Annotated in this window: 50 protein-coding genes and 3 pseudogenes (2 of these 53 only partly in view); 22 read left to right on the top strand and 31 right to left on the bottom strand. The window is 72.8% G+C overall.

The genetic code is table 11. From position 1 onward, the window contains the following. The 4 genes in view from ACZ303_RS08815 to ACZ303_RS08830 are tightly spaced (at most 36 nt apart) and all read left to right on the top strand, a layout consistent with a single transcriptional unit that may run on beyond the window. Positions 1 to 864, top strand: the 3' portion of a protein-coding gene (locus ACZ303_RS08815) for an RNase A-like domain-containing protein (RefSeq protein WP_467336550.1). The gene continues 939 nt to the left of window position 1, outside the view; 864 of the gene's 1,803 nt are visible here — the last part of the coding sequence; the start codon falls outside the window, past its left edge; the stop codon is at positions 862 to 864. Between the two features lie 6 nt (positions 865 to 870). Next, a complete protein-coding gene (locus tag ACZ303_RS08820) occupies positions 871 to 1,590 on the top strand; it encodes a hypothetical protein (protein WP_467336552.1) in 720 nt (239 codons plus the stop codon). Positions 1,591 to 1,626: 36 nt separating this feature from the next. Continuing rightward, positions 1,627 to 1,926 (top strand): RNase A-like domain-containing protein, encoded by a 300-nt coding sequence (locus ACZ303_RS08825; protein ID WP_467336554.1) that lies wholly within the window; start codon positions 1,627 to 1,629, stop codon positions 1,924 to 1,926. 14 nt (positions 1,927 to 1,940) lie between these two features. Next, complete coding sequence (locus ACZ303_RS08830; RefSeq protein WP_467336556.1) at positions 1,941 to 2,609, top strand: contact-dependent growth inhibition system immunity protein; 669 nt, start codon at positions 1,941 to 1,943, stop codon at positions 2,607 to 2,609. On the opposite strand, the gene ACZ303_RS08835 is transcribed toward ACZ303_RS08830, so the two are convergent. From ACZ303_RS08835 to tsaB, 5 genes and pseudogenes are all read right to left on the bottom strand, one after another. Continuing rightward, entirely contained in the window at positions 2,584 to 3,216 is a 633-nt protein-coding gene (locus ACZ303_RS08835) for a hypothetical protein (protein WP_467336558.1), read from the bottom strand. The two genes, ACZ303_RS08830 and ACZ303_RS08835, sit on opposite strands and share 26 nt — an antisense overlap. Next, complete coding sequence (gene tsaD / locus ACZ303_RS08840; protein WP_467336560.1) at positions 3,213 to 4,349, bottom strand: tRNA (adenosine(37)-N6)-threonylcarbamoyltransferase complex transferase subunit TsaD; 1,137 nt, start codon at positions 4,347 to 4,349, stop codon at positions 3,213 to 3,215. The genes ACZ303_RS08835 and tsaD overlap by 4 nt, the downstream gene beginning before the upstream one ends. Continuing rightward, positions 4,342 to 4,665, bottom strand: a pseudogene (gene rimI, locus ACZ303_RS08845) (ribosomal protein S18-alanine N-acetyltransferase); the annotation flags it as partial. The gene tsaD and the pseudogene rimI, both read right to left, overlap by 8 nt. Before the next feature lie 516 nt (positions 4,666 to 5,181). After that, positions 5,182 to 5,331 (bottom strand): annotated as a pseudogene (locus ACZ303_RS08850) (ribosomal-protein-alanine N-acetyltransferase RimI); the annotation flags it as partial. A 23-nt stretch (positions 5,332 to 5,354) separates the two neighbouring features. Beyond that, positions 5,355 to 6,023: a tRNA (adenosine(37)-N6)-threonylcarbamoyltransferase complex dimerization subunit type 1 TsaB gene (gene tsaB, locus ACZ303_RS08855; RefSeq protein ID WP_467336562.1), complete on the bottom strand. Its 669-nt coding sequence runs from the start codon at positions 6,021 to 6,023 to the stop codon at positions 5,355 to 5,357. Between the two features lie 129 nt (positions 6,024 to 6,152). Between tsaB and ACZ303_RS08860 the strand changes: the two genes are divergently transcribed. Then, positions 6,153 to 6,737: a L,D-transpeptidase family protein gene (locus ACZ303_RS08860; RefSeq protein WP_467336564.1), complete on the top strand. Its 585-nt coding sequence runs from the start codon at positions 6,153 to 6,155 to the stop codon at positions 6,735 to 6,737. Between the two features lie 102 nt (positions 6,738 to 6,839). Here the strand turns inward: ACZ303_RS08860 and ACZ303_RS08865 are convergent, their stop codons facing one another. The 4 genes from ACZ303_RS08865 to alr all read right to left on the bottom strand — a co-directional run bounded on the left by ACZ303_RS08865 (position 6,840) and on the right by alr (position 10,287). Next, complete coding sequence (locus tag ACZ303_RS08865) at positions 6,840 to 7,052, bottom strand: hypothetical protein (protein WP_467336566.1); 213 nt, start codon at positions 7,050 to 7,052, stop codon at positions 6,840 to 6,842. Positions 7,053 to 7,226: 174 nt separating this feature from the next. Then, positions 7,227 to 7,787: a tRNA (adenosine(37)-N6)-threonylcarbamoyltransferase complex ATPase subunit type 1 TsaE gene (gene tsaE / locus ACZ303_RS08870; protein WP_467336567.1), complete on the bottom strand. Its 561-nt coding sequence runs from the start codon at positions 7,785 to 7,787 to the stop codon at positions 7,227 to 7,229. A 37-nt stretch (positions 7,788 to 7,824) separates the two neighbouring features. Next, a complete protein-coding gene (locus ACZ303_RS08875) occupies positions 7,825 to 9,060 on the bottom strand; it encodes an alpha/beta fold hydrolase (protein WP_467336568.1) in 1,236 nt (411 codons plus the stop codon). Positions 9,061 to 9,078: 18 nt separating this feature from the next. Then, positions 9,079 to 10,287 (bottom strand): alanine racemase, encoded by a 1,209-nt coding sequence (gene alr / locus ACZ303_RS08880; protein WP_467336570.1) that lies wholly within the window; start codon positions 10,285 to 10,287, stop codon positions 9,079 to 9,081. Between the two features lie 114 nt (positions 10,288 to 10,401). Here alr and ACZ303_RS08885 point away from each other — a divergent pair, with 114 nt between their 5' ends. Together ACZ303_RS08885 and ACZ303_RS08890 are read left to right on the top strand one after the other, a co-directional pair. Further along, positions 10,402 to 11,844: an NAD(P)H-hydrate dehydratase gene (locus ACZ303_RS08885; RefSeq protein WP_467336572.1), complete on the top strand. Its 1,443-nt coding sequence runs from the start codon at positions 10,402 to 10,404 to the stop codon at positions 11,842 to 11,844. A gap of 6 nt (positions 11,845 to 11,850) precedes the next feature. Then, a pseudogene (locus ACZ303_RS08890) lies at positions 11,851 to 12,078 on the top strand (PIN domain-containing protein); the annotation flags it as partial. Positions 12,079 to 12,148: 70 nt separating this feature from the next. On the opposite strand, the gene ACZ303_RS08895 reads toward ACZ303_RS08890, so the two are convergent. From ACZ303_RS08895 to ACZ303_RS08910, 4 genes are all read right to left on the bottom strand, one after another. Beyond that, positions 12,149 to 15,259 (bottom strand): NACHT domain-containing protein, encoded by a 3,111-nt coding sequence (locus ACZ303_RS08895; RefSeq protein ID WP_467336574.1) that lies wholly within the window; start codon positions 15,257 to 15,259, stop codon positions 12,149 to 12,151. Between the two features lie 141 nt (positions 15,260 to 15,400). Further along, complete coding sequence (locus tag ACZ303_RS08900; protein WP_467336576.1) at positions 15,401 to 16,357, bottom strand: helix-turn-helix domain-containing protein; 957 nt, start codon at positions 16,355 to 16,357, stop codon at positions 15,401 to 15,403. A 67-nt stretch (positions 16,358 to 16,424) separates the two neighbouring features. Continuing rightward, positions 16,425 to 16,679: a winged helix-turn-helix domain-containing protein gene (locus ACZ303_RS08905; RefSeq protein ID WP_467336578.1), complete on the bottom strand. Its 255-nt coding sequence runs from the start codon at positions 16,677 to 16,679 to the stop codon at positions 16,425 to 16,427. Between the two features lie 46 nt (positions 16,680 to 16,725). After that, positions 16,726 to 16,980: a GntR family transcriptional regulator gene (locus tag ACZ303_RS08910; RefSeq protein WP_467336707.1), complete on the bottom strand. Its 255-nt coding sequence runs from the start codon at positions 16,978 to 16,980 to the stop codon at positions 16,726 to 16,728. A 411-nt stretch (positions 16,981 to 17,391) separates the two neighbouring features. On the opposite strand from ACZ303_RS08910, the gene ACZ303_RS08915 reads away from it, so the two are divergent. Continuing rightward, positions 17,392 to 17,595: a hypothetical protein gene (locus ACZ303_RS08915; protein WP_467336709.1), complete on the top strand. Its 204-nt coding sequence runs from the start codon at positions 17,392 to 17,394 to the stop codon at positions 17,593 to 17,595. Positions 17,596 to 17,680: 85 nt separating this feature from the next. Here the strand turns inward: ACZ303_RS08915 and ACZ303_RS08920 are convergent, their stop codons facing one another. Further along, entirely contained in the window at positions 17,681 to 18,136 is a 456-nt protein-coding gene (locus ACZ303_RS08920) for a hypothetical protein (RefSeq protein ID WP_467336580.1), read from the bottom strand. A 188-nt stretch (positions 18,137 to 18,324) separates the two neighbouring features. Then, complete coding sequence (locus ACZ303_RS08925; RefSeq protein WP_467336582.1) at positions 18,325 to 18,654, bottom strand: UBP-type zinc finger domain-containing protein; 330 nt, start codon at positions 18,652 to 18,654, stop codon at positions 18,325 to 18,327. An 89-nt stretch (positions 18,655 to 18,743) separates the two neighbouring features. Between ACZ303_RS08925 and ACZ303_RS08930 the strand changes: the two genes are divergently transcribed. From ACZ303_RS08930 to ACZ303_RS08940, 3 genes are all read left to right on the top strand, one after another. Beyond that, positions 18,744 to 20,429 (top strand): bifunctional 3'-5' exonuclease/DNA polymerase, encoded by a 1,686-nt coding sequence (locus tag ACZ303_RS08930; RefSeq protein WP_467336584.1) that lies wholly within the window; start codon positions 18,744 to 18,746, stop codon positions 20,427 to 20,429. A gap of 183 nt (positions 20,430 to 20,612) precedes the next feature. Next, positions 20,613 to 21,638, top strand: a complete 1,026-nt coding sequence (locus ACZ303_RS08935) for a rod shape-determining protein (protein WP_467336711.1) — start codon at positions 20,613 to 20,615, stop codon at positions 21,636 to 21,638. A 175-nt stretch (positions 21,639 to 21,813) separates the two neighbouring features. After that, a complete protein-coding gene (locus ACZ303_RS08940) occupies positions 21,814 to 22,269 on the top strand; it encodes a tellurite resistance TerB family protein (protein WP_467336586.1) in 456 nt (151 codons plus the stop codon). Positions 22,270 to 22,330: 61 nt separating this feature from the next. On the opposite strand, the gene ACZ303_RS08945 is transcribed toward ACZ303_RS08940, so the two are convergent. Together ACZ303_RS08945 and ACZ303_RS08950 are read right to left on the bottom strand one after the other, a co-directional pair. Further along, the gene (locus ACZ303_RS08945) at positions 22,331 to 23,431 is read right to left on the bottom strand and encodes a type III polyketide synthase (protein WP_467336588.1); all 1,101 of its coding nucleotides are present in this window, start codon (positions 23,429 to 23,431) and stop codon (positions 22,331 to 22,333) included. Between the two features lie 11 nt (positions 23,432 to 23,442). Further along, entirely contained in the window at positions 23,443 to 23,871 is a 429-nt protein-coding gene (locus tag ACZ303_RS08950; RefSeq protein WP_467336590.1) for a hypothetical protein, read from the bottom strand. 312 nt (positions 23,872 to 24,183) lie between these two features. Between ACZ303_RS08950 and ACZ303_RS08955 the strand changes: the two genes are divergently transcribed. Genes ACZ303_RS08955 through ACZ303_RS08970 form a run of 4 tightly spaced genes read left to right on the top strand, consistent with a single transcriptional unit; the run spans position 24,184 to position 27,147 of the window. After that, positions 24,184 to 24,366 carry a hypothetical protein gene (locus ACZ303_RS08955; RefSeq protein WP_467336592.1) on the top strand — a complete coding sequence of 61 codons (183 nt, stop codon included), beginning with the start codon at positions 24,184 to 24,186 and terminating at the stop codon, positions 24,364 to 24,366. After that, positions 24,366 to 25,148 carry a hypothetical protein gene (locus ACZ303_RS08960; RefSeq protein WP_467336594.1) on the top strand — a complete coding sequence of 261 codons (783 nt, stop codon included), beginning with the start codon at positions 24,366 to 24,368 and terminating at the stop codon, positions 25,146 to 25,148. Before ACZ303_RS08955 ends, ACZ303_RS08960 begins: the two co-directional genes overlap by 1 nt. Next, positions 25,145 to 26,062, top strand: a complete 918-nt coding sequence (locus tag ACZ303_RS08965; protein ID WP_467336596.1) for a DUF6895 family protein — start codon at positions 25,145 to 25,147, stop codon at positions 26,060 to 26,062. Before ACZ303_RS08960 ends, ACZ303_RS08965 begins: the two co-directional genes overlap by 4 nt. Next, the gene (locus ACZ303_RS08970; protein WP_467336598.1) at positions 26,059 to 27,147 is read left to right on the top strand and encodes a serine hydrolase domain-containing protein; all 1,089 of its coding nucleotides are present in this window, start codon (positions 26,059 to 26,061) and stop codon (positions 27,145 to 27,147) included. The genes ACZ303_RS08965 and ACZ303_RS08970 overlap by 4 nt, the downstream gene beginning before the upstream one ends. Here the strand turns inward: ACZ303_RS08970 and ACZ303_RS08975 are convergent. Further along, entirely contained in the window at positions 27,049 to 27,951 is a 903-nt protein-coding gene (locus ACZ303_RS08975) for a LysR family transcriptional regulator (protein WP_467336600.1), read from the bottom strand. The two genes, ACZ303_RS08970 and ACZ303_RS08975, sit on opposite strands and share 99 nt — an antisense overlap. A 202-nt stretch (positions 27,952 to 28,153) precedes the next feature. Further along, positions 28,154 to 28,924 (bottom strand): thioesterase II family protein, encoded by a 771-nt coding sequence (locus tag ACZ303_RS08980; protein WP_467336602.1) that lies wholly within the window; start codon positions 28,922 to 28,924, stop codon positions 28,154 to 28,156. A 254-nt stretch (positions 28,925 to 29,178) separates the two neighbouring features. Between ACZ303_RS08980 and ACZ303_RS08985 the strand changes: the two genes are divergently transcribed. Then, entirely contained in the window at positions 29,179 to 29,592 is a 414-nt protein-coding gene (locus tag ACZ303_RS08985; RefSeq protein ID WP_467336604.1) for a VOC family protein, read from the top strand. 199 nt (positions 29,593 to 29,791) lie between these two features. On the opposite strand, the gene ACZ303_RS08990 is transcribed toward ACZ303_RS08985, so the two are convergent. Next, a complete protein-coding gene (locus ACZ303_RS08990; RefSeq protein ID WP_467336606.1) occupies positions 29,792 to 32,500 on the bottom strand; it encodes an FAD/NAD(P)-binding protein in 2,709 nt (902 codons plus the stop codon). Positions 32,501 to 32,659: 159 nt separating this feature from the next. Here ACZ303_RS08990 and ACZ303_RS08995 point away from each other — a divergent pair, with 159 nt between their 5' ends. The 3 genes from ACZ303_RS08995 to ACZ303_RS09005 all read left to right on the top strand — a co-directional run bounded on the left by ACZ303_RS08995 (position 32,660) and on the right by ACZ303_RS09005 (position 34,775). Then, entirely contained in the window at positions 32,660 to 33,127 is a 468-nt protein-coding gene (locus ACZ303_RS08995) for an RrF2 family transcriptional regulator (protein ID WP_467336608.1), read from the top strand. A gap of 116 nt (positions 33,128 to 33,243) precedes the next feature. Next, on the top strand, positions 33,244 to 34,119 hold the full coding sequence (locus tag ACZ303_RS09000) for a metallophosphoesterase family protein (RefSeq protein ID WP_467336610.1): 876 nt from the start codon (positions 33,244 to 33,246) through the stop codon (positions 34,117 to 34,119). Then, positions 34,116 to 34,775, top strand: coding sequence for a 4'-phosphopantetheinyl transferase family protein (locus tag ACZ303_RS09005; RefSeq protein WP_467336612.1), 660 nt, complete (start codon positions 34,116 to 34,118; stop codon positions 34,773 to 34,775). The genes ACZ303_RS09000 and ACZ303_RS09005 overlap by 4 nt, the downstream gene beginning before the upstream one ends. Positions 34,776 to 34,917: 142 nt before the next feature. On the opposite strand, the gene cysN is transcribed toward ACZ303_RS09005, so the two are convergent. Genes cysN through ACZ303_RS09020 form a run of 3 tightly spaced genes read right to left on the bottom strand, consistent with a single transcriptional unit; the run spans position 34,918 to position 38,554 of the window. Beyond that, positions 34,918 to 36,816: a sulfate adenylyltransferase subunit CysN gene (gene cysN, locus ACZ303_RS09010; RefSeq protein ID WP_467336614.1), complete on the bottom strand. Its 1,899-nt coding sequence runs from the start codon at positions 36,814 to 36,816 to the stop codon at positions 34,918 to 34,920. Then, positions 36,816 to 37,760, bottom strand: coding sequence for a sulfate adenylyltransferase subunit CysD (gene cysD, locus ACZ303_RS09015; RefSeq protein WP_467336616.1), 945 nt, complete (start codon positions 37,758 to 37,760; stop codon positions 36,816 to 36,818). Before cysD ends, cysN begins: the two co-directional genes overlap by 1 nt. Continuing rightward, the gene (locus ACZ303_RS09020) at positions 37,757 to 38,554 is read right to left on the bottom strand and encodes a 3'(2'),5'-bisphosphate nucleotidase CysQ (protein WP_467336618.1); all 798 of its coding nucleotides are present in this window, start codon (positions 38,552 to 38,554) and stop codon (positions 37,757 to 37,759) included. Before ACZ303_RS09020 ends, cysD begins: the two co-directional genes overlap by 4 nt. Positions 38,555 to 38,903: 349 nt before the next feature. Here ACZ303_RS09020 and ACZ303_RS09025 point away from each other — a divergent pair, with 349 nt between their 5' ends. Together ACZ303_RS09025 and ACZ303_RS09030 are read left to right on the top strand one after the other, a co-directional pair. Continuing rightward, the gene (locus ACZ303_RS09025) at positions 38,904 to 39,692 is read left to right on the top strand and encodes a thioesterase II family protein (protein WP_467336620.1); all 789 of its coding nucleotides are present in this window, start codon (positions 38,904 to 38,906) and stop codon (positions 39,690 to 39,692) included. Between the two features lie 7 nt (positions 39,693 to 39,699). Next, complete coding sequence (locus ACZ303_RS09030; RefSeq protein WP_467336622.1) at positions 39,700 to 40,746, top strand: sulfotransferase family protein; 1,047 nt, start codon at positions 39,700 to 39,702, stop codon at positions 40,744 to 40,746. A 66-nt stretch (positions 40,747 to 40,812) separates the two neighbouring features. Here the strand turns inward: ACZ303_RS09030 and ACZ303_RS09035 are convergent, their stop codons facing one another. From ACZ303_RS09035 to ACZ303_RS09055, 5 genes are all read right to left on the bottom strand, one after another. Beyond that, complete coding sequence (locus ACZ303_RS09035; protein WP_467336713.1) at positions 40,813 to 51,630, bottom strand: SDR family NAD(P)-dependent oxidoreductase; 10,818 nt, start codon at positions 51,628 to 51,630, stop codon at positions 40,813 to 40,815. 248 nt (positions 51,631 to 51,878) lie between these two features. After that, positions 51,879 to 53,114, bottom strand: coding sequence for a type III PLP-dependent enzyme domain-containing protein (locus tag ACZ303_RS09040; protein ID WP_467336624.1), 1,236 nt, complete (start codon positions 53,112 to 53,114; stop codon positions 51,879 to 51,881). Then, positions 53,111 to 56,218 carry an AMP-binding protein gene (locus tag ACZ303_RS09045; protein WP_467336626.1) on the bottom strand — a complete coding sequence of 1,036 codons (3,108 nt, stop codon included), beginning with the start codon at positions 56,216 to 56,218 and terminating at the stop codon, positions 53,111 to 53,113. Before ACZ303_RS09045 ends, ACZ303_RS09040 begins: the two co-directional genes overlap by 4 nt. Before the next feature lie 63 nt (positions 56,219 to 56,281). Then, the gene (locus ACZ303_RS09050; RefSeq protein WP_467336628.1) at positions 56,282 to 56,563 is read right to left on the bottom strand and encodes a phosphopantetheine-binding protein; all 282 of its coding nucleotides are present in this window, start codon (positions 56,561 to 56,563) and stop codon (positions 56,282 to 56,284) included. A 48-nt stretch (positions 56,564 to 56,611) separates the two neighbouring features. Further along, on the bottom strand, positions 56,612 to 57,499 hold the full coding sequence (locus ACZ303_RS09055) for an ACP S-malonyltransferase (RefSeq protein ID WP_467336630.1): 888 nt from the start codon (positions 57,497 to 57,499) through the stop codon (positions 56,612 to 56,614). 240 nt (positions 57,500 to 57,739) lie between these two features. On the opposite strand from ACZ303_RS09055, the gene ACZ303_RS09060 reads away from it, so the two are divergent. Beyond that, entirely contained in the window at positions 57,740 to 58,639 is a 900-nt protein-coding gene (locus ACZ303_RS09060) for a proline iminopeptidase-family hydrolase (RefSeq protein WP_467336632.1), read from the top strand. Between the two features lie 132 nt (positions 58,640 to 58,771). Here ACZ303_RS09060 and ACZ303_RS09065 read toward each other — a convergent pair whose 3' ends face one another. The 3 genes from ACZ303_RS09065 to ACZ303_RS09075 all read right to left on the bottom strand — a co-directional run. Continuing rightward, entirely contained in the window at positions 58,772 to 73,180 is a 14,409-nt protein-coding gene (locus ACZ303_RS09065) for an SDR family NAD(P)-dependent oxidoreductase (protein WP_467336634.1), read from the bottom strand. Positions 73,181 to 73,310: 130 nt separating this feature from the next. Then, complete coding sequence (locus ACZ303_RS09070; RefSeq protein ID WP_467336635.1) at positions 73,311 to 99,095, bottom strand: SDR family NAD(P)-dependent oxidoreductase; 25,785 nt, start codon at positions 99,093 to 99,095, stop codon at positions 73,311 to 73,313. Positions 99,096 to 99,133: 38 nt separating this feature from the next. After that, positions 99,134 to 115,343: the 3' portion of an SDR family NAD(P)-dependent oxidoreductase gene (locus ACZ303_RS09075; RefSeq protein ID WP_467336637.1), read on the bottom strand. 3,425 nt of this gene lie beyond the right edge of the window; only the last 16,210 of its 19,635 coding nucleotides appear in the window; the start codon falls outside the window, past its right edge — the gene reads right to left on this strand; the stop codon is at positions 99,134 to 99,136.

Below are 115,343 nucleotides of genomic sequence, written 5' to 3' on the forward strand. Positions count from 1 at the left end.
TCGGAAGCGGCGGCCATCAAGGCGGGGAAGGCCATGGTCAAGGACATGATCAAGGACTTCCTCACGCCGTCGTGGGACGACCTGCTCAAGCTCACCCCGCCGACCATGGCCGTCGACCTCTCGATGAAAGCGCTCCTGTCCTTCCGCAAGCACATGGACTACGACGGCGTGAACGCGGCCGTCGATACGTACAACGCGACCGTCCACGGCATCGCCAAGACCCTCGACGGCCTGATGCCCGCGCTGGACGAGGCCCACCTCAGCGCCCCCTCCTTCCGGGCCGAGGAGGCCCGGGCCGAGGGTTTCGGAGCGCGCTCGCTCACGGAGTTCAAGAACACGCACACATGGACCAAGCCAGGAGACACGGACGGCAACGTCTTTCGCGTCGACCTCGCGGACACCGAGTGGATGGAGAACTCCCATACGCTGAGCAAGCACGTGGGACTCGACGACGCCCAGCTGGCGCAGCGGTTGCGGGACGACCTCAAGAAGCCGCCGCGGCCGGGTACGGAGTGGCCCAACGGCCAGCCGAAGATCGGAAACGCCTCCACCTTCCACGACTTCGAATCCGCGCAGCGGCTGACCCAGTACACCATCGATAAAAACAGCCGCGAGATCAGGGACTGGCTCGACCTGGATGACGGCACACGCCCGAAGAAGCTGGAAATAAGGGTCGCCGAGACACCCTACGGAACGAGCGGCCGGAGCATTGACAAGCATGAGATGAAAAATTCACCCTTCCCGTCCGCCAAAGCCGAAGAGGTCACCGGGGTCAGAGCCGAACTCCTTTACAACAAGGACACTGATCCCCCTTTCACCGTCATGACATCCATGCCCGTCAAGGGCGAAGAGAGCGGAGGATGAGTTTCCTTGTCCCGGAGAGAGCACATCGAATACTTCAGGCTTGAGGGCGCGAGGATCCTGCTGTCCAAGTATGAGCTTGCCGGACTGCCGGACGACGAGACCGAATGGCAACGGGCTCTGGTTCCGAAACTTCGCGCCCTGTACGTTGCCGGGGAAGGGGTCGGGAGGACGCTCTATGAAGTCGGTCATCAGCTGCGGATCGCCGCCGACCTCTTTGCCGCGCATCTGAGCGGAAAAGAGGAGTTGTCGCGCGCCCTGAGACGGATCCCCGCGGCCGTCACCCGGGAGCGGACGCCCGCTGTGCTGCGAGACATCGCCACATACGTGGAGGGCTGGAACAGGACGAAAATGTTCAGCTCACGTCCGGGTCTGTCGGAACTGAGCTATCGCTTCCCTCGCCTCAAGCAGGTGCTGACCATCTACTTCGGCCAGGACGGCCTCGCCTACGAAGGCGAGATGGAGGGCACATCCGAGGACGAAGGCGTCCGCATGTGGATCAACGATGTGCATCCGAACTGCGTCTGGAGACTCCCCGGGGCGGTCGCCGAGTGCTACGAAGCCCTCACCCTCTTCACTGACGAGGATTCCCTGGACAGGTTCCTGCCCCGTCTCAACATGGGAAGCGGCTATATGCCCTGGCTGGAGTTCCTGCCCATGTTCGCCCAGGAATGCATCAACCACATGCGTGAGCACCACCCGTCCAGCGAGTCCCTCACTCTGCCCTGACCACGCCCCCGACCAGCAACAGACAAAGGAGTGGCCGTGCGGACCAGATCTGCCACCTACCCCGACCGCGAGACCGCCCAATGGTGCACTCAGCAGGTCGTGACCCGCAATGAGCAGGTCATTCACCGTTGGCTGGCGCAGGGCACCCGTGCGCGGCTGGCCATCGAGGCGAGCTGGCCCTCGCGGGCGGAGCCGGTCGGGCGGGTGCTGTTGCAGGCGATGCTGCTGGCCGGCCGGGAGCCCGTGGACGTGCGGGCCGCGCGCGTGGTCCTCAAGCGCGACGCCGCCCGCCCCCACGGTTTCTCCGTGCACTCCAGCTTCCCGATCCACCTCTGAAGGCGACCTCCCGCATGCCCCTCAAGCCGCTCGATCACGACCGCAAGTACGGCGAGCTGGACCAGGTGATCCGCGCCTATCTCGGACAGGCCGCCGACGACTCGGCCGAGCACCGCAGCACCGCTCTGGACGCCTATCTGCGCCACACGTGGCACAACCGTCCCTGGGCCATCGCCGTTGCCGAGCAGCAGGTGCGCGAGTACGCCGAGAACCCGCCGGGACGCCTGCGACTGCGCCTGGGCGAGTTCTATCCCGTACCCGACGTCGGCCTCGACGACGCCGACATCCAGGACTGGCTGCTCCGGCTCGCCGACCACCTCAAGGAGAGCGTGGAGCACGGCGACGTACCGCCGCCCTCCGTGCCGCTCACCCACTGGGAATGGCACGCGCGGTTCCCGGAGACGGGCCAGTTCCTGGGCGGGTGGTTCTCGCAGGACATGCCCGACGAGTTCGCGGACCACGACGCGGCTCTCGCCGATTACGTCGGGAGCACCGATGCCACGCTCGTCGCGCGCCTCGTCGGTGAGCTGGGGGAACTGCTGGCGCTGCCGCTGGACGAGGGGGACTACGCCCTCGCCGTGGCCGAGTTGGGCATGGAGGTCGATCCGCCCGCGCCCTACGCACCGAGCGGGTGGCTCGCGCTGGTGGCCGACCGCCTCAGCGGCGGCGGGCTTCCGGGGTGAGGGTGAGGCTGCGGTACCAGGCTCGGTGGGCCAGGGGCTTGGCCAGGCCGGGGGCCGCCATGGTGGTCAGGCCGGCCGTGTAGCCGATGCCGTAGGCGAGCGTCGAGCCGTTGAGCTCCGCCAGCGGGCTGGTCAGGACCTCGTCGACGTACGTGCCGGCGACGGTCAGGGCGGCGATCGACGGCAGCACCGACATCAGCAGCCAGAACCAGGTCAGCCCGGCCGCACGGAAGGCCACGTCGCCGGACGGGTCGCGGTCGAGGGCCGCCCACTGGCGCAGCCGGAGCCGTATCAGCCGGTCCTTCTTCAGGCCGCTGCGGATGCCGAACGCCGAGGGCACGGCCGAGCACAGCGCGAGGACGAGGAAGGCCGGGGCGTACGCGTACCGCCCCAGGCCGCCGTCCGCGACCGCCTCCAGCCCGAGGATCGCGAACACCCAGCCCAGCATGCACAGGATCGACAGCAGCCACAGGAGCAGCAGGCGTTGTGGGGCCAGTGCCGCGTGGACGAGCTGGTGGATCGCCCTGGCCCGGTCCGCGAGCATCGTGGGGCGGTCGGGCCAGGTGCGTATGTGGGTGGGAGGCGGCGACGGAGGGAGGAGCTTCACGACTCGTAGAGGTTCTTCCGGCTGAGTTCGTGGACGTGGTCGTGCGAATGCGAGTGCCCGTGGCTGTGGGAGTGCGTCTCCTCGCCCTCCTCGGCCGGTACGTGCGGCTCCGTCACCGGCAGCGAGGAGTCCGCCGACAGGTCCCACGACGACGCCGCGCGGCCCCGCGCGACCATCTCCGAGCCCAGCGCCGCGACCATCGCGCCGTTGTCCGTGCACAGCTTCGGGCGCGGCACGCGCAGCGTAATGCCCGCGTCCTCGCAGCGGCGCTCGGCCATGGCGCGCAGGCGCGTGTTGGCGGCGACGCCTCCGCCGATCATGAGGTGGTCGACGCCGTTGTCCTTGCAGGCCCGGACGGCCTTACGGGTGAGGACGTCCACGACGGCCTCCTGGAAGGACGCGGCCACGTCCGCGACCGGCACGTCCTCGCCCGCCGCGCGCTTGGCCTCTATCCAGCGGGCGACGGCGGTCTTGAGACCGGAGAAGGAGAAGTCGTAGATCGGGTCGCGGGAGCCGGTCAGGCCGCGCGGGAAGCGGATCGCCTCGGGGTTGCCCTCGCGGGCGTAGCGGTCGATGACCGGGCCGCCGGGGAAGCCGAGGTTCAGGACGCGGGCGACCTTGTCGAACGCCTCGCCCGCCGCGTCGTCGATCGTCGAGCCCAGGGGGCGGACGTCCGAGGTGATGTCGGGCGCCAGGAGCAGTGAGGAGTGGCCGCCGCTGACCAGCAGCGCCATCGTCGGCTCGGGCAGCGCGCCGTGTTCGAGCTGGTCGACGCAGATGTGCGAGGCGAGGTGGTTGACGCCGTAGAGGGGCTTGCCGAGGGCGTACGCGTACGCCTTGGCCGCCGAGACGCCGACGAGGAGCGCGCCCGCCAGGCCGGGGCCCGCGGTGACGGCGATGCCGTCGAGGTCCTTCGCGCTGACGCCCGCCTCCTTCAGGGCGCGCTGGATCGTCGGGACCATCGCCTCCAGGTGGGCGCGGCTGGCGACCTCGGGTACGACGCCGCCGTAGCGGGCGTGTTCGTCGACGCTGGAGGCGACGGCGTCGGCGAGGAGGGTGTGGCCGCGGACGATGCCGACGCCGGTCTCGTCGCAGGAGGTCTCGATGCCGAGGACGAGGGGTTCGTCAGCCATGGGTGGTCGTTCCTTGCACTGCGGAATGGGGATCGGAGAGGCGCATGACGAGGGCGTCGATGTTGCCCGGCTGGTAGTAGCCCCGGCGGACGCCGACGGCCTCGAAGCCGAAGCGTTCGTAGAGCCGCTGGGCTCGGGTGTTGTCGACGCGTACTTCGAGGAGCACCTCGCGGCACTCGAAGGCGGTCGCGGTGTGGAGGAGCTCGGTGAGCAGGCGGGCGCCGAGGCCGGTGCTCCAGTGGTCGTAGGCGACGGCGATGGTCTGGACGTCACCGGTGCCGTCGATGGCGGCGAGACCGGCGTAGCCGACGATGCGGTTGCCTCCGGCGGGGGCGCTCTCGCCTCCGGCGGGGGTAGGGGCGCCCTCTTCGGCGGGGTGACCGCGGGTTTCGCCTTCGGCGGGGTGGGCCCCCGGCCCGGGGGCGGCCGAGGCGTCGGCGGGGGCGTCGCCGGGGGTTGCCGGGCCGCCGTCTGCGGTGCCGCGGACGGTGCCGGTGCCAGTGTCGGAAGCCGGGCTCGCGCCCGTACCAACGCCCGAGGCTGGGCCCGTACCGGTGCCCGAAGCCGGGCCCGTACCGGCGCCCGAGGCCTGACTCACACCCGTACCAGCGCCGGAGCCGGCGCCCTCCCCGCTCCCGGCGGCCGCACCAGGCGGAACCGCTCCCCGGGAGGCCGCACCCGGCGAACCCGCGCCCGACGACAGCGCCCCCCGCGTCCCCACCTCCGAAGCCGGAGAGCTCGTCGCGGTCAGGTGGCGGCCCGCCACTCCGGCGTCGCCCGCGCCCGGGGCGCCGTTCGGATCGGCCTTCCCGGCGGGGCCGTCATCCGTGGAGCCGATCCGTTCCGCCACCACATAGCGGCGGTTGGCGTTGGCGCCGCGCGCGTGGGCCAGTTCGGACCAGAAGAGGCCCTTCGACCAGGCGTCGTCGGGGAAGAGGGCGCGCTCCAGCTCCAGCACCGGCCCGATGTCCCACCAGCGCATCTCACGGATACGCACCGTCGCGGTCACTTCGGCGTGACCACCTTGTAGTTGGCGGGCACCTGCGCGTCCGGCCGCCGCAGGTACAGCGGCCGGTCAGGCAGGAACTCCCCGCCCGTGCGGAGCTTCTCCGCGGCGAGGGAGGCCAGCGCGCCCGCGGACTGGTGCTCGGGCATGTCGGCCCGTACGTCGGTGAAGGCGTCGCGGTACAGGACGGCGCCCGCGCCGATCACGGTGAGGCCGGCGAGCGGCTCGGTGAGGTCGCCCGGGCGGTCCACGGCGGGATCGGTGAGGCGGGTACGCGGATCGGCGTACCTCGCCCAGTAGACCTCCTTGCGGCGCGCGTCCGTCGCGACGACGAATTCGCCCTCCAGGCCCGCCTGCCCGGCGGCGTACGCGATGCCGTCGAGCGAGCACAGGCCGTGGACGGGCACGGACAGCGCCGCGCCGAAGGTCGCCGCGGTCACGATGCCGACCCGCAGGCCGGTGTACGGGCCGGGGCCGACGCCGACGACGACGCCGGTCACGGCGTCCAGCGTGCGGCCCGCGTCGCCCAGCACCCGGTGGACGGCGGGCAGCAGCAGCTCACCGTGGCGGCGCGCGTCGACCTGGGTGGACTCGGCGACGACTTTGTCGCCGTCGTGGAGGGCGACGGTGACGGCGGGGGTTGCGGTATCAAGAGCGAGCAGCAGCACACTCACAGACTACGGCGCGCCACGGGGCGGGCGGTGCGCGCCTTGGCCTGTGCCGAGGGCGCGGCGGGGGCGTACGCGGGTGCTACGGTCAGCCGCATAGCCGTACGTAGGACGAAAGGGTGCTCAGCCGTGGCACGCAGCAGCTCGGGAATCATCGTGGCGGCGCTCACCGCGGCGGCGCTGGGCGGCGTCGGATTCCTCGCCTTCCAGGCCGAGGCCGCGCCCGACCGCCCGCACGCGTCCGCTTCCTCGTCGACCGGCAAGGAGAAGGACAAGGGGCAGGGCGAGGACCCGGCGGGCAAGGGCAAGGCCGATCAGGGGAAGGGCGACGCGACGGCCGTCCCCGCGAACTCCGGTACCGGCGCCCGCGTCGTCTACGCCCTCGCGCAGAAGCGGGTGTGGCTCGTCGGCGCCGACGGGAAGGCCACCCGGACCTACGAGGTCGCGCCCAGCACGATGAACCCGCCGGTGGGCCCGTACAAGGTCACCTCCCGCACCCCCACCGGCACCGGGTCGGACGGCATCCCGATCGAGCACATCGTCCGCTTCCACCAGGAAGGGACCGTGGTCTACGGGTTCAGCGCGGCGGTCGACGGCTCCTCGCCGGACCCCGCCTCGACGAAGAAGACGGGCGGCATCCGGGAGCGTCCGGCGGACGGCCTGGCGCTGTGGAACTTCGCGGTGAACGGCACGAAGGTGGTCGTGGTTCCTTAAGGGGCCCACCGTCTTCCTCAAGGGGCCCACGCTCCTGGTCTCACCGCGCCCGTTCACTCCTACGGGCTAATGCGGGGCGTTACGCGACGTCGTGCGCGGTTTCTACGCGGCGTCGCGCGCGGTTTCCCCGTTGGTCCCGGCCTGCTCGGTCTCGGCGCCCCGTGCCGCGGGTGCCTTCGGCGGGGTCGAGACCGCGTCGGCGGCGGCGCAGGACGCGAGGAGATCGCGCATCGACGGCCGCTCGTTCCCGGAGCGGTGCGCCGCGGCGGCGGACTCGGCGGCAGCAGGCTCGGCAGCAGGCTTCTCGGCCGACATCAACGCCTCCTGGGCAGCTGGCAGCGGGGCAAGGTTAGGTAGACCTAACCGTGTCTCTGCCTCCATGTGACCACGCCCGATACCGCCCGCGCAACATCTTGCCGACGGCTTGTCGGAACGTGGCGACCGCGCGCGCCCCGCTCAGCGATCTCTCAGCGATCTCTCAGTGGTCCCTCAGTCGCTCAGCGGTGACAGGTCCACGCCCGCCCAGCGCTCGCCGACACCGGCGACGGTCACGGTCCGTACGTCGTCGGCCTCGTCCAGCGCGAGCGCGTCCGCACCCACCGCCCGTTCGATGACGACGTGCAGCCGGTCCTCGGACAGCTCCTCGACCTTGCCGTCGCCCCACTCCACGACGATCACCGACTCGGGCAGCGAGACGTCCAGATCCAGGTCCTCCATCTCGTCCAGGCCGCCGGAGAGCCGGTAGGCGTCGACGTGGACCAGGGGCGGGCCGGAGGCGAGCGACGGGTGGACGCGGGCGATCACGAACGTCGGGGACGTGACGGCACCGCGCACCCCGAGCCCCTCGCCGAGGCCCCGGGTCAGGGTCGTCTTGCCCGCGCCCAGCTCGCCCGTGAGGAGCACCAGATCGCCCGGGCGCAGCATCCCGGCCAGCTTGCGGCCCAGGTCCCGCATGGCCTCGGCGGAACCGACGGTGATCCGCTCGGAGACGGCGGAGGCGGCGGCGGTGATGACGGCGACGGTGTCGTACGGGGTGTTCGGGACGTTCATACCCGCCGATGGTACGGGGCCGGACACGGGTGCGGGTTCAGCACCGTCGGCGTGCTCCGGCGGCGTGGCGCGGGCCCGGCCGCGCCTCGGCGGACGCGGCGGCCGCCAGCAGCTCGACGAGCCCGTCGTTGGTCGTCTCCGGGTGCTCCATCATCACCAGGTGGCCCGCCTCGGGCAGCTCCACGAGCCGGGCGCCGGGCAGGGCGTCGGCGATCGCCCGGCTGTGCTCGCTCGGCGTCAGCAGGTCGCGGCCGCCGGAGAGGACGACCACGGGCAGGTCGGCGAAGGCGCGCAGGGCCGCCACCTTCTCGTGGCCGGCGAAGGCGGGGTAGAACGCGGCGACGACGTCGACGGGCGTCGCCTCCAGCAGCCGCTCGGCGAACCGCGCCACCGCCGGATCCACGTCCTTCGACCCGAAGGAATAGCGCTTGATGATCCCCGCGAAGAGATCGGCGGTGGCCCGCCGCCCCTTCTCGATCAGCTCGGGCTGGGCGGCCATCAGCTTGAAGGCGCCCGGCAGGACGCGGCGCACCACGTTCATCCCGGCGACCGGAAGCCCGTAGGTGTTCTGGTCCAGGCCGCCCGCCGACGTGCCGATGAAGGCGGCGCCGACGACGCGCTCGGCGATCAGCTCCGGATACTGGGCGGCCAGCGCCATCATCGTCATCCCGCCCATCGAGTGCCCCACCAGCACCAGCGGCCCCTCGGGAGCGGCGGCGTCGATGACGGCCTTGAGGTCACGGCCGAGCAGTTCCATGTCGATGGGGGCGCTGTGGGCGCGGGCGGAGCGGCCGTGGCTGCGCTGGTCCCAGAAGACGGCGCGGACCGTGCCGCGCAGGGCGGCGCGCTGGAAGTGCCAGGAGTCCTGGGACAGGCAGTAGCCGTGGCTGAATACGACCGTCAGGGGTGCGGACGGACGGCGTCCGAAAAGGCGCTTGAACGTTTCGGGGGCGCCCCCGGCGCCCACCTCCGGCTCATCGACCTCGTCGACCTCGTAGTAGAGCTCGGTGCCGTCCTCGGCGACCGCGCGGCCCGGTGTACCGCGCAGCGTCCCGTAGGGGCCGGCCGAGTCCAGGGCGAGGCGGGCCTTGCGGCGCACGCCGCGGCCCACGGTCAGCCGCTCCACGGCCACCCCGACCGCGGCTCCCGCGGCCACGACGCCGATGGCGGTGCCCGCGACGCCCGCGCCCCGCAGCCAGCCGGCCGAGGCGGCCCCGGCCGCCTCGGCGGCCCGCGCCGCGGCTTCCGCGCCCGTACTCGCGCTGTCGCTCATGTCCGTGCCCCCCGTGTCCTAGCTCTCCTGCTCGTCCACGTGCGTGTTCACGTCCGCGTTCCCGCCGGCGTCCGCGTTCACGCTCTCGTCGCTCTCCCCCACATAGACGCGCGGGACGCGCTGGGAGATGCGTGTGACGACCTCATAGGCGATGGTTCCCGTGGCCCGCGCCCAGTCCTCGGCGGTCGGCTCGCCCCGGTCGCCCGGCCCGAACAGCACCGCCTCCTCGCCGACGTGCGCGGTGTCCCCGCCCAGGTCGACGACGAACTGGTCCATGGCCACCCGGCCCGCGACCGTCCGCCACTTCCCGCCGATCAGCACCGGCCCCGTGCCGGACGCCGCACGCGGGATGCCGTCCGCGTAACCGACGGGAACGAGGGCGAGGGTAGTGGGCCCGGGGGTGAGGTAGTGATGCCCGTACGAGACACCGTGGCCGCCCGGCACCCGCTTGACGGAGGCGAGGGACGCGGAGAGCGTCATGACCGGCTTGAGGCCGAGGTCCTCGGGGGTGCCGAGCTCGGGGCTCGGCGAGACGCCGTAGATCGCGACCCCGGTCCGTACGAGGTCGAAGTGGGTCTCGGGGAGCGTGAGGGTGGCCGGGGAGTTGGCTATGTGCCGCACCTCCGGGTCGATGCCCTGCCGCTCCGCGTAGGCCAGCGCGTCCTCGAAGACCCGCAGCTGCGCCTGGATGGAGGGGTGGCCGGGCTCGTCCGCGCACGCGAAGTGCGACCAGAGGCCGGTGACGCGGATGAGGCCCTCGTCCTCGGCGGCGCGGGCGGCGGCGATCAGTTCCGGCCAGTCGTCGGGCTGGCAGCCGTTGCGGCCGAGACCGGTGTCGATCTTCAGCTGGACGCGGGCGGTGCGGCCGGCCGCGCGGGCCGCCTCGCGGACCTCCTCGACGGCCCACACACCACTCGCCGTCACGTCGATACCGGCCTCGACGGCCTCCCGCCACGGCCCGCCCGGCGTCCACAGCCAGCACAGCATCCGGCCCGTGTCGCCCGCCGCGCGCAGCGCGAGCGCCTCCTGCGGGGTGGCCGTACCGATCCACGCCGCGCCGGCCTGCCGGGCCGCGCGGGCACAGGGCACCGCGCCGTGGCCGTAGGCGTCCGCCTTGACCACGGCCATCAGCTGAGCCTTGGGCGCGCGGGCGCGCAGCACACGGACGTTGGCTCGCAGAGCGGCCAGGTCGACCAGGGCACGGGCGCGCATCGGTGTCTCGTTCATCCCCGCCAGTGTCTCAGGACGATCGGTATGGGGGTGAGGGGTGGGCGGGCAGGGGTGTCGGCCCGTCGGGCATTTCAGCGGCGCGCGGGCCGTACGACCGTGACACTGGTGGGCATGAGGACTGCCTACAGCGTCGAGACCGTACGGGCCGCCGAGCGCGCCCTGATGGCACAGCTCCCCCAGGGCGCCCTGATGCAGCGGGCGGCCGCCGGGCTCGCGGCGGCCTGCGCGGACCTGCTCGGCCGCGTCTACGGCTCACGGGTGGCGCTGCTCGTCGGCAGCGGCGACAACGGCGGCGACGCGCTGTACGCCGGCGCGCGGCTGGCCCGGCGGGGCGCCGGGGTGACGGCGGTGCTGCTGGCCCCCGAGCGGGCCCACGCGGGCGGGCTGGCCGCGCTGCGGCGAGCGGGCGGGCGGGTGGCCTCGGCGGAGGCGGAGGACCGGGCCGTACGCCGGGCCGACCTCGTCGTCGACGGCATCGTCGGCATCGGCGGCAAGGGCGGGCTGCGGGCGGAGGCGGACGCGCTGGTGAAGGCCGCGAGGACGGAGCGGGCCCTGATCGTCTCCGTGGACCTGCCGAGCGGCGTCGACGCGGACAGCGGCGAGGTGCGCGGGTCGGCAGTGCGGGCGGACGCGACGGTGACCTTCGGCGCGTACAAGCCCGGCCTCCTCGTCGACCCGGCCCGCGAGCACGCGGGCGCGCTGCGCCTGATCGACATCGGGCTCGGCCCCTTCCTGCCCCGCAAGCCCGACGCGGAGGCGCTCCAGCACGCGGACGTCGCGGCGCTGCTGCCGCGTCCGCAGGCGGAGAGCGACAAGTACCGGCGGGGCGTGGTGGGCGTCGTGGCGGGCTCGGCCCGCTATCCCGGTGCGGCGCTCCTGGCGGTGGCGGGCGCGCTGCACGGCGGCGCGGGCGCGGTCCGCTACGTCGGCCCCGCGGCGGACGCGGTCGTCGCCCGCTTCCCCGAGACGCTCGTCTCCGAGGGCCCGCCGTCGAAGGCCGGGCGCGTCCAGGCGTGGGTCGTGGGCCCCGGCGTCGGCGACGACGCGGCGGCCCGCCGGGCCCTGGACGACGTGCTGGCCTCGGACGTACCGGTCCTCGTCGACGCGGACGGCCTGCGCCTGGTGACCCCGGAGGCGGTGGGCGCCCGCGGCGCGGAGACGGTCCTGACCCCGCACGCCGGCGAGGCGGCGGCGCTGCTCGGCGTGGCCCGCCCCCACGTGGAGGCGACCCGCCTGACCTCCGCCCGCGCCCTGGCCCAGCGCTACGGCGTGACGGCCCTGCTGAAGGGCTCCACGACCGTGATCGCCCACGGCCACCACGCGGTACTGGTCAACCCGACGGGCACGCCCTGGCTGGCGACGGCGGGAAGCGGCGACGTGCTGTCGGGGCTCACGGGGGCGCTGCTGGCGTCGGGGCTGACGGGGCGCGACGCGGCGTCCGTGGGGGCGTATCTGCACGGTCTGGCGGCACGGTCGCTGGGTGCTGCGCCGCTGACGGCGAGCGGGGTGGCGGAGGCGATTCGGGGGGTTTGGGGGGAGGTGGTGGAGGGGTGACGTACGGCCCGCCCCGGCACCGCCGAGCATCTGGCCTCGCTTCCCGGCATCACCGTCCTTGACCTGGATCTGCCGGCCGCCTTGGCCGTCGCGCGTGAGACCAGCTGGGCGGTCGCGCACACCCGGTACGCGGCGGAGCCGATGCCTGAACGACCGAACGGCGCGTTCATCGCCACGACCGTGCCAAGCCGATGGAAGGGGCAGCCGGTGAGGGTGCTCGACGTCAACCCATGACGCCGCAGTGACGCGCAGTGGTTGCACCTCATGCGCATCAGCGGCCGCGGAAGGCCACGTTCGCTCCTGATCAGGGAGGGGTCGCCGTTTTTGGAGCCTGGACCGTCAGCCGGGTGCCCTCGGGGAGCAGCTCCCGGTGGAGGACCGGGCCGGAATGGACGATGTCGATCGTGATCGGCCCAAGGGCTCGGAGGGGCTCCAGGTCGAGTGGCTCGGCCGTCTCGGGCGGGCTGATCACGATCAGCTCCCTGAGACCGGGGTAGGTCTTCGGCACGTACTGGAGACCCTCCAGATGTGAGGCCCAGGTCAGGTACAGCCGCTCCACCTGAGGTGTCGGCCGTACGGAATTCAACGCCCTCAGGTCCTGCATGCGGGCGCCCAGTGTTCTGAGCCGGGGGACGGTCTCCAGGGCGAGTTCCCGCAGATCGACACGGCAATTGAACAGAATCGACTCCAGACAGGGATGGTGGCTCATCCTCGGAAGCGGGACGCCGCTCATCTCACCGCCCGTGTTCAGATACGTGATCCCCAACGGCAGCGGCGCCTCCCACGCCCCCTCGACGGAGTGCAGGATCAGCCCCTTGAGCGCCGGAGTGTCCAGGTCGGCCAAGTCGTCGGCGCGGAAGAGTCCCCGGACCTGCACACGGGGCCGGCCGCCCAGCTCCTTCAGCGCCGTCACGTGCTCGCGTGACTTCACCACGAAGTCCAGCGCCCCCTCCCCCATGTCCTCGTGGGCCAGCCTCCCGATCACCTTCTCCGCGTACTGCCGTGTGTCGAAGCGGTCCCACGCCCAGGCCAGTTGGGCCCGTACCCGCCTCGACGCGTGGTCGACGTACCGGGACAGCAGCGGGATCGCCTTCTCGTCCGCCACCGTCGTCGCCGCGACCACCACCGCGTGGGCCACCTCCTCCGGCAGCCCCTCCGGTCCCGGCAGCAGGTCCAGGACGACATGGCCCGCCGCCGCCAGCTCCTTCGCCGACTCCAGGTCGCGCGGCGGTACGAGCTCGGCCGCCGCCTTCTCGACCCTCGTCCGGACCTCCCAGTCGACCTCCGTCGCGTGTTCGAGGCAGGCCGCCGCCAGCAGGTGGAGGCGGGCCCGGTGGGGCTCCTCGCGGTCGCCGCGCTCCAGCAGCAGGCGCAGCAGTTCCGCGCGGGCGCGCGGTGGCGCGTGGCCGACCGCCATGCGCAGGACGTCGTCCCACTGGTCGTCGTGGGCGTGGCTGACCAGGACGTCGAAGTCCCAGTCCTCCACGGCGGCCCGGGCGCCCAGGTAGTCCTGGAAGGTGCGGTGGATGAAGTCGAGGGTCTCGCTGGTCGGGCGGCGGAGCAGGCCGCTGCGCAGCAGCAGATAGCGCAGGATCGACTCGGCGTCGCCCCGCGCCGCCACCGTCGGCATCGCGGGGAGCGCCCGTTCGAGGATCTCCACGGCCTTGTGCCACTCGATCACGGAGCGGCCGTTGCGGATCAGCCAGTAGGCGATCTTCTGTAAGAGGGCGATCTGCTGGGTCTGTTCGAGTTCCGGGCCGTCCTGTCCGACGACGATCTCCCGCTCGCGGTCGCGTCGTACGAGCAGCAGCTCCAGCGCCGCGCGGTACAGCTCCATGCGGCCGTGCGGCAGATACCCGCGCCGGGAGCGGTTGAGGGCGCAGATCAGCGCGCACATCAGGGGGTTGGTGGCCAGCATGCCGAGGTCGCGTTTGGCGACGACGGCCGTGGTGAGGGAGTCGCGGAAGGCGCGCAGTCGCTCGTCCTTCGCCGCCCCGGCCGCCTCGTGCCAGCGGTCGATGAAGGCCGTGACGTCGCCCCGGCTCATGGGCAGCAGTTCCAGCTCGGTGAAGTCCGAGTCCGCCAGCCAGCCCTCCCGTACGGCGGAGGGGCGGGTGGTGATCACGTACCGGGCGTCGGGATACGCGGCGAGGAGGTCCTTGACCCAGGTCAGGGTGCGGCGCCGGTCGGCCTCGGGCACCTCGTCCACGCCGTCGATCAGCAGGAGTGCCGTGCCCTCGGTGAGCCTGCGGGTCACCCAGCCGCGCGCGGCGGGCAGCCCGGCGAGCGGGCCCGCCGCCGAGGCGAGGAACTCCTCGGGCTGCGGCAGCTCACCGCGCCGGATGAGGGTCCGCAGCGGCAGCATCAGCGGCATGCAGCCGCTCAGGTGGCCGAGGCCGGGAGCGAGCGTGCCGCGCGCGGTGATCGTGGCGAGCCACTGGAGCAGCGTCGTCTTGCCCGAACCCGCCGCGCCGCGCAGCAGGACCCGCCGCTGTCCGGCGAGCGCCTCCTCCGCGCGCTTCGGCGAGGGTACGGAGCCGGCGGCGCCCTCGCCGGCGGCGAGCCCGAAGGTGTCGGCGGACATCTGCCGGGCGGCCTCCGCGTTGGTCAGTTCCAGGCTGAGATAGGCGGCGTCGAGCGGCCACGTCTCGCCCTCGCCGTCGGAGAGGGTCAGCCCGATGATCGTCAGTTCGCCGGACTTCTCGACGATGTAGTCGCGCAATCTCCGCTCGAACGCCTCGATCTCCAGCTGCCGGGGCGAGGCGAGCGACCGCGACTCCGGCTTGTGCCCGGCCAGCAGGCAGTCACTGAGGAAGGTGAAGTCCGACCAGAGCGTCGCCGACGGCGTCACCGTCAGGCGTCCGTGCCGCCATCCGTTCGGGTCGGCGCAGACCACGCCCGCGAGCAGGCCGTCCACGAAGACGGCCGCGCCGGACATCCCCGCCCACGGCGACCCGCCGTCGGCGGGCGGCTCGGGCGCGCCGCCGTCGCTGTCGAGCACGTGGCGGCCGCTGAGCAGATTGCTGCCCGGCTTGAGGGAGCCGGTGACCTGCTCGGTGTCGAGCTCACCGGCCGCGTCGCGCTGGACGTGCGGGAAGCCGATGGCTTGCGCTCCCGGCCAGACCCTCAGGTCGTACGCGCGTCCCCAGACCAGCGGCTCGAACGCCTCGGCCTCCTCCTCGGCCACGAGATCCCGCTCGGCGACCAGCAGCGCGGCGTCGCACCGGCGGTTGTCGTCCCGCGCCCACACCACCCGGCAGCGCACCTGCCCGACGCCGCCGGGCACGATCACGCGGGGCGTGTCGCAGTCACCGACGACGTGGGCGGCGGTCAGTACGAGATTCGGTGTGAGGAGATATCCGCTTCCTTGATTGCGCCCGAATACGGCCGCAATGCGTTCCTTCGCCGGGTGCACGACCCGCCCCCTTCGCCTTTCGCCTTGCCGAGCGCGGAATTGACGATACGACAGCGGGCGCGCGCCGGTCCCTGGATCGGCGGGGCGGATCGTTTCGGCGGGCACGGCGGCGGGGACGCGTGCGCCCCCGCCGCCGCTCGATCAGCGCGCGGCGCGCAGCCCGGCGATCACCCACTCCAGTGCCGGGCCCATGCCGGGGGCCGGCGGCCAGCCGTTGACGACGGCCACGAGGTGCCAGTACCGCCCGTACCGCGAGTCGTGGGCGATCTCCAGCCGTTCCCGCAGCCACTGCCGGAACTCCGGGCCGTCCTCGCGGCCGGCGATCTCCGCGTGGCGGGCGACCAGTTCGTCGATCACCGGCCGGGCGGCGGCGGAGCCCGGCTCGATGCCGGCCTCCCTGGCCGCGTCGGTCCGCTCCCGCATCAGCTCGATCAACCGCCGGGCGTCCCGCGGGTCGGGCCGCCCGAGGTCCTCGTTCGCCTGGATCTGGTCCATGGCGGCCCGGCGCATGCCGGCGCGGAACTCCTCGTCCTGGACGAGTTCCGCCAGCTCCACCCAGGCGGCGATCTGCTCGGGCGCGGGGTCGTCCGGGAGCACCGGGACGGACCCGCGCATCATGGTCATGAACTCGCCGCCGATGTCGAGCCCCTGGAACGCGTTGTCGATGAAGTCATGGATCAGGCGGTGGCGTTCCCGCTCGGAGAGATTCGCGAGCTTGTGCATGAGTTCCATCTCCTGTGGTGAGGACCCGCGTCCGGCTACCGCTCGCAGTACGGCCCGGCGCAGCCGCAAGGTGCGGATCTGCACCTCCAGGGCCTCGGCGTGCGCGGCCGCGACCTCGGCGACGGTGATCTCGCGCTCCAGCACGCGCCGGATGTCGACGAGCCCGACCCCGAGGTCGCGCAGCGTACGGACGAGGCCGAGGCGCGCGAGTGCGTCCTGGCCGTACAGCCGGTAGCCCGCGGGTGTGCGGTCGGTCGGCGGCACGACCCCGGCATCGGACCAGAACCGGATCGTCTTGACCGGAAGCCCGGTCAGCCGGGCGAGCTCCCCGATGGGGAGGAGGTCCCCGATGGGGAGGAGGGTGCCGTCGTCCATGTCCGCCACGGTGAGGTCTCCCGTCACTGGAGAGTCAAGCGGTGGTCGGCGGCTCCGCCGCCGGGCACTACCCCGTCACGTAGGTGCCCTTCGCGGGCAGGGTGACGAGCATTCCGCGCTCTCGTAGCTCGCGTGTGGCGCGGCGCACGGTGCCGATGGCTACGCCGTATTCCGTGGCCAGGTCCCGTTCACCCGGCAGGCGGGCGCCGCGCGGCAGGATTCCCGCCTCGATCAGAGCGGCGACGTGATCAGCCACCTGCATGTAGGCGTAGGCCACTCTGGTCGGGTCGACTACGGGGCGGGGTTGGTGCGGGGTCGCCATGGGCGCCAACCGTAGGACAACTCCCGCCGACACAGGCAGGGTTCGATCAGGATTCGTCGGAGGACGCTTCCCCTGCCGACTTAGCGGCCACGAACGAGCCCATGCCGCGAGTCGTGATGATCAGGCCCTCGGCGCGGAGTGCTGCCGAGACCTTTCGGATCGTTCCTCGCGCTACCTCGAACTCCTGCTCCAAGCGCGTCTCCGAGAGCATGTGGTTCACCGGGTATTCGCCACTGGCGATGCGCTGCCGGATCACATCGGCGATCTGTTCCCACTTGGGGCGGGTCGGGTCGAACTCCATCACACTCATGACTGTACGCATGAGCGGACATGGGAACATAGATACGGCCACCCCTGCCTACCCCTGGTTCACCATGGACAAGTGGCTACAAGTGCGTCTAGCGTGTAGCGCGACAAGACCCCCGCGACCGTCCGACCGGTCCGGGGGCGTGGCCACCAGCTTCCAGGAGCTCATGACATGAAGGACTGTATCTCCCGCTTCTTCGCGCGGGCGAGGGCGCTTTTCGTCCACCGTCCGCCCGCTCCACCCGCCCCCGCGCCCCTCATCCCCGCCCCCATCCGTCCCGCCACCCCTCAAACCCCCACCTGCTCCGTCTACGTATGGGCCACCGCCCACGGGATCGACCTCAAGCCGCACTCCCCTCTCCTCGCCTGCACCTGCTCCGCCGAGGCGCGCCAAGCCACCCCCGCCATCGGCAGCTTCGTCGTCGATGTGCGTACGAACAGAGTCGGTGAGGTCATGGGGCACGAAGGGCCGCACCTCCAGCTGCGGCCGCCCACCGGGGGTCGGGAGTGGGATGCCGCACCGGACGGCGTCCGGGCCGCCACCAGCGCCGAGTTGCTCAGCGCCAAGGTCAAAGCGGTCAACTCCAGCAGCAGCGCCCGGTTCGCGTAACACCGGCCCCGCTCAGCCTGCTGGCAGCGAGTCGAGGAACAGGGCTCCGGCGGGAACTTATGGCCCAAGGTCCCCGGGGCCTCGGCTACTGCTTGGGCAGTAGGTCGGTGCGGTGCTGTTCGAGGTCGGTGACACCGTCGGGGCTCACCTTGATCGTGTACTGGGTGTGCACCCCGTCGGGGCCCGTCTCCGGGGTCAGAACGGCGCTGTGCGCGATGAAGCCGTAGCTGTTGCTTGTGTAGATGCCCTTGATCCAGCCGTCTACTGTTCCAACGGCGTCGAAGGGTTCGCCGTGCGTTCGGAAGGTCCAGTGGGTCCGGTACCAGGCGTCCAACTGCTCCGGGGCGGCCAGGAAGTGCTCGCCGCTCGGGTCCCGAGGATCGGCGACGAGCTCCTCAGGCCGGTCATCCCCGGTGGTAAGGGCGATGAGGCCCGACGCGTCGGCCTTGGCAGCGGCCGGATACGTCCGGCCGTGGTGGACCGCGTAGACCTTGGGGCGAAAGTGAACATCCCGTCCCTCCGCTCGCCCGGCCGGTGCCATCCCGGGCCGGCTGGTTCTCGACACCACTCGCCCGGAACATCGGCATCGCCGAATACCACGTAGGGGCGGCCGAAACCGGGCACGACGGGCCACGCATCTACGTCGCCCGGATCGTGATCTCTGATGACTGGCCCGACTTCTGAGCCTGCTGCGACGGCACGGCGTCCGGCCAATCGGGCCGGGACCCGCTACCTCCCCGCCGGCAACAGCAGCAGCTGGTCCGCGTAGCACCAGGCCCAGTCCTCGCCCGGTTCGAAGGATCGGGCGAGGTCGTGGCCGGGTTGCGTGTGGGCGTGGGCGCTGGCGTGGCGGTTCGGGGAGCTGTCGCAGCAGGCGATGTGGCCGCACGTCAGGCACTCGCGGAGGTGGACCCAGGTCGAGCCGATGCGCAGGCAGTCCTCGCAGCCCTCCGTCGTGCTCGGGGTCACCTCGCGGGCCTCGTCCATGTGGGCGCAGGCCCGCTCCGTGGGTCTGCCCTCGACGTCCGCCGCGACCTTCCAGGACAGGGGATCGCTCATACCGTCAGCGTAGGCCGGACCCCGCCGCTCCGCGCGCCGAAGTCCGAGGTCAGGGGCGTTGTCAGACCCCCCTGGCAGACTTCTGTGCCATGAGGTGGGCGGTGGCGGAGACGGGCGACGGGGGTGTTCGTCTCCGCCCCGTCGACCCCTCGGGTGCCCCGGCCGGGCCGGTGGAATCCGCGGGCAGCCTGGCCGAGGCCGTGCGGTCCCGGCCGGAGGCCGAGCGGTGGGTGTGGCGGTCCACCGCGGAGGCGTATCCGGCGCTGCTCGCGGCAGGCGTGCGCGTCGAGCGCTGCCATGACGTCGAGGCGGCCGAGGCGCTGCTCATCGGCCACGCCGAGGGGCAGTCGGGGCAGCCCCGGTCCCTGGCGGCAGCGTGGGCGCGGCTGCACGGCCTGCCCGTACCCGCCGATCCGCCCACGCGGGCGGCCGGCGGTCAGCCGTCGCTGTTCGAGCCGGGTCCGGCGCCGCTGCCGCCGGGCACCGACCCGCTGGACGCGGTGATCGCGGTCCACGCCGACCAGCTGGCCCGTGCGGACGCGACCGCGCACCCGGGCCGGCTGCGGCTGCTGCTCGCCCTGGAGTCGGCGGGGACGCTCGTCGCCGCCGAGCTCAACCGCACGGGTGTGCCCTGGCGGGCCGACGTCCACCGTGCGCTGCTGACCGAGCTGCTCGGCGAGCGCTATCCCGGCGGCCTGGAGCCCCGGCGCCTGGTCGAGCTGGCCGACGAGGTGTCCCGGGCCTTCGGCGACGGCGTGCGCGTACGGCCCGATCTGGCCGCCGACATCATCAGGGCCTTCGCCCGGCAGGGCATCGCCCTGTCCTCCACCCGCGCCTGGGAGCTGCGGGGGATCGATCACCCCGGCGTCGAGCCTCTCCTCCTATATAAGAAGCTCTACCGACTGCACACCGCGCACGGCTGGTCCTGGCTCCAGACCTGGGTGCGGGACGGCCGCTTCCGGCCCGAGTACATCCCGGCGGGCTCCGTCTCCGGGCGCTGGACCACCAACGGCGGAGGCGCCCTCCAGATCCCCCGGATCATCCGCCGGGCCGTGATCGCCGACCCCGGCTGGCGGCTCGTCGTCGCCGACGCCGACCAGATGGAACCGCGCATCCTCGCCGCCGTCTCCCGCGACCGGGGGCTGATGGAGGTCGCGGCCGGCGAGCGCGATCTGTACGCCGCCCTGTCCGACCGGGCCTTCTCCGGCGACCGCGAGCGCGCCAAGCTCGCGCTGCTCGGCGCGGTCTACGGCCAGACCTCCGGCGACGGGCTCAAGCACCTCGCCGACCTGCGCCGCCGCTTCCCCGCCGCCGTCGCCCACGTCGACGACGCGGCCCGCGCCGGCGAGGAGGGCCGGCTCGTACGGACCTGGCTCGGCCGCACCTGCCCGCCCGCCTCGGCGGCCGCCCCCGACGAGGCGGGGCTCCCCCAGGACGACGACGCTCCGGCCACCTACGGCAGCACGCCCGCCGACCGCGCCCGGGGCCGCTTCACCCGCAATTTCGTCGTCCAGGGCAGCGCCGCCGACTGGGCCCTGGCGCTGCTCGCGGCCCTGCGCCAGGAGCTCGCCGGGCTCCGCGCCGAGCTCGTCTTCTTCCAGCACGACGAGGTCATCGTGCACTGCCCCGAGGCCGAGGCCGCCGCCGTCACCGCCGCCATCCGCACCGCCTCGGACCGCGCGGGGCGCATCTGCTTCGGCGAGAACCCGGTGCGCATACCCTTCACCACGGCGGTCGTGGAGTGCTACGCCGACGCCAAGGACCAGCCGTCCTGAGCGCTCCGGCGGACGCCCCCGGCCCCTCCCGCGCGCCGCACGCGCTGACGGCACGTCACCACGCCTCCCCCGTGCGGCGCAGTTCAGCGGGCAGCCACCCGCCGGACCCCGCACGATGGCCCGTAGGGCCGCCGCAACGCGGCCCGGAGACCGCTCCGTCAGGCCAGGGGAGGACCCGCTGTGCTGTCCCACAGTCTTGAGCAGCTCCGTCGTTGCACCATCGCCGTCGACCTCGGGGCCGCGCGGACTCGCGTCTATGTCAGGGACACCGGCCTGATCGTCGACGAGCCGAGCATCGCCGCGGTCAACACCCGCACCGGCTCGCTGATCGCGGTCGGTGCCCTCGCCGAGGGCATGTCGGGCCGGACGCCCAAGCACATCCGCGTCGTACGGCCCATCTCCGGCGGCACGGTCGTCGACATCGACATGGCGCAGCGCATGCTGCGCTTCCTCGTCCAGGACAAGATCCGCCGGGCGTGGCGGCGCAAGCCGCTGCTGCGCGCGGCCGTCTGCCTGCCGCACGACGCCGAGCCCATCGCCCAGCGCGCCGCCATCGAGACACTGACGGGCCTGGGCGCCCGCCGCGTCGAGCTGGTCGACACCCTCGTGGCCGCCGCCGTGGGGTGCGGGCTGCCCGTGGAACAGCCCGAGGCCACGATGATCATCGTCTGCGGGGCGGCCGCCACGCAGGTCGCGGTCCTGTCCCTGGGCGCGATCGTGGCGGCGGAGAAGGTGCTGGTGGGCGGCGACGCGATCGACTACGCCGTCGTGCAGCACCTGCGGACCCGGCACGGCCTGATGCTGCCCACGCAGGGGCTGCACCCGCTGCACGTGGCGCTGTCCGCGGACCCGGTCGAGGACGGCGCGGAGGTCCGCGGCCGGGACGTGGCGACGGGGCTGTCCCGTACGGTCATGGTGAGCACCGCCAATGTCCGCGAGGCCATCCACACACCGCTGACGGGTGTGCTCGACGCGATCGGGCGGGTGCTGCGCGCCTGCCCGCCCGACCTGGTGGCCGACCTCGTGGACCGGGGCGTGATGCTCGCGGGCGGCAGTGCGCTGCTCCCGGGCCTCGACCGAATGATCGCCGACGCGACGGGGCTGATCGTGCAGATCGCGGACCGGCCGGACGTCTGCGCGGTGGTCGGGCTGGGGGCGATGCTGGAGGGGCGGGTGCAGCCGTTGCATCTGGATCCGCTGGGGGCGTGACGGGTCGCCACCCGCTGGGGTTCGGTACGTGGCTCGGCCGCCGGTCGTGGTGTCCTCGATCGCCGGACGGGCTTGGATTCCGCCCGGACTCGCGCCCCGTTTATCCCTTTGGGAACTTCTTTACCCATCGGAACAGTTCTGTCTGTGCCCCCGATTTTCACGAGGAGATACACAGATGGCGCTCTGGGACCGGCTCAAGGACTCCGCGACGACGATGCAGGGTCAGCTGGTGGCGAAGAAGAACGACCTCAAGAGCGGGGCGTTCCGTGACGCGAGCATGGCCATGTGCGCCCTGGTGGCCGCTGCCGACGGTTCGATCGACGCCTCCGAGCGGCGTCGCGTCGCCTCGCTGATCGCCACCAACGACGTGCTGCAGAACTTCCCCGCCGACGACCTTCAGGCGCGGTTCAACGACTACTGCCAGAAGCTCTCGGTCGACTTCGACTTCGGCAAGGTCAGCATCCTGCAGACCATCGGCAAGGTGCAGAAGAAGCCGACCGAGGCGCGTGCCGTCATCCAGATCGGCATCGTCATCGGTGGCGCCGACGGCGACTTCGACAAGACCGAGCAGGCCGTCGTCCGCGAGGCGTGCTTCGCGGTGGGCATCGACCCGGCGGAGTTCGACCTCTGAGCGAGGGCGGCCACGGCGGCGCATGAAGCGCGGGTCACCTCGGTGGCCCGCGCTTCCGCTGTCAGGCCGGTAGCCGCACCGCCCGTACGGCGGCCCGTTCCTTGCCCTCCTGGGCCGGGTCCGTCCAGGTCCCCAGGGCGATCTCGGCGGTGATGCCGGGCCCGAAGCCGGCGATGATGCCGCGGGACTCGTCCTCGGCACCGCCGTCCGCGAAGAGCCGTTCGAGCGCGTCGAAGATGACCGCGCTGGCGATGTTGCCGCGCTCGGTGAGCGTGGCCCTGCTGTAGCGGAACATCTCCGGCGGCAGGTTGAGGTACTTGCACAGATCGTCCAGGATCCGGGGGCCGCCGGCGTGGACGATGTAGAAGTCGAGCCCGGAGACGTCCCAGTTGTGCGGCTCGGCCATCGCCCGCATGGCGGGCGCGAGGACGGCCATCGTGCCGGGCACCCGCTTGTCGAGCATGAAGTGGAAGCCGGTGTCCCGGATGCCGTAGGAGATCCACTCCTCGGTGTCGGGCACCAGATGGGAGCCGTTCTGCTCCAGCCGTACGCCCACGCCCCCCTCGCCCCGCACGACCGCTGCCGCGAGGGCGTCCCCGAACAGGCCGTTGGAGAGCAGATTGCCGACCGCGAGGTCCGTCGGCTGATAGCAGAGCGAGCAGAACTCGCAGGAGACGATGAGGACGTTCGCCTCGGGATAGGCGATGCAGAAGTCGTGCGCGCGGTTGATGGCCGCGCCCCCGGCGGCACAGCCCAGCTGGGCGACCGGCAGCTGGCGGGTCTCGGACCGGAAGTCCATGGTGTTGATGATCCAGGCGGTCATCGACGGCATCATGAAGCCGGTGCACGAGACGTACACGATCATGTCGATGTCGCGTGCGGTGAGTTCGGCGTGGGCCAGGGCCCGCCGGATGACCTCGGGCACCCGGGCCTTGGCCTCGGCTTCGTAGAGGGCGTTGCGCTCGGTGAAACCCGGGTGCCGGAGGGTGTCCTCGATGGGCTGCACGATGTGCCGGGTCTGCACACCGGTGTTGCCGATCAGCCGCAGGGCGAGCTGGAGCTGAGGGTGGTCGGCGTGGATGGTGCGCGCGAGCTCCAGGGTCTGTTCGCGGGTGATGATGTGCTCCGGGACCGCGATGGCCGGTCTGCACAGCGTTGCCATGGTCGCACTCCTTACCAGGCGACCGGCGGGGTGAGCGGGTGGCGCCGGGTCGAGACGGTGTTCCGCTGCACCTCCTCCGCCGATACGGCCGGCCGCAGTTCAGGGAAACGGGTGAGAAGGGTGCCGATGGGGACCTGGAGCACCGTGCGGGCCGGACGGGATCCGGGGCAGTGGTGGCCGCCGTATCCGGAGGCCATGCGCGGCGGGGGCTCCGCCCGCTCGAAGTCGAGGTCGTCGGGACGGTCGTAGGCGAGCCCGCCGGGGCGCTCGAAGTGGAGCTCGTCCGGACGCTCCAAGTCGAGCCCGTCGGGACGCTCGTGGGCGAGGTCGTCGTGGTCGGCGGTCAGGGTCTCGGGCCGCGGTGGTGTCGTGGAGGGGTCGGGTTCGAGTGCTTCGTCATGTCGGAAGGGACAGGTCCGCACGGGGTCCGAATGGGTCATCGCAGCACTCCCTCGTTCAACAGGGGCCCCGCCGACGGCGCGCCAGCCTATTTTCTGACCATGCCGCAGCCACCGGCGTGCCACACCGAACCCTCCACAGTTCACCCATATGATGGATTTTTTAGCGAAACGCCCACCTCTTGCGCCTCTTCTCCCCCTTTGTCCTCTTTAATTTTTCGGCGAGTTTCCTGGGCCGACACCCCACTCCCGCACCATCCGGCCCACTTCGAGCTGCGGATCCCAGAAGACGCTCCTAGACTCAAAAGCGGCATCACCGCATAACTGGTGACATTCCTCAGCAAGGAGGCGCTGATGCTCACTCAAGACACCGCCCGACTCGTGGCGACCCCCACCGACACCATGGAGCTCGGGGCGCTGATGGCAGAACCGGAAGCCACCGTCAGCGACCCGCCCCTCCCCTCACCCGAAGCGGCCGGCTTCCTGCTGGCGCTCCTGCTCCTGTCGCCGAAGGAACCGAAGGAGCCGAAGGGCTAGTGAGCTCCCGGGCGGACTTCGCCGCGGCAGCCGACGACCTGGCGATCCGTGTCCTCAGCGCCCTACGTGGCGCTGGGGACACGGCTCTCGTTGCCCGGCACATCGACAGCGCTCCCGACGCCCTCGCGGCCCTCGCCGCGATCCGGGTGATCGGCGCCGACACCTTCACCCCCCACGTACTGATCGGCACGCCGTTCCACGCGGACGACGCGGCCGCCGTGGCCCGGTCCTTCGACGCCTTCCCGGCGCCGGACCCCGGGCCGCTCGCACGCCCGGAGGAACGGACCGTCGCCTGGCGCGACTGGGCCACCGCCCAGCTCCTGGCCCGGTTCACCGGCGACGCGGTGACGGCCGCGGCGGCGCGACCACCGCAGGGCGACGGCGACATCGCCGACACCTCGGACTGGCAGGGCTGGTCCGTGCGGATGTCCCAACTCGCCCCGCTGGCCACCCCCGGCCTCGACGGTCCCGTGCACGAGACGGCGCGCGGCGCGGCCCTGCCGCTGAGCCGCGGCGTCACGCGCTGCGTCCTGCGCCGCGACTTCCCCACCGCCGTCCGGCTCATCCGCTGGCTGGCGTGGCTGCGCCACGAGGGCGTCGCGCTGCCGCTGGACGTCACGCTCGTGCGCGAACACGTCCGCCTGCTGGGCGGCGAGAGCCCCCGCACGGCACTGGACCTGGCCGTCGCGGGCCACCTCCTCGGCGAGGCCGACGAGGGCGACAAGGCCGACGAGGACGGCAACGACGACGGGAAACCGGAGACGGAGGCGGTACGGACATGACGGTTCCCGAGCCCGTGGCCGCCGCGGCCAGGAGCATGGCCGACCGGGCGCTGTCCTGGCTGCACGCCAACCGCGAGCGGGGCGCCCTCCCGCCCGGGACCACCGAGGAGCTCGCCGACCCCGACAGCGTCTACAAACCCCTCGGCGAGACCACCCTCGCCGCCTCCATCATCCTGCGCGACGGCGTCGCCGGCGCCGGCCAACTGGTGGCCGCCCAGGCCCTGATGGACTTCACCTGGCAGCAGCTGCGCGAGGGCGACATGCTCTACGAGCGCCAGCTCCGCCACACGCTGATGAGCGACCCGCTGGAGATGTACGCGCCCTTCGCGCGCTGCGGCTACCGCCACGCCGACCTGGACCGGCTGCTCGCCCACCGCGCCCGGCTGCGCTCGGTCGACGGCATCGAGCTGCTGCCCAACCGCCGCCTCGCCGTCGCCAACGCCGCCCGCGTCGCGGGCCTGTGCCAGGACACCGACTGGGCGGCGCTCGCCCGCGCCACCTGGCTGGGCAGGACCCCCGAGCCCTGGGCCATCAACTGGCTCACCGCCTACGCGATGACCCACACGGTCTTCCACCTCACCGACTGGGGCGGCCTGCCGCGCGGCCTGCCGGCCGAACTCGCCTCGTACGTACGGACCTGGCTGCCGGTGTGGATCGACATCTGGCGCGAGGTCGGGCAGTGGGACCTGGTGACCGAACTCCTCATCATCGGGGCCTCCCTGGACGAGCCGTACTGCGACCCGGCCGACTGGGAGGCCATCGCCGCGCTCCAGCACGACGACGGCTTCGTGCCCCGCGACGCCGAACCCGTGGACGACGATCCGCAGCAGCGGTTCACCGACCATCAGCACACCGTCGTCGTCACCGCCGTCGCAGGCTCCGTCGCGCTGGCCCGCGCGTCGCGCGCGGCGTGAAAGGGTCGCTCGGCGCCGCCCTGAGCGCCCTGCCGGACGCGGCCCCGGGCGCGAGCGCCGTCGCCGTCGCCGCCGTGCGCGGCGACGAACACGTGATGCTGTGCCGGGGAGCCGCCGAGCCGGAGACCCGCTTCGAGATCGGCTCGCTCAGCAAGACGTTCGCCGCCCTGCTGCTCGCCGAGCTCGTCGCCCGGGGTGAGGTGCGCTACGACGATCCCGTCGCGCACTATCTGCCGCACCGCGTACCCGGGCCGCCGATCACCCTGCTCCACCTGGCCACCCACACCTCCGGGCTGCCCCGGCTGCCCCCGGGCCTGGTCACCCGCTCGGCGGCGCGCAGCGGCTGGTTCAGCAACCCCTACGCCGGCTTCTCCACCGCCGACGTCATGGCCGCGCTCCCCCGCACCCGGCTGCACCACCGGCCCGGCACCCATGTGCGCTACTCCAATTACGGGGCCGGGCTGCTCGGCCACGCCCTGGCCCGCGCGGCCGGCGGCGGCGACTACGCGGCGCTGCTGGCCGAGCGGGTCCTGGAACCGCTCGGCCTCGCCGACACCGACGGCGACCCGGACCGCCCGCAGGCCGTCGGCCACTGGCACGGCAGACCCCGCCCGCCGTGGCGCATCCCCGGTCTGCCCGCCGCCGGTGACCTGCGCTCCAGCGCCCGCGACCTGCTGCGCTGCCTGGCGGCGCTGCTCGCACCCGAGAGCGCCGGCCCGGCGAGCCTGCGGGCCGCGCTCGCCGACGTCCAGCGGCCCCGGCTGGAGCTGCCCCGCACGGGCCACCGCCTCTGCCTCGTCTGGAACCTGCGCCCCCGCGCGGGCCGCCCGCTGCTCCACCACTCCGGCGGCACCCGTGGCTTCACCGCCTTCATGGGCTTCCTGCCCCGCTCCGGCACGGCCGTCGCCGCCCTGGCCGACACGGCGCCGACGCCACTGGCCCCCTTCGTCCAGGCGGCGTACGGAACGCTGTGCGCGCTGGAGACTTCAGGCACCCGCGACGTGCCGGGTGACGGTGTCCGCGAACTCGCGGGCCGCGGGCGAGAGGGCCGACCACTGCCGGGCGGCCCAGCCCACGTCCAGTGACGGGATGCCGGTGACGGGGATCAGCCGGACGCTGTCGCCGGACTGGCCGACCAGCCCCGGCGCGGCGGGTATCAGCGCGTGCCCGAGCCCCATCTCGGCCAGCAGCAGCGCGGTGTCCCAGTCGGTCGCCCGGGTGGTGGTGGCGCGCGGCGGCAGCCCGTACGTACCGAGGTAGTGCTCCACCTGACGGCCCGAACTCGTACCGGCGGGCGGGCGGATGAGGCGGGTGCGCGAGAGGTCCTCCGCGCGGAGGGCGCCCTCCCCTGCGAGCGGGTCGTCGGGGCGGACGGCCAGCACCCACTCCAGGCTGACGACCGGGCGCTGCTCGACGCCCTGCGCGTCCACCGCGTCCGCCGCGATGGTCACCCAGGCCAGGTCCACGGCCCCGGACCGCAGGACGTCGAGACAGCGGTGGCTGGAGCGCTCGGTGTGGAACTCCAGCCCGACGTCGGGGAATTCACGGCAGAACTCCTTTATGGCGGCGGCCATGAAGTTGCGGATGGTGGTGGCGCCGGTGGCGATGACGACACCGCCGCCACGGCCGGTGCGCAGCTCCTCCAGCAGCCTCAGCCCCTCCCCCAGGGCGGTCAGCCCGTCGGAGGCGGCGCGCTGGAGGATCCGGCCGGCCTTGGTGGGCGCCACGCCGCGCGGCTGACGCTCCATCAAGGGCAGGCCGACCTCCTTCTCCAGCCGCCGGACGTGCTGGCTGACGGCGGACTGGCTGCAGTTCGTCTCCCGCGCCACGGCGCTGAGGTTGCGTGCCTCGCACACCATGACGAACACCTTCAGGTCATCAAGCGTCACGACGCCCAAGGTACAAGCATTTCCTTGGGGAGTTCGAGCCAAGTCATAGGATTGACTTGGTGGCCGGATGGCAGCCATGATCTCCATGAATGGCGGCAACCTGTCCGCGGCCTCACTCAGCAGCACCGCGCCGGCACTGGGCATGCACAGCGCCGGTCACTGTCGTCGCCGCGGACGGGTGTCGACCACCGGCCGCCGCCGGTCAGGTGGAGGCGCTCACGCCCAGCAGCTCCGCCAGCATCCGCTGCACGACGGGGCCCGACTGCTCCCGCAGATAGAAGTGCCCGCCGGGGAAGGTCCGTACGGTCACGGGCTGGTACGTCGTGTGCCGCCCCCACCCCGTGAGCGACTCGTCCCGGGCCAGGGCCTCCGCGTCGCCCGCCAGGACCGTCAGCGGTACGGGCAGGGGCGCGCGGGGACGCCAGACGTAGTTCTCCAGGACGCTGTAGTCGGCGCGCAGCCCGACCGAGACCATCTCCCGCAGCTCCCGGTGGGCGAACACCTCCTCCGGGATGCCGCCGTGCCTGCGGTGGACAGCGGCGAGCATCTCGTCCTGCGGCATCAGATGGAATCCGGCGTGCCGCCGGGGCAGATCGGGCGCGGCGCCGCTGGAGACGAAGAGCCGCCGGGGCAGCGGCCGGCCGGCCTCCCGCAGCGCGCAGGTGAGTTCGTACGCGACGAGCGATCCCATGCTGTGACCGAAGAAGGCGTACGTGCCGGTGAACTCCACCTCCCGCACGAGCGCCGCGACCAGGTCGTCCATGGAGGTCAGCGGGTCCTCGGCGAAGCGGCCGGCACGGCCGGGCAGTTGGACCGCGTACACCTCCACGCCCGGTATCTCCTTGCCCCAGCGGATGTACTCGGCGGCCGAACCGCCCGCGTGCGGGAAGCAGTACAGCCGCAGCGGCGCCTGCCGCCCGGCGCCGCCGGCGATCCACCGGTTCGTGGGCGCGGTGCGCCGTGGCTCAGTCATGCGATCTCCTGTCCGGCCCCGCGGGCGGTCCCACGCAAGCACCGTTCGCGGGTGACATCACGGGGCGGCGTTCGAGTTGTCCGATGGAAGCTGCGGGTCGACAGTACTGACCCGTAGGGAACCCGCGAGGCATGTTTCCGCCGTGACACCGGCCGAGCGGCGTGCATAAGATCACGAACACGGCATCGCACGCTGTCACCGGCCGGGTGGAGCGCGGAGGTGCCCGTGAGATGCCTGTGGGAGGGCATTCCACCGTGTCGATCGAGCTGAACCACACCATCGTCCACTCCCGGAGCAGGGAGACGTCCGCCCACTTCCTGGCCGACATCCTGGGCCTGGAGGTCGGAGCGCCCGGCGGGCCGTTCCTGCCCGTCGTGACCGGCAACAACGTCACTCTGGACTTCGCGACCGTCGACGCGGAGTCGATCGCGCCGCAGCACTACGCGTTCCTGGTGCCGGAAGCGGACTTCCCGGCGATGTTCGAGCGGATCAAGGCGGCCGGTGTCGCCTACTTCGCCGACCCGGCCGGGAAGCGGCCCGCGGAGATCAACCGCAACGACGGCGGCTACGGCGTCTACTTCCTGGACCCGTCCGGCCACTACATGGAGCTCCTCACCCGCCCCTACGGGAGCGGGGACACGCTGGGGCCGGCGGCTCCGCCGCTCTAGGCCGTGTCCGGCGGATCTTCGGCTGCGGGCCGTCCGTGCCGCCTTCGGCGGCGGGCGCCCTGCGGGCGCGCCCTCAAACGCCGGACGGGCTGGATTTGGCTGGGCTCAGCCGACTCCAGCCCGTTGGGGGCACCTCCCAGCTACCGCTGGGGAAGCTTGAGGACGCGGCCGCGCAGCGGTGGTGTGGAAGCGCCCGGCGTCACCGCGTCGGCGTCTCCAGCTCACCCCGTCGCACCCGGTCCAGCGGCGCGGGCCTGCGGTCCAGACGGGCGTCCAGGAGTGCGGCCGCCTCCTCATGGCGTCCCGCCGACACCAGCGTGAACAGCAGGGTCTCCTCCACTATTTCGCGCTGCGCCGCGCTGCCGCCGACCGCCGCGAGCCGGGGCATCAGCGCCCGCAGCGCCGCGAGGGCGGCCGCCCAGTCCTCCTCGACGACGGCCGCGAGCGCGGCGCACAGCGGGGCGACGACCTCCCGGAAGGCCGTGGCACCGTGCGAGCGGGCGTGGTCGCGCAGGCGCAGCAGGGCGGCGCCGTCGCCCGCCGCCGCCAGGGTCACGGCGGCGTGCAGGGCCACGAACGCGGTCGGTGGGGCGGACGTCCAGCCCGCCGGGGCCCCGGCGAGGACGTCCTCGACCGGCAGCGGGCCCTCCCAGGTGCCGGTCACGCGGCAGCGCCACAGCAGCGACCCCGAGTCGACGAGCGCGCGGGCCCCGGTGACGGCGGGCGGCGCGAGCTGGGTGAGGTAGCGGGTCCGTACGGCGTCGACGTCGCCCGTCATCAGCTCGTGCAGGGCGGCGTGCCAGCTGAAGTGGGCGCGGTTGTTGGCGCGCCGACCCTCCGCGTCGATCCAGCGGTCGAGCCAGGCCAGGCCCTCGGTGTGGCGGCCGGTCTCGTAGAAGATGTGGGTACGCGCGTGGACGGCGTGCCCCGAGCCGGGCTCGGCGGCCAGGGCGCGGGCGGTCAGCGCCTCGGCCTCGTCCCAGCGCTCCTGTTCCTGGCGTACGAAGGCGAGCTGGCCCTGGTACCACCAGTCGTCGCCGTACGCGGGCGCGAGCCGCTCCACCAGTTCCCAGGTCTGTTCGCCGCACGTCACCCCGCCGAAGGCGATGGTCGGCACGGCGAGACTGACCGCGAGGGCGTCGCGCGGGTGGTCCTCGATGTGCCGCAGCAGTGCGGACGACCGGCCCCCGGCGACGCTCACGGCCGCGGCGACGAAGCTGCGCTCGCGCGCGTCGCAGCCCCGCCGGGCCGCGCTCGCGGCCGCCGCCAGGGCGGCGGGCACGTCCACGTCGGCGCCCCACTCGTGGCCGAGGAGGGCGAGCGCGGCATGGCCGACGGCGAATCCCGGGTCGGCGGCGACGGCTTCCTTCAGGCTCTCCTCCGCCCCGCACTCCACGCGCAGGATGCCGTCCAGCGCCCGGTTGTAGGCGGCGGCCGCGTCCAGCGTCGTGGTGAGCCGCAGGCCGTACCGGTCGGTGGGCGAGCGGCGGCGGGCGGGCGGGGTCGCCGTGCCGAGGGTGTCGACGACGGCGTCGGCCACGGTGGCGGCCTGGGCGCGGATCTCGGGTACGGCGGTGGTCTCCCACAGGTCCCCGCGCCGGGGCGCGCCCAGCGTCCACAGCCGCGCCCGCGGGTGGTCGCCGAGCAGCCGTCCGTCGGGGCCGGTGCTCAAGCCCAGGTCCAGCGGGCCGGGGTGGGCGAGGCCGCCGTCGAGCAGGGAGTCCAGGAGGGGGTCGCCCGCGCGGCGTACGTCGCCGTGCGGGCCGGTGCAGTTGACGACCGCGCCGACCGTGACCGCCTCGCCGTCGGCGAACTCGACGCGCAGCAGGTCCCCGTCGGGTTTGGCGGCGGTCACCTCGGCGGCCCGTACGGTCAGCCGGCCGCCCTGCCGCGCCTCGGCGATCCGCGCGGCGGTGGCGGCGGGCATGCGGTGCCGGTGCACCTCCCACAGCCGCAGGTCCTCGCTCAGGAAACGGGCGCGGTCGGGTTCCGGGAGCCGCTGCCACAACCCGCTGGTGAGCGGGCGGAGGCTGTCGAGCGCGGGGCGCCAGTCGCCGTGGGCGCGGCGCGTACGGGCCACGTGGCGCAGGACGGCGGCCCGGAGGGCGGGGAGGTCCTCGGCGCCGGTGAGGGGCGGGGCGGTGACGGGGGCGGCAGTGGAGGCGGACGGGGCCGGATGGGGCTCCTGTGTCGCGGGCGGTGTGGCGTGCGTCTGCGGGAGCAGCCCGTGGCGGGAGACCGCGTGGACCGTGCGGCCCGGGCGCTCCAGCGTCACGGCGGCGTCGGCCATCGTCAGGCCCGTGCCGACGAGCAGGACGTCCTCGTCCTCCGGCACGCGCGCGAGCGCGCCCCGCTCCCAGGGGTCGGCGATGAACGCCGCCGAGTCGCGCAGGCCTTCCGGGGCCCAGTCCGTGCGGGGCGCGTGGTTGCCCGTGGCGAGCACGGCCGCCTCCGCCACCAGCTCCCCGCCGGAGGCGAGGCGCAGCGTCACCCCGCCGTCCGCGCGCGCAGCGGCGTGGACGACGCGGTCGCGCAGCCGCCGCAGGCGGGTGTCGCCGGCTCGGGCCGCGCTCCGCGCCAAGTGGTCGGCGAGATAGGTGCCGTAGAGGGCGCGGGGCGCGAAATCGCCCTTCGTGCGGGAGGGTTCGCGGTCGCGGAGCCAGCTCAGGAAGTCCTCCGGCCGGGCGGGGTCCGCGCTCATGCGCTCCGCGGGGACGTTCAGCAGGTGCCGGGCGTCGGTGGTGGAGTACGCGGCGCCTCTTCCGTTCTCGGGGGCCGGGTCGATCAGCACCACCTCCAGGGGGAGGCGGGCGGCCCCGGCCGCGTCGAGCAGTCGGGCGACGGTCATCGTGCCGGCGGCACCGGCTCCGACGACCGCGACGGTGCAGAATGGATGTACCCCAGCCATAGAGCGAGAACCCCCAGCGCAGCGCGAATGTCTAGTTTTTCGATGGACATAGTTGTCTCGAACCATCAAAGACTGTCGCGCCGCCGCGCGCCAGGGATCCCCGGCTATACCCTTAGCCGCCCCCTAGTTCGGGCCGTAGCAGGCCGGAAAGGACCCCGCGTGAGGATTTCGGCCAAGTCCGACTACGCACTTCGCGCCATGGCGCAGCTCGCCCGCGACGGCGCGGACGGCACTCCGGTCAAGGCCGTCCGCCTGGCGTCCGAGCAGGACATCCCGCTGAAGTTCCTTCAGGGCGTGCTCTCCGAGCTCAAGCGCGCCCGGCTGCTGCACAGCACCCGCGGCCCCGAGGGCGGCTTCGTCCTGGCCCGCCCGGCGGCGGAGATCACCCTCGCCGACGTCTACCGCGCCATCGACGGCCCGCTGATCAACGTGCGGGACACCCGGCTGTCCGACATCGAGTACGCGGGCCCCGCCGAGCCGTTGCGCGAGCTGTGGATGGCGGCCCGCAGCAGCCTCCGCAACGTCCTGGAGCAGGTCACCCTCGCCGACCTCGCCGCCGGTGCGCTGCCGGGCGCGATCACCGAGCTGGCCGACCAGTACCGGCGGGACGTCCGTACGTACTCCTGACACCTCCACACGCGCCCCTGCGCGAACTCCTGAAATGCCGGGAATACTCCTGGGGTTGTCAGGGGTTTCTCCGCACCTGTGATCGTATGTAGGTTCGGAACTGGGGAGGGCGTCACGTGTCCAAGGGGAACCACGGGGACCGCGGGAAACTGCTCGCGGTCAGCGATCTGCATGTCGTCTACGACGACAACCGCGCCATTGTCGAGACACTGCGGCCGGAATCCGACGACGACTGGCTGATCGTCGCCGGTGACGTCGCCGAGCAGTACGCCGACATCGAATGGGCCCTGCGCCTGCTGAGCGAACGCTTCCGCAAGGTGATCTGGGCGCCGGGCAACCACGAGCTGTGGACCCACCCGCAGGACCCGGTCGACCTGCGCGGCGAGAAGCGCTACCTGCACCTGGTCGAGCTGTGCCGAAGCCTGGGCATCGACACCCCCGAGGACCCGTACCCCATCTGGCACGGCGACGGCGGACCGGTCGCCGTGGCACCGCTGTTCGTGCTCTACGACTACTCCTTCCGCGTCCCCGGCGCCGACACCAAGGAGGAGTCGCTGCGCCGCGCCTACGAGGCGGGCATCGTCTGCACGGACGAGCACTTCCTGCACCCCGACCCCTACCCCTCGCGCGACGCGTGGTGCCGCGCCCGGGTCGAGCTCACCGAACGCCGCCTGGCCGCCGTCGACCCGGCCCACCGGACGGTCCTGGTCAACCACTTCCCGCTGGTCCGCGAACCCACCCGGATCCTGCGCTACCCCGACTTCGCCCAGTGGTGCGGCACCGAGCTGACCGCCGACTGGCACGTGCGCTTCCGGGCCGCCGCAGCGGTCTACGGACACCTGCACATCCCGCGCGTCACCTGGCACGACGGGGTGCGGTTCGAGGAGGTGTCGGTCGGCTATCCGCGCGAGTGGCGACCCCGGCCGCCGCGTCGCCACCTGCGCCAGATCCTGCCCCAGCCCGTCGGCGAGACGCCCGGGGCGGCGCGGTGATCGAGCGCATACTGCCCGCCGGGACCGTCGCGGAGGAGACCTTCACCGACCCGCCGCGGTCCGCCGTGTCCCTCTTCCCCGAGGAGGCGGCGGTCGTGGCCCGGGCCGTGCCGAAGCGGCAGAACGAGTTCGCGACCGTACGGATGTGTGCGCGCAAGGCGCTGGGCCGGCTGGGCCTGCCGCCCGCGCCGCTGCTCCCGAACCGGCGCGGCGCGCCGCAGTGGCCCGCGGGTGTCGTGGGCAGCATGACGCACTGCGACGGCTATCGGGCGGCGGTGGTGGCGCGCTCCGCGGACGCGGTCTCCCTCGGGATAGACGCCGAGCCGAACGGGCCGTTGCCGGAGGGGGTGCTGGAGGCGGTCTCCCTGCCGGGGGAGCGGGTGTGGGTGCGGGCGCTGTCGGCTCGACGGCCGGATGTGCATTGGGATCGGCTGTTGTTCAGTGCGAAGGAGAGTGTGTTCAAGGTCTGGTATCCGCTGACGGCTTCCGAGCTGGATTTCTCCGAGGCGGAGCTTTCGGTCGAGCCGGATTCTGGGGTGTTCTCGGCTCGGTTGCTCGTTCCTGGGCCGGTCGTCGGCGGTCGGCGGGTCGGGGAGTTTTCCGGGCGGTGGGTTGTGGGGTCGGGGTTGGTGGTCACGGCTATCGCGCTGAGCTAGGTAGGGCTGGGGGCTTTTCTTTCCCCTACCCGCCCCTTCCCGAACCGGGGCTCCGCCCCGGACCCCGGTCCTCAAACGCCGGACAGGCTGGATTTTCCAGCCCGTCCGGCGATTGAGGACACCGCGCGTAGCGCGGTCAGGGCTACAGCAACCCCAGCCGCTCCACCAGCATCTCCACCGCCTCCTCCGCCGTGCACGCCGTCGTATCGATCCGGACGTCCGGCCGGGACGGCACCTCGTACGGGGAGTCGATGCCCGTGAAGTCGCGGATCTCGCCTGCCCGCGCGCGGCGGTAGAGGCCCTTCGGGTCACGCTTCTCCGCGACCTCCAGCGGGGTGTCGACGTACACCTCGCGGAACTCGCCGTCGGCGACCAGGCCGCGGGCGAATTCGCGTTCCGCGCGGAAGGGGGAGATGAAGGAGACGATCGTGATCAGGCCGGCGTCGACCATGAGGGCGGCGACCTCGGCGACCCGCCGGATGTTCTCGGCGCGGTCGGCCGCGCTGAAGCCCAGGTCGCCGCAGAGGCCGTGGCGGACGTTGTCGCCGTCCAGGAGGTAGGTGTGCTTGCCCAGGGCGTGGAGGCGCTTCTCCAGGAGGTTGGCGATGGTGGACTTTCCGGAGCCGGAGAGGCCGGTCAGCCAGACCACGCACGGCCGGTGGCCGTTGCGGGCGGCGCGTTCGGGCTTGCCGATGTCGACCGCCTGCCAGTGCAGGTCGTCCGCGGGGCGCAGGGGCGCGCGGAGCATGCCGGCGCCGACGGTCGTACGGGTGAGGCGGTCGATGACGATGAAGCCGCCGGTGTGGCGGTTGCCGTCGTAGGGGTCGTGGGCGATCGGCTGGTCGAGGACGAGGTCGCAGTGGCCGATGGCGTTGAGGCCCAGCTCGGTGCCCTGGCGGCGCTCCAGGGTGTTGACGTCGACCAGGTGGTCGATGCGTTCGACGGTCGCACCGACCGTCCGCGTACCGCTCTTGACGAGGTACGGGCGGCCGGGCACCAGCGGGGTCTCCGCCATCCACACCAGGTGGGCGGCGAACCGGTCGGCGACGGCGGCGGGCTCGGTCGCGGCGCACAGCAGGTCGCCGCGGCTGGCGTCGATCTCGTCGGTGAGGGTGAGGGTGACGGCCTGGCCGGTGACCGCCTCGTCGAGGTCGCGGTCCCAGCCGACGATGCGGTCGACGGTGCTGGTGGTGCCGGCGGGCAGGACGCGTACGGGGTCGCCGGGCCGGACCGTGCCGCCGACGACCGTGCCGGAGAAGCCCCGGAAGTCGGAGTCGGGGCGGTTGACGTACTGCACGGGCATCCGGAAAGGGCCCTCGGCGGCGGCCGTCTCGCCGCCGGCGGGGACGACCGTCTCCAGGTGGCCCATGAGGGTGGGGCCGGTGTACCAGGGGGTGTGGGGGCTGCGGACGAGGATGTTGTCGCCGTTGAGGGCGGAGGTCGGCACGCAGGTGACGTCGGTCAGCCCGAGCTCTTCGGCGAACCGCCGGTAGTCGCGGCAGATGTCGTCGAAGACGCCCTGGTCGTAGTCGACGAGGTCCAGCTTGTTCACCGCCAGGACGACGGTGCGGATGCCGAGCAGCGACACCAGGTAGCTGTGGCGCCGGGTCTGGGTGAGGACGCCCTTGCGCGCGTCGACGAGGATCACGGCGAGGTCGGCGGTGGACGCGCCGGTGACCATGTTGCGGGTGTACTGCTCGTGGCCCGGGGTGTCGGCGACGATGAACTTCCGCTTGTCGGTGGTGAAGAAGCGGTACGCGACGTCGATGGTGATGCCCTGCTCGCGCTCGGCGGCCAGGCCGTCCACCAGCAGCGCCAGGTCCAGGTCGCCGCCCCGGGTGCCGGACCGCGCGGAGTCGGCCTCCAGCGCGGCGAGCTGGTCCTCGAAGACGAGGTGCGACTCGTAGAGGAGCCTGCCGATCAGGGTGCTCTTGCCGTCGTCGACGCTGCCGCAGGTGATCAGGCGCAGCAGGTCCTTGCGCTCGTGGCCGCGCAGGTACTCCTCGATGTCGCCGATCGCGGCGCTCGTGGGGGTGGCCATCAGAAGTAGCCCTCCTGCTTCTTGCGTTCCATGGAGGCCGAGGAGTCGTGGTCGATCATGCGGCCCTGTCGCTCGGACGTCGTCGCCAGCAGCATCTCCCGGATGACGGCCGGGAGGGTGTCGGCGGTGCTCTCCACGGCGCCCGTGAGGGGGTAGCAGCCGAGAGTGCGGAAGCGGACGTCGCGCAGCTCGGGCTCCTCCCCCGGGCGCAGCGGGAACCGCTCGTCGTCGACCATGATCAGGGTGCCGTCGCGCTCGACGACCGGGCGGGGCGCCGCCAGGTAGAGCGGCACGATGGGCAGCTCCTCCCGGTGGATGTAGAGCCAGATGTCCAGCTCGGTCCAGTTGGAGAGCGGGAAGACGCGGACGCTCTCGCCGGGCGCGGTACGGGCGTTGTAGAGCTGCCACAGCTCGGGGCGCTGCCGCTTGGGGTCCCAGCGGTGCTGGGCGGAGCGGATGGAGAACACCCGCTCCTTGGCCCGGGACTTCTCCTCGTCGCGGCGGGCCCCGCCGAAGGCGAGGTCGAAGCCGTGGGCGTCGAGGGCCTGCTTGAGGCCCGCGGTCTTCCACATGTCGGTGTGCACCGACGAGCCGTGCGTGAACGGGTCGATGCCCAGCTCGACGCACTCGGGGTTCTGGTGGATCAGCAGTTCCAGGTCCAGCTCGCGGGCGGTGCGGTCGCGGAACTCGATCATCTCGCGGAACTTCCACGTGGTGTCCACGTGCAGCAGCGGGAACGGCAGCCGGCCCGGGTGGAACGCCTTGCGGGCGAGGTGCAGCATCACGGTGCTGTCCTTGCCCATCGAGTACAGCATCACCGGGCGGTCGCTCTCGGCCACGGCCTCGCGCAGGATGTGGATGCTCTCGGCTTCCAGGCGTTCGAGGTGGCTGAGGACGGGCCTGGGGAGGAGCGTGCCCGTGCCCGTTGTCAGATCAGTCGTCACCGTATGTCCTGTCCCCGCGTGCCGGGTTCGCCGGCGGTCGCCTTCAGTGCGTCGAGCAGTTGCCCGGCCAGCTCCCGCCGGCAGACCAGCAGGTCCGGCAGGTACGGGTCGGGCCGGTTGTAGCGCAGCGGCGAGCCGTCGATGCGGGACACGTGCAGCCCTGCCGCGGCCGCCACCCCGACCGGGGCCGCGGAATCCCACTCGTACTGCCCGCCCGCGTGGATGTAGGCGTGGGCCTCGCCGGTCAGGACGGCCATGGCCTTGGCGCCCGCCGACCCCATCGGCACCAGCTCGGCGCCGAGCCGCTCGGCGACCGCGGTCGCGGCGGCGGGCGGGCGGCTGCGGCTCACCAGGATGCGCAGCGGGCCCTCGGGCGCCGGGGCGGGCGCGTGGGGGCGTTCGGTCGAGTGCAGGGCCTCCCGGTCGGGCAGGGCCACCGCCGCCGCGCCGGCCTCGCCGTCCACGGTCAGGCATACGTGCACGGCCCAGTCGGCGCGCCCCTCGGCGTACTCGCGGGTGCCGTCCAGCGGATCGACCACCCACACCCTGCTCGCCGCGAGGCGGGCGGCATCGGCCGCGCCCTCCTCCGACAGCAGCGCGTCGCCGGGCCGGTGGGCGGCCAGCGCGCGGGAGATCCACTGGTGCGCGACGGCGTCCCCGGCCGCGCCCAGCGCGGCGCCGGTCAGCATCCGTTCCGCGCGCACCGCCAGCAGCAGCCGGCCGGCACCGGCGGCCAGCTCCGCCGCCAGCCGGTGATCGTCCGCCGGTGTTCCGAACTCCTCGGGCACGTCCACTCGGGATCCCAAACTGTCGATGTCCGCAGAAAACGCGGCGCGGCAATTCGAAATCACCGGACCCGCCGCGCACTTATCGAAAGGGCAGGACCAATGGTATGCGCTGGGGGCCCGCCGGGTCGAGCGGCGCCATTGCCCGGCGCACATTGCCGGGCACGGTTAGGGGGACCTTAGGGGCAGCCTAGGGGTTGGTGACCGGCGATACATCTGACACCGTCAATACCGGAAATATAGGCTTCACTTGGACAACGGCCGGGCCGATCAGTGTTCACAGGGGATGGTAACCCGGTATCCGGCCGCCGACCCGGATATGGCGCTGGTTCCCGTCTCGGAAGGACAGCAGCCAACAATGTCAGCAACACCTGTGGACAGCGGCACCTGGGTACGCCGGTTCCATCCCTCGCCGGATGCCGGGGCGCGTCTGGTCTGCTTCCCGCACGCCGGCGGATCCGCGAGCTACTACTTCCCGATCTCGGCCGCCATGTCGCCCTCGATCGAGGTGCTGGCCCTGCAGTACCCCGGGCGGCAGGACCGGCGCACCGATCCGCTGATCGAGAGCCTCCCCGAGCTCGCCGACCAGATCTTCACCGCCCTGCGGCCCTTCGCCGACCGGCCGCTGACGTTCTTCGGCCACAGCATGGGCGCCACCCTCGCCTTCGAGGTCGCCACCCGCTTCGAGCTGGTCGGCGCCCCCGTCTCCGGGCTGTTCGTCTCCGGCCGCCGCGCCCCGTCCACGCACCGCACCGAGACCGTGCACCTGCGCACCGACGACGGCATCGTCAATGAGCTCCACCAGCTCAACGGCACCGACAGCGGCGTCCTCGGCGACGAGGAACTGCTGCGCATGGTCCTGCCCGCGATCCGCGGCGACTACAAGGCCATCGAGACCTACCGCTACGAGCCCGGCCCCCAGCTCACCTGCCCGGTGCACGCCATGGTCGGCGACAACGACCCGAAGGCCACCCTCGACGAGGTCCGCGCCTGGCGCGACCACACCAGCGGCCCCTTCGAATTCGAGGCGCTGCCCGGCGGGCATTTCTACCTCAACGAATACCAGAAGGAGATCGTCAACCGGATCTCCGACCACATTGCCTGCGCGGCACAGCCCGAGAGTTTTCCGACCCGGACCGGAAGGTAATGCAGCGATGTCCGACCAGCGGAGCGAATCCGCCCCCGGCACTTTCGTCATCTGCAGTGGGCGGTGCGGTTCCACCCTGATCGCCGATCTGCTCGCGGAACACACCGATATGGCGCCTTTGCTGGAGTTCTTCGGATCCCAGTACCAGGCGGGCATGGTGCAGAAGCCCATGACCGGGCAGGAATTCTGGGAACTGGTCACCGCGCCGTGGATCTCCATGAACACCGCGCTGCGCATCGGCCGGGTACCGAAGGAGGTCCGGTACGACGTCAGCGGCCTGGACCCGACGACGGAGCTGAGCGGGCTCCTCGGCTTCACCCTCCCGGCCCTCTCCGAGGACCCCGACCGGCTGCTGGAGGAGCTGTCCCAGGTCGTGCCCGGGTACCCCACCCAGTCCCTCGGCGCGCACTACCGGCAGTTCTTCACGCTGCTCACGCGGTACACCGGCAGGCCGCGCTGGGTGGAGAAGTCGGCCACGTCCGGCGTGTTCGTCCACGACCTGCTGGACATGTTCCCCGACGCCCGGATCGTCTATCTGACGCGTGACGTGGTGGACGTGGCCGTCTCCATGACCGGCCACCCCATGTTCCTGATGGCCGACCTCAGCATCGCCTTCCAGCAGCGCTGCGGCGTCGACCCGTACCAGGCGGGCGGTGTCCCCGAGGGCTTCGAGGCCCCGGCCGACATGGATCACCTGATGCCCGGGAACCTCTCCCCGTTCGTCCTCGACTACCGCTCCGGCAGCGTGGAGTCCCTGATGAACCTCACCGGGCTCCAGGCCATGATGGCCAAGTACACGGACGACGCCCTCAGCGGCCTCCCGGCCGACCGGGTGCACCGCATGGCGTACGAGGACCTGCTCACCGACCCCCAGGGCGAACTCGGCCGACTCGCCGAGTTCCTGGAGCTCGACGGCGCCGAGGAGTGGGCCGCGCGCTCCGCGACCCGCGTCGCCCGGCCCCGGGCGAAGGACCTCCAGGTCGACGCGGACGCCCGCGCCCAGCTGAAGGCGCTGTACGACGAGGTGTACGCGACGACCGAGGTCACGCGCTGACGTCCCCGGGACGCGTATGAGGAGCCGGCCCGGTGCCCACCGGGCCGGCTCCTTTCGTTTCCGGGCCTAGTCGTCCAGGCCCAGCGACTCAAGCTCGCCGTCGAGGATGTCGAACAGCTCGTCCGCCGTCGCCGACTCCAGCGAGCGCTCCTCGGCCGGCGGCGCGCCCAGCGCCTGCCAGGCCGAGGTCAGCGCGCGCAGCCGCGCCGCGATCCGCGCGTGCTCCTCCTCGTCCGGCCGCTCACCGGCGACCGCCACCTCCAGGCGCAGCAGCTCGTCCTCCAGCGACAGCTTCCGCGCCTCCTCCGCCGGCGCCAGCAGGGAGTCGAGGAACTCCGCCAGCGCGTACGACGTCGGGTAGTCGAAGATCAGCGTCGCCGGGAGCCGCAGCCCCGCCGCCGACTGGAGCCGGTTGCGCAGCTCGACGGCCGCCAGCGAGTCGAAGCCCAGCTGCCCGAACCCACGGCCCGGCTCGACGGCCTCCGGCCCCTGGTGCCCCAGCACCACGGCGACCTCGGTACGTACGAACTCCAGTAGCGCCCGCTCCCGTTCGGCCCGGGGCAGCGCCGCCATCCGCTCCGCGAAGGGCCGCTCCGTACCGGGCGCCGTCGCGGCGGCGGCCCGCCTGGCGGGGGCCCGTACGAGCCCGCGCAGCAGGTGCGGCACCGGCTCGGTGCCGGCGTGGGCCCGTACGGCGGACACGTCCAGCCGCATAGGCACCAGCACCGGGCGGCCGGGCAGGCCCAGGGCGGCGTCGAGCCGCGCCAGGCCGTCCTCCTCGGACAGCGGCAGCAGCCCCGAACGCGACATCCGGCGCAGGTCGGCGGCGTCGAGGTCCGCGCCCATGCCGCTCGTACCGCCCCACAGGCCCCAGGCGAGGGAGACGGCGGGCAGGCCCTGGGCGTGGCGGTGCACGGCGAGGGCGTCGAGGAAGGCGTTCGCGGCCGCGTAGTTGCCCTGCCCGGACGCGTCGAACACCCCCGCCACGGAGGAGAAGAGGACGAACGCCGACAGGTCCATTCCGCGCGTCAGCTCGTGCAGGTGCCAGGCGGCGTCCACCTTGGGCCGGAAGACGGTGTCGAGGCGCTCGGGGGTGAGCGAGCCGACGACACCGTCGTCGAGGACACCGGCGGTGTGGACGACGGCCGTCAGGTCCACCCCGTCGAGGAGGCCGGCGAGCGCGTCGCGGTCCGACACGTCGCAGGCGGCGACGGTGACGTGCGCGCCGAGCGCCGTGAGCTCGTCGCGGAGACCGGCCGCGCCGGGGGCGGCGGAACCGCGCCGGCTGGTGAGGAGGAGGCGCCGCACCCCGTGCTCGGCCACCAGGTGGCGCGCGACCAGGGCGCCGAGCCCGCCGGTGCCACCGCTGACCAGGACCGTGCCGTCGGGGTCGGGGGCCCAGGCGGGAGCGTCGGTGGCGTCGTCGGCGCGGGCGAGGCGGGGTACGAGCAGCGAGCCGCCGCGCAGGGCGAGTTCGGGCTCGTCGGAGGCGAGGGCGGTGGTGAGGGCGGAGGTGGGGTCCGCTGCCTCGTCCACGTCGACCAGGACGATCCTGCCCGGCTGTTCGGCCTGGGCCGCGCGCACCAGACCCCGGACTGCCGCCCCGGCCGGATCGATGTCCGAACCAGGGGTGGACGCGCCGGTGGAGACGGCTCCCCGGGTGACCACCACGAGCCGGGCAGCGGCCCAGCGGTCGTCCGTCAACCACGCCTGGAGGGCGGTGAGGACGGGCGTGGTGGCGGCACGGACGGCGGCGGGCAGGTCGCCGGCCCGGTCGGTGTCGACGTCGAGGACGACGACATCCGGGAGGGGGCGGTCGTCCGTGCCGGGTGCCGAGAGGTCGGCGAGGGCCTCCGCCCGCAGGCCGGCGGCGCGCAGAGCGGGCACGAGAGCCGGCTCGCCGCCGCCCAGGACCGCCCAGACACCATCGGTGGAGGTGGTGGTCGTCGCGGGCGCGGGCACCCAGTCGATGTGGAACAGGCTGTCCCGGCCCGCCGACGCCGTCCCGACCTCGGCCGGGCGCAGGGACAGGGACGCGACCGACGCCACCGGCGCGCCCGAGACGTCCGCGACCTCCAGCGACACCCCGCCCGGCGCGGGGGCGACCCGCACCCGCAGCGCGGCGGCCCCGGTCGCGTGCAGAGTGACCCCCGCCCAGGCGAAGGGCAGTTCCGCGCGCCCCTCGCCCGTACCGCCGTCCAGCCCGATGGCGTGGAGGGCGGCGTCGAGGAGCGCCGGGTGGAGCCCGTACGCTGCGGCGTCCGCGCCGTCGGGGAGCGCGACCTCGGCGTAGATCTCCGCGCCGCCGCCGGTGGTCCAGGCGGCGGTGAGGCCCTGGAAGACGGGCCCGTAGTCCAGGCCGAGCGCCGCGAACCGGTCGTAGAGGTCGTCCACGGCCACGGGCTCGCACCCGGCGGGCGGCCACTCCGCGAACGCGAAGGCCGGCTGCGCGCCCTCGGGAGCCAGTACGCCCGAGGCGTGCCGCACCCACGCGTCCTCGCCCTCGCGCCGGGAGTGCACGGCCAGCGACCGGCGGCCGTCGGCGTCCGCCGCGTCCACCGCGACGCGCAGCTGAACGCCGTCGCGCTCGGAGAGGACGAGGGGCGCTTCGAGGGTCAGCTCCTCGACAGTGGCGCACGCACAGTCGTCGGCGGCCCTGACAGCCAGCTCGACGAAGGCCGTGCCGGGAAGGACGACCACCCCGCCGACGGCGTGATCGGCCAGCCACGGGTGCGTACGGAGCGACAGCCTGCCCGTGAACAGGTGTCCCTCCGGCAGCTCGACCGCCGCACCGAGCAGCGGATGCCCGGCCGCGCCCAGCCCGGCGGCGGTGACATCACCGGGCTCGGTCTCCGAGGCGCTGAGCCAGAAGTGCTGGTGCTGGAAGGGGTAGGTGGGGAGGTCGGCGAGGCGGGCGCCGGTACCGGAGAAGAACGCCTGCCAGTCGACTCGGGCGCCGGTGATGTGGAGCCGGCCGAGGGCGGTGACCAGGGCGTTCGCTTCGGGGCGGTCCTTGCGGAGGGCCGGGATGAAGGCGATGTCGTCCGTGTCCGGGAGACACTCCTGGGCCATGGCGGACAGGACGCCGTCGGGGCCCAGCTCCAGGAACGTACGTACACCCTGGTCGTGGAGGGTCCGGATGCCGTCGGCGAAGCGGACGGCCTCGCGGACGTGGCGGACCCAGTACTCGGGAGAAGTGAGGTCCTCGGCCACGGAGCCCGTGACGTTGGAGACGACCGGGACGGTCGGGGCGCTGTAGGTCAGCGACTCGGCTACGGTCCGGAAGTCGGCCAGCATCCCGTCCATGCGGTGCGAGTGGAAAGCGTGCGAGACGTTCAGGCGCCGGGACTTCTCGAAGTGGGCCGCTACCCGCTCGACGGCCTCCTCATCACCCGAAATCACGACGGATGACGGGCCGTTGATGGCCGCGATGTCGACACCGTCGACGAGAACGGCCCGCACCTCGGCCTCGGTGGCTCGCAGCGACACCATCGCGCCACCGGCGGGCAGCGCCTGCATCAGCGCGGCACGAGCCGACACGAGCTTCGCGGCGTCCTCCAGCGAGAACACCCCGGCGACGTGCGCTGCGGCGATCTCGCCGATGGAGTGACCGGCGACGAAGTCGGGCCGTATCCCCCACGACTCGGCGAGGCGGAACAGCGCCACTTCAACCGCGAACAAGGCAGGCTGCGTGTTCTCCGTACGGGCCAGCAGCTCGGCATCGTCGAGAACGGCCTGGTCCAGGCCCAACGCCGCGCACGCCGCGTCGAAAGCCTCCGCGAAGACCGGGTACGCGGCATGCAACTCACGCCCCATGCCGGTCCGCTGAGCTCCCTGCCCCGTGAACAGAGCGGCGACCTTCCCGCCCAGCACCCGGCCCGAGACGACCTGGTCGTCCACCACGACGGCCCGGTGGTCGAACTGGGCACGCGTCGTCGCCAGGGAGAAGCCGACGTCCACCGGGTTGAGGTCGGCGGCAGCGTCCTGGACGCGGGTGAGCTGGTCGGCGAGGGCCTCCGGCGTCCTGCCGGACACCACCCACGGCACGACCGGCAGAAGGGCGGTTCCTTCGACAGCGGCCTCGGCCGGTGCCTGCTCGATGATCACGTGCGCGTTCGTGCCGCTGATGCCGAACGACGAGACGCCCGCACGCCGGGGGCGCTCGCCCTCCGGCCACTCGCGCGCTTCCGTCAGCAGCTCGACCGCGCCCGCCGCCCAGTCGACCTGGTGCGAGGGCGCGTCGACGTGCAGGGTCTTGGGCATCACGCCGTTGCGCATCGCCATGACCATCTTGATCACACCACCGACACCGGCGGCGGCCTGGGCGTGCCCGATGTTCGACTTCAACGAACCGAGCCACAGCGGCTCGTCGCCGGTCCGCTCCTGCCCGTACGTGGCCAGCAATGCCTGCGCCTCGATCGGATCTCCCAACGTCGTGCCCGTGCCGTGCGCCTCGACGGCGTCCACATCCGCAGCCGACAGACCGGCCGTGGCCAGGGCCTGTCGGATCACTCGTTGCTGCGAGGGGCCGTTGGGGGCGGTGAGGCCGTTGCTCGCGCCGTCCTGGTTGATGGCGGAGCCGCGCACCACCGCGAGCACGGGGTGGCCATTGCGGCGGGCGTCGGAGAGGCGCTCGACGAGCAGCATGCCGACGCCCTCGCTCCAGCCCGTACCGTCCGCACCCGCCGCGAACGCCTTGCACCGCCCATCCGCCGCGAGCCCACGCTGACGGGAGAAGTCGATGAAGGTGTCAGGGGTCGTCATCACCGTCACACCACCGGCCAGAGCCAGCGTGCACTCACCCGAGCGCAGCGCCTGGATCGCCCAGTGCAGGGCCACCAGCGACGACGAACACGCCGTGTCCACCGTCACCGCCGGGCCCTCAAGACCAAAGGTGTAGGACACCCGGCCCGACGCCACACTCCCCAGACCACCATTACCGAGGAAGCCTTCCAGGCCCTCGGGCACCACCCGCAGCCGGGACGCGAAGTCGTGGTACATCACACCGGCGAACACACCCGTGCGGCTGCCCCGCAGCGAACCCGGCTCGATACCCGCCCGCTCGAACGCCTCCCACGACGCCTCCAACAGCAACCGCTGCTGCGGATCCATCGCCAGCGCCTCACGCGGACTGATCCCGAAGAACTCCGGATCGAAGTCACCGGCCTCGTGCAGGAAGCCGCCCTCGACCGTGTACGTACGACCCGCCGCATCCGGATCCGGGTCATACAGGCCCTCGACATCCCAGCCACGGTTCTCCGGGAAACGCGACACACCGTCCCGGCCACCCGCCACCAGATCCCACAGACCCTCCGGCGAGGACACCCCACCCGGATACCGGCAGCTCATCCCCACGATCGCGATCAGGTCGTCATCGCCTACGGCCGGGGTGGCGGGGAGCGCTTCGTCGGCGTCCGGCCCCGCGACGAGTCCCAGCGCCTCCAGCAGGTGCTCCGCGAGCGCCTCCGACGTCGGGTAGTCGAAGATCAGCGTGGCCGGCAGGCGGAGGCCGGTGACGGTGTTGAGGCGGTTGCGGAGTTCCACGGCGGCGAGGGAGTCGAAGCCGATGGCGCTGAACGCGCGGTCGGTGGCGACGGCCTCGGGGCCGGTGTGGCCGAGGACGAGCGCGACCTGGGTGCGGACCAGGTCCAGCACCGCCTCCGTCCGCTCCGGCCCGGCGAGGGCCGAGAGGCGGCGGCGCAGGGCGTCGTCCGCCGTGCCGGCGCCGGAGGACGCGGTCCGCGCCTGTCGGCGGTTCGGCTGGGGGGCGGGGCGTACGAGCCCGCGCAGGACCCACGGCACCCCGTCCGCCCTGGCGCGCAGGGCGGCGGGGTCGAGCCGCATGGGCAGCAGGGCGGGTTCGCCGGTGGCCAGGGCGGCGTCGAAGAGGGCCAGGCCCTCTTCCGTGGTGAGGGCGGGCAGGCCGGAGCGGGCGACGCGGCGCAGGTCCGCTTCGTCGAGGCGGCCCGCCATGCCGCCGCTCTCCGCCCAGAGGGTCCAGGCGAGGGCCGTGGCCGGGAGGCCCTCGGCGTGGCGCTGTGCGGCCAAGGCGTCGAGGTGGGCGTTGGCGGCGGCGTAGTTGCCCTGGCCCGCGCCGTCGAGGGTGGCGGCGGCCGAGGAGAACAGCACGAACGCCGTCAGGTCCGTCCCGCGCGTCAGCTCGTCCAGGTGTCGTGCGGCGTCCGCCTTGGGGGCGAAGACGCCTGCCAGGCGGTCGGCGGTGAGCGTGGTGACCGTGCCGTCGTCCAGGACGCCGGCGGCGTGGACGACGCCGGTGAGGGGGTGTTCGGCGGGTACGGAGGCGAGGAGGTCGGCCAGCGCGTCGCGGTCGGCGACGTCGCACGCGGCGACCGTCACCTCGGCGCCCAGGGCCGCCAGCTCCGCGCGGAGTTCGGCGGCGCCGGGGGCGGCTGCCCCGCGACGGCCGGCCAGCAGCAGGTGGCGGACGCCGTGCCGGGTGACCAGGTGGCGGGCCAGGACGGCGCCGAGGCCGCCCGTACCGCCGGTGATCAGGACGGTGCCGTCCGGGGACCAGGCCGGTCCGCTCGCGGACGGTACGGGCACGCGGGCCAGCCGGGGCACGGCGATGGCGCCGGCCCGTACGGCCAGCTCGGGTTCCCCGGTCGCGACGGCGTGGCCCAACGCGGCCGGCAGGGCGCGTTCGGACTCCTGCGTGCCGTCCAGTTCGACCAGGACGAAGCGGTCCGGGTGCTCGGCCTGTGCCGAGCGGACCAGTCCTCGTACGGCGGCGTGCGCGGGGCCGGCCTCGATGGCCAGGGCCAGGCGGGAGCCGGCGAGGCGGTCGTCGGCCAGCCACGCCTGGACGGCCGCCAGGGCCTCGGCCGCCGACGGCTGCCCGGCGGGGAGCCGGACGAGTGCGCACTCGGGGGCCGGGGAACCGTCCGCGAGGGGCTCGCCGAGGGGGATCCCGGTGACGGACACGGCTGTTCCGCCCGGTTCCTGGACGGGGGACCAGTCCAGGCGGAACAGCGACTCGTGGAGGGCGGCGGCGGCGAGCCGCTCGCCCGATACGGGGCGCAGGACGAGGGAGCCGACGGTGGCGACCGGGGCTCCCGTGCCGTCGGCGAGGGCCAGGGCGAAGCCCGAACCGTTCGGGCTGATCCGTACGCGCAGTTCGCCCGCGCCCACGGCGCTCACGGCGACGCCGGTCCAGGCGAAGGGCAGTTCGGCGGACTCGGAGGGGATGGCGTGCAGGGCGGCGTCCAGCAGCGCCGGGTGCAGGGCGAAGGACTCGGCGTCCGCGCCCTGTTCCAGGGCGACCTCCGCGAAGACCTCGTCGCCGCGCCGCCATACCGCGCGCAGACCCTGGAAGGCGGGCCCGTAGTCGTAGCCCTGTGCCGCCAGTTCCTCGTAGTAGCCGTCGATCCCGACCGCTTCGGCGCCCTCGGGTGGCCAAACGGTGAGGTCGGCGTCGGCCGGCGCGTCCGCTGTCGGCTCCAGGGCGCCGGTCGCGTGCCGGGTCCACGCCTCCTCGGCGTCGTCGGCCGTCTCGCGGCGCGAGTGGATCTCCAGGGTGCGGCGGCCGGTGCCGTCCGGGTCGGAGACGGCCAGCTGGAGGCGGACGGCGCCGCGCTCGGGGAGGAGCAGCGGTGCTTCGAGGGTGAGTTCGGCGAGCAGCTCGCATCCGGTGCGCCCGCCGGCCTGGAGGGCCAGTTCGACGAAGGCCGTGCCGGGCAGGAGGACCGTTCCCGCGACCGCGTGGTCGGCGAGCCAGGGGTGGGTGGGCAGGGCGATCCGCCCGGTCAGGACGAGGCCGCCCGCTTCGGCGAGGCCCAGTTCCGCCGCCAGCAGCGGGTGTTCGACCGGTACGAGGCCGAAGCCGGTGGCGTCGCCGTGCGCGGCCGGGACGTCCAGCCAGTAGCGGCGGCGCTGGAAGGGGTAGGTGGGCAGGTCGACGTGGGTGGGTACGTGGCCCGGGAGGCGGCCGGCGAAGAACGCCGCCCAGTCGACGTCGGTGCCGCGCACGTGCAGGGCGGCGAGGGCGCCGGTGACCTCCGTGGCCTCCGCGCGGTCGCGGCGCAGGGCGGCGACGAACGCGACGCCGCCGGCCTCGACACCGCATTCGGGGAGGCAGCCGCTCGCCATCGCGGTGAGGACGGCGTCCGGGCCGAGTTCGAGGTACGTCCGCACGCCCTGCTCGTCCAGCGTCCGGACGCCGTCGGCGAACCGGACGGCCTGCCGCACGTGGCTCACCCAGTAGTCCGGGGAGCGCAGTTCCGCCTCGGTGGCGAGCCGGCCGGTGACGTTGGAGACGACCGGGATGCGCGGCGGCGCGTAGTCGAGGATGCTCGCGAACTGGGCGAACTCCTCCAGCATCCCGTCCATGTGCGCGGAGTGGAAGGCGTGCGAGACGTTGAGCCGCTTGGCCGTCGCGAAGCGGGACGCGACGCGCTCGACCGCTTCCTCGTCGCCGGAGATCACCACGGCCGACGGGCCGTTGACGGCGGCGATGTCGACGCCGTCGACGAGCGCGGCCCGGACCTCGTCCTCGGTGGCCCGCAGCGACACCATCGCGCCGCCCGCCGGGGCCTCCTGCATCAGCCGGCCGCGGGCGGCCACCAGCAGGGCGGCGTCCTCCAAGGACAGGACGCCCGCCACGTGCGCGGCGACGAGCTCGCCGACGGAGTGCCCGGCGACGAAGTCCGGCACGACGCCCCAGGACTCGGTCAGGCGGAAGAGCGCGACCTCGACGGCGAAGAGCGCGGCCTGGGTGTACTGGGTGCGGTGCAGGAGCTCGGCCTCGGGCGTGCCGGGCTCCGCGAAGAGCACGTCGCGCAGCGGCAGGTCGAGCTGGAGGTCGAGGTAGCCGCACGCGGCGTCCAGGGCGGCGGCGAAGACGGGGAAGGCCGCGTACAGCTCGCGTCCCATGCCGGCGCGCTGCGCGCCCTGCCCGGTGAACAGCACCGCGAGCTTCCCGGGCCGGGCGACGCCGGTGACCAGGCCAGGAGCGTCTTCGCCTGCGGCGAGCGCGGCCAGGGCGGCGAGGGTTGCCTCGCGACCGGCACCCCCACCGGCCTCGGTGAGGAGCACGGCCCGCTGCTCGTGGGCGGTGCGGGTGGTGGCGAGGGCGTACGCGATGTCGGCGGCGGCGTACGGGGTGCCGGGCTCGCTGCCGCGCTCGCGCTCGCGCTCGGCGAGGTACGAGCGCAGGTGATCGGCCTGCGCGGCGAGTGCCTCGGGGGTACGGGCGGAGACGGGCCAGGGGAGGGTGACGGATTCCACGGCGGCGGCGCCCGGCGACACGACCGGGGCGCCCTCGGCGGACAGGCCCTCGATCGGCAGCGGCGGCCGGGGGGCCTCCTCGATGATCGTGTGGGCGTTCGTGCCGCTGATGCCGAACGACGAGACGCCGGCCCTGCGCGGCCTCTCCTCCGTCGCCGGCCAGTCCCGGGCCTCCGTCAGGAGTTCCACCGTGCCCGCCGACCAGTCCACGAAGGGCGTGGGCTCCTCGACGTGCAGCGTGCGGGGCAGCGTCCCGGCCCGTAGCGCCATGACCATCTTGATCACGCCGCCCACGCCCGCCGCGGCCTGCGCGTGCCCGATGTTGGACTTCAGGGAGCCCAGCCACAGGGGCCGGCCCTCCGGGCGCTCGCTCCCGTACGTGGCGAGGAGCGCCTGCGCCTCGATCGGGTCGCCGAGCCGGGTGCCGGTGCCGTGGGCCTCCACGGCGTCGACGTCCGCGGCGGACAGGCCGGCGTCGCCGAGGGCGTGGCGGATGACGCGCTGCTGGGCGAGGCCGTTGGGGGCGGTGAGGCCGTTGCTGGCGCCGTCCTGGTTGATGGCGCTGCCCCGGACGACGGCGAGCACGCGGTGACCGTTGCGGCGGGCGTCCGCGAGCCGTTCGACGACGAGTACGCCGACGCCCTCGGCCCACCCCGTGCCGTCCGCGTCCGACGAGAACGCCTTGCAGCGCCCGTCCTCCGCCAGCCCGCGCTGGCGGCTGAACGCCGTGAACGTCCCCGGGCCGGCCATCACCGCCACACCGCCCGTCAGCGCCAGGTCGCACTCGCCGCGCCGCAGCGACTGCACCGCCAGGTGCAGGGCGACCAGCGAGCCGGAACAGGCCGTGTCGACGGTGAGGGTGGGGCCTTCGAGGCCGAGGGCGTAGGCGACGCGGCCGGAGACGACGCTGGTGGCATTGCCGGTGAGGAGGTAGCCCTCCAGGCCGTCGGGGGCCTCGTGCAGGCGGGGCCCGTACTCCTGCGGCTCGGCGCCGATGAAGACGCCGGTCCCGGAGCCGCGTACGGAACCGGGGGCGATCCCCGCCCGCTCCAGGGCCTCCCAGGACGTCTCCAGCAGCAGCCGCTGCTGCGGGTCCATGGCGGTGGCCTCGCGCGGCGAGATGCCGAAGAAGTCCGCGTCGAAGTCGGCGGCGTCGTGCAGGAAGCCGCCCGAGCGGACGTAGCTGGTGCCCGGCCGGTCGGGGTCGGTGTCGAACAGCGCGTCCAGGTCCCAGCCGCGGTTCTCCGGCAGCCCGGAGATCGCGTCCCCCTCGCCCGCGACGAGCCGCCACAGGTCCTCGGGCGAGCGGATGTCACCGGGGTAGCGGCAGGCCATGCCGACGATCGCGACGGGCTCGTCGTCGGCGGGCCGCGCGGCGGGCCGGTCCGCCGCCGCGGGCTCGGTGCCGCCGGTGCCGCCGGTGAGCTGCTCGTGCAGGTGGCGGGCCAGGGCGGCGGGGGTGGGGTGGTCGAAGACGAGGGTGACGGGGAGGGGGAGGCCAGTCTCGGCGGTGAGACGGCGGTGCATGTCGACTGCTGCCAGCGAGTCGAAGCCGAGGTCTTGGAAGGGGTGGTGGGGGTTGAGGTCGGCGGGGGCGTCTCGGCCGGCTCGCCGTAGCACTGCCATGGCCGTCTCGGTCACGAGGTCGAGGACGCGTCCGCCAGTCATTTCTCTGCTTCGCCGTTCTGTTGCGGGATCCGGGGTGGGGTGGGTGCGGGCATGGCCGGGTGGGTTTTTTCCCCGGCCCCGCCCCTTCCCGTAACCGGGGGTCCGCCCCGGACCCCGGTCCTCAACCGCCGGACGGGCTGGATGTGGCCGGGCTGATCAAGCCCGGCCGGCGGTTGAGGCCAAAGGAGGTCCGGGGCTTGCCCCCGGCTACTGGGGAAAGGTCAGGTCGGCAGGTCGGTCCGGACGGAGTCCAGGCGGGTCGCCGAGACGACCTCGCCGCCCGAGACGACCACCTCGCCCGGTGCCGGTCGGCTGAGGAAGTGCAGGAGGCTCGCCGTCACCCCGTACGCGCCCGCGTTCGGGACCGTCACGACGTCGCCCTCCGAGAGTGCGGGGACGCGTACGTTCCGGCCGAGGATGTCGCCGGGCGTGCACAGCGGGCCGACCAGGCTCACCGTCTCGTCCAGGTCGCCCGCGTCGGCGTCGGCGTCGACGTCGATCGCCAGCGGCAGCAGCCGGCCCAGGCCCGCCATCCCGCCGAACGTGTTGATGCCCGCGTCGAGGATGACGAACTTCCGGCCGCGGCTCTCCTTGATGTTGGTGACCGTGGTGTGGAGTTCGCCGCAGCCGCCCACCAGGTAGCGGCCCGACTCGCAGGCGATCTCCACGGAGCCCTCGCGCCAGCCGGGGAAGTGCAGGTCGAGGGCGCTCTCCAGCTCCTGGCGGAGCTTTTCGTAGACGGGCCGGTTCCCGGGGGTCGCGTAGGGCGCGGCGAAACCGCCGCCGATGTCCAGGAAGCGCATCGGCAGGCCGAGTTCGTCGCGGAGCCGGGCGGCCGCCTCGATGCTCTGCCGGAACTCGGAGATCAGGTTCTCCTCGTCCCGGGAGTTGCTCAGCGGGAAGAAGTGGGCGCCGACGACGCGGGTGTTCGTCACGGACAGGAGGTCGGTGACGCTGTCGGCGAGGGTCTCGCCGTCGATGCCGAACTGCGACGGGGTGCCCGTCATGCGGATGCTGGTGGAGGCGCCGCCCGTCTCGTTGTTGACGCGCAGCAGGCAGTCGGCGACCACGTCGTGCGCCTCGGCGACCGCGCCCACGCGCCGCAGGTCGGACAGCGACTCGACGGAGAACTGGCGCACCCCGCAGCCGATGGCCTCGTGCAGCTCCTGGGTGGTCTTGCCGGGCCCGGAGTACAGGATCTCCGCCGCCGGGAAGCCGGCCCGGAGGGCGGAGGCCAGCTCGCCGGTGGAGCTGACCTCGGCGCGGCAGGCGCCCTCGCCCTCGCCCAGCGCGCGGGCCAGCTCGGGGTGCGGGTTGGCCTTGAGGGAGTAGAACAGCGTGAACTGCGGCGGCAGGGCGGCCCGCAGCTCGCGCCGCGCCTCCCGCAGCAGGTCCAGGTCGTAGACGTACAGCGGCGACCCGTACCGCTCGGTCAGCTCTGCGGATGTGCGGCTCACGCCGTGCCCTCCTTGCCCTCGCCGGCGGCGTCGCCGCCGGCTGCCCGCTCGGGGTCGTGCGACCCGTCGAGCAGTGCCATGAGTTGCTTCTTCTCGTTCTTGCCGTTGAGCGTCAGCGGGACGTCGGCGACGACCTTGATCTCGGCCGGGACCTTCGCGGGCTCCAGCCGCTCGGCCAGCCCCCGCCGGATCTCCTGCGGGCCGAGGTCGCCCGCCACGCACAGGGCGAGGTCGCGGTCGGCGGTCGGCACCAGCGCGGCGGCGGCCCGTACGCCCGGGATGTCCATGGCGGCGGCTTCGATCTCGATGGTGCTCATCCGCACGCCGTGGCGCTTGAACATGTCGTCGCGGCGGCCCTCGAAGTAGAGGTAGCCGTCGGCGTCGAGGTGCCCGTAGTCGCCGGTGTGCAGGCGGGTGGCGCCGGTGCGTCCGTCGGGGCGGAAGGTGCGGGCGGTGATCTCCGGGGCGCGCCAGTAGCCGGCCATGACGTGCGGGCCCGTGACGGTGATCTCGCCGACCTCGCCGGGCGGCAGCACCATGCCGTCGTCGCCGAGGATCTCCACGCGGGTCCCGGGCAGCGGGCGGCCCACCGACTCCGGGCGCTCAAGCTCCTGCGCGGGCGGCATGATCGAGATGCGCTTGCACTCGGTGATGCCGAACATCCGGGCCACCCGGGCGCCGGGGAAGTTCTCCCGCAGCGCGGCGATCGTGGACTGCTGGAGCGCGGCGCCGGTGTTGGTGAACAGCCGCAGCCGGGTCCCGCCGGGCGCGCGGGCGACGAGCCGCACCAGGATGGTGGCCAGCGACGGGACGACCGGGAAGACCGTCGCCCCGTACTCGCGGACCTCGTTGAGCAGCTTCACCTCGGGCTGCGCGCCGGCCAGCACCAGCTCGGCTCCGGCGAGCGCCGACAGCAGGATCTGGAAGAGGCCGTAGTCGAAGGACAGCGGCAGCCGGCAGTAGACGACGTCGTCCGCGCGGTAGCCGAGCTCCTGCTGGATCGCGCGGGCCGCGAAGTCCATCTGCGCCTGCGGGCACACCACGCCCTTGGGGGCGGCGGTGCTGCCCGAGGTGTAGATGAGCACGCCGACGTCGCCGGGCTCGGCGGCCGGGGCCGGCTCGGGCAGCCCGCGCAGGGCCTCGACCTGCTGCCATGTCGTGGAGAGCGGGTGTACGGGCACACCGCCGCCGACGCCGCGCAGCGACTCGGCGGTCTCGTCGGCGGCGACCGCCAGGACCGGCTCGCAGTCGGCGAGGACCTGCCGGAGCGCGTACTCCTTCATTCCGGGGTTGAGCGGCACCATGGTCACGCCGCGCCGGGCGCAGGCGTAGAACAGGGCGACCAGCTCGCGGACGTTGGGCAGCTGTACGACGACGCGGTCGCCGCGCGTCACGCCCTGGCGTTCCAGCCACTGGCCGGCCGCCGCGCTCTCGGCGGCGAGCTGCGCGTACGTCCAGGACTCGCGCCCGTCCCGGACGGCCTGCGCGTCGGGCGCGGCCGCCACGGCGGCGGCCAGGATCCCGTGCAGGAGGCCGGTGACCGGTGCGGACTCCCCCTTCCCGAAGTCGCGCGTCGCGCGGGCCTTCAGACCGGCTCGGTCGATCTTGCGATTGGCGTTCAACGGCAACACGTCCAAGTGCTGGAACCGGCGGGGGATGAGGCCCTGCGGCAGCGCCGCCCGCAGTCCTCTGGCCAACTCGACGGGCGTGGCGCGGCGGCCGGTGTAGTAGACGACGAGCTCGTCGCTCTCCCCGCCCAGCGGCGCGACGACGGCGGCGGCGTCCTCGACGCCCGCGCAGTGGGTGCGTACGGCGTGGGCGATCTCGGACAGCTCCACGCGCCAGCCCAGCAGCTGGACCTGGTCGTCGACGCGGCCCAGGAAGGTGAGTTCGCCGTCGGGGTGGCGGCGCACCCGGTCGCCGGTGCGGTACCAGCGCAGGCCGTCGCGCTCGATGAACCGCCCCTCGTCGTCGGCGGGGTCGAGGTAGCCGGCGCAGGTCTGCGGGCCGGCGACGCACAGCTCGCCCTCGGTGTCGTGGGGCGTGCCGTCGTCGTCGCGGAGGAAGACGTCGAGCCCGGCGTGCGGGAGGCCGATCGGTACGACGCCGTTGACGCTGCGGCCGGGGGACGTCCCGGGCGACCAGCGGTGGGCGGTGCAGGTGATGGTGAGCTCGGTGGGCCCGTAGAGGTTCTCCACCGCCGAACCGGGCGCGGCGGCCTGCCATTCGGCGGCGTCGGCGTCCATGAGCGGCTCCCCCGCGAACAGGCTCCAGCGCAGCCCCGGCATGGAGCCCGGGGTGAGGCCGCCCGTGCGGCGGGCCAGCGCGATGCTGTTCGGGGTGGCGAACCACACCGTCACGCCCTGCTCGGCGAGGAACTCCGGCAGCGCGCGGTAGGCGGGGCCGGGCACCGGGAGCACGCAGGCGCCGGCGCCCCACGCGCAGAACAGGTCGAAGACCGCGCAGTCGAAGGTGAGGTCGAAGGTCTGCGAGAAGACGTCGCCGGGCGTGAAGTCGTAGCGGCCGTCGAGGGTGTCGAAGTAGCTGACGGCGCTGGAGTGCGTCACGGGGACGCCCTTGGGCCGGCCGGTGGAGCCCGAGGTGAACATGACGTACGCGGCGTCGGTCGGCTCGGCCGGCCGGGGGGCGGCGAGGGCCAGCTCGGGGCGGGGGGACAGGTGCCCGGGGGCGGTGGTGCGCGCGCCGTCGACCAGGACCGGGAGGTCCGCCCCGGCCGGCAGGATCCCCGCGAGGAGCCCGGCGCCCCGCTCGTCGGTGACGATCGCCCCGACACCGGCGTCGGCGATCGCCTGCCGGGTGCGCTCGGCGGGGAAGTCCGGGTGCAGGGGGACGGCCGTGGCGCCGGCGTAGAGCGCGGCGAGCATGCCGATGTAGGCGGTCCCGCTCTTGTTGGCGAGCACACCGACGGCGCCGAGCCGGCCGCCCGCCGCGTCCAGCAGAGTGCCGGCCCAGGTCAGGGCGGTGGCGTGGGCGGCGGCGTAGGTGACGCCCCGCTCCCCCACCCGGAACGCGTCCCGGTCCCCGGCCACGGACAGCCCCCGCAGGAACCGTCCGTGCAGCGTGTTCTCCAAGGCGGCCCCCATGCCCCTCGTCCCCTCCGTGCGGTGTTGTGCGTGGTCGGCCCGCGCGGGGCCGTCGTCAGGCCCTCAGGCCGCCGGGACGGGGTCCGTGCCCGTCAGCGAGGAGAGCGTCGCCCACAGCCCGGCGGGCGTGGCGAAGGTCTCCCGGGACAGCGACTCGTCACGGAACTGCACGCCGTAGGAGCTCTCCAGGTCCATCAGGAGATCGACGATGCCGAGGGAGTCGAGCCCGTAGTCCCGCAGCTCCAGGTCGGCGAGGATCTTCTCGCCGGGCTCCATGTACGGCAGGGCGCGGCGCAGAATGTCCTCGAACTGCTGGTCCCACATACCGGTCGTCTCCTCTTCCACTCTTCCACGGTTGGTTGGCACTTCAGTCAGGTACGCCTTGGACACGACTCAGGTACGGGGGCGCATCGCGATCACCGGATCGGCGGCCAGTACCTCGAAATTGCTGACCGTGCAGTCGACCCGGCCGAACAGCCTGTCCGGCCCGGCGACACATACCCGGTCGACGCCCAGTTCCTTGAGCGACGCGACGACGGAAGGCCAGCGGACGGCCTTCACATAGCCGTCCAGCAGCATGTTCCGGATCTCTTCACCGGTGCGCAGGACCGAGCCGTCGGAATCGGCGACCACGGGGATTTCCGGGTCACCGAACCGGAAATCGCCGAGCACCTCCTCCGCCACCTTCTTCCGCAGACCGGAGAAGAGCGAGGAGTGCATGGGCGGGCGCATCGTGTACAGCGGCAGTCCGCCGATGGACCGGATCCGCCGCTCGAACTCCTCGACGGCCTGCGCGCGCAGCGTGAGCATGTGGAAGCCGTCGTCGAGGTAGCACGAGAAGTCGTACCACTCGCCGCGCTCGGTCAGCTCCTCGAGGAGCGGCGCGAGCGCCGCCTCCGGGGCCCGTACGAACGACAGCGTCACCAGGTCCTGGTGCTCGGTCGCGAAGTACTCCTCCGTGCAGCGGGCCAGCAGCGCGGTCAGCCGCGCCGCCTCCTCGAACGGCAGGGCGCCGGTGAACGCCGTCAGCGCCTTCTGCCCGAAGCTCGGCCCCGCGCACACCGCCGGCTCCAGCCCGTACCGCTCGCGCGCCCACTCGGCCAGCGCCACGCAATTCACGAAGAACGCGACCTGGGCGGCCTCGGAGTAGTCGTCCTCGGAATCCCGGAACCGGTTCATCACGGAATACCCCACGGCATCGGATGCGGCCGCGAGCAGCCGCCTCGCCGAGGGGTTGACCATCATGAATTTCGCCGCGTCGGCGAAGCGGTTCGGTCCCATTCCGGGAAATACAACAGCCGTACTCATCCAGTAACCTGTCGTCGTCGGTGAGCGATACCGAGTGATATCGAGTGATACCTCAGGCAACACATCAAATGGTCGGCTCGGCAGGCCCCCGGGCGATACCCCTACCGGCCCGGATTCAGCCCCTATCGGGGTGGCCCGGCGGTGCCCGGACGGGCGGCGGGAAGGCACTCTGAAGTGCACGGTCGCAGCACTATCAGATGGGGTGTCTCCAGCTTGTTCGCAACTCCAAGCGCCACCGGAACCGTTCCGTTCGGTGACCACCGGACGTGGTACCGCGTCACCGGTGAACTCGACGCGGGCAACCCCCCGCTCGTCGTCATGCACGGCGGCCCCGGCAGCACCCACGACTACCTCCTGTCCCTGACCGAACTGGCCGAGCAGGGCTGGCCGGTCATCCACTACGACCAGCTCGGCAACGGCGCCTCCACCCACCTGCCCGACCGGGGTGCCGACTTCTGGACCGTCGACCTGTTCCTCCGCGAGCTCGACAACCTCCTCGAACACCTCGGCGTCGCCGACGACTACATCCTCTTCGGCCAGTCCTGGGGCGGCATGCTCGCCGCCGAGCACGCCGTGCGGCAGCCGGCCGGCCTGCGCGGCATGGTGATCGCCAACTCGCCCGCGTCGATGCCGCTGTGGCGGGCGGAAGCGCTGCGGCTGCGCGCCGGGCTCCCCGAGGAACTCCAGGCGGCCCTCAGCCGGCACGAGGCCACCGGGGCGTACGACGACCCGGAGTACCAGCACGCGATGTACGCCTACTACCAGCGCCACGTCTGCCGCGCCGACCCGATCCCGCCCGAGGTCATGCGCACCCTCATGGCGCTCACCAACGACCCGACCGTCTACGGCACGATGAACGGCCCCAACGACTTCACGGTCATCGGGACCCTCCGCGACTGGTCCGTCATCGACCGGCTGCACGCGGTCGAGGTGCCGACGCTGCTCATCAGCGGCCGCCATGACGAGGCCACTCCGGCGACGGTGCAGCCGTTCTATGACGAGATTCCGGATGTGAGCTGGGAGATCCTGGAGGGGTCGAGCCATATGCCGCACGTCGAGGAACCGGGGAGGTTCCTCGACGTGATGGTGGAGTATTTGGGGTCGCTTGGGTGACGGTTCGCCTGCGGCGGGCGGGCGGGGGGTTTTCCCCGCCCGCCCACCCCGTTGTTGGGGCTCCGCCCCAAGCCCCGGCCCTCAATCGCCGGCCGGGCTGGATTCGGTGCCCCGGACGGGCCTGCGTCCCCTTTACAGACCCATCTCCTCCGCCATCTCCGCCAGTTCCTCCAGCAGGAACTCGCAGACGTCGTAGATGGTGCGGTGGTCGTAGACCAGGGTCGCCGGGAGTTCCAGGCCGGTGATGCGTTCCAGCCTGTTGCGGAGTTCGACCGCTGTCAGGGACGTGAAGCCCATGTTCAGCAGGTCCGCGTCCTCGTCGATCTCGTCCAGGTCGTCGAGGCCGAGCACTCCGGCCGTCTCCTGGATGAGGAGCTCGCAGAGGATGTCGAGCTGCTCCTGATCCGGGAGGCCGGCCATGCGCTCGTAGAAGGGACGCCCGTCACCGGCGGGGGCCGCGGGCGCCGCGGGGGTGGCAGGCGCGGACACTCCGTAGGGCGCCGCCGGGGCGGCGGGGGCCGCCGGTGCGGAGCCCCCGGACGACCTTCGCGGCGCGGGCAGCTTCTCGACCACGGGCGCCACGGGCGCCGGAGTCTCCACCGCTGCCGCCTCCGCCTCCGTGCCCTCGGCGTTGCGCTCGCGCCAGGACGCCAGGGTCGGCAGCAGTGCCGCGAGTGCGGTCAGGTCCTGCCGTTCCACCGCGGACCAGAAGTCCGCGTCGAGCGTGCCGAGTGAGGCACCGCCCTCGGCCTCGCCGCCGCCGAAGGCGTCCGGCGCGCCCTCCAGCCAGTAGTGCTTGCGCTGGAAGGGGTACGTCGGCAGCTCCACGCGGCGGGCGCCGGTGCCGGCGAAGAACGCCGACCAGTCGACGCGGGCCCCCGCGACATGCAGTCGGCCCAGCGCCGTGACGACGGCCTGCGCCTCCGCGCGGTCCCGGCGCTGAGCGGGGACGAAGGCGAGGTTCCGGGCTCCGGGCAGGCACTCCTGCGCCATCGCGGACAGCACCGCGTCCGGCCCGATCTCCAGGAACATCCGCACGCCCTGATCGTGCAGCGTACGAACACCGTCACCGAACCGCACCGTGTCCCGCACGTGCCGCACCCAGTACTCCGGCGAGCGGAGTTCCTGCGCGGTGGCGAGGTGGCCGGTGACGTTGGAGACGAGCGGGATGGCCGGCAGCTCGTACGTCAGCGACTCGGCCACGGCCCGGAAGTCGGCCAGCATGCCGTCCATGCGGTGCGAGTGGAAGGCGTGCGAGACGTTCAGGCGGTGGGCCTTCTCGAAGCGCGCCGCCACCTTCTCCACCGCGGCCTCGTCACCCGAGATCACCACGGACGTCGGGCCGTTGATCGCCGCGATGTCGACACCGTCGACGAGCACGGCTCGCACCTCGGCCTCGGTGGCACGCAGCGACACCATCGCGCCACCGGCCGGCAGCGCCTGCATCAGGCGACCCCGCGCCGCGACGAGCTTCCCCGCGTCCTCCAGCGAGAACACCCCGGCCACATGCGCCGCCGCGATCTCGCCGATGGAGTGACCGGCGACGAAGTCCGGACGCACACCCCACGACTCCGCGAGGCGGTACAGCGCAACCTCGACAGCGAAGAGGGCAGGCTGGGTGTGCTCCGTACGACCGAGCAGCTCGGCATCGTCCAGGACCGCCGCGTCCAGGCCCAGCGCGGCGCACGCCGCGTCGAAGGTCTCGGCGAAGACCGGGAACGCCGCGTACAGCTCGCGGCCCATCCCGGCCCGCTGCGCCCCCTGGCCCGTGAACAGCGCGGCCAGCTTGCCGCCGACCGCCTTGCCGGTCGCCGACTCCGTGCCGACGACGACGGCCCGGTGGTCGAACTGCGCACGTGCCGTCGCGAGCGTGTAGCCGACGTCGAGCAGGTCCAGGCCGGTGGCGGCCTCGCGGGTCCGGGCGACCTGTGCGGCCAGGGCCTTCTCGGTCTTCGCGCTCATCAGCAGCGGTACGACGGGCAGCTCCCGGTCGGCAGCGCGCTCGGCGGGCTCGGTGGCCGCCGGTGCCTGCTCGACGATGACGTGGGCGTTCGTCCCGCTGAAGCCGAAGGACGAGATGCCCGCGCGGCGCGGGCGGCCGGTCTCCGGCCAGTCGCGGGCCTCGGTCAGCAGCTCGATCGCGCCGTCCGCCCAGTCGACGTGCTTCGACGGCTCGTCGACGTGCAGGGTCTTCGGCAGGACGCCGTGCCGCATCGCCATGACCATCTTGATCACGCCACCGACACCGGCGGCGGCCTGCGTGTGCCCGATGTTGGACTTCAGCGAGCCGAGCCACAGCGGCTCGTCACCGGCCCGCTCCTGCCCGTACGTGGCCAGCAGCGCCTGCGCCTCGATCGGGTCACCCAGCGTCGTACCCGTACCGTGCGCCTCGACCGCGTCGACATCGGCCGGCGACAGACCGGCCGTGGCCAACGCCTGCCGGATCACCCGCTGCTGCGACGGACCGTTCGGCGCCGTCAGACCATTGCTGGCGCCGTCCTGGTTGATCGCCGTGCCCCGGACGATGCCCAGGACCTGGTGGCCGTTGCGGCGCGCGTCCGACAGCCGCTCCACCAGCACCATGCCGATGCCCTCGCCCCAGCCCGTGCCGTCGGCCGCCGTGGCGAACGCCTTGCAGCGCCCGTCCTTGGCGAGCCCGCCCTGGCGGGAGAAGTCGACGAAGGCGTTGGGGGTGGACATCACCGTCACACCACCGGCGAGCGCGAGGTCGCACTCGCCCTGGCGCAGCGCCTGGACGGCCATGTGCAGGGCTACCAGCGACGACGAACACGCCGTGTCGACGGTGACGGCCGGTCCCTCCAGCCCGAGCGCGTACGAGACGCGCCCGGACATGACACCGCCGGAGGTGCCGGTGCCGAGGAAGCCGCCGACGTCGTCGGGCACGTGGCCGCCGAGCCGCGAGGCGTAGTCGAAGTGGATGGCGCCCGCATAGACGCCGGTGCGGCTGCCGCGCAGGGTGGTCGGGTCGATGCCCGCGCCCTCGATGGTCTCCCAGGAGGTCTCCAGCAGCAGGCGCTGCTGCGGGTCCATCGCGACGGCCTCGCGCGGCGAGATGCCGAAGAAGCCGGCGTCGAACTCGGTCGCCTCGTGCAGGAATCCGCCGTCGCGGGTGTACGAGGTGCCCGGGCGCTCGCCCGTCGGGTCGTAGAGCCGCTCGGGGTTCCAGTCGCGGTCGGTCGGGAAGGTGGTCATCGCGTCGCCGCCGGACGCCACGAGGTCCCACAGCCCGGCGGGCGAGGTGGCGCCGCCGGGGAAGCGGCAGCCCATGCCGACGATCGCGATCGGGTCGTCGTCCAGCGCCTTGCGCGGTGCGGCGGCCGCGGCGGCCTGCGCGAGGCCGCCGGCCAGCTCGTCGCGTACGTACTCCATGAGCACGCGGGGCGTCGGGTAGTCGAAGACCAGTGTGACGGGGAGGCGGAGGCCGGTGGTGGCGTTGAGGCGGTTGCGGAGTTCGACGGCGGTCAGGGAGTCGAAGCCGCTCTCCTTGAACGACCGCTCGGCGTCGACCGCCTCCGGGCCGGTGTGGCCGAGCACGGCCGCGACGCTGGTCCGGATCAGGTCGAGGATGGTGCTCTCCCGCTCGGCCTCCCCGAGGCCCGCGAGCCGCTGCCGCAGGCCCTCGGCCGCCGCCGAGGACCGTGCGGCGGTGCGCCGCGTACGGGTCCGTACCAGGCCGCTGAGCAGCGGCGGGAGCTGCTCGCCCGCACTGCCCGCGAGGACGGGCAGGTCCAGCTGTACGGGCACGAGGGTGCCCTGGCCGAGGGCCGGGGCCGCGTCGAAGAGGGCGAGGCCGTCCTCGGTGGACAGCGGCGGCATCCCGGACCGGTTCATGCGCTCCAGGTCGACGGCCGACAGCTCGCCGCCCATGCCGCTCGCGTCGGCCCAGAGCCCCCACGCCAGTGACAGGCCGGGCAGGCCGGCCGTACGGCGGCGCTGGGCCAGGGCGTCGAGGAAGGCGTTGGCGGAGGCGTAGTTGGCCTGGCCGGGGTTGCCGAAGACGCCGGCGACGGAGGAGAAGAGGACGAACGCGGAGAGGTCCAGGCCGGCGGTCAGCTCGTGGAGGTTGACCGCGGCGTCGACCTTGGCGCCGAAGACCTTGTCGATCTGCTCGGGGGTGAGGGAGGAGATCGTCGCGTCGTCGAGGACACCGGCGGTGTGGATGACCGCCGTGACCGGGTGCGCGGCGAGGAGCGCGGCCAGGGCGTCGCGGTCGGCGGCGTCGCAGGCCGCGACGGTCACGTCGGCGCCCAGCGCCTCCAGCTCGTCGCGGAGCTCCGCCGCGCCCGGGGCGGCGATGCCCCTGCGGCTGGTGAGCAGCAGGCGGCGCACGCCGTGCTCGGTGACCAGGTGGCGGGCGAAGAGCGCGCCCAGCGCACCCGTACCGCCGGTGATCAGCACGGTGCCGTCGGTGTCCCAGGGGCGCGGCACGGTCAGGACGACCTTGCCGACGTTGCGGGCCTGGGCCAGGTACCGGAACGCCTCCGGTGCCCGGCGCACGTCCCACGTGGTGACCGGCAGGGCCTTGAGGACGCCCGCGTCGACCAGGGCCACCAGCTCGACGAGCATCTCCTGGATGCGGTCCGGGCCCGCCTCCATCATGTCGAACGCCTGGTAGGCGACGCCCGCGTGGGCGGCGGCGACCTCGGCGGCGTCGCGGATGTCCGTCTTGCCCATCTCCACGAACCGGCCGCCGCGCGGCAGCATCCGCAGGGACGCGTCGACGAACTCCCCGGCCAGGCAGTCCAGCACCACGTCCATGCCGCGGCCGCCGGTGGCGGCCATGAACGTGTCGTGGAACTCCAGGTCACGGGACGAGGCGAGGTGCGCGTCGTCCAGGCCGAAGGACCGCAGCGTCGCCCACTTGCGCGGACTCGCCGTGCCGTACACCTCGGCGCCCAGGTGGCGGGCGAGCTGCACGGCGGCCGTGCCCACGCCGCCGGCGGCCGCGTGGATGAGGATCGACTCGCCGCCGCGCAGACCGGCCAGGTCCACGAGCGCGTAGTAGGCCGTCAGATAGACGACGGGCGCGGCGGCCGCCTCGGCGAACGTCCAGCTGTCCGGCATCCGCACGACGAGCCGCCGGTCGGAGACGCTGTACGGGCCGAAAGAAGCCGACAGGAGGCCCATCACGCGGTCGCCGGGGGCCAGGTCCGTGACGCCCGGCCCGGTCTCGACGACGACGCCGGCGCCTTCCATGCCGAGCTCACCGGCGTCACCCGGGTACATGTCCAGGACATTGAGCACGTCACGGAAGTTCAGGCCGCTCGCCCGCACCGAGATGCGGACCTGGCCCGGCTCCAGCGGCGCCAGGTTGGGCGCGGCGGGCACGAAGCCGAGGCCGTCGAGGGTGCCCTTCTCGGTGATGTCGAGCCGCCAGGAGTCGGAGGTGTCGGCGGGCAGCGGCAGCACCTCGTCGGCGGACGCGCGGGCCAGCCGGGGCACGAACGCCTCGCCGGCGCGCAGCGCCAGCTGGTGCTCACCGGTGGCGAGGGCACGCGCGAGCACGTCCCGCGACTCCTCGGAGCCGTCGGTGTCGACGAGCACGAAGCGGCCGGGGTTCTCCGACTGCGCGGACTTCACCAGGCCCCACACGGCCGCCTGCGCCAGGTCACCGACCGGCTCGGACGCCTCGACGGACACGCCGCCCCGCGTCAGCAGCACGAGCCGCGAGTCGGCGAACCGGTCCTCGGACAGCCACTGCTGCACGAGACCGAGCGCCCAGTGGGCGGCGGTGTGGGCCGCGCGGGCGACCCCCTGACCGTAAGCGGCCGGGGTCGGGGCCAGGACGAACTCGGGCGCGGCCGCCGACGTGGTCAGCAGCTCGGCCAGGTCGGCGAGGTCCGCCGCCTCCGTTCCGTCCGTCGCGAGGGCGTTCCACTCCAGGCGGAAGAGGGAGTCGTTACGAGCGGTCCCCATGGCGAGCTGGTCGGCGGAGACGGCCCGCAGGACGAGCGACTCGACCGTGGCCACCGGCGCGCCGGTGGTGTCGGTGAGGTGCAGGGTGACGCCGTTGCCGTCGCGCGTACGGGTCAGGTGGGCGCGGAGGGCGGTGGCGCCGTTGGCGTGGAGGGTGATCCCCGACCACGAGAACGGCAGTTGCGGACCGGCGTGGTCGCCGGAGACGAAGTCGCCGAAGGCCATGGCGTGCAGGGTGGCGTCGAGGAGCGCCGGGTGCAGGCCGAACGTCGCCGCGTCGGTTCCCTCGGGGAGGGCGACCTCGGCGTAGACGTCATCGCCCTTGCGCCAGCCCGCCGTCACGCCCTGGAAGACGGTGCCGTATTCGAGTCCGGCGGCGGCGAGCCCTTCGTAGAGGTCGCCGACACCGACAGGGTCCGCGCCCTCCGGCGGCCAGACGGCGAGGGAGGCGGAAGCGGCCTCGGTCGACGGGGTGAGGAGGCCGGAGGCGTGGCGCACCCAGGGCATGTCCTCGGTCGCGCCCTCGGGGCGGGAGTGGACCGCGACGGGGCGGCGGTCCGCGTCGTCCGGTTCGCCGACGGTCACGCGCAGCTGGACGCCGCCTTGTGCGGGCAGGACCAGGGGCGCTTCGAGGGTCAGCTCGTCGACGGTGGTGCAGCCGGCCTCGTCACCGGCGCGGATGGCGAGGTCCACGAACGCGGTGCCGGGGAGCAGGACCGTACCCATGACGGCGTGGTCGGCGAGCCAGGGGTGGCTCTGGAGCGACACACGGCCGGTGAGGAGGAACCCGTCGGAGTCCGGCAGGGCGACGACCGCGCCGAGGAGGGGGTGATCCGCCGCGCCTTGACCGATCGCGGCGGCGTCACCGGTGCTCGCCGCGCTTCCGAGCCAGAACGTCTCGTGCTGGAAGGGGTAGGTGGGGAGGTCGGCGACGCGGGCGCCGGTGCCGGCGAAGAGCGCCGACCAGTCGACTCGGGCGCCGGTGATGTGGAGCCGGCCGAGGGCGGTGACGAGGGCGGTCGGCTCGGAGCGGTCCTTGCGGAGGGCGGGGATGAAGACGACGTCTTCGGGGTCGGCGTCGGCGTCGGCGAGGCACTCCTGGGCCATGGCCGACAGGACACCGTCGGGGCCGATCTCCAGGAAGGTACGGACGCCTTCGGTGTGGAGGGTCTGGATGCCGTCGGCGAAGCGGACGGCCTCGCGGACGTGGCGGACCCAGTACTCAGGAGAGGTGAGGTCGGTGGCCAGTTCGCCCGTCACGTTGGAGACGACCGGGATCCCCGGAACGCTGTACGACAGCGACTCGGCCACCGTACGGAAGTCCGCCAGCATCCCGTCCATACGGTGCGAGTGGAAGGCGTGCGAAACGTTCAGGCGGCGGGACTTCTCGAAGTGCCCGGCGACCCGCTCGACCGCAGCCTCGTCACCCGAGATCACGACGGACGACGGCCCGTTGACGGCGGCGATGTCGACGCCGTCGACGAGGACGGCTCGTACCTCGGTCTCCGTGGCCCGCAGCGACACCATCGCGCCGCCGGTGGGCAACGCCTGCATGAGCGCGGCGCGGGCCGTCACCAGCTTCGCCGCGTCCTCCAGCGAGAACACGCCCGCGACGTGCGCGGCGGCGATCTCACCGATGGAGTGGCCGGCGAGGTAGTCGGGACGCACGCCCCACGACTCGGCGAGGCGGTAGAGCGCCACCTCGACGGCGAAGAGGGCGGGCTGGGTGTTCTCGGTACGGGCGAGCAGATCGGCGTCGTCGAGGACGGCCAGGTCCAGGCCCAGTGCGTCGCAGGCGGCGTCGAATGCCGCCGCGAAGACCGGGTACGCGGCGTGCAACTCACGGCCCATACCGGCCCGCTGGGCACCCTGCCCGGTGAAGAGCGCGGCGAGCTTCCCGCCGAGCACCCGGCCGGTGACCGTCTGGTCCTCCAGCACGAGAGCCCGGTGCTCGAACTGCGCGCGCGCCGTGGCCAGGGTGAAGCCGACGTCGAGAGGGTTGAGGTCGGCTGCGGCTTCCCGCGCCTGGGCGATCTGGGCCTGGAGGGCCTCCGGCGTCTTGCCGGAGACGAGCCACGGCACGACCGGCGGAAGCGCGGCAGCTCCTTCGGCAGCGGGCTCGACCGGGGCCTGCTCGACGATCACGTGGGCGTTCGTCCCGCTGAACCCGAAGGACGAGATGCCCGCGCGACGCGGACGCCCGGCCTCGGGCCAGTCCCGGGCCTCGGTGAGGAGCTCGACCGCGCCTTCCGTCCAATCGATGTGCGGGGAAGGCTCGTCGACGTGGAGGGTCCTCGGCAGGACGCCATGGCGCATCGCCATCAGCATCTTGATGATTCCGCCGACACCGGCGGCGGCCTGCGCGTGCCCGATGTTGGACTTCAGCGAACCGAGCCACAGCGGCTCGTCACCGGCCCGCTCCTGCCCGTAAGTGGCGAGGAGCGCCTGCGCCTCGATCGGGTCACCCAGCGTGGTGCCCGTACCGTGCGCCTCGACGGCGTCGACATCCGCGGGCGACAGACCAGCCGTGGCCAACGCCTGCCGGATCACCCGCTGCTGGGAAGGGCCATTGGGCGCGGTCAGGCCATTGCTGGCGCCGTCCTGGTTGATCGCGGAACCGCGCACGATGCCCAGCACGGGGTGACCGTTGCGGCGCGCGTCCGACAGCCGCTCGACGAGCAGCATGCCGACGCCCTCGGCCCAGCCCGTACCGTCGGCGGCGGCCGCGAACGCCTTGCAGCGCCCGTCCGTGGCCAGACCGCGCTGGCGCGAGAACTCCATGAACGAGCTCGGGGTGGCCATGACGGTCACGCCACCGGCCAGAGCCAGTTCGCACTCGCCGGCGCGCAGTGCCTGCACCGCGAGGTGCAGGGCCACCAGCGACGACGAGCACGCGGTGTCGACGGTGACGGCCGGGCCTTCGAGCCCGAAGACGTAGGAAAGGCGGCCGGAGACGACGCTTCCGGACGTGCCCGTACCCAGGAAGCCGTCCACGCCCTCGGGCACGGAGGCCCCGATGCCGGAGGCGTAGTCGTGGTACATCGAGCCCGCGAAGACGCCCGTGCGGCTGCCGCGCAGCGTGCCCGGGTCGATGCCCGCGCGCTCGACGGCCTCCCACGTGGTCTCCAGCAGCAGTCGCTGCTGCGGGTCCATGGCGAGGGCCTCACGCGGCGAGATGCCGAAGAACCCGGGGTCGAACGCCGCGGCTTCGTGCAGGAAGCCGCCCTGGCGGGTGTACGAGGTGCCGGGGCGCTCGCCCGTCGGGTCGTAGAGGTTCTCCAGGTCCCAGCCTCGGTCGGTCGGGAAGGCGGAGACGCCGTCGCGGCCGTTGAGGACGAGGTCCCACAGGTCCTCGGGCGAGGTCACGCCGCCGGGGTAGCGGCAGGCCATGCCGACGATCGCGATCGGGTCGTCGTCCACGCGGGGCGCGCGCACCGGTACCGCCAGGGCGGCCTGCGACAGGCCACCGGCGAGCTCGTCGCGCACGTACTCCATCAGCACGCGGGGCGTCGGGTAGTCGAAGATCAGCGTGGCGGGCAGCCGGAGGCCGGTGGTGGCGTTGAGGCGGTTGCGGAACTCGACCGCCGTGAGGGAGTCGAAGCCCAGCTCCGTGAACGCCCGGTCCGGCTCGATGGCCGTGCCGGAGGCGTGGCCGAGGACACCCGCGACCTCGTCCCGCACCAGGTCCAGCAGCAGCCCGGGGCGCTCGGCCTCGGGAAGGGCGAGCAGGCGCCGGCGCAGGGACTCCGCCTGGCGGGCGTCGACGGTCCGGCGCACGGGCACGCGCACCAGGCCGCGCAGCAGCGGCAGGAGCGGGCCCGTCGCCGCGCCCGCCCGCAGGACGGCGAGGTCGAGCGGCGCGGGTACGAGCACGGGCTCGCCCGACGCGACGGCGGCGTCGAAGAGGGCGAGGCCCTGCGCGGGCGCGATGGCGAGGACGCCGCTGCCGCCCATGCGGGAGGCGTGTGCGGTGGCGAGCTCGCCGCCCATGCCGCCGGTGCCCGCGGTGTCCTCCCACAGGCCCCAGGCGAGGGACGTGGCGGGGAGGCCGGCTGCGACGCGCTGCTGGGCGAGCGCGTCCAGGAACGCGTTCGCTGCCGCGTAGTTGCCCTGACCCGCGTTGCCGAAGACACCGGCCGCCGAGGAGAACAGCACGAAGGCGGACAGGTCCAGGCCGGCGGTGAGCTCGTGCAGGTTCAGGGCCGCGTCGGCCTTCGGCCCGAAGACCGTGTCGATACGGGAAGGGGTGAGGGAGGTGATCGTCGCGTCGTCGAGGACACCGGCGGTGTGCACGACGGCGCTGACCGGGTGCGACGCGAGCAGCGCGGCCAGGGCGTCGCGGTCCGCGACGTCGCAGGCCGCGACCGTCACCTCGGCGCCCAGTGCCTCCAGCTCGTCGCGGAGCTCCGCCGCGCCGGGCGCGTCGAGGCCGCGGCGGCTGGTGAGCAGCAGGTGCCGGACGCCGTGCTCGGCGACGAGGTGGCGGGCCACGAGGGCGCCGAGGGCGCCCGTACCGCCGGTGATCAGGACGGTGCCGGTGGCGTCCCACGAGGGAGCGGTCCCGTCGACCGCCGCCGTGCGCGCCAGACGCGGCGCGAACGCCGCTCCCCCGCGCACAGCGATCTGATGCTCGTCCCCGGCGTCCGCGGCGGCGACAGCGGCGGCAAGGGCCTCGGAGTCGAGGTCTTCGAGGTCGACGAGGACGATGCGGTCGGGGTTCTCCGACTGCGCCGACCGCGCCAGGCCCCACACCGCGGCCTGCACCGGGTCGACGTCGGTGTCGCCCGCGACGGCCACCGCGCCCCGCGTCACCAGAACGAGCCGCGACTCGGCGAACCGCTCATCGGCCAGCCACTCCTGCACCAGCCCCAGCACGCCGTTCACCACATCGCGCACCGCACCCGACCGGCACGGCACGACGATCACGCCGGGCAGCGGCGCGCCCTCGTCCACGGCGCTGCCCAGCGCCGCGAGGTCCGCGAAGTCCGAGCCCAGGACCGCCAACGGCGCATCGGCGCCGCGAGCGGCGGCCACCGGCGCCCACTCCACGCGGAACAGCGAGTCCCGCATGCCACGGTCGGCCGCGCGCAGCTGGTCCGCGCCCACGGTACGTACCGCGAGCGAGCCGATCGACGCCACCGCCATGCCCGCGGCATCGGCCAGTTCCAGTACGGCGCCGTCCGGCAACGCCGTGACCTTGACCCGCAGCGCGCCGGCACCGGTCGCCCGGAGCGTCACCCCGCGCCACGCGAACGGCAGCTTGATGCCGTCCTGTTCGGGCGACGACTCCTGGCCGCGCAGGTGGCTCGCCAGCGGCAGGGTGTGCAGCGTGGCGTCGAGAAGCGCGGGGTGGAGTCCGTACGACGCGACGTCCGTGCCCTCGGGGAGCGAGACCTCGGCGTAGATGTCGTCGCCCTTGCTCCACGCGGCCGTCACGCCCTGGAACACCGGCCCGTACTCCAGGCCGGCGGCGGCGAGTCCCTCGTAGAGGCCGTCGGTGTCGACGGGCTCGGCGCCCGCCGGGGGCCAGCTGATGAGGTCGACGGCGAGCGCGGGGACGTCGGTGGTGAGGGTGCCCGAGGCGTTCCGCTCCCAGAGGGCGTCGTCCGGGGCGCCCTCGGCCCGCGAGTGGATGGTCAGCTCACGCCGGCCCGCCGCCTCGGGGGCACCGACCGTGACACGGAGCTGGACCGCGCCCTGCTCGGGGAGGATCAGGGGCGCTTCGAGGGTCAGTTCCTCGACGGTCGTGCAGCCGACCTGGTCGCCCGCGCGGATGGCGAGCTCGACGAAGGCCGTACCCGGCAGCAGCACGCTCCCGCCCACGACGTGGTCGGCGAGCCACGGGTGCGTACGGAGCGACAGGCGGCCCGCGAAGACGAAGCCGTCGGAGTCGGGCAGGGCGATGACGGCACCGAGCAGCGGGTGCTCGGCCGAGCCCAGACCGGCGGCCTCGACATCACCGTACGAGGGGCCGTCCTCCAGCCAGTAGCGCTCGTGCTGGAAGGGGTAGGTGGGGAGGTCGGCGAGGCGGGCGCCGGTACCGGAGAAGAACGCCTGCCAGTCGACTCGGGCGCCGGTGATGTGAAGGCGGCCGAGGGCGGTGACGAGGGTTTCCGCTTCGGAACGGTTCTTGCGGAGGGCCGGGATGAAGGTGACGTCTTCAGCGTCCGACAGGCACTCCTGCGCCATGGCCGACAGGACACCGTCGGGGCCGATCTCCAGGAAGGTACGGACACCTTCGGCGTGGAGGGTCTGGATGCCATCGGCGAAACGGACAGCCTCGCGGACGTGGCGGACCCAGTACTCGGGAGAGGTGAGGTCGGTGGCCAGTTCGCCCGTGACATTGGAGACCACGGGGATCGCCGGAGCGGCGTACGTCAGCGACTCCGCGACCGTACGGAAGTCCGCCAGCATCCCGTCCATGCGCGACGAATGGAACGCGTGCGAGACGTTCAGGCGCCGGGACTTCTCAAAGTGGGCCGCTACCTGCTCGACAGCCTCCTCATGGCCCGAGATCACCACGGAAGACGGACCGTTGATCGCGGCAATGTCGACACCGTCGACGAGCAGAGCACGAACCTCGGCCTCGGTGGCACGCAGCGACACCATCGCACCACCGGCAGGGAGCGCCTGCATCAGGCGCGCCCGAGCGGCGACCAGCTTCCCCGCATCGGCCAGCGAGAACACCCCGGCCACGTGCGCAGCAGCGATCTCACCAATGGAGTGACCGGCAACGAAGTCCGGACGCACACCCCACGACTCGACGAGACGGAACAGCGCCACCTCAACAGCAAAGAGGGCAGGCTGCGTGTTCTCCGTACGAGCCAACGACTCGGCATCGTCGAGAACAGCAACATCCAGGCCCAGCGCCCCACACGCAGCGTCGAAAGCCTCGGCGAACACCGGATACGCCGCGTACAGCTCGCGCCCCATCCCCGCACGCTGCGCCCCCTGCCCCGTGAACAGCGCGGCGACCTTCCCGCCCAGCACCCGGCCCTTGGCGACCTGCTCGCCCACCACAACAGCCCGGTGCTCGAACTGCGCACGCGCCGTCGCCAGCGTGAAACCGACATCCACCGGGTTCAGATCGGCAGCGGCCTCAACGGTCTGGGCGACCTGCGCGTCCAGCGCCTCCGCCGTCTTCCCGGAAACCATCCACGGCACAGCCGGAAGTTCCCGCTCGGCGGGGGCCTCGACGGTCTCCTCCGACGGTGCCTGCTCGACGATGACATGCGCGTTCGTCCCGCTGAACCCGAAGGACGAGATGCCCGCCCGGCGCGGACGACCGGCCTCCGGCCACTCGCGGGCCTCCGTGAGCAGCTCGACGGCGCCCGCCGACCAGTCGACCTTCTGTGACGGCTCGTCGACGTGCAGCGTCTTCGGCAGGACGCCGTGGCGCATCGCCAGGACCATCTTCATGACGGCGCCGACACCGGCCGCCGCCTGGGTGTGGCCCAGGTTGGACTTCAGCGAGCCCAGCCAGACCGGGCGGTCGGCGGCACGCTCCTGCCCGTACGTGGCGATCACGGCCTGGGCCTCGATCGGGTCGCCCAGAGTCGTGCCGGTGCCGTGCGCCTCGACGGCGTCGATGTCGGCCGGCTCCAGGCGCGCGTTGGCGAGGGCCTGGCGGATGACGCGCTGCTGGGACGGCCCGTTCGGGGCCGTCAGGCCGTTCGACGCGCCGTCCTGGTTGACGGCCGAGCCGCGCACGACGGCCAGCACCGGGTGGCCGTTGCGCTGGGCGTCGGACAGGCGCTCGACGAGGAGCACGCCGACGCCCTCGCTGAGCGAGGTGCCGTCCGCCGCCTCGGCGAACGGCTTGCAGCGGGCGTCGGCGGCGAGGGCGCCCTGCTGGCTGAACTCGCGGTACGTGTCCGGGGTGACGGCGACGGTCACACCGCCCGCGAGCGCGAGCTCGCACTCGCCCTGGCGCAGGGCCTGGACGGCGAGGTGCAGGGCCACCAGCGACGACGAGCAGGCCGTGTCGATGGTCATCGCGGGGCCTTCGAGGCCGAGTACGTACGAGACGCGGCCGGAGACGACGCTGTTGGACGTGCCGGTGCCGAGGAACGCGTCGATCTCCTCGGGTACGGCGCGCAGGTCGTTCGCGTACTCCTTGTACATCACGCCCGCGAAGACGCCGGTGCGGCTGCCGCGCAGCGTCGTGGGGTCGATGCCCGCCCGCTCGAACGCCTCCCAGGACGCCTCCAGCAGCAGACGCTGCTGCGGGTCCATCGCCATGGCCTCGCGGGGCGAGATGCCGAAGAAGGCCGGGTCGAAGCCGGCGGCGTCGTCGACGAAGCCGCCCTCGCGGACGTACGAGGCGCCACGGCGGCCGTTCTCACGGTCCGGGTCGTAGAGCGACTCCAGGTCCCAGCCGCGGTCGGCCGGGAAGGGGCCGATGCAGTCGGCACCCTCGACGAGGCGCTGCCACAACTTCTCGGGCCCGTCGATCCCGCCCGGCAGCGCGCAGGCCATGCCGACGATCGCGATCGGCTCGTGGGCCTTCGCCTCGACCGACTGCAGCCGCTGCCGGTAGTCGTGGAGATCGGCCGCCGCCTTCTTGAGATAGTCGCGGAGCTTGTCCTCGTTAGCGTTAGCCATGTCCTGTGTCGTCTCTTCCTTGGGGCTTGCTTGGGGAATCCGGCCGGGCCGGGAAGTCTGGGGGTGGGGGGCCGGGAGGCGGTCCGGGCGCGGACGCCTCCCGGCTCTGTGCGGGAAGGGGTTCAGTGCGTCAGTTCAGGCCGAACCCGTCGAGGAGGTCGAAGATCTCGTCGTCGCTCGCAGAATCGATCTTGTCCCTCATCGCTTCCTGTCCGGCCTCCGCCGCCGTGTCCGTTCCGCCGCCTTCGGCCGCGGTGAGCCGGGCCAGGACATCGCCCAGCCGGATCGCGATCCGTTCGCGCGCCGTGGTGCCACTGCCGTCACCGACGGCACTCGCACTGCTGTCGGTTCCAGCGGCCGCCTCGGCCCGCGCGGCGACGGCCGTCAGGGCGGCCTCCAGCCGGTCGATCTCGGCGATCACCGACTGGATGGCGGCCTCCTGGCTGCCCGCGCCGCTGAGCTCGGAGCCCAGGTACTCGACGATGGCGACCGGGGTCGGGTGGTCGAACACCAACGTGGCCGGCAGCCTCAGGCCGGTGGCCGCGTTGAGGCGGTTGCGCAGTTCCAGCGCGGTCAGCGAGTCGAAACCGACCTCCCTGAACGCCCGGTCGGGGTCGACCGCGTCCGGCGACGCGTAGCCGAGCACCGCCGCGACCTGGCCGACGACCAGCTCCAGCAGCAGCGCCGTCCGCTCCGCCTCGGGCGCCGCAAGCACCCGCTCGCGAAACGCCCGCGCCGCCGCCGAGCCCGCCCCCGCACCGGAGCGCGAACCGCGCCGCGCCGGCATCCGGACCAGGCCGCGCAGCACCGGCGGCAGCCCGCCGTCGCGGGCGAGTTCGCGCAGGGCGGCGAGGTCGACGCGGATCGGTACGAGCACCGCCTCGTCCCGCGCCACGGCGGTGTCGAACAGGGCGAGCCCCTCGTCGGAGCCCATGGCCTCGACGCCACCCCGCGAGAGGCGGGAGACGTCCCCGCCGCCGAGGTCGCCGGTCATGCCGCTGCTCTCCTCCCACAGACCCCAGGCCAGAGAGGTCGCCGGCAGGCCCGCCGCGAGCCGCCACTGGGCGAGCGCGTCGAGGAAGGCGTTGGCGGCCGCGTAGTTGGCCTGGCCGGGGTTGCCGAAGACACCGGCGGCCGAGGAGAACAGCACGAAGGACGCGAGACCGAGGTCCTTGGTCGCCTCGTGCAGGTTCCAGGCGGCCTCGGCCTTCGGGCGCAGCACCCGGTCGACCTGCTCGGCGGTCATGGCCGCCACCACACCGTCGTCGAGCACGCCCGCGGCGTGGACGACGGCGGTCAGCGGGTGCTCGGCCGGTACGGACGCGAGCAGCGCGGCCAGTTCGTCCCGGTCGGCCGCGTCGCACGCGGCCACGGTGACGGTCGCGCCGAGCCCGGTCAGCTCGTCGCGCAGCTCGGTGGCGCCGGGTGCGGCGAGGCCGCGGCGGCTGGTCAGCACGAGGTGACGCACCCCGCGCTCGGTGACCAGGTGCCGCACCAGCAGCGCACCGAGCGTGCCGGTGCCGCCGGTGACGAGGACCGTGCCGTCGGGGTGCCACGCGCCGGGTGCGGCGGGGGCTCCGGCGGTACGGGCCAGGCGGGGCACGGAGACCTCGCCCCGCCGGATGACCAGCTGGTCGTCGTCCCCGGCGCCGAGCGCCCCGGCGAACGCCTGGAGCGTCGCGTCGTGCTCGTCGAGGTCCACGAGCGCGAAGCGGTCCGGGTTCTCCGACTGCGCGGATCGCACCAGACCCCACACCGCGGCACCGGCCAGGTCGCCTACGGTCCCGTCGCCCGGGCCCGCCATCGCGCCGCGCGTCACCAGCACCAGCCGGGAGCCGCCGAAGCGGTCGTCGGCGAGCCATGCCCGTACGAGCTCCAGGGCGCCCTGAACGGCTTCGCGGGCGGCGGCCGCCGGGGTGGGGCCGGTGACGGCGTCGAGGCACGTCACGACGGTGTCAGGGACGGTTCCTTCAGCGAGTGCCGGGAGGTCGGCGGCGTGCGCCGTGGCGCGCGCACCGAGGGCGACGCCCAGCTTGAAGGTGTCCTCGCCGAGGATCGCCCAGGTGGTGTCGTCCTTTCCGGGGGCGGGGTTTCCGGGGGTGGGCTTTTCGGGGTCAGGCCGAGGTGTCCACTCCACCCGGAAGAGCGAGTTCTGCCCCTCGTCGCCGCCGTCCGCCGCCGCGAGCTGCTCCGGTGTGACGGGACGTACCGCGAGCGACTCCACCGACGCGACCGGCGCGCCGTCCTCGTCGGCCAGCCACAGGCTCACCGCACCGGAACCGGCCCGTGCCACCCGCACGCGCAGCACGGCCGCGCCGGCCGTGCGGATGGTGACGCCGGACCAGGCGAAGGGGAGCGCGGGGGTGCCGGGCTCGCTCTCGACGAAGTCGCCGAGGCCGATGACGTGCAGCGCCGAGTCCAGCAGCGCCGGGTGCAGCCCGAACGAACCGGCCTGCGTCCGCGTCTCCTCCGAGAGTTCGATCTCCGCGAAGACCTCCGCGTCGCCGCGCCAGGCGGCTCGTACGCCCTGGAACACCGGGCCGTACTCCAGCCCGGCCACGCCGAGCTCGCCGTAGAGCGCGGCCACGTCGACCGCTTCCGCGGCGAGCGGCGGCCAGGAGAACGGGACGGCAGCGGGCTCCTCGGAGCCCTCCTCCGAGAGGGTGCCGACCGCGTGGCGGGTCCACGCCTGGTCCGGCTCGGCGCTCTCCCGGCGCGAGTGGATGGCGACGGGGCGGCGGGCCGCGTCGTCCGGTTCGCCGACGGTCACGCGCAGCTGGACACCGCCGTGCTCGGGCAGGACCAGAGGCGCTTCGAGGGTCAGCTCGTCGACCGTCGCACAACCGGCCTCGCCACCCGCGCGGACGGCCAGGTCCACGAACGCGGTGCCGGGGAGCAGGACCGTACCCATGACGGCGTGGTCGGCGAGCCAGGGGTGGCTCTGGAGCGACACACGGCCCGTGAACAGGAAGCCGTCGGAGTCGGGCAGTTCGACGACCGCGCCCAGCAGCGGGTGGCCCGTCGATCCCTGGCCGACGGCCGCCGCGTCACCGGCGCCCGCCGTGGCCTCCAGCCAGAACGACTCGTGCTGGAAGGGGTAGGTGGGCAGGTCGGCGACGCGGGCGCCGGTGCCGGCGAAGAACGCCGACCAGTCGACGCGCGCCCCGGCGACGTGGAGCCGGCCCAGAGCGGTGACCAGGGCGGCCGGCTCCGGGCGGTCCTTGCGCAGTGCCGGGATGAACGCCATGTCGTCGGTGTTCGCGTCGGTGTCCGCGTCGATGTCCGGCAGGCACTCCTGCGCCATGGCCGACAGGATGCCGTCGGGGCCGAGCTCCAGGAACGTACGGACGCCTTCGGTGTGCAGCGTCTGGATACCGTCCGAGAAGCGGACGGCCTCGCGGACGTGCCGCACCCAGTAGTCGGCGGAGCACAGGTCCTCGGGGTCGGCGACCCCGCCCGTCACATTGGAGACGACCGGAATCGTCGGAGCGTGCAGCGTCATGCTGTCGACGACGGCCCGGAGGCCCGCCAGCATGCCGTCCATGCGGTGGGAGTGGGCGGCGTGCGAGATGTTCAGGCGCTTCTTCGTCTCGAACAGCGCGGCGACCTCAAGGGCGGCCTCCTCGTCACCGGAGATGACGACCGAGGTGGGGCCGTTGACCGCGGCGATGTCGACGCCGTCGAGCAGCACCGCTCGTACGTCGGCCTCGGAGGCGCGGATCGCCACCATGGCACCGCCTTCGGGCAGCGCCTGCATGAGCGCGGCCCGGGCCGCGACCAGCCTGCCCGCGTCCTCCAGCGAGAACACCCCGGCGACGTGGGCCGCCGCCAGCTCGCCGACGGAGTGACCGGCGACGAAGTCGGGCCGGACGCCGAAGGATTCGACGAGGCGGAACAGCGCGACCTCGATGGCGAACAGCGCGGGCTGCGTGTTCTCCGTACGGCCCAGCAGCTCGGCGTCGTCGAGGATCGCCCGGTCCAGGCCGAGCGCCGCGCAGGCGGCGTCGAACGCCTCCGCGAACACCGGGAACGCGGCGTGCAGCTCACGCCCCATGCCGACCCGCTGCGCGCCCTGGCCGGTGAAGAGCGTGGCGAGCTTGCCGCCGAGCACACGGCCGGTGAGCGCCTGGTCGTCCACCACGACGGCGCGGTGGTCGAAGTGCGCACGTGCCGTGGCGAGGGTGAAGCCGACGTCGAGGGGGTTGAGGTCGGCTGCGGCTTCCCGCACCCGCGCGACCTGGGCGTCGAGGGCCTCCGGCGACTTGCCGGAGACGAGCCACGGGACGACGGCCGGCGGAAGCGCGGCAGCACTCTCGACAGCGGGCTCGACCGGGGCCTGCTCGACGATCACGTGGGCGTTCGTACCGCTGAACCCGAAGGACGAGATGCCCGCGCGACGCGGACGCCCAGCCGCCTCCGGCCAGTCCCGGGCCTCGGTGAGGAGCTCGACCGCGCCTTCCGACCAGTCGATGTGCGGGGAAGGCTCGTCGACGTGCAGGGTCTTCGGCAGGACGCCGTGGCGCATGGCCATGACCATCTTGATGATCCCGCCGACACCGGCAGCCGCCTGGCTGTGACCGATGTTCGACTTCAGGGAGCCGAGCCACAGCGGCTCGTCACCGGTGCGCTCCTGCCCATACGTGGCGAGGAGCGCCTGCGCCTCGATCGGGTCACCCAGCGTGGTGCCCGTGCCGTGCGCCTCGACGGCGTCGATGTCGGACGCCCGGAGCCCGGCGCCGGCCAGGGCCTGCCGGATGACGCGCTGCTGGGACGGACCGTTCGGCGCGGTCAGGCCGTTGCTGGCACCGTCCTGGTTGATCGCCGTGCCACGGACCACCGCGAGGACGCGGTGACCCTTGCGGCGGGCGTCGGACAGCCGCTCGACGAGCAGCACGCCCACGCCCTCGGCCCAGCCCGTGCCGTCGGCGGCCGCGCCGAACGCCTTGCAGCGCCCGTCGGCGGAGAGCCCCCGCTGGCGGGAGAACTCCATGAAGGCACCCGGCGTCGACATGACCGTCACACCACCGGCGAGCGCCATGTCGCACTCGCCGCCGCGCAGGGCCTGAACGGCCATGTGCAGGGCGACCAGCGACGACGAGCAGGCGGTGTCGACGGTGACGGCCGGGCCTTCGAGCCCGAAGACGTACGAGAGGCGGCCGGAGACGACACTGCCGGAGGTACCGGTGCCCAGGAAGCCGTCCACGCCCTCGGGCGCGGTGGCCCCGACACCGGAGGCGTAGTCGTGGTACATCGCACCGGCGAAGACGCCCGTACGGCTGCCGCGCAGCGCGGTCGGGTCGATGCCGGCCCGCTCGACGGCCTCCCAGGTCGCTTCGAGGAGCAGTCGCTGCTGCGGGTCCATGGCGAGGGCCTCACGCGGGCTGATCCCGAAGAAGCCGGGGTCGAAGTCGGCGGCCTCGTGGAGGAACCCGCCTTCCCGCGTGTACGAGGTGCCCGGGCGCTCGCCCGTCGGGTCGTAGAGGTTCTCCAGGTCCCAGCCCCGGTCGGTCGGGAAGGCGGAGATGCCGTCACGGCCGTTGACGACCAGGTCCCAGAGGTCCTCGGGCGAGGTCACGCCGCCGGGGTAGCGGCAGGCCATGCCGACGATCGCGATGGGGTCGTCGACCGCCACCACGGTGGAGACGGCGGCGGCGTCCTCCTTCGCGCCGAGGACCGCCTCGCCGAGGTGGTCGGCGAGGGCGGCGGCGGTCGGGTAGTCGAAGACCAGGGTCGCGGGGAGGCGGCGGCCCGTGGCGGTGTTGAGGCGGTTGCGCAGCTCGACGGCGGTCAGGGAGTCGAAGCCGAGCTCCGTGAACGCCCGCTCCGGCTCGATGGCCGCGTTCGAGGCGTGGCCGAGGACGTCGGCGACCTCGGTACGGACCAGGTCGAGGAGCAGGTTCGCGCGCTCGTGTTCCGGGACGGCGAGCAGCCGCCGGCGGAGCGATTCCGCCTGGCGGGAGTCGGCGGTCCGGCGCACCGGCCCGCGTACGAGACCGCGCAGCAGCGGCGGCACCTCGCCACCGCCCCGGGCCATGGCCCGGAGGTCGAGCGGCGCGGGTACGAGCAGTGCCTCGCCCGACGCCACGGCGGCGTCGAAGAGGGCGAGGCCCTGCGCGGGCGCGATGGCGAGGACGCCGGTGTCGCCCATGCGGGAGGCGTGGGCGGTGTCGAGCTCCCCGCCCATGCCGCCGGTGCCCTCGGTGTCGTCCCACAGGCCCCAGGCGAGGGACGTGGCGGGGAGGCCGGCGGCGGCACGCTGCTGGGCGAGGGCGTCCAGGTAGGCGTTGGCGGCCGCGTAGTTGCCCTGACCCGGATTGCCGAAGACACCGGCGGCAGAGGAGAAGAGAACGAAGGCGGACAGGTCCATGTCCTTCGTCAGCTCGTGGAGGTGCCGAGCAGCGTCCGCCTTCGGGGCGGACACGGCGTCGAGGCGCTCCGGAGACAGCGAACCGATCACACCGTCGTCGAGGACACCGGCGGTGTGGACGACGGCGGTGACGGGGTGGGAGGTGAGGAGCTCTGCCAGGGCGTCGCGGTCGGCGACATCACAGGCGGCGACGGTCACGTCGGCACCGAGAGCCGTGAGTTCGTCGCGGAGGTCGGCGGCGCCGGGGGCGTCGAGGCCACGGCGGCTGGTGAGCAGCAGGTGCCGCACCCCGTGCGCGGTGACCAGGTGCCGGGCCACGAGGGCGCCCAGCGCACCCGTGCCACCCGTGATCAGGACGGTGCTGTCGGCGCCCCAGGATGCGGGCCCCTCAGCGGCGACGGCCGCCCGCGCCAGGCGCGGCGCGAAGACGGCTCCGCCACGCACGGCCACCTGCGGCTCGTCGCCGACGACAGCGAGGAGTTCAGGGGTGAGCTCCTGGTCGAGGTCGACGAGGACCAGGCGGTCGGGGTTCTCGGACTGGGCGGAGCGGGCCAGGCCCCAGACGGCGGCCTGAGCCGGATCGACGTCGGCGCCGGCGGTGGTCGCCACCGCGCCCTTGGTCACCAGGACGAGGCGGGAGTCGGCGAACCGCTCATCGGCCAGCCACTCCTGCACCAGGGACAGGACACTATGAACGTCCGAGGCAACGGCGGCGACCAGATCCGGCACGGATGCGGCCTGCCCCAGCGCCGCCAGATCCGCGTGATCCGAACCCAGCACCACCACCGGAGCGTCCGCAGCCGAAGCAGCGACCGGCACCCACTCCACGCGGAACAGCGCGTCCCGGGTCGAGTGGTCGGCCTGCCGCAGCTGGTCGGCGACGATCGGCCGTACGACCAGCGAATCAACCGACGCCACGGCCCTGCCGGCCGTATCGGCCAACTCCAGTGCCACACCACTACCGTCGGGCGTGGCACGCATCTGGACACGCAGGGCGGTGGCTCCACCGGCGTGCAGGGTGACACCCGACCAGGCGAACGGCAGACGCGGGACGGGCCCGTTCGCATCCGTCTCGGTGACGAAGTCGCCGAGCGCGATGGCGTGCAGCGCGGCGTCGAGCAGGGCGGGGTGCGCCCCGAACGTGCCGACGCCGGGGGTGCCCTCGGGCAGTGCCACGTCGGCGTAGACCGCATCACCCTTGCGCCAAGCGGCGGTCACGCCCTGGAAGACGGGACCGTATTCCAGTCCCGCCTCGGCGAGCCCGGCGTAGAACCCGTCGACGTCGATGACCTCGGCGGCGACGGGCGGCCACTCGGCCAGGTCCGCGCCGACGGTGGCCACACCGGCGGTCAGGAAGCCGGACGCGTGCCGCGTCCACGCCTCGTCCTCCGGCGCGCCTTCCGGCCGCGAGTACACGGCCAGAGCACGACGACCGGACTCGTCCAGCTCGCCGATCAGGACGCGGAGCTGTACGCCATCGCGCTCGGCCAGTACGAGCGGCGCTTCCAGCGTCAGCTCGTCGACGGTCGTGCAGCCGACCTCGTCACCCGCGCGGATCGCGAGCTCCACGAACGCGGTACCCGGCAGCAGGACGCTGCCCGCGACGACGTGATCGGCCAGCCACGGGTGCGTACGGAGAGAAAGCCTGCCGGTGAGCAAGTAGCCCTCGGGCAGCGCGACAACGGCACCCAGGATGGGGTGATCGGCCGAGCCCTGGCCGACAGAGGTCACATCACTGCTGGTCGCAGCGGCCTCGAGCCAGTAGGACTGCCGCTGGAAGGGGTAGGTGGGGAGGTGGGTGAGGCGGGCGCCGGTGCGGGCGAAGAACGCCGACCAGTCGACTCGGGCGCCGGTGATGTGAAGGCGGCCGAGGGCGGTGACCAGGGTGGTCGGCTCGGGGCGGTCCTTACGGAGGGTGGGGATGAAGGCGATGTCGTCCGTGTCCGGGAGGCATTCCTGGGCCATGGCGGACAGGACGCCGTCGGGGCCCAGCTCCAGGAAGGTGCGGACGCCTTCGGTGTGGAGGGTCTGGATGCCGTCGGAGAAGCGGACGGCCTCGCGGACGTGGCGGACCCAGTACTCGGGAGAAGTGAGGTCCTGGGCCAGTTCGCCCGTGACGTTGGAGACGACCGGTATCGCAGGGACGCTGTAGGTCAGAGACTCGGCTACGGCTCGGAAGCCCGCCAGCATCCCGCCCATACGGTGGGAGTGGAAAGCGTGCGAGACGTTAAGGCGGCGGGCCTTCTCGAAGTGGGCCGCGACCCGCTCGACCGCAGCCTCGTCACCCGAGATCACCACGGACGACGGACCGTTGATAGCGGCAATGTCGACGCCGTCGATCAGAACGGCTCGTACCTCGGCCTCGGTGGCACGCAGGGAGACCATCGCGCCGCCGGTGGGAAGCGCCTGCATCAGCGAGGCACGGGCAGCGACGAGCTTCCCGGCGTCGGCCAGGGAGAACACACCCGCCACATGCGCAGCGGCTATCTCACCGATGGAGTGACCAGCAACGAAGTCCGGACGCACACCCCACGACTCGGCAAGACGGAACAGCGCCACCTCGACCGCGAACAGCGCAGGCTGCGTGTTCTCCGTACGAGCCAGCGACTCCGCATCGTCCAGCACCGCCACGTCCAGGCCCAGCGCCCCACACGCAGCGTCGAAAGCCTCGGCGAACACCGGGTAAGCGGCGTACAGCTCGCGGCTCATACCGGCCCGCTGCGCCCCCTGCCCCGTGAAGAGCGCGGCGACCTTGCCACCCAGCACCCGGCCCTTGACCACCTGCTCGCCCACCACCACGGCCCGGTGCTCGAACTGCGCACGCGCCGTCGCCAGCGTGAAACCGACATCCACCGGGTTCAGATCGGCAGCGGCCTCAACGGTCTGGGCGACCTGCGCGTCCAGCGCCTCCGGCGACTTCGCCGACACCAGCCAAGGCACCACCGGCAGAACGACATCGTCGGCGACCGGAACGGCCTTGGCCGCCGGTGCCTGCTCGACGATGACGTGGGCGTTCGTGCCGCTGAAGCCGAAGGACGAGATGCCCGCGCGACGCGGACGCCCGGTCTCCGGCCAGTCACGGGCTTCCGAGAGGAGCTCGACAGCGCCCTCGGACCAGTCGATGTGCGGCGACGGCTCGTCGACGTGCAGCGTCTTCGGCAGCACGCCGTGGCGCATCGCCATGACCATCTTGATGATTCCGCCGACACCGGCGGCGGCCTGGCTGTGACCGACGTTGGACTTCAGCGAGCCCAGCCACAGCGGCTCGTCACCGGCCCGCTCCTGCCCGTACGTGGCAAGCAGCGCCTGCGCCTCGATCGGATCACCCAGCGTCGTACCCGTACCGTGCGCCTCGACGGCGTCGACATCGGCCGGCGACAGACCGGCCGTGCCCAGCGCCTGCCGGATCACCCGCTGCTGGGACGGGCCGTTCGGGGCGGTCAGGCCATTGCTGGCGCCGTCCTGGTTGACAGCCGTACCGCGCACGACGCCCAGCACCTGGTGACCGTTCCGACGGGCGTCCGACAGCCGCTCCACGAGCAGCATGCCGACACCCTCGGCCCAACCGGTGCCGTCCGCATCCGCGCCGAAAGCCTTGCAGCGACCATCCGCCGCCAGGCCGCGCTGACGCGAGAAGTCGATGAACGCACCCGGTGTCGACATGACGGTGACACCACCGGCCAGCGCCATCTCGCACTCACCGGCCCGCAGCGCCTGAACCGCCATGTGCAGCGCCACCAGCGACGACGAACACGCCGTATCCACCGTCACCGCCGGGCCTTCGAGCCCGAAGACGTAGGAAAGACGGCCCGACGCGACGCTGCCCGCCGTGCCCGTACCGACAAAGGCGTCGACGCCTTCGGGCTCCGCACCCGTCAGGCCGGTGGCGTAGTCGTGGTACATCACGCCGGCGAAGACACCGGTGCGGCTGCCGCGCAGGGCGGCCGGGTCGATGCCCGCCCGCTCGACGGCCTCCCACGTGGTCTCCAGCAGCAGCCGCTGCTGCGGGTCCATCGCCAGCGCCTCGCGCGGCGAGATGCCGAAGAACGCCGGGTCGAACTCGTCCGCGTCGTGCAGGAAGCCGCCCTCACGGGCGTAGCTCTTGCCCGGCAGACCCGGCTCCGGGTCGTAGAGGTCTTCCAGGTCCCAGCCGCGGTTGTCCGGGAAGGGGGTGACGCCGTCGCGCCCGTTGAGGACGAGGTTCCACAGGTCCTCGGGCGAGGTGACGCCACCGGGGTAGCGGCAGGCCATGCCCACGATCGCGATCGGGTCGTCGGCCGCCACCACGGTGGCGGCAACGGCCGCCGCGTCGTCGTCTCCCGCGCCGAGGATCGTCCCACCGAGGTAATCGGTGATGGCGGCGGCGGTGGGGTAGTCGAAGACGAGGGTCGCGGGCAGCCGGAGGCCGGTGACCGTGTTCAGGCGGTTGCGCAGCTCGACGGCGGTCAGGGAGTCGAAACCGAGCTCCGTGAAGGCACGCTCCGGCTCGACGGCCGCGTTCGACGCGTGGCCGAGGACCCCGGCCACCTCCGTACGGACCAGGTCGAGCAGCAGACCCGCCCGCTCCTCCTCAGGAAGACCGAGGAGCCGCTGACGGAGCGATTCGGCCTGACGGGCGTCGACGGTACGACGCACCGGCGCCCGCACCAGGCCCCGCAGCAACGGCGGCACCTCGCCGCCGCCCCTGGCCATGGCCCGCAGGTCCATCGGTACGGGTACGAGCACGGCCTCGTCCGACGCCACCGCGGCGTCGAAGAGAGCGAGCCCGGCCGCGGGCGTCAGGGCGAGCATGCCGTTGTCGCCCATGCGGGAGGTGTGTGCCGTGTCCAGCGCACCCGCCATGCCGTCGGCGTCTTCCCACAGACCCCAGGCGAGGGACGTGGCGGGCAGGCCGGCGGCGGCGCGCTCCTGGGCGAGGGCGTCCAGGTAGGCGTTGGCGGCCGAGTAGTTGCCCTGGCCGGCGGCACCGAGGGTGGCGGCGACGGAGGAGAAGAGGACGAAGGCCGTCAGCTCCATGCCGGCGGTCAGCTCGTGCAGGTACCGGGCCGCGTCCGCCTTCGGGGCGAAGACGGCGTCCAGGCGCTCCGGCGTCAGCGAACCGATCACACCGTCGTCGAGAACACCGGCGGTGTGGACGACAGCCTTGACCGGGTGAGAAGCGAGGAGCTCCGCCAGCGCGTCGCGGTCGGCGACGTCGCAGGCTGCGACGGTCACGTCGGCGCCGAGGGCCGAGAGTTCCTCGCTCAATTCGACCGCCCCGGGGGCGTCCAGGCCCCGGCGGCTGGTCAGCAGCAGACTCCGCACACCGTGCTCGCCCACCAGATGACGGGCCACAAGTGCGCCCAGCGCACCCGTACCACCCGTGATCAGAACCGTGCCGTCGGCATCCCACTGCGGGCGAGCGTCGGCCGAGACCGAGGCGCGGGCGAGACGCGGCGCGAAGACGGAACCGCCCCGCACAGCCACCTGCGGCTCGTCCCCGACAAGGGCGAGAACGTCGGCAGAGATCTCCTGATCGAGGTCGACGAGGACGAAACGACCGGGGTTCTCCGACTGCGCCGAACGCACCAGACCCCACACAGCCGCCTGCGCCGGATCCACCTCGGAGTCCCCGGCGATGACCACCGCACCCCGCGTGACCAGCACGAGCCGGGAGTCGGCGAACCGCTCATCGGCCAACCACTCCTGCACCAGACCCAGAACACCGCGAACGTCCGAGGCAACAGCAGCGACGAGATCCGGCACGGACGCGACCTGGCCAAGCGCCGCCAGGTCCGCGTCATCCGAACCCAGCACCACCACCGGAGCATCCGAGGCCGATGCCGCGACCGGCACCCACTCCACGCGGAACAGCGAGTCCCGCAGAGCCCGGTCGGCCGCGCGCAGCTGATCGGCAGCGATCGGCCGCACGACGAGCGACTCCACCGACGCCACAGCGGCACCGGCGGCATCGGCCAGCTCCAGCGCGAAGCCCTCCACCCCCGGAACCAACCGCACCCGCAGGCTGGAAGCGCCAGCAGCCGCCAGCGACACCCCACGCCACACGAACGGCAGCTCGGGCAGGTCCGAACCCGTCCCCACGCTCAACGCGTTGACGTGCAGCGCGGCATCGAAGAGCGCCGGATGCAGGCCGTACGAAGCCACGTCCGTGCCGTCCGGCAGCGCCACCTCGGCGAAGACCTCGTCGCCACGACGCCAGGCCGCCGTCACACCCTGGAAGACCGGGCCGTACTCCAGTCCCGCTTCCGCCAGGCCCGCGTAGAGCCCGTCGATCCCGACGACCTCCGCACCGGCCGGCGGCCACACCGACAGATCCGCACCACCGGCAGGGACAGCCACGGTCAGGAGGCCGGACGCGTGCCGCGTCCATGCCTCGTCCTCCGGCGCGGCCTCGGGCCGCGAGTACACGGCCAGGGCGCGACGGCCGGACTCGTCCAGTTCCCCGACCAGCACGCGCAGCTGCACGCCATCGCGCTCGGCCAGAACGAGGGGAACCTCCAACGTCAGCTCGTCGACGGCCGTGCAACCGACCTCGTCACCCGCACGAATCGCCAGATCCACGAACGCCGTACCCGGCAGCACGACACTGCCCGCCACCGCGTGATCGGCCAGCCACGGGTGCGTACGGAGCGACAACCGCCCACTGAAGACAAAACCGTCCGAGTCGGGCAGCGCAACGACAGCCCCGAGCATCGCGTGCCCGGCGGCACCGAGGCCGGCGGACTCGACGTCACCCTGGGTGGGCTGGCCTTCGAGCCAGTAGGACTGGTGCTGGAAGGCGTACGTCGGCAGGTCGACACGTCGGGCACCGGTCCCGGCGAAGAACGCCGACCAGTCGACGCGGGCGCCGGTGATGTGGAGACGGCCGAGGGCAGTGACCAGGGCAGACGCTTCGGGCCGGTCCTTGCGCAGGGCCGGTACGAACGCGACGTCCTCGACGTCCGCCAGGCACTCCTGGGCCATGGCCGACAGGACACCGTCGGGGCCCAGCTCCAGGAAGGTACGGACACCTTCGGCGTGGAGGGTCTGGATGCCGTCGGCGAAACGGACGGCCTCGCGGACGTGGCGGACCCAGTACTCGGGGGAGGTGAGGTCCTCGGCCACGGAACCCGTGACGTTGGAGACCACGGGGATCGCCGGAGCGGCGTACGTCAGCGACTCCACGACCGTACGGAAGTCCGCCAGCATCCCGTCCATGCGCGACGAATGGAACGCGTGCGAGACGTTCAGGCGCCGGGCCTTCTCGAAGTGGGCCGCTACCTGCTCGACAGCCTCCTCATGGCCCGAGATCACCACGGACGACGGGCCGTTGATCGCGGCAATGTCGACACCGTCGACGAGCAGAGCACGAACCTCGGCCTCGGTCGCCCGCAGCGACACCATGGCACCACCGGCAGGCAGCGCCTGCATCAGGCGCGCCCGAGCGGCGACCAGCTTCCCCGCATCCTCCAGCGAGAACACACCCGCCACATGCGCAGCAGCGATCTCACCAATGGAGTGACCGGCAACGAAGTCCGGCCGCACACCCCACGACTCGACGAGACGGAACAGCGCCACCTCAACGGCGAACAGCGCAGGCTGCGTGTTCTCCGTACGGGCCAGCAGCTCCGCATCGTCGAGAACGGCCTGGTCCAGGCCCAGCGCCCCACACGCGGCGTCAAACGCCTCGGCGAACACCGGATACGCCGCGTACAGCTCGCGCCCCATCCCCGCACGCTGCGCCCCCTGCCCCGTGAAGAGAGCAGCGACCTTGCCGCCCAGCACCCGGCCCTTGGCCGCCTGCTCGCCCACCACAACAGCCCGGTGCTCGAACTGCGCACGCGCCGTCGCCAGCGTGAAACCGACATCCACCGGATTCAGATCGGCAGCAGCCTCAACGATCTGAACGACCTGCGCGTCCAGCGCCTCCGCCGTCTTCCCCGACACCACCCACGGAACCACGGGCAGCGCGACAGGCTCACCAACGGCGACCTCGACCGCCGCCGGTGCCTGCTCGACGATGACATGGGCGTTCGTACCGCTGAAGCCGAAGGACGAGATGCCCGCCCGACGCGGACGCCCGGCCGTCTCCGGCCAGTCACGAGCCTCGGCGAGGAGCTCAACGGCCCCTTCGGTCCAGTCGATGTGCGGCGACGGCTCGTCGACGTGCAGCGTCTTCGGCAGGACGCCGTGGCGCATCGCCATGACCATCTTGATGATCCCGCCGACACCGGCAGCGGCCTGCGCGTGCCCGATGTTCGACTTCAGCGAGCCGAGCCACAGCGGCTCGCCGTCCTCGCCGCGCTCCCGCCCGTACGTGGCAAGCAGCGCCTGCGCCTCGATCGGGTCACCCAGAACCGTGCCCGTACCGTGCCCCTCGACCGTGTCGACGTCCGCAGCGGTCAGACCCGCCGACGCCAGCGCCTGCCGGATCACCCGCTGCTGCGACGGACCATTCGGGGCGGTCAGACCATTCGACGCACCGTCCTGGTTGATCGCCGAGCCCCGGACCACGCCCAGCACCTGGTGGCCCTTGCGTCGGGCGTCCGACAGCCGCTCCACGAGCAGCATGCCGACACCCTCGGCCCACCCCGTACCGTCCGCGTCCGCACCGAACGCCTTGCAACGACCGTCCACCGACAGCCCCCGCTGCCGCGAGAAGTCGACGAACGCGGCCGGTGTCGACATCACCGTCACGCCGCCCGCGAGCGCCATGTCGCACTCGCCGGCCCGCAGGGCCTGGACGGCCATGTGCAGGGCGACCAGCGACGACGAGCACGCGGTGTCGACCGTGACCGCCGGGCCTTCGAGCCCGAACAGGTACGACACCCGGCCGGACGCGATGCTGCCCGCCGTGCCCGTACCGATGAAACCGTCGATGCCCTCGGGCAGTCCGCCGGTGATGTTGGTGGCGTAGTCGTGGTACATCACGCCCGCGAAGACACCGGTACGGCTGCCGCGCAGCGCGCCCGGGTCGATGCCCGCCCGCTCGATCGTCTCCCACGTGGTCTCCAGCAGCAGCCGCTGCTGCGGGTCCATCGCCATCGCCTCGCGCGGCGAGATCCCGAAGAACGCCGGGTCGAACTCGCCCGCGTCGTGCAGGAAGCCGCCCTCACGCGTGTACGAGGAACCGGCGCGCTCGCCCGTCGGGTCGTAGAGGTGCTCCAGGTCCCAACCACGGTTGACGGGGAACTCGGAGACGCCGTCCCGCCCGTTGACGACCAGGTCCCACAGGTCCTCGGGCGAGGTGACGCCACCGGGGTAGCGGCAGGCCATGCCCACGATCGCGATGGGGTCGTCGGTGGCGACCACGGTCGCCGTGGCGGCCGGCGCACCGTCGCCCTCGGCGCCGATGACCGTCTCGCCGAGGTATCCGGCGATGGCGGCGGCGGTGGGGTAGTCGAAGACGAGGGTCGCGGGCAGGCGCAGGCCCGTCGCCGTGTTCAGGCGGTTGCGCAGCTCGACGGCGGTCAGGGAGTCGAAGCCGAGCTCGGTGAACGCGCGCTCCGGCTCGATCGCCGCACCCGACGCGTGGCCGAGGACGTCCGCGACCTCGTCGCGCACCAGGCCCAGCAGCATGGCCGGGCGGTCGTCGGCCGCGAGGCCGAGGAGCCGGCGGCGCAGGGAGTCCGCCTGGCGGGCGTCGACGGTACGGCGTACCGGCACCCGCACCAGGCCGCGCAGCAGCGACGGCAGGTCGGCCGACGAGGCGCTCGCCCTCAGGGTCGCGAGGTCCAGCGGAGCCGGTACGAGCACGGGCTCGCCCGACGCCACGCCGACGTCGAGGAGGGCCAGGCCCTCCTGGGCGCCGAGGGCGCGGACGCCGTCCTTGGTCATGCGGGAGGTGTGGGTGGTGTCCAGGACACCGCCCATGCCGCTCGCTTCCGCCCAGAGGCCCCAGGCCAGCGAGGTGGCAGGCAGGCCCGCCATGGCCCGCTGCTGGGCGAGGGCGTCGAGGAAGGCGTTGGCGGCGGCGTAGTTGGCCTGACCGGTGTTGCCGTAGACGCCTGCGACGGAGGAGAAGAGGACGAAGGCCGTCAGCTCCATGCCGGCGGTCAGCTCGTGCAGGTACCGGGCCGCGTCCGCCTTCGGGGCGAAGACGGCGTCCAGGCGCTCCGGCGTCAGCGAACCGATCACACCGTCGTCGAGAACACCGGCGGTGTGGACGACAGCCTTGACCGGGTGAGAAGCGAGGAGCTCCGCCAGGGCAGCGCGGTCGGCGACATCGCAGGCAGCGACGGTCACGTCGGCGCCGAGGGCCGAGAGTTCCTCGCTCAATTCGACCGCCCCGGGGGCGTCCAGGCCCCGGCGGCTGGTCAGCAGCAGACTCCGCACACCGTGCTCGCCCACCAGATGACGGGCCACGAGCGCACCCAGCGCACCCGTACCACCCGTGATCAGAACCGTGCCGTCGGCATCCCACTGCGGGCGAGCGTCGGCCGAGACCGAGGCGCGGGCGAGACGCGGCGCGAACACCGCTCCCCCACGCACAGCCACCTGCGGCTCATCCCCGACAAGCGCGAGAACGTCGGCACAGATCTCCTGATCGAGGTCGACGAGAACGAAGCGGTCAGGGTTCTCCGACTGCGCCGAACGCACCAGACCCCACACAGCGGCCTGCGCCGGATCCACCTCGGAGTCCCCGGCGATGACCACCGCACCCCGCGTGACCAGCACGAGCCGGGAGTCGGCGAACCGCTCCTCGGCCAACCACTCCTGCACCAGACCCAGAACACCGCGAACGTCCGAGGCAACAGCAGCGACGAGGTCCGGCACGGACGCGACCTGGCCAAGCGCCGCCAGATCCGCGTAATCCGAACCCAACACCGTCACCGAGGCGTCTGCGGCATGGGCCTGAACCGGCACCCACTCCACCCGGAACAGCGAGTCCCGCATGCCCCGGTCAGCCGCGCGCAGCTGATCCGTACCAACGGCCCGCACCACCAGCGAGCCGATCGAGGCCACCGCCGCGCCTGCGGCGTCGGCCATCTCCAGCGTCACACCGCCGCCACCGGCCGTGCCGCGCATCCACACCCGGAGCGCGGAGGCACCACTGGCGTGCAGCGTCACGTCCGACCAGGCGAACGGGAGCTGCGGGCCGTCCTGGCCCGCGACGAAGCCGCCCAGCACGATGGAGTGCAGCGCGGCGTCGAGCAGCGCCGGGTGCACCCCGAACGTCTCGACGTCGGCACCCTCCGGCAGCGCCACCTCGGCGAAGACCTCGTCGCCCTTGCGCCACACGCCCGTTACGCCCCGGAAGGCCGGGCCGTACTGCAAGCCACCGTCGGCCAGGTCGGCGTAGAAGCCCTCGATGTCCACCGGCGCCGCACCGGCCGGCGGCCACTCGGCGAGGTCCGCACCACCGGCAGCGGCGGCCACGGACAGGAAGCCGGACGCGTGCCGCGTCCACAGCTCGTCGTCCTCGGGACGCGAGTGAATGGCCAGGGCACGCCGCCCCTCGCCGTCGGACTCACCGACGGTGACCCGCAGCTGGACTCCGCCGTGCCCGGCGAGCACCAACGGCGCTTCGAGCGTCAGCTCGTCGACAGCGGCGCAGCCGACCTCGTCGCCCGCACGGATCGCGAGCTCGACGAACGCGGTACCCGGCAGCAGGACGCTGCCCGCCACCACGTGATCCGCCAGCCACGGGTGCGTACGGAGCGACAGCCGCCCGGTGAAGAGGAACCCGTCCGAATCCGGCAGCGCCACCGCCGCACCGAGCAGCGGGTGACCGGTCACGCCGAGCCCGGCGGCCGTGACGTCACCGGGTACGGAAGCGGAGGTGCTCAGCCAGAAGTGCTCGTGCTGGAAGGCGTACGTCGGGAGGTCGGCGAGGCGGGCGCCGGTGCCGGAGAAGAACGCCTGCCAGTCGACTCGGGCGCCGGTGATGTGAAGGCGGCCGAGGGCGGTGACGAGGGTTTCCGCTTCGGAACGGTCCTTGCGGAGGGCCGGGATGAAGGCGACGTCCTCGACGTCCGCCAGGCACTCCTGGGCCATGGCCGACAGAACACCGTCGGGGCCCAGCTCCAGGAAGGTACGGACACCTTCGGCGTGGAGAATCTGGATGCCGTCGGCGAAACGGACGGCCTCGCGGACGTGGCGGACCCAGTACTCGGCAGAGGTGAGGTCCTCGGCCACGGAACCCGTGACGTTGGAGACCACAGGAATCGCCGGGACGGCGTACGTCAGCGACTCCGCGACCGTACGGAAGTCCGCCAGCATCCCGTCCATGCGCGACGAATGGAACGCGTGCGAAACGTTCAGGCGACGAGCCTTCTCAAAGCGCCCGGCGACCTGCTCGACAGTCTCCTCATCACCCGAAATCACGACGGACGACGGCCCGTTGATGGCGGCGATGTCGACACCGTCGACGAGCACCGCCCGGACCTCGTCCTCGGTGGCACGCAGCGACACCATCGCACCACCGGCGGGCAGCGCCTGCATCAGCCCGGCACGAGCCGCCACGAGCTTCGCGGCGTCCTCCAGCGAGAACACCCCGGCAACGTGCGCAGCGGCTATCTCACCGATGGAGTGACCAGCGACGTAGTCAGGCCGCACACCCCACGACTCGACGAGACGGAACAGCGCCACCTCAACGGCGAACAGCGCAGGCTGCGTGTTCTCCGTACGAGCCAACAGCTCGGCGTCATCGAGAACAGCGGCATCCAGGCCCAACGCCGCGCACGCAGCGTCGAAAGCCTCGGCGAACACCGGGTGCGCCGCGTAGAGCTCACGACCCATTCCCGGCCGCTGGGCACCCTGTCCGGTGAAGAGAGCAGCGACCTTGCCGCCCAGCACCCGGCCCGAGACGACCTGCTCGCCCACCACCACAGCCCGGTGCTCGAACTGCGCACGCGCCGTCGCCAGCGTGAAACCGACATCCACCGGATTCAGATCGGCAGCGGCGCCGACCGTCTGGGCGACCTGCGCATCCAGCGCCTCCGCCGTCTTCCCCGACACCACCCACGGCACAACCGGCAACACCCGCTCGACGGCGACCTCGGCGGTCTCCTCCGCCGGAGCCTGCTCCACGATCACGTGCGCGTTCGTACCGCTGAACCCGAACGACGACACACCCGCACGCCGAGGCCGCTCGCTCTCCGGCCACTCCCGGGCATCCGTCAGCAGCTCGACCGCGCCCTCGGACCAGTCGATGTGCGGCGACGGCTCATCGGCGTGCAGGGTCTTCGGCAGCACGCCGGCCCGCATCGCCATGACCATCTTGATCACGCCACCGACACCGGCAGCCGCCTGGCTGTGCCCGATGTTGGACTTCAGCGACCCGAGCCACAGCGGCTCGCCACCCTCGCCCCGCTCCTGCCCGTACGTGGCAAGCAGCGCCTGCGCCTCGATCGGGTCACCCAGAACCGTGCCCGTGCCATGCGCCTCGACCGTGTCGACCTCCGCAGCGGTCAGACCCGCCGACGCCAGCGCCTGCCGGATCACCCGCTGCTGGGAGGGACCATTCGGCGCCGTCAAACCATTGGACGCACCGTCCTGGTTGATCGCCGAGCCCCGGACGACACCAAGCACCCGGTGACCATTCCGACGAGCATCCGACAGCCGCTCCACCAGCAGCATGCCGACACCCTCGGCCCAACCGGTGCCATCCGCCTCAGCACCGAACGCCTTGCAGCGACCATCCGCCGCCAACCCCCGCTGACGCGAGAAGTCGATGAACGCACCCGGCGTCGACATCACCGTCACACCACCGGCCAACGCCATGTCGCACTCGCCCTGTCGCAGCGCCTGCACCGCGAGGTGCAGCGCGACCAGCGACGACGAGCACGCCGTGTCCACCGTCACCGCCGGACCCTCGAGGCCCAGCGCGTACGAGACGCGCCCCGAGACGACGGCGGAGGACGTGCCGGTGCCCAGGAACGCCTCGACGTCCTCGGGGATCACGGCGGTCTGTGTGCCGTAGTCGTGGTAGCCGACGCCGGCGTACACACCGGTGCGGCTGCCGCGCAGGGCCGTCGGGTCGATGCCGGCGCGCTCGATGGTCTCCCAGGTCGTCTCCAGCAGCAGCCGCTGCTGCGGGTCCATCGCCAGCGCCTCGCGCGGGCTGATGCCGAAGAAGCCGGGGTCGAAGTCGCCGGCCTGGTGCAGGAAGCCGCCCTCGCGGGCGTAGATCTTGCCCGGGACGCCCGGCTCGGGGTCGTAGAGGCCCTCGACGTCCCAGCCACGGTCGGTGGGGAAGCCGGTCACGCCGTCGCGGCCGTTGAGGACGAGGTCCCAGAGGCTCTCGGGGGAGGTGACACCGCCGGGGTAGCGGCAGGCCATGCCCACGATGGCGATCGGGTCGTCGTCGAGGGCGGCACGCGCGGCGACCGCCGGCAGGGCGGCCTGTGCGGCGAGGCCACCGGCCAGTTCCTCACCGACGAACTCCGTCAGGAGGCGGGGCGTCGGGTAGTCGAAGACGAGGGTCGCGGGCAGGCGCAGGCCGGTCGCCGTGTTGAGGCGGTTGCGGAGCTCGACGGCGGTGAGGGAGTCGAAGCCGATCTCCTTGAACGAGCGCTCGGAGTCGACCGTCTCCGGCCCGGCGTATCCGAGGACCGCCGCGACGTTCGTACGGATCAGTTCGAGGAGTACGCCCTCGCGCTCGGACTCGCGCAGGGCGGCCAGCCGCTGCGTCAGGGCGTCGGCGACCGCCGTACCGGCCGAGGCGACGCGGCGGCGCGGTACGCGCACCAGGCCGCGCAGCAGCGGCGGGACCTCGTCGGCGATCGGGGCGAGCACCGACGGGTCGAAGTGCATCGGGAGCGTGTGGGCGTCCTCGGCGTCGTGCGCGGCGTCGAAGAGGGCCATGCCGTCCTCGGCGCCCAGCAGGGTGACGCCGTCGCGCTCCATGCGCTTGATGTCGACGTCGCTCAGCGTGCCGGTCATGCCGTCGGCGGCGGCCCAGGCGCCCCAGGCCATCGAGACGCCGGGGAGCCCGGCGACGCGCCGGTTCAGGGCCAGGGCGTCGAGGTAGGCGTTGGCGGCGGCGTAGTTGCCCTGGCCGGGGCTGCCGTACGTGCCGGAGGCGGACGAGAAGAGGACGAAGGCCGTCAGGTCCAGGCCGGCGGTCAGCTCGTGCAGGCTCCGCGCGGCGTCGGCCTTGGGGCGGAAGACGGCGTCGATACGGGCCGGGGTGAGCGCGTCGATGGTGCCGTCGTCGATGACTCCGGCGGTGTGGACGACGCCGGTGAGGGGGTGCTCGGCGGGCACGGACGCGAGCAGTGCGGCCAGCGCGTCACGGTCGGCGATGTCGCAGGCGGCGACGGTCGCCTCGGCGCCGAGAGCCGCCAGCTCCTCGCGCAGCTCGGCGGCGCCGGGGGCGTCGGGGCCACGACGGCTGGTGAGCAGCAGGTGGCGGACGCCGTGCGTGGTCACGAGGTGCCGGGCCACGAGCGTGCCCAGCGCACCCGTACCACCGGTGATCAGGACCGTACCGTCGGCGTCCCAGTGGTTGGTGGGCTCGGTCTCCGGAGCGGTCGCGCGGGCGATGCGGGGGACGTACACGGCGTCGCCGCGTACCGCCAGCTGCGGCTCGTCGGACGCGAGCGCGGCGGCCGGGACGACGACGGCGGCGGTGTCGGCGGCCGCGTCGACGTCGACGATCACGACGCGGTCGGGGTTCTCCGTCTGCGCGGAGCGGATGAGGCCCCAGACGGCGGCGTGGCCCAGGTCCGCCACGGGCTCGGCCGCGTCGACGGAAACGCCGCCGCGCGTCACGATCACCAGACGGGAGGAAGCGAAGGCGGCGTCGGCCAGCCAGTCCTGTACGAGGCCGAGGGCCCAGTGGGCCGCCGCGTGGGCGTCGTCGGCACCGGACGGGCAGGCGGCGAGCACGACGGCCGGGACGGTGCCGCCCGGCTTCTGCCGGTCCGCGAGGCCCGACAGGTCGGCGAACACGCCGGTCGCGGGCTCTCCCGCGCCGTCGATCGCGTACGAAGTGTCGTCGCCGAGCACCGCCCACGTGAGATCACCGGACGCGGCTGCCACGAGCGGCTGCCACTCCAGCCGGAACAGCGAATCGACGTAGTGGGTGGCGGAGTCGAGGTCGGCGGCGGTGAGCGTGCGCAGGGCGAGCGAGTCGATGGAGACCACCGGGGCTCCCGCCCCGTCAGCGACCGCCACGGAGACGCCGCCGTCCGCACGGGACGGGCTGACCCGCACGCGCAGTCGCGCCGCGCCCGAGGCGTGCAGCGTCACACCACGCAGCGCGTGCGCCACGGCCGGGCCACCGGTGGGCGCGGCGCCGGCCAGCGCGACCGCCTGGAACGCGGCGTCCAGGACCGCCGGGTGGATCCCGTACGCACCGGCGTCCGTCCCCAGCTCCTCGGCCAGGGCGACGTCGGCGAAGACGTCGTCGCCACGGCGCCACACGCCCGTCAGCCCCCGGAAGACCGGCCCGTACTCCAGGCCCTCGACGGCCAGCCGCTCGTACACACCCGCGACGTCGACCGGCTCGGCCCCGGCCGGCGGCCAGGACTCCGGCCCGGCGGCCGGGAAGGACGGCTGGGCAGCGGCAGCCAGCACACCTGTGGCGTGCAGGGTCCACTGCTGGTCGTCGGTCTCGTCCTCGGGGCGCGAGTAGACGCTCAGGCGGCGACGGCCGTCCGCGTCAGGCGCCTCGACGGTCAACTGGACGTGGACGCCGCCGCGCTCGGGCAGGACGAGCGGGGCCTCCATCGTCAGCTCGTCGAGCACGTCGCAACCGACCTGGTCACCGGCGCGGACGGCCAGCTCCACGAAGGCCGACTCGGCGACGGCCACCGCGCCGAGGACCGTACGGTCCGCGAGCCACGGGTGCGAGAGCAGCGAGAGCCGCCCCGTGAACAGGAACTCCCCCGAACCCGCCAGCATCACCGAAGCACCCAGCAACGGGTGATTGGCCGAGCCGAGCCCCAGCCCGGAGACACCCTTGCCGTAGACCGAACCCTGCGGCCAGTAGCGCTGGTGCTGGAAGGGGTAGGTGGGCAGCTCGGCGAGGCGGGCGCCGGTGCGGGCGAAGAACGCCTGCCAGTCGACTCGGGCGCCGGTGATGTGGAGCCGGCCGAGGGCGGTGACCAGGGTCTCCGCTTCGGGGCGGTCCTTGCGGAGGGCTGGTACGAAGGCGACGTCCTCGGCGTCGGCGAGGCACTCCTGCGCCATGGCCGACAGGACGCCGTCGGGGCCCAGCTCCAGGAACGTACGGACACCCTGGCCGTGCAGCGTCCGGATGCCGTCGGCGAAGCGGACGGCCTCGCGGACGTGGTGGACCCAGTACTCGGGAGAAGTGAGATCGGTGGCCACTGCACCCGTGACGTTGGAGACCACGGGGATCGCCGGAGCGGCGTACGTCAGCGACTCGGCGACCGTACGGAAGTCCGCCAGCATGCCGTCCATGCGGTGGGAGTGGAAGGCATGCGAAACGTTCAGGCGGCGAGACTTCTCGAAGTGCGCCGCCACCTGCTCGACCGCAGCTTCATCGCCCGAAATCACCACGGACGACGGGCCGTTGATCGCCGCAATGTCGACACCGTCGACGAGCAGAGCACGAACCTCGGCCTCAGTGGCACGCAGCGACACCATGGCGCCACCGGCAGAGAGCGCCTGCATCAGGCGCGCCCGCGCGGCGACCAGCTTCCCCGCGTCCTCCAGGGAGAACACCCCGGCGACGTGCGCCGCAGCTATCTCACCAATGGAGTGACCGGCGACAAAGTCCGGACGCACACCCCACGACTCGACCAACCGGAACAGCGCCACCTCGACAGCGAACAGCGCAGGCTGCGTGTTCTCCGTACGAGCCAACAACCCGGCGTCATCGAGAACCCTGACATCCAGACCCAGCGCAGCACACGCAGCGTCGAAAGCCTCCGCGAACACCGGATAGGCCGCGTACAGCTCACGCCCCATCCCGGCCCGCTGCGCACCCTGCCCCGTGAACAGCGCGGCCAGCTTCCCCTCGGTCACCTGGCCCGAGACGACCTGCTCGCCCACCACCACAGCCCGGTGCTCGAACTGCGTCCGCGCCGTCGCCAGGGTGAAACCGACATCGCGGGGGTCGAGGCCGGCACCGGCCTCCCGCACCTGGGCGACCTGGGCGCTCAGCGCCTCCGCCGTCTTCCCGGAGACCACCCACGGCACCACCGGCAGAACAACGTCACCAGCGGCCTCAGCGGTCTCCTCCGCCGGAGCCTGCTCCACGATCACGTGCGCGTTCGTACCGCTGAACCCGAACGACGACACACCCGCACGCCGAGGACGCCCCTCGGCCACCGCCCACTCGCGGGCCTCGGTCAGCAGCTCGACCGCGCCCGCCGACCAGTCCACCTGGTCCGTGGGCGCGTCGACGTGCAGGGTCTTCGGCAGGACGCCGTTGCGCATCGCCATGACCATCTTGATCACGCCACCGACACCGGCGGCGGCCTGCGCGTGCCCGATGTTCGACTTCAACGAGCCGAGCCACAGCGGGCGGCCGGCGGGGCGGTTCTGCCCGTACGTGGCGAGCAGCGCCTGGGCCTCGATCGGGTCGCCGAGGACGGTGGCGGTGCCGTGCGCCTCGACGGCGTCGATCTCGACGGCGGACAGCCCGGCGTCGGCGAGGGCCTGGCGGATCACGCGCCGCTGCGAGGGGCCGTTGGGGGCGGTGAGGCCGTTGCTGGCACCGTCCTGGTTGATCGCGGAACCCCGGACCACGGCCAGCACGGGGTGACCGTTGCGGCGGGCGTCGGACAGGCGCTCCACCAGCAGCATGCCGACGCCCTCGCCCCAGCCCGTACCGTCCGCCCCGGCCGCGAACGACCGGCAGCGTCCGTCCGGCGCGAGACCGCCCTGCCGCGAGAAGTCGACGAACGAACCCGGCGTGGCCATCACCGTGGCGCCACCGGCCAGCGCGAGGTCGCACTCCCCGGACCGCAGCGTCTGGATCGCGAGGTGGAGGCCCACCAGGGACGACGAGCAGGCGGTGTCGATGGTGACGGCGGGGCCTTCGAGGCCGAGGACGTACGAGATGCGGCCGGAGGCGACGCTGCTGGAGGTACCGGTGCCGAAGTAGCCGTCGATGCCCTCGGGTTCGGTGTTCTCCAGGACGGTGGCGTAGTCGTGGTAGGCGATGCCCGCGAAGACGCCGGTGCGGCTGCCGCGCAGCGACTCGATGTCGATGCCGGCGCGCTCGACGGCCTCCCAGGACGTCTCCAGCAGCAGACGCTGCTGCGGGTCCATCGCCAGCGCCTCACGGCGGTTGATGCCGAAGAAGTCGGGGTCGAAGTCCGCGGCCTCGTGCAGGAATCCGCCGTGGCGGGTGGAGGACGTGCTGGGCTTGGTGCCGGTGGGGTCGTACAGCGACTCGACGTCCCAGCCGCGGTCCTCAGGGAACGGCGAGATGCCGTCGGCGCCCTCGGCGACCAGCTTCCACAGCTCGTCCGGGGAGCCGACGCCGCCGGGGAAGCGGCAGGCCATGCCGACGATGGCGATGGGCTCGGACTGCGCGGCGGCCTGCGCTGACTGCGCCGCCTCGACGTCCTTCAGCCGCTGGCGCGTCTGGTGCAGGTCGGAGGTGACGCGCTTGAGGTAGTCGAGAAGCTTCTGTTGGTCGTTCATCGACTCAGCCTTCGAGGGGTCGCGGTGGTTCGTGTTCGTCATTCTGAGAGCCCCAACTCGTTGTCGATAAAGGCGAAGATCTCGTCGGCCGTCGCGGCTTCGAGCTTTTCCGCGACGACCTCCTCGGGCTGGTCGTCGATGGTGGTGGTGTCGGCAGTGGGTTCGGTCGATGTGGTGGTGGCCGCCGCGCACCTGGCCAGCAGGGCGTTCAGGCGGTCGGCGGTGCGTGCGCCCGCCAGGTCCTTCGCGTCCATGGCCGAGATCACGGCTTCGAGCCGGTCGAGGTCGGCCAGCAGCCGCTCCGTACCGATCGCGTCGGGTACGAGCTCCGAGCGGAGCAGCGCGACGACGGCGTCGGGGGTCGGGTGGTCGAAGACCAGCGTCGCCGGGAGCCGCAGCCCCGTGGCCCGCTGGAGCCGGGTCCGCAGCTCCACCGCGGTGAGCGAGTCGAAGCCGAGGTCGCGGAAGGGGCGGCCCGGTTCGATGTCGCCCGGCGCGGCGAGGCCGAGCACGCCCGCGACCTGGATGCGTACGACGTCGAGCAGCACGTCGTACTGCTCGGTGTCGGGCAGCTCCGCCAGCCGCCCGACGAGCTCCTCGGCACCGGCCGCCGCCGCTTCGGCGCGCTCGGCCTCGATGCGCCGGATCTGCGGCAGCTCGCGGTAGAGCGGGTGGGCTCCGGCGGCCGACACGCCCTTGAGGAGCTCCGGCCAGTCGAAGTCGACCGCGGAGACGTCGGCGTCGGCGGTCGTCGCCGCCCCGGCGAGAACCGCCGCGAGCGCCGGGTCGGGCAGGCCGCGCAGTACGCCCGTGTCCTCGCCCTCCCGGTCCCAGGGCCCCCAGCCGATGGCGGTGGCCTCGTGGCCCGCCGCCCGGCGCCGCTGGGCGAGCGCGCCGAACACGGCGCTCACCGCGGCCGCTCCGGCCTGCCCCGGGCCGCCGACCGTGCCGGCGGCGGACCCGAAGAGGACGAAGGCCGAGAGGTCCAGGCCGCGGGTCAGCTCGTCCACGGTGAGGGCGGTGGTGATCTGCGCGCGCAGCTCGTCCTCGTACGCGGCGGGGTCGAGGGCGTCCAGGCGGCCGTCGGCGGGCAGGTTCGGCACGTGCACCACGGCGGTGAGGGCCGGGCAGCCGTCGCCGTTCAGCTCCTCCAGCAGCGCGGCGAGCGCCTGCCGGCCGGCGGTGCGGCTGTCGGCGGTCACGACGCGCTCGGCACCGCGGTCGGTCAGAACGCGCACGGCGCGCGCCCGCAGTTCACAGTCGTCGCCGGTGACCAGGACGGTGCCCCGGGGGGTCCACTCGTCGCCGGGCGCGGTGGCCGCGACCTGGTGCAAGCGGGGTGCGAACACACCGGTGTCGCGTACCGCCGCCTGGTCCTCGTCGACCGCACCGGCCAGCACGGCGAGCAGGCGCGCGACGGCGCGGTCGTCCACGGAGCCGGGTACGTCCACGAGGCCGCCCCAACGCTCCCCCAGCTCGAACCCGGCCACCCGGCCGAGCCCCCAGGCCGCCGCCTGAACGGGATCGGCGATCGCGTCCGTACCGCCGACGGACACCGCACCCCGGGTGGCGAACCACAGCCGCCCGCCGACACCGGCCGCGGCCAGCGCCTGCACGAGCGCCACGGAGGGCACCCAGGCCAGCACACCGGCCAGGGAGGCGGGAGCGATCCCGGAAGCGAATACGGCCTCGAATACGCGATCGGCGATCGCGGTGCCGCTCTCGTCCCCGCGCTCGTCGAGTACGAGCTCCACGACCTCGGTCCCGGCCTCGCGCAGGGCCTCGACGGAAGCCTGGGCCCAGGGGCGACGGTCACCGTCGGCGGGGACAACGACGAGATACGTACCGCTCGGTGCCCGCACCGACCCCTCGACCACCCGCTGCCACGCGGTACGGAACCGCCAGGGGTCGAGCTCGGGCTCGGCCCCGGACACGGCCTCGCGGGCGCCGGCGGAGGACAGCAGCCAGAAGTGCTGGTGCTGGAAGGGGTAGGTGGGGAGGTCGGCGAGGCGGGCGCCCGTACCGGAGAAGAACGCCTGCCAGTCGACGCGGGCGCCGGTGATGTGGAGCCGGCCGAGGGCGGTGACGAGGGTTTCCGCTTCGGAGCGGTCCTTGCGGAGGGCCGGGACGAAGGCGACGTCTTCGACGTCCGCCAGGCACTCCTGCGCCATCGCCGACAGAACACCGTCGGGGCCCAGCTCCAGGAAGGTACGGACACCCTGGTCGTGGAGGGTCTGGATGCCGTCGGCGAAGCGGACGGCCTCGCGGACGTGGCGGACCCAGTACTCGGGGGAGGTGAGGTCCTCGGCCACGGAACCCGTGACGTTGGATACGACCGGGACGGTCGGGGCGCTGTAGGTCAGCGACTCGGCTACGGTCCGGAAGTCCGCCAGCATCCCGTCCATGCGGTGCGAGTGGAAGGCATGGGACACGTTGAGGCGGCGGGCCTTCTCGAAGTGCGCCGCTACCTTCTCCACGGCTTCCTCATCGCCCGAAATCACCACGGAAGACGGACCGTTGATCGCCGCAATGTCGACACCGTCGACGAGCAGAGCACGAACCTCGGCCTCAGTGGCACGCAGCGACACCATCGCACCACCGGCAGGCAGCGCCTGCATCAGGCGCGCCCGAGCGGCGACCAGCTTCCCCGCATCCTCCAGCGAGAACACACCCGCCACATGCGCCGCAGAAATCTCACCAATGGAGTGACCGGCAACGAAATCAGGCCGCACACCCCACGACTCGGCCAGTCGGAACAGCGCCACCTCGACCGCGAACAGCGCAGGCTGCGTGTTCTCCGTACGAGCCAACAACCTGGCGTCGTCCAGAACCCCGGCATCCATGCTCAGCGCGGCACACGCAGCGTCGAAAGCCTCGGCGAACACCGGGAACGCCGCGTACAGCTCGCGCCCCATCCCTGCACGCTGCGCCCCCTGCCCCGTGAACAGAGCGGCGACCTTCCCGCCCAACACCCGACCCGAGACGACCTGCTCGCCCACCACAACAGCCCGGTGCTCGAACTGCGCACGCGCCGTCGCCAGGGTGAACCCGACGTCCACGGGGTCGAGGTCGGTCACGGCATCCCGCACCCGCGCCACCTGCGCGTCCAGCGCCTTCTCGCTCTTCGCGCTCACCACGAGCGGTACGAGGGGAAGGTCCCGGTCGGCAATGAGCTCAGGGGACTCGGCGACCGGCGCCTGCTCGATGACCACGTGGGCGTTCGTGCCGCTGAATCCGAAGGACGAGATGCCCGCGCGACGCGGACGCCCGGCCTCCGGCCACTCCCGGGCCTCGGTGAGGAGCTCGATCGCGCCCTCCGACCAGTCGACCCGGTCCGTGGGCTCGTCGGCGTGCAGGGTCTTCGGCAGGACGCCGGCCCGCATCGCCATCACCATCTTGATCACACCACCGACACCGGCCGCCGCCTGCGCGTGCCCGATGTTGGACTTCAACGAGCCGAGCCACAGCGGCCGGTCGGCCACGCGCTCCTGCCCGTAAGTCGCCAGCAGCGCCTGCGCCTCGATCGGGTCACCCAGCGTCGTACCCGTACCGTGCGCCTCGACAGCATCGACATCGGCCGGCGACAGACCGGCCGTGGCCAGCGCCTGCCGGATCACCCGCTGCTGCGACGGACCATTCGGGGCGGTCAGACCATTCGACGCACCATCCTGGTTGATCGCCGAGCCCCGGACCACGCCCAGCACCTGGTGACCGTTCCGACGGGCGTCCGACAGCCGCTCCACGAGCAGCATGCCGACACCCTCGGCCCAACCGGTGCCATCCGCCTCAGCACCGAACGCCTTGCAGCGACCATCCGCCGCCAGGCCGCGCTGACGCGAGAAGTCGATGAAGGCACCCGGTGTCGACATGACGGTGACACCACCGGCCAGCGCCATCTCGCACTCACCGGCCCGCAGCGCCTGAACCGCCATGTGCAGCGCCACCAGCGACGACGAACACGCCGTATCCACCGTCACCGCCGGACCCTCGAGACCCAGCGCGTACGAGACGCGCCCCGAGACGACGGCGAACGACGTGCCCGTACCGAGGAACGCCTCGACGTCCTCCGGCACGTCCACGGTCTGCGTGCCGTAGTCGTGGTAGCCGACACCGGCGTACACACCGGTACGGCTGCCGCGCAGGGCCGTCGGGTCGATGCCGGCGCGCTCGATGGTCTCCCAGGTCGTCTCCAGCAGCAGCCGCTGCTGCGGGTCCATCGCCAACGCCTCACGCGGCGAGATGCCGAAGAACGCCGGATCGAACTCGGCGGCCTCGTGCAGGAACCCGCCCTCCCGGACGTAGCTCTTGCCCGGCACACCGGGCTCCGGGTCGTACAGCGACCCGATGTCCCAGCCACGGTCGGTCGGGAACCCGGTCACGCCGTCGCGGCCGTTGGCCACCAGGTCCCACAGGTCCTCGGGCGAGCTGACACCTCCCGGGTAGCGGCAGGCCATGCCGACGATCGCGATCGGATCGTCGGCCGGTGCCTGCCGGGGCGCGGTGGTCGCGGCGGCCTGCGCGAGGCCGCCGACCAGCTCGTCACGCACGTACTCCATCAGCGCGCGCGGCGTCGGGTAGTCGAAGACCAGCGTCACCGGCAGCCGGAGACCGGTGGCGGCGTTGAGGCGATTGCGCAGCTCGACGGCGGTCAGGGAGTCGAAACCGATCTCCTTGAAGGAGCGTTCGGCGTCGACCGAATCCGGACCGGCGTGGCCGAGCACCGCCGCGACATCGGCCCGGATGAGGTCGAGGATCGCGCTCTCGCGCTCGTACTCCCCCAGACCCGCGAGCCGCTGCCGCAGACCGTCCGCCGCTGCCGACGCACCCGCCACCGCGCGGCGCGTACGCGTACGTACGAGCCCGCTCAGCATCGGCGAGACCTGGGCGGTGGGCGACGCGGCCAGGGCGGTCGTGTCCAGCCTGAACGGTACGAGCAGGCCACCGCCCTGGTTGACGGCCTGGGCCGTGTCGAAGAGCGCCAGTCCCTCCTCGGTGGACAGGGGCGGCATCCCGGAACGGTTCAGCCGCTCCACGTCGGCCGTCGACAGCTCACCGCCCATGCCGCTCGCCTCGGCCCACAGGCCCCATGCGAGCGACAGGCCGGCCAGGCCCGCCGCCCGGCGCTGCTGGGCCAGGGCGTCCAGGAGGGAGTTGGCGGCGGCGTAGTTGCCCTGGCCGGGGTATCCCATGACGCCTGCGACGGAGGAGAACAGGACGAAGGCGGAGAGGCCGAGGTCCTTGGTCAGCTCGTGGAGGTGGAGGGCGGCGTCGGCCTTGGGGCCGAAGACCGTGTCGATGTCGTCGGGGGTCATCGCGCCGACCAGGCCGTTGGCGTGGACGCCGGCCGTGTGGACGACACCGGTCAGGGGGTGCTCGGCGGGTACGGACGCGAGGAGGGTGGCCAGCGCGTCGCGGTCGGCGACGTCGCACGCGGCGACCGTGACGGTCGCGCCGAGGTTCGCCAGCTCGTCGCGGAGCTCGGCGGCACCAGGGGCGCCGAGGCCGCGACGGCTGGTGAGCAGCAGGTGCCGCACGCCGTGCTCGGTGACCAGGTGGCGGGCCACGAGGGCGCCGAGGGCGCCCGTACCGCCGGTGATCAGAACAGTGGTGTCGGCGTCCCAACGGTTCACGGGCTCGGTCGCCGGGACGGCCGCGCGGGCGACGCGCGGCACGTGGATGGCGCCACCGCGCACCGCCAGCTGAGCTTCGCCGCAGGTCAGGGCGGAGACGGGCAGGTCGGCACCGGGCTCGATGTCGATGAGGACGATCCGGTCGGGGTTCTCCGACTGGGCGGACTTGACCAGGCCCCGGACGGCGGCCTGCGCCAGGTCCTCGACCGGCTCGTCGGCGGCGACGGGCACGGCGCCACGCGTGACCAACACCAGCCGGGAACCGGCGAACCGTTCCTCCGCCCCCAGCCATTCCTGCACCAGGCCCAGGGCCCAGTGAGCCGCGTCGCGCACCGCGTCCGAGGACGGTTCGCCGCCTCCGGCCGGGCAGACGGCGAGCACGTACTCGGGGACGTCCTGCGTGCGGTGGAGCTCGGCCGGATCGGCGAACGCGCCGAGGGCCTCGCCCGCACCCTGGAGTCGGCACGGCGCGTCGTTTCCGAGCGTGGCCCAGGAAATGCCGTTGGTGGGTGCTGCGAGTGCCGGGAGCCGCTTCCACTCGACGTGGAACAGCGAATCGGCATGGCAGGTGGTGGAGTTCAGGTCCGTGGCGGTGAGCTCGCGCAGCTCCAGCGACTCGACCGAGGCCACCGGCCCACCGGCCGCGTCGGTCATGACGACGGACACGCCCTCGCCCGTCGACGGGCTCACCCGCACCCGGAGCCGCTCGGCCCCGGAGGCATGCAGCGTCACACCACGCAGCACATGCGCCACAGCCGACGGATCACCGGCTGAGGTCGTGATCTGAAGAGCGGCGTCGAGCAGGGCGGGGTGCACACCGTACGCGTCGCCGTCGACGATGCCCTCGGGCAGCGCCACGTCCGCGTAGACCGCATCGCCCTTGCGCCAGGCGGCGGTTACGCCCTGGAAGGCGGGGCCGTATTCCAGTCCGGCGTAGAACCTGTCGACGTCGATGACCTCGGCACCGGCCGGCGGCCACTCGGCCGGGGCGGGGGCAGCGGTCGCACTGCTCGCGCCGGTCGCCCCGGTCGAGAGGTGGCCGATCGCGTGCCGGGTCCAGAGTTCGTCGTCCTCGGGCCGGGAGTGAACGGACAGGGCGCGTCGGCCCTCGCCGCCGGGCTCCCCCACGGTGACGCGGAGCTGTACCCCACCGTGCTCGGCGAGCACGAGCGGCGCTTCCAGCGTCAGCTCGTCGACGGTCGCGCAGCCGACCTCGTCGCCCGCGCGGATCGCGAGCTCGACGAACGCGGTCCCGGGCAGCAGCACGCTGCCCGCGACGACGTGATCGGCCAGCCAGGGGTGCGTGCGGAGGGACAGCCTGCCCGTGAGCACGTAACCGTCGGGAAGCTCCACGACGGCACCGAGGATGGGGTGATCGGCCGAGCCCTGGCCGACAGAGGCCACATCGCTGCTGGTCGCAGCCGCTTCGAGCCAGAACGTCTCGCGCTGGAAGGGGTAGGTGGGGAGGTCGGCGAGACGGGCGCCGGTACCGGAGAAGAATGCCTGCCAGTCGACTCGGGCGCCGGTGATGTGGAGACGGCCGAGGGCAGTGACCAAGGCTCCCGCTTCGGGGCGGTCCTTACGGAGGGCCGGTACGAACGCGACGTCGTCGGAATCGGCGTCGGCGAGGCACTCCTGCGCCATCGCGGACAGGACACCGTCGGGGCCCAGCTCCAGGAAGGTACGGACACCCTGGTCGTGGAGGGTCTGGATGCCGTCGGCAAAGCGGACGGCCTCGCGGACGTGGCGGACCCAGTACTCGGCAGAGGTGAGGTCCTCGGCCACGGAACCCGTGACGTTGGAGACCACGGGGATCGCCGGAGCGGCGTACGTCAGCGACTCGGCGACCGTACGGAAGTCCGCCAGCATGCCGTCCATGCGGTGCGAGTGGAAGGCATGCGAAACGTTCAGGCGGCGAGACTTCTCGAAGTGCGCCGCTACCTGCTCGACCGCAGCTTCATCGCCCGAAATCACCACGGACGACGGGCCGTTGATCGCCGCGATGTCGACACCGTCGACGAGCAGAGCGCGAACCTCGGCCTCAGTGGCACGCAGCGACACCATCGCACCACCGGCAGGCAGCGCCTGCATCAGGCGCGCCCGAGCGGCGACCAGCTTCCCCGCATCCTCCAGCGAGAACACACCCGCCACATGCGCAGCCGCGATCTCACCAATGGAGTGACCGGCAACAAAGTCCGGACGCACACCCCACGACTCGACGAGACGGAACAGCGCCACCTCAACAGCAAAGAGAGCGGGCTGCGTGTTCTCCGTACGAGCCAGCAGCTCCGCATCGTCGAGAACGGCCTGGTCCAGGCCCAGCGCCACGCACGCGGCGTCAAACGCCTCGGCGAAGACCGGATACGCCGCGTACAGCTCGCGCCCCATCCCCGCCCGCTGCGCCCCCTGCCCGGTGAAGAGAGCAGCGACCTTCCCGCCCAGCACGCGACCCTTGGCGACCTGCTCGCCCATCACAACAGCCCGGTGCTCGAACTGCGCCCGCGCCGTCGCCAGGGTGAACCCGACATCCACCGGGTTGAGGTCGGCTGCGGCTTCCCGCACCTGAGCGACCTGCGCGTCGAGCGCCTCCGGCGTCTTGCCGGACACCACCCACGGCACGACCGGCGGAAGCGCGGCAGCACCCTCAACAGCAGCTTCAACCAGCGCCTGCTCGACGATCACGTGCGCGTTCGTCCCGCTGAAGCCGAAGGACGAGATGCCCGCGCGACGCGGACGCCCGGCCGTCTCCGGCCAGTCGCGGGCCTCGGTGAGGAGCTCGACCGCACCCTCGGCCCAGTCCACCTGGTCCGTCGGCTCGTCGGCGTGCAGGGTCTTCGGCAGGACGCCGTGGCGCATCGCCATCAGCATCTTGATGATCCCGCCGACACCGGCGGCGGCCTGGCTGTGGCCGATGTTGGACTTCAGCGAGCCGAGCCACAGCGGCTCGCCGCCCTCGCCGCGCTCTTGCCCGTACGTGGCAAGCAGCGCCTGCGCCTCGATCGGATCACCCAGCGTCGTACCCGTACCGTGCGCCTCGACGGCGTCGATGTCGGCCGGCGCCAGGCCGGCCGTGGCCAACGCCTGCCGGATCACCCGCTGCTGGGACGGACCGTTCGGCGCCGTCAGCCCATTGCTCGCACCATCCTGGTTGATCGCCGAACCGCGCACGACACCGAGCACCCGGTGACCGTTCCGACGGGCGTCGGAGAGCCGCTCGACGAGCAGCATGCCGACACCCTCGGCCCAACCGGTGCCATCCGCCTCAGCACCGAACGCCTTGCAGCGCCCGTCGGCGGAGAGCCCCCGCTGACGGGAGAACTCCACGAAGGCACCCGGCGTCGACATCACCGTCACACCACCGGCCAACGCCATGTCGCACTCACCGGCCCGCAGGGCCTGCACGGCCATGTGCAGCGCCACCAGCGACGACGAACACGCCGTGTCCACCGTCACCGCCGGACCCTCAAGGCCGAAGACGTACGAGAGGCGGCCGGAGACGACGCTGCCGGAGGTGCCGGTGCCCAGGAAGCCGTCGACGTCCTTCGCCGATGCCTCGGAGCCGACGCCCAGCGCGTAGTCGTGGTACATCGCACCCGCGAAGACACCGGTCCGGCTGCCGCGCAGCGCGCCCGGGTCGATCCCGGCCCGCTCGACGGCCTCCCACGTGGTCTCCAGCAGCAGCCGCTGCTGCGGATCCATGGCAAGGGCCTCACGCGGCGAGATGCCGAAGAACGCCGGGTCGAACTCACCCGCGTCATGCAGGAAGCCGCCTTGACGCGTGTACGAGGTCCCCGGACGCTCGCCCGTGGGGTCGTACAGCGAGTCGAGGTCCCACCCTCGGTCGGTCGGGAAGGTGGACACACCGTCGCGGCCGTTGAGGACGAGGTCCCACAGATCGTCGGGCGAGGAAACCCCACCCGGGTAGCGGCAGGCCATCCCCACAATCGCGATCGGATCATCGCCGACGGACGTCCGTACCGGCACGGGCAGAGCATCCTGAGCCGCGCCGCCGGCCAGCTCCTCGCGGAGGTGGTCGGTGATCGCGGCGGCGGTCGGGTAGTCGAAGACGAGGGTCGCGGGCAGTCGCAGGCCCGTCGTCGCGTTGAGCCGGTTGCGGAGGTCGATGGCGGTCAGGGAGTCGAAGCCCAGCTCCGTGAACGCCCGCTCCGGCTCGATCACCGCACCCGAGGCGTGGCCGAGGACACCCGCGACCTCGTCCCGCACCAGGTCCAGCAGCAGGCCCACACGCTCCGCTTCGGGCAGGCCGAGGAGCCGCTGACGGAGCGACTCGGCCCGCCGGGCGTCGACGGTACGACGCTTCGGCACCCGCACCAGGCCCCGCAGCAGCGCGGGAACCTCGGCGCCGCCGCGAGCCATGGCCCGCAGATCCATGGATACGGGTACGAGCACGGCCTCGCCCGACGCCACCGCGGCGTCGAAGAGAGCGAGCCCCTGCGAGGGGGCGAGGGTGAGGACGCCTTCCTGCGCCATGCGGGAGGCGTGGGCGGTGTCGAGCGCGCTGCCCATGCCGTCCGTGTCGTCCCACAGGCCCCAGGCGAGGGACGTGGCGGGGAGGCCGGCGGCGGCCCGCTGCTGGGCGAGCGCGTCCACGTACGCGTTCGCTGCCGCGTAGTTGCCCTGACCCGCATTGCCGAAGACACCGGCGACGGAGGAGAAGAGAACGAAGGCGGACAGGTCCATGTCCTTCGTCAGCTCGTGGAGGTGCCGAGCAGCTGTCGCCTTGGGGTCGAAGACCGCGTCGACGCGTGCCGGGGTGAGGGAGGAAACGGTCGCGTCGTCGAGGACACCGGCGGTGTGGATCACGGCGGTGACCGGGTGCGACGTGAGGAGGGCGGCCAGGGCGTCGCGGTCGGCGACGTCGCAGGCGGCGACGGTCACGTCGGCGCCGAGAGCCGAGAGTTCCTCGCTCAATTCGACCGCTCCGGGGGCGTCCAGGCCCCGGCGGCTGGTCAGCAGCAGACGGCGGACACCGTGCTCGGTGACCAAATGGCGGGCCACGAGGGCGCCGAGGGCACCCGTACCGCCGGTGATCAGGACAGTTCCGTCGGCGTCCCACGAGGGCCGGCTGTCAGCGGCGACGGCGGCACGAGCGAGACGCGGCGCGAACACCGCTCCCCCACGCACAGCCACCTGCGGCTCGTCACCGACCAGCCCCAGAACCTCCGCAGAGACCTCCTCGTCGAGATCGACAAGAACAATGCGGTCGGGATTCTCGGACTGCGCCGAGCGCACCAGACCCCACACAGCCGCCTGCGCCGGGTCGACATCGACATCACCGGCGACGACCACGGCCCCACGCGTCACCAGCACCAGACGCGACTCGGCGAACCGCTCCTCGGCCAGCCACTCCTGCACCAGACCCAGCGCGCCACGAACATCCGAGGCAACAGCAGCGACCAGCCCGGGAACCGCCGCACCCTCATCCACAGCCTGTGCGAGCGCCGCGAGATCCGCGTACTGAGAACCCAGGACAGTGACCGCGACGTCCGAGACCTGGGCCGCGACCGGCACCCACTCCACCCGGAACAGCGAGTCCCGCAGCGCCCGATCGGCCGCGCGCAGCTGATCGGCACCGATCGGCCGTACGACGAGCGACTCGACCGACGCCACCGCGACACCGGTCGCGTCGGCCAACTCCAGCGCGAAACCCTCCGCACCGGGAACCAACCGCACCCGCAGCCTGGAAGCCCCAGCCGCACCCAGCGACACACCACGCCAAACAAACGGCAGCTCGGGCGAGCCCATGTCACCACTCACCGCGTTGGCATGCAGCGCGGCATCGAAGAGCGCCGGATGCAGGCCGAACGCAGCGACATCCGTACCGTCCGGCAACGCCACCTCGGCGAAGACCTCGTCGCCGCGACGCCAAGCGGCGGTTACGCCCTGGAAGACGGGCCCGTACTCCAGCCCGGCCTCGGCCAAACCGGCGTAAAGCCCGTCGACCTCGACAACCTCCGCACCGACCGGCGGCCACACCACCAGATCGGTACCACCGACAGAGGCGACGGCGGAGAGGAAGCCGGAGGCATGACGCGTCCACGCGTCATCGCCCTCGGGGCGCGAGTGAATGGACAGGCTCCGCCGCCCCTCGACGTCGGGCTCGCCCACGGTGACGCGGAGCTGTACCCCGCCGTGCTCGGGGAGCACGAGCGGCGCTTCCAGCGTCAACTCGTCGACGGTCGTGCAGCCGACCTCGTCACCCGCGCGGATCGCGAGATCGACAAAGGCCGTCCCGGGGAGAAGGACCGTCCCCATGACCACATGATCCGCGAGCCAAGGGTGACTCTTGAGCGACACCCGGCCGGTGAGCAGGAACTCCTCCGAGTCGGGCGTGCCGACGACCGCACCCAGCAGCGGGTGGCTGACCGCGTCCTGGCCCACAGAAGCGACATCGCCGCTGTGCACCGCCGATTCGAGCCAGTACGACTGGCGCTGGAAGGCGTACGTCGGCAGGTCTACGCGGCGAGCGCCGGTACCGGCGAAGAACGCCGACCAGTCGACGCGGGCGCCGGTGATGTGAAGGCGGCCGAGGGCGGTGACCAGGGCGGTCGCTTCGGGGCGGTTCTTGCGGAGAGCCGGTACGAACGCCACGTCCTCGGCGTCTGCCAGGCACTCCTGCGCCATCGCGGACAGGACACCGTCGGGGCCCAGCTCCAGGAAGGTACGGACGCCCTGGTCGTGGAGGGTCTGGATGCCGTCGGCGAAGCGAACGGCCTCACGGACATGCCGGACCCAGTACTCGGGAGAAGTGAGGTCCTCGGCCACGGAGCCCGTGACGTTGGAGACGACCGGCATCGCGGGGACGCTGTAGGTCAGCGACTCGGCTACGGCTCGGAAGTCCGCCAGCATCCCGTCCATACGGTGGGAGTGGAAAGCGTGCGAGACGTTAAGGCGGCGGGACTTCTCGAAGTGGGCCGCGACCCGCTCGACCGCAGCCTCGTCACCCGAAATCACCATGGACGACGGACCGTTGATAGCGGCAATGTCGACACCGTCGACCAGCACGGCTCGAACTTCGGCCTCGGTTGCACGCAGCGACACCATCGCACCGCCGGCCGGAAGTGCCTGCATCAGCGCGGCACGAGCAGCGACCAGCTTGCCCGCATCGGCCAGGGAGAACACACCCGCCACATGCGCAGCCGCGATCTCACCAATGGAGTGACCAGCAACGAAATCAGGCCGCACACCCCACGACTCGGCCAACCGGAACAGCGCCACCTCGACCGCGAACAGCGCAGGCTGCGTGTTCTCCGTACGAGCCAGCGACTCCGCATCGTCCAGCACCGCCACGTCCAGGCCCAGCGCCCCACACGCAGCGTCGAAAGCCTCGGCGAAGACCGGATAAGCGGCGTGCAACTCGCGCCCCATCCCCACCCGCTGGGCGCCCTGCCCGGTGAAGAGAGCAGCGACCTTGCCGCCCAGCACCCGGCCCGAGACGACCTGCTCGCCCACAACCACGGCCCGGTGCTCGAACTGCGCCCGAGCCGTCGCCAGCGTGAAACCGACATCCACCGGGCTCAGATCGGCAGCGGCGCCGACCGTCTGGGCGACCTGCGCATCCAGCGCCTCCGCCGACCTGCCGGAAACCACCCACGGCACGACCGGCGGAAGCGCAGTAGCACCTTCGACAGCGGCCTCGACCGGTGCCTGCTCCACGATCACGTGCGCGTTCGTACCGCTGAACCCGAACGACGACACACCCGCACGCCGAGGCCGCTCGCCCTCCGGCCACTCGCGCGCATCCGTCAGCAGCTCGACCGCGCCCTCGGACCAGTCCACCTGATCCGTGGGCTTGTCGGCGTGGAGCGTCCTGGGCAGGACGCCATGGCGCATCGCCATCAGCATCTTGATGATCCCGCCGACACCGGCAGCCGCCTGCGCGTGCCCGATGTTCGACTTCAGCGAGCCCAGCCACAGCGGCTCGCCGTCCTCGCCCCGCTCCTGCCCGTACGTGGCAAGCAGCGCCTGCGCCTCGATCGGGTCACCCAGAACCGTGCCCGTGCCATGCGCCTCGACCGTGTCGACGTCCGCAGCGGTCAGACCCGCCGACGCCAGCGCCTGCCGGATCACCCGCTGCTGCGACGGACCATTCGGCGCCGTCAAACCATTCGACGCACCATCCTGGTTGATCGCCGAACCCCGCACGACACCAAGCACCCGGTGACCGTTCCGACGAGCATCCGACAGCCGCTCCACCAGCAGCATGCCGACACCCTCGGCCCACCCCGTACCGTCCGCGTCCGCACCGAACGCCTTGCAACGACCATCCGCCGCCAGGCCCCGCTGCCGCGAGAAGTCGATGAACGCACCCGGCGTCGACATCACCGTCACACCACCGGCCAACGCCATGTCACATTCGCCGGCCCGCAGCGCCTGCACCGCCAAATGCAGCGCGACCAGAGACGACGAGCACGCCGTGTCCACCGTCACCGCCGGACCCTCAAGGCCGAACAGGTAGGACACACGGCCGGAGACGACGCTGCCGGACGTGCCCGTGCCCAGGAAGCCGTCCACGCCCTCCGGGGCGATGGAGTCCATGCCCAGCGCGTAGTCGTGGTACATCGCACCGGCGAAGACACCGGTGCGGCTGCCGCGCAGGGCGGCCGGGTCGATGCCCGCCCGCTCGACGGCCTCCCACGTGGTCTCCAGCAGCAGCCGCTGCTGCGGGTCCATCGCCAGCGCCTCGCGCGGCGAGATGCCGAAGAACGCCGGGTCGAACTCGTCCGCGTCGTGCAGGAAGCCGCCCTCGCGGGCGTAGCTCGTGCCCGGCACGGACGGGTCGGGGTTGTAGAGGTTCTCCAGGTCCCAACCACGGTTGACCGGGAACCCACTCACCCCGTCCCGCCCGTTGACGACCAGGTCCCACAGGTCCTCGGGCGAGGTGACACCACCGGGGTAGCGGCAGGCCATACCCACGATCGCGATGGGGTCGTCGTCCACAAGGATGGGTGTCACGGCCGCCGGGGAACCGTGGGCGGTGAGGTCGCCCAGCAGCTCGGCCGCCAGGTGGGCGGCGATGGCGTCGGCGGTGGGGTGGTCGAAGACGAGGGTGGCCGACAGCTTCAGGCCCGTGGCCGCGTTGAGCCGGTTGCGGAGTTCGACGGCGGTCAGGGAGTCGAAGCCCAGTTCCGTGAACGCGCGCCCCGGCTCGATCGCCGCACCCGACGCGTGGCCGAGGACACCCGCGACCTCGTCGCGCACCAGGCCCAGCAGCAGCCCGGACCGGTCCTCCTCGGGCAGCGTCAGGAGGCGCTGCCGGAACGACTCGGCCTGTCGGCCGACGAGCGCCCGCCGCACCGGCACGCGCACCAGGCCCCGCAGCAACGCCGGGATCTCGCCGCCACCGCGCGCCATGGCCCGCAGGTTCATCGGGACGGGTACGAGCACGGGCTCGCCCGAGGCCACGGCCGCGTCGAGCAGGGCGAGGCCATCGGCCGGTGCGAGTGCCGGGAAGCCGTCCTCGGCCATCCGGGAGGCGTGCGGCGCGTCGAGGCTCCCGCCCATGCCGCCGGTGCTCTCCCACAGGCCCCAGGCGAGGGAGGTGGCGGGCAGGCCCGCCGCGACCCGTCGCTGGGCCAGCGCGTCCAGGGAGGCGTTGGCGGCGGCGTAGTTGCCCTGGCCCGCGTTGCCGAAGACACCGGCCGCCGAGGAGAACAGGACGAAGGCGGAAAGGTCCAGTTCGGCGGTCAGCTCGTGCAGGTGCAGGGCCGCGTCCACCTTCGGCCCGAAGACCGCGTCGATGCGTTCCGGCGTGAGCGAGGAGACCGTCGCGTCGTCGAGGACACCGGCGGTGTGGACGACTCCCTTGATCGGGTGGGAGGCGAGGAGCTCCGCCAGGGCGTCGCGGTCGGCGACGTCGCACGCGGCGACGGTCACGGCGGCACCAAGGGCCACCAGCTCGTCGCGGAGCTCAACAGCCCCGGGGGCGTCCAGCCCCCGGCGGCTGGTCAGCAGCAGGCCGCGCACCCCGTGCTCGGCCACCAGATGACGGGCCGCAATCGCACCCAGCGCACCCGTACCACCCGTGATCAGAACCGTGCCGTCGACATCCCACCGCGGCCGCGCTTCAGCGGCGACCGCCGCCCGCGCCAGACGCGGCGCGAAGACGGAACCGCCCCGCACCGCCACCTGCGGCTCGTCCCCGACAAGAGCGAGGACATCGGCAGAGACCTCCTGATCGAGGTCGACGAGGACGAAACGACCGGGGTTCTCCGACTGCGCCGAACGCACCAGACCCCACACAGCCGCCTGCGCCGGATCCACATCGACGTCACCGGCGACGACCACGGCCCCACGCGTCACCAGCACCAGGCGCGACTCGGTGAACCGCTCCTCGGCCAGCCACTCCTGCACCAGACCCAGAACACCGCGAACATCCGAGGCAACAGCAGCGACCAGCTCAGGCACCGACCCCGCCCGCCCCAGCGCCGCCAGGTCCGCGTAGTCCGAACCCAGCACCACCGCCGAAGCGTCCGCAGCCGAAGCGGCGACCGGCACCCACTCCACCCGGAACAGCGCATCGCGCAACGCACGTCCCGCCGACGGGAGTTGACCGTCAGCGATCGGCCGCACCACCAGCGAGCCCACCGACGCCACG

The sequence above is a fragment of the Streptomyces sp. NPDC023527 genome, from assembly GCF_055560115.1.

Coding starts and splice junctions, on each gene's coding strand:
- ACZ303_RS08830 (WP_467336556.1), top strand. CDS start 1,941: ATGCCCCTCAAGCCGCTCGATCACGACCGCAAGTACGGCGAGCTGGAC.
- tsaD (WP_467336560.1), bottom strand. CDS start 4,349: ATGGCTGACGAACCCCTCGTCCTCGGCATCGAGACCTCCTGCGACGAG.
- ACZ303_RS08865 (WP_467336566.1), bottom strand. CDS start 7,052: ATGTCGGCCGAGAAGCCTGCTGCCGAGCCTGCTGCCGCCGAGTCCGCC.
- tsaE (WP_467336567.1), bottom strand. CDS start 7,787: ATGAACGTCCCGAACACCCCGTACGACACCGTCGCCGTCATCACCGCC.
- ACZ303_RS08875 (WP_467336568.1), bottom strand. CDS start 9,060: ATGAGCGACAGCGCGAGTACGGGCGCGGAAGCCGCGGCGCGGGCCGCC.
- alr (WP_467336570.1), bottom strand. CDS start 10,287: ATGAACGAGACACCGATGCGCGCCCGTGCCCTGGTCGACCTGGCCGCT.
- ACZ303_RS08885 (WP_467336572.1), top strand. CDS start 10,402: ATGAGGACTGCCTACAGCGTCGAGACCGTACGGGCCGCCGAGCGCGCC.
- ACZ303_RS08900 (WP_467336576.1), bottom strand. CDS start 16,357: ATGGACGACGGCACCCTCCTCCCCATCGGGGACCTCCTCCCCATCGGG.
- ACZ303_RS08905 (WP_467336578.1), bottom strand. CDS start 16,679: ATGGCGACCCCGCACCAACCCCGCCCCGTAGTCGACCCGACCAGAGTG.
- ACZ303_RS08910 (WP_467336707.1), bottom strand. CDS start 16,980: ATGGAGTTCGACCCGACCCGCCCCAAGTGGGAACAGATCGCCGATGTG.
- ACZ303_RS08920 (WP_467336580.1), bottom strand. CDS start 18,136: ATGGCACCGGCCGGGCGAGCGGAGGGACGGGATGTTCACTTTCGCCCC.
- ACZ303_RS08925 (WP_467336582.1), bottom strand. CDS start 18,654: ATGAGCGATCCCCTGTCCTGGAAGGTCGCGGCGGACGTCGAGGGCAGA.
- ACZ303_RS08930 (WP_467336584.1), top strand. CDS start 18,744: ATGAGGTGGGCGGTGGCGGAGACGGGCGACGGGGGTGTTCGTCTCCGC.
- ACZ303_RS08940 (WP_467336586.1), top strand. CDS start 21,814: ATGGCGCTCTGGGACCGGCTCAAGGACTCCGCGACGACGATGCAGGGT.
- ACZ303_RS08945 (WP_467336588.1), bottom strand. CDS start 23,431: ATGGCAACGCTGTGCAGACCGGCCATCGCGGTCCCGGAGCACATCATC.
- ACZ303_RS08950 (WP_467336590.1), bottom strand. CDS start 23,871: ATGACCCATTCGGACCCCGTGCGGACCTGTCCCTTCCGACATGACGAA.
- ACZ303_RS08955 (WP_467336592.1), top strand. CDS start 24,184: ATGCTCACTCAAGACACCGCCCGACTCGTGGCGACCCCCACCGACACC.
- ACZ303_RS08965 (WP_467336596.1), top strand. CDS start 25,145: ATGACGGTTCCCGAGCCCGTGGCCGCCGCGGCCAGGAGCATGGCCGAC.
- ACZ303_RS08980 (WP_467336602.1), bottom strand. CDS start 28,924: ATGACTGAGCCACGGCGCACCGCGCCCACGAACCGGTGGATCGCCGGC.
- ACZ303_RS08990 (WP_467336606.1), bottom strand. CDS start 32,500: ATGGCTGGGGTACATCCATTCTGCACCGTCGCGGTCGTCGGAGCCGGT.
- cysN (WP_467336614.1), bottom strand. CDS start 36,816: ATGGCCACCCCCACGAGCGCCGCGATCGGCGACATCGAGGAGTACCTG.
- ACZ303_RS09025 (WP_467336620.1), top strand. CDS start 38,904: ATGTCAGCAACACCTGTGGACAGCGGCACCTGGGTACGCCGGTTCCAT.
- ACZ303_RS09030 (WP_467336622.1), top strand. CDS start 39,700: ATGTCCGACCAGCGGAGCGAATCCGCCCCCGGCACTTTCGTCATCTGC.
- ACZ303_RS09045 (WP_467336626.1), bottom strand. CDS start 56,218: ATGGGGGCCGCCTTGGAGAACACGCTGCACGGACGGTTCCTGCGGGGG.
- ACZ303_RS09055 (WP_467336630.1), bottom strand. CDS start 57,499: ATGGGACCGAACCGCTTCGCCGACGCGGCGAAATTCATGATGGTCAAC.
- ACZ303_RS09065 (WP_467336634.1), bottom strand. CDS start 73,180: ATGGCTAACGCTAACGAGGACAAGCTCCGCGACTATCTCAAGAAGGCG.
- ACZ303_RS09070 (WP_467336635.1), bottom strand. CDS start 99,095: ATGAACGACCAACAGAAGCTTCTCGACTACCTCAAGCGCGTCACCTCC.